Consider the following 114,991-nt stretch of genomic DNA (forward strand, 5'->3'; position numbering starts at 1 on the left):
GCGCCAACGTCGAGGACCTCCGCATCGACCACAGCCCCGGCCGCCCGGTCGGTGAGGTCGAACTGGCCGTCAAGCCGGGTTCGGTGGACCAGTTGGTCGACGTACTCACCGAGCGGGGCTGGGTCGTCCACCGCTGAACGAGGGTGTGCCTGAAGTGTCCCCGGGCGAAGGTACCCTTCGGGGCATGATCATCGCTGTTGACGGGCCGAGCGGCTCCGGTAAGTCGAGCACTGCGCGTGGAGTGGCCTCCCGTCTCGGTCTGCGGTACCTGGACACCGGTGCGACGTACCGTGCGGTGACCTGGTCGGCCGTCGAGCGCGGCCTGGATCTGGACGACACGGCGGCGGTTGCGCAGCGTGCGCGGGAGCTCGAGCTGGAGATCAGCACCGACCCCGCCAACCAGTTCGTGATCGTCGACGGAACCGACGTCACGGCCGCGATCCGGGAGCCGCGGATCAGCGAGGTGGTGTCGAAGATCGCCACCAACCTGGACGTCCGCAAGGAACTGATCAAGCGCCAGCGGGCCGTCATCGACGACGCCCAAGACACAGCAGGGCCGAGCGGCGGGATCGTGGTCGAAGGCCGCGACATCGCCACGGTGGTCGCCACCGACGCCGAGCTCAAGGTGCTGCTGACCGCCGATCAGGAGGCGCGGATGGCGCGCCGCGGGGCGGAGCTGGGCTCCGTCACCGCCGAGCAGCTGCGGGACCAGATCGTCCGCCGCGACGCGGACGACTCGACCGTGTCCGAGTTCCAGGTCGCCTCCGACGGAGCGGTCACCATCGATTCCACCGATCTGTCCCTCGAGGAGGTCATCGACGTGATCAGCAGGCTCGCCAAGGAGACCGTCCCTCAGGGTCGGGAGCTATGACGGCTGAAATCACCGGGCACAAGGATCTGCCCCGCACCGACGATCTGCCGGCACTGCCGTACCGGATGGCGCTCCCGTTGCGGAGGGTCGCGAAGCCGTACTTCCGCCGCAAGTACAACCTGACCGTGCACCACGAGGACCGGTTCCCGCTGACCGGTCCGCTGCTGATGGCCCCGAACCACCTGAGTCTGCTCGACGGGCCGCTGCTCGGGGCGATCGCGCCGCGGATGCTGCACCAGCTCGGCAAGATCGAGGTGTTCGGCGGTCTCCAGGGCGCGTTCCTGCGCCGGGTCGGCCAGATCCCGGTCGACCGGTCGACGTACGACGTACTCGCGGTCCGGCAGTCGATCCAGGTACTGCGGGACGGCCGGGTGCTGAACATCTACCCGGAGGGCACCCGCGGGCCGGGTGACTTCAGCCGGATCCGGACCGGCGTGGCGTACCTGGCGATGGTGACCGGGGCCCCGATCCTGCCGGTCGCGCTGATGGGAACGCGGCTGCCAGGGGGTGACGTGGAGGGTTTCCCACCGGCCGGGAGCCGCATCGACGTGGTGTACGGCGAGCCTTTCGCCGTCGAGCGCGTACCCTTTCCCAGGAGACACTCCGACGTACAGGCGGTCGCCGGTCAGATCGGCGACGTATTGCGCGCCCATGTGAAGGCGGCCGTCGAAGAAACCGGCCACCCGCTTCCGGGCTGGCGAGACCAGAAGGACCCTGATGACTGACCTGCCCACCGAAGCACCGACGCACGACCGCGAAGACACCGGGCCGCTGCCCGTCCTCGCGATCGTCGGGCGGCCGAACGTGGGCAAGTCCACGCTGGTCAACCGCATCATCGGCCGCCGCGAGGCGGTCGTCGAGGACACCCCGGGCGTCACCCGGGACCGCGTGTCGTACGACGCCAACTGGGCCGGGCGCGAGTTCACGGTCGTCGACACCGGCGGCTGGGACCCGGACGCGGTCGGCATGGCCGCACTGGTCGCCGCCCAGGCCGAGGTCGCGATCAACGCCGCCGACGCGGTGCTGTTCGTGGTCGACGCCGTGGTCGGCATCACCGACGCGGATGAAGCGGTCGTCCGGGTACTGCGGAAGTCCGGCAAGCCCGTCGTACTGGCCGCGAACAAGGTCGACGACCAGCGCATCGAGTCCGAGGCGATGAACCTGTGGAGCCTCGGCATCGGCGAGCCGTTCCCGGTGTCCGGGATGCACGGCCGCGGTACGGGCGACCTGCTGGACGCCGTACTCGAGGCCCTTCCGGAGGCACCCGCGGAGCGCGACGGCGAGCTCGGCGGACCGCGCCGGGTCGCGATCGTCGGCAAGCCGAACGTGGGCAAGTCCTCGCTGCTCAACAAGGTCGCCAAGGAGGACCGGGTCGTCGTCAGCGACGTCGCCGGTACGACGGTGGACCCGGTCGACGAACTGATCACGCTCGGCGGCCAGGAGTGGCGGTTCATCGACACCGCGGGCATCCGGCGCAAGGTGAAGAACGTCCAGGGGCACGAGTACTACGCCTCGCTGCGGACCAACGCGGCGATCGAGCGGGCCGAGGTCGTCGTGGTCGTCATCGACGCGTCGGAGTCGCTCACGGAGCAGGACCTGCGGATCATGAACGCGGTCGAGGAAGCCGGCAAGGCGCTGGTGATCGCGTACAACAAGTGGGACCTGATGGACGAGGAGCGGCGCTACTACCTGGAGCGCGAGATCGATCGCGACCTGGTGCAGTTCCGCTGGGCGCCGCGGGTGAACATCAGCGCGCTCACCGGCTGGCACATGGACAAGCTGGTGCCCGCGATCGAGGCAGCGCTGGAGGGCTGGCAGACCCGGGTCCCGACCGGGCAGCTCAACGCCTTCCTCGGCCGCCTCGTCGCCGCGCATCCGCACCCGGTGCGCTCCGGCAAGCAGCCGAAGATCCTGTTCGGCACGCAGGCCACGACGATGCCCCCGACCTTCGCCATCTTCACCTCCGGCCCGATCGAGACGTCGTACCAGCGCTTCATCGAACGCCGGCTCCGCGAGGACTTCGGCTTCGTCGGCAGCCCCGTCCACGTCTCGATCCGAGCCCGCCAAAAGAACAAGAAACGCTGACCGAACCCGGTCCGAACCACCCGATCGGATGAGGTAAGGTTTACCCCGGCTCGCTCTTCGGAGCGTCCATCGGGCTGTGGCGTAGTTTGGTAACGCGTCTGGCTGGGGGCCAGAAGACCGCAGGTTCAAATCCTGTCAGCCCGACTTCTGAGGGGCACCGATTCTGTCGGTGCCCCTGTCTATGTTTGCCCCATGACGACCTGGGGTGACAGACGAACCTGGAACGACGACGACCTCCGCCAGGCTGCGGCCGAGAACCATTCATGGCGTGGCGTCGCCCGCGCACTGGGACTGAAAGGGACATCCGCAGGCACTGTGCGCTCGCTCAAGAAGCACGCCGAGCGGCTAGCGCTCGATACGGCGCACTTCACCGGCCAACGCCAGTGGTCCGACCGGAAGTTGCGTGAGGTGATGAAGGACGCGACTTGTTGGGCGGACGTGATCGTCGGGCTGGGAGTCAGCGACGGCACCGAGTCCCGCGTCCGGATCAAGGGACATGCGATGCGCTTGGGGCTGGACTGCACAGCCCTCAGGTCGTCTGATTCGCCGCGGCCTGCGGCCGAGCCACTGCAGCTACCTGCGCGTCCAGAGATGCTGCGGGCTGCGGCGCCGGCACTCGCGATGGCCTGGTTCACGCTTCACGGTTGTGCTGTTGCGCTGCCGATGGAGCCCGAGGTGTACGACCTGCTGGTAACCACCACGAACGGAATCCAACGCGTCCAGATCAAGAGCTCAGAACGCCCAGGCAGCAACGGTCACTGGCAGGTCGGGATCGGACGCCGGCCGTACGTTCTGGACAAGTCGGCCACGAAGATGCCGTACGATCCGGACGACATCGACCTGTTCTTCATCGTTCTTGGTGACGGCAGCCTGTATGTCATCCCGAGCTCAGTAGTGGCTGGTCGGGTGTCCATATACGCCGACACGTACGCGCGGTACCGGGTCGGGGATGCGTCGAGTTTGTTGGGTGGTGGGGCGCCTGGCGGTGCCGACGCCCCACGTCGCGGGTCAGCGTATGCTCGCGAGTTCCTTGGGCTGCGGGGTCTCGTCGACCCTGAGGCTTTCGCCTTCGATGTCTACTCGGGGAGTGAGGCGGTCTAGCCACTTCGGGAACCACCAGGCTCGGTCGCCGAGGAGGCTGAGGATGGCGGGGACCAGGGTCATCCGGACCACGAAGGCGTCGATCAGGACGCCGATCGTGAGGCCGAAGCCGATCGCCTTGATGATCGGGTCCTCGACGAGGATGAAGCCGGCGAAGACCGACGCCATGATCAGGGCCGCGGCGGTGACGACACGCGCGCCGTGGCCGAGGCCCTGCACGGTCGCGTCGTTCGCGTGCCGCCCGTGCACGAACTCCTCCCGCACCCGGGACACGATGAACACCTCGTAGTCCATCGCCAGCCCGAACAGGATGCCCATCATGATGATCGGCAGGAAGCTCACCAGCGGGCCGGGGGAGTCGATCCCGACCAGGCTCGCCAGATGCCCTTCCTGGAACACCGCGACCGTGATCCCGAACGTCGCCCCGATCGTCAGCACGAACCCGAGGGTCGCCTTCAACGGCACGAGTACGGACCGAAACGCCAGCAGCAACAGCAGGAACGACAGCCCGATCACGACGAACAGGTACGTCGGCAACGCGGCGGACAACTTGTTCGACACATCGACCCCGACCGCCGTGTTCCCGGTCACGGAAATACTTGCGTCGCCCGTGGCGAGCGGCTGCACCGCGGACCGCAGGTTCTTCACCAGATCGGCGGTCTCCGCACTCGCCGGCCCGCTACGCGGGATCACCTGCAGCAACCGCGTCGTACCGTCGGGACTCCCCGCGGCCGGCTGCGCCGCGACCACGTCCGGAAGACCCTGCGCCTTACCCAGCACCTGCTGCACCAGCGCGTTGGACGCCGCCGCGTCGTTGCTCTTCACAACAACCACGAGTGGGCCGTTGGCACCCGGCCCGAACGCCGCGGCGGTCAGGTCGTACGCGACCCGCTGGTTGCTCCCGGCCGCCGCCGAAGCACCGTCCGGCAGCGCGAGCTGCATGTCCTTCGCCGGGATCGCGAGCAAACCCAACCCGATGATGCCGACAGCAACGATCGGCACCCGCAGCCGCGTCACCAGCCGACCCCAGCGGAAACCGAACCCTTCCTTGTGAACAGCCTCGGTCGGCGCCTTGCGTAGCTTCCGCGGCAGCACTCGGTTCCCCACGAACCCGAGCAGCGCGGGGAGCAACGTCAACGCCACCAGTACGGCGGTCAGCACCGTCGCCGCCGCGGCCAGGCCCATCGCGGTCAGGAACGGTACGCCGACCACAGACAACCCGGCGAGCGCGATCACCACGGTCGCACCGGCGAACAGCACTGCCGACCCGGCCGTCGCTGTCGCCCGTGCGACGGACTCCTCCGGATCCATGCCTTCGCCCAGCTGCGACCGGTGCCGCGAGCTGATGAACAGCGAGTAGTCGATCCCCACCGCGAGCCCGAGCATCAGCGCGAGGATCGGTGCTGTCGACGACACATCGGTGAACGCAGTCACGATGAACAACCCGGCCATTCCGGCCAGTACGCCGAGGAGCGCCGTCACCAGCGTCATCCCGGCCGCGACGAGCGACCCGAACGTGACGACCAGTACGACGGCCGCGACCCCGAGCACCTCAGTCGCGCCGATCTCCGGGACGCTGGGCTTGATCTGGCCGCCCGGCACGACCTGGAGATCACCCGAGCTCAGTCCGCTCAATCCGTCGTACCCGTCGCTGCTCTCGTGCGACAGCTCGTCGGCCGGCTTGTCGAACTGGACGCTGATCAACCCCGTCGTACCGTCCGGGCTGATCGCCTTGCTGGTGAACGGGTCGATCGCTGCGATCACCTCGGGCACCTTCGCGACCTTGGCGACGGTGGCGCCGACGGCGGCCTTCACTGTCGGGTCGGCGAGCGTCTTGCCGTCGGGCGCCTTCACCACGACGGTGGCGGACGCGCCGCTGGCGGCCGGCAGTTCCTGCTTGAGTGCGTCGAGCGCGCGCTGCGACTCGGTGCCGGGGATCGAGAACGTGTTCGCGGTCTTGCCGCCCAGGGTCAGCGCACCGACGCCCAGGACGACGAGGAACAGCGCCCACAGTGCGGCGACCAGGCGCCTGCGCTGGTAGGAGAACCGGCCGAGCCGGTACAGGAGGTTGGCCATCGGGGTCCGTTTCGGTGTCAGGTACGGCGTACGGGCAGGGGTGATCGCCCCGTGGCGACGGGGGAGTCGGGGTTGGTGCTCAGGCGCGGCGGAGCAGTCTCCGCAGGGCGATGTCGCAGAGTCTTCGGAGGTCGTCGTCGGTGCGTTCGTGGGCATGCCGGCACTCGCCGAGCAGGCCGTTGATGGCGAACTTCGCCAGGTCGCGCTCGAGCGGGTCGTCGGAACCGGCCATGTACTCCGTCAGCCGCATGCCGTCGGCGACCAGTTGCGCGACCTCGGGCATCTGCTCGATCACCGGGAGGATGTCCTGGAGCACGTCGACGACGCCGCGGTGCACGACGGCGAGATCGATGAAGCTCTGGATCGCGAGCTCCTGCGCGTCGGCCCGGGACAGCTCGGCGGCGGCCTTGACGAGCTCGGCCACGTCGGCGGCGGCCGGCTCGAGGACGGCGGCTAGCACGGCGGGCTTGCCGCTGAAGTGGTACAGCACGGTGGCCTTGGAGCAGCCGGCTGCGGTCGCGATGTCCTGCAGTGACGTCGCGTTGTAGCCACGGGCCTGGAACAGGTCGATCGCCTGACGCACGATCTCGCGCCTGGTTCGCTCCCGCGCCGGGGTGGTGACTGCCATGTCAAGCATCTTGACTGACCGATCGGCCAGTTTTCAACCGATCGGTCAGTTTTGTGGTCCGGTTCACGTGGTTGCCCACGGTGTAATGATGTAATTCAGGCCCCTCGCTTCGCTCGGGGGCGGGAAGAGAAGAGGCGCGAGCGATGGCAGACGAGATGGCCGGCGAGATGGCGGGCGAGATGGCGGGGGACGACGTACTGGATGCCTACTCCCGAGTGGTCTCGGGCGTGGCCGAACACCTGATCCCGCGGGTCGCGAGCCTGCGGATCCACAGCCGGCGCGGCGACTCGTCCGGCTCCGCCGTCGTCCTGACCGGCGACGGGCACCTGCTCACGAACGCACACGTGGTCGGCGACGGCGTCGAGGCGTCGGCCGAGTTCGCGGACGGTACGTCGGCGCAGGCCCGGGTGGTCGGGGTGGACCGGTTGTCCGATCTCGCCGTACTGCGGGCCGACCGGGAGATTCCTGATCCGCCCGAGTACGGTGACGCGGATCTGTTGAAGGTCGGGAACCTGGTGGTTGCCGTCGGCAATCCGCTCGGGCTCGCCGGGAGCGTGACCGCCGGTGTGGTGAGCGCTCTCGGGCGATCCCTGCCGGTCCAGAGTGGCTCAGCTCAGCGCATCATCGAAGACGTGATCCAGACCGACGCCGCGCTGAACCCGGGCAACTCCGGCGGGGCGCTTGCCGACGGCAACGGGCGGGTGATCGGGATCAACACCGCGGTCGCCGGGATCGGGCTGGGGCTGGCGGTCCCGGTCAATCCGACCACGCGCCGGATCATCTACTCGCTGCTGCACGACGGTCGCGTGCGGCGCGGGTACCTCGGGCTGGTGACCAAGCCCGCGCCGCTGCATCCGGCGCTCGCGGAACGGTTCGACCAGCGCACGGCACTGCGGGTCGTCGAGGTCATCCAGGCGAGCCCGGCGGCGGCAGCGGGTCTACGGCAGGGCGATCTCGTCCTGGCGGTCAACGGCGTACAGCTTCGAGATGCTCAGTCTCTGCAGCGGCAGTTGTTCGAGGACGCGATCGCCCGCCGTACCGAGATCACTGCGATCCGGAACAACGCACTCGTGGACGTGATTGCGTATCCGGGGGAGCTCACCGACTGAGCTCGGCGCGCAGCAGGACGCAGGTCCCGGGTTCGAGGGGCGCGTTCGGGAAGGTGAAGTCGCGGGTGACCTCGCTGAACCCGAAGCGCCGGGTGAGGTCGCGGATGACGCCGTTGGCGAGGTTGACGAAGGTGTAGATCTCGTCGGCGCGCTCCTGGGTCCAGCGCATCCGGTCCTTGGTGAGCAGGTCGCCGATGCCGTGACGGCGCCACTCGCTCGAGACGATCAGCCCGATCAGGTAGTACCCATCCGGAGCCGTCGTGGGCGGATCGGTGGGGGAGGCCTGATGCCGGATCACCGCGCCGTACCCGACGACCTCACCACCGATCTCCGCGACCGCCGTGTACCGATCGGGGTTCTGCAGATCCGCCACCAGCCGGCTCCGGCGCTCGTCCACCGGCCCGCCGGTCCGCGTCACAATCAGGTCGGCGCAAGCCGTCAGATCCGCATCCACCGCCGGCCGCACCAGAACGTCGACTGCCTGCCGGGTAGCCCCAGGCCGATACTCCGCGAACCCGCTCATGCCCTCATCCTAGGATCGCCTGCGTCCACCGCCGGCGCCGTCAAATCACAGAACAAAGAACCCCGCACCCGCGGACCAGCAACCGCGGGTGGAGACAGGACGTGGTGAGTGGAGACCTGCTATTTCCTGTTCAACCCCATCAACGCAACGGCGCCGGCCCACCACGAGCTGTCTCCTGCCACCACAGTTCGCCCGTGCAGAGCATCCACCACCGCCGAGATCGTCCTACATGCGGCGAGAGATACGGGTCACCAGCCGCGTTTGCGCCATTCGGGGAGGTGGGGGCGTTCGGTGCCGAGGGTGGTGTCGGAGCCGTGGCCGGGGTAGACCCAGGTTTCGTCGGGGAGATCGGCGAAGAGTTTGGTCTCTACGTCGTTCAGGAGCGACGTGAAGCGCTCGGCGTCGCCTTGCGTGTTGCCGACGCCGCCGGGGAAGAGGGAGTCGCCGGTGAAGAGGTGCGGTGCGCCGTCCGGGTCGTCGTACAGCAGGGCGATCGACCCGGGGGTGTGGCCGACCAGGCGGATCACGCGGAGGCTGCACTGGCCGACGGCGATGTGGTCGCCGTCGTCGGCGAGCTGGTCGGTGGGGACCGGGATGCCCTCGGCGTCGTACCGCCCGGCGACCGTGGTCGCACCGGTGCGGCCGACGACCGCGGCCAGTGCCTCCCAGTGGTCCTGGTGGCGGTGCGTGGTGATCACCCGTGCGAGGCCGCCGTCACCGATCAGCCGGAGCAGGGTGTCCGCCTCGTTCGCGGCGTCGATGAGCACCTGCTCGTCGGTCTGCCGGCAGCGCAACAGGTACGCGTTATTGTCCATCGGCCCCACAGCGACCTTGGTGATCATCAGGTGCGCCAACTCGTGGGTCTGTGCCGCCCCGCCGACCTTCACGTTCCCGTGGTACTCCGGCATCTCGCCTCTCCCTGATCTCGGTGACACGCCGATCCTCGCACCTCCTGCCTACCGGTGCAGCGACCACCCATGGTGATCGAATATACTTTCGAAACGCCGCTCGGATCCGGCGGCGGAAGTTTTTGTCGGTGGGCCTCGTTAGCATGACCGGGCAAGTGAGTGAACCACCCAGAGAACCACCTGGAACCCCTCGAGAACGGCTGAGAGTGAGCTTGTGTCTGACCGTCTGATCGTGCGTGGAGCACGCGAGCACAACTTGAAAGACGTCTCGGTCGACCTGCCGCGGGACGCCATGATCGTCTTCACCGGCCTGTCGGGGTCCGGGAAGTCCAGCCTGGCCTTCGACACGATCTTCGCCGAGGGCCAGCGGCGGTACGTCGAGTCGCTGTCGGCGTATGCGCGCCAGTTCCTCGGCCAGATGGACAAGCCGGACGTCGACTTCATCGAGGGCCTGTCACCGGCCGTCTCGATCGACCAGAAGTCCACCTCGCGGAACCCGCGGTCCACGGTCGGCACGATCACCGAGGTGTACGACTACCTCCGGCTGCTGTTCGCCCGGGCCGGGCGCCCGCACTGCCCGGAGTGCGGCGAGCCGATCGCGCGCCAGACCCCGCAGCAGATCGTCGACCGCGTGCTCGAGCTGGAGGAGGGCACTCGGTTCCAGGTGCTCGCGCCGGTCGTCCGCGGCCGCAAGGGGGAGTATCTGGACCTGTTCCGCCAGTTGACCGGTCAGGGCCTGTCCCGGGCCCGGGTCGACGGCGAGACGATCCAGCTCACCGACCCGCCGAAGCTCGACAAGCAGAAGAAGCACAACATCGAGGTGGTCGTCGACCGGCTCGCGGTGAAGAGCTCCGCGAAGCAGCGGCTGACCGACTCGGTGGAGACCGCTCTCGGGCTGGCCAGCGGGCTGCTCGTGCTGGACTTCGTCGACCTGCCGGAGGACGACCCGCACCGCGAGCGCCGGTTCTCCGAGAAGCTCGCCTGCCCGAACGATCACCCGCTCGCGATCGACGAGCTCGAGCCGCGGTCGTTCTCCTTCAACTCGCCGTACGGCGCCTGCCCGGTGTGCACCGGTCTCGGGACCCGGATGGAGGTCGACCCGGAGCTGCTGGTTCCGGACCCGTCGAAGTCGCTCGACGAGGGCGCGATCCAGCCGTGGGCCGGCCAGAACGTCTCGCAGTACTTCGAGCGGCTGCTGGACGCGCTGGCGAAGGACCTGAAGTTCAAGACCAGCACGCCGTTCGGTGAGCTGCCGGCGAAGGCGAAGAAGGCGCTGCTCACCGGACACGACAAGCAGGTCCACGTCTCGTACCAGAACCGCTACGGCCGCGAGCGGTCGTACTACACGAGCTTCGAAGGCGTCATCCCGTACGTCGAGCGCCGGCACGCGGAGGCGTCGAGCGACACCGGGCGGGAGCGCTTCGAGGAGTACATGCGCGAGGTCCCGTGCCTGGCCTGCAACGGCGCCCGGCTGAAGCCGATCTCGCTCGCGGTCACCCTCGGCGGGAAGAACATCGCGGAGATCAGCGCGATGTCGATCGACGAGGTGCACGGCTTCCTGACGCAGATGGAGCTGAGCCCGCGCGAGAAGCAGATCGCGGAGCGGGTGGTCAAGGAGATCGGCGAGCGGCTGCGGTTCCTGCTCGACGTCGGCCTGGACTACCTGGCGCTGAGCCGCCCGGCGGGTTCGCTGTCCGGCGGTGAGGCGCAGCGGATCCGGCTCGCGACGCAGATCGGTTCGGGTCTGGTCGGCGTACTTTATGTGCTCGACGAGCCGTCGATCGGCCTGCATCAGCGGGACAACCGGCGGCTGATCGACACGCTGGTCCGGCTCAAGGAGCTGGGCAACACGCTGATCGTCGTCGAGCACGACGAGGACACCATCGACCACGCCGACTGGGTCGTCGACATCGGCCCGGGCGCCGGTGAGCACGGCGGCCAGGTCGTCGTGTCCGGCACGGTGGAGGACCTGCGCAACCACCCGGACTCGATCACCGGCCAGTACATCTCCGGTCGCCGGGAGATCCCGATCCCGGCGGTCCGGCGGCCGCTCACCGAGGGCCGCGAGCTGACCGTGTACGGCGCGCGGCAGAACAACCTGAAGGATCTCGACGTGACCATCCCGCTCGGGGTGTTCGTCGCGGTCACCGGGGTGTCCGGCTCGGGCAAGTCGACGCTGGTGAACGACATCCTCTACACGTCGCTGGCGCGGCAGATCTACGGCGCCCGCGCGGTGCCCGGCCGGCACACGAAGATCTCCGGGATGGACCAGGTCGACAAGGTCATCCACGTCGACCAGTCGCCAATCGGCCGGACGCCGCGGTCCAACCCGGCGACTTACACCGGGGTGTGGGACCACGTCCGGAAGCTGTTCGCGGAGACGCCCGAGGCGAAGGTCCGCGGGTACCAGCAGGGTCGCTTCTCGTTCAACGTCAAGGGCGGCCGCTGCGAGGCGTGCTCGGGTGACGGCACGCTGAAGATCGAGATGAACTTCCTGCCGGACGTGTATGTCCCGTGCGAGGTGTGCCACGGCGCCCGGTACAACCGCGAGACGCTCGAGGTGCACTACAAGAGCAAGACCGTCGCGGACGTGCTGGACATGCCGATCGAGGAGGCGTCCGAGTTCTTCGCGGCGATCCCGGCGATCTCGCGGCACTTGAAGACGCTGGTCGAGGTCGGCCTCGGGTACGTCCGGCTCGGGCAGCCGGCGCCGACGCTGTCCGGCGGTGAGGCGCAGCGCGTCAAGCTCGCGTCCGAGCTGCAGCGGCGGTCGACTGGCCGCACGGTGTACGTCCTGGACGAGCCGACGACCGGTCTGCACTTCGAGGACATCCGGAAGCTGCTCGGCGTGCTGAGCGGCCTGGTGGACAAGGGCAACTCGGTGCTGGTCATCGAGCACAACCTGGACGTCATCAAGACGGCCGACTGGCTGATCGACCTCGGTCCGGACGGTGGTCGTCGCGGCGGCACGCTGGTTGCGGAAGGTACGCCGGAGGAGGTCGCGGCCAACCCCGCGTCGTACACCGGGCAGTTCCTCGCGGAGATCCTCGAGGGTCGTGCCGCGAAGCCGAGCGCCAAGAAGGCCGCCGCGCAGCCTGCACCGGCGAAGTCCGCACCGGCGAAGTCGGCACCGGCCAAGAAGGCAGTCGCAAAGAAGACAGCTGCTGTGAAGAAGACGGCTGCCCCGAAGAAGACGGTGGCGCAGAAGTCAGCGCCACAGAAGGCCGTGGCGCAGAAGACCGCGAAGACGGCGGCGCCCGTGAAGAAGACGGCCGCCAGGAAGCGGGTCGCCGGCTGACGGGCGGGTCAGCGGCGGAAGAGTTGCTGCCAGAGCTGTCGGCCCCAGGTCCGGCGCGGTGACGGCAGCAACGCCGCCGGCAGCATGACTGTCGGCGGCTTCGCGAGCGTGACCGGTACCTGAACCATGCGGTCGCCCTGCAACCAGTACAGGTCGGGACTGCACTGGTCCGACGCATCGCGGTAGGTGTCGGCGACGTACTGCGCCAACCGGTCCGCGACCTGCTGTCCCGCATCGGCGGCGCAGAAGGCGACGGTGCTCAACCTCGGTACGCCGACCAGCACGCCCAGCCCGATGGAGGCCTGGGGCAACAACTTCTCGCGGTCGACGATCGCCATCGACACGAGCGGGTCGTCGTCCCGGGAGAGCACCGAGAAGCCCTCGTGCTCGACCGGGCGAAGATCCGAGATGTGCTCCAGCGTCAATTGCACCGGCGACGGTACGTCGGGATCGCCGAGCCCGAGCATCGAGCGCCGTACGACGGTCAACCGGCGGTAATCCGCTCCGGTGCCGACGAACACCACGACCTCGAAGTGGTCGCCGAACGGGATCAACGCGTCCGCCACCGGCCCTGAGGTCCGCGCCGACCAGCCGCGCTGCAGCAGCATCGCGCGCTGCCGTACGGCGACGTCGCCGAACCGATGCTCCTCGGTGGCGAGCTCGCCCTCCGCGACGACCGCCCGTAGCCACGCCTCGATCTGCTCGGCCCACAGCTGCTGGGGGAGCTGACGGCACCGGTCGATGATCTCGCCGAGGCCGACGACCGCCGACATCTGCAGCGCACCGCGGCCCCAGCCGACCTCGACCGTGCGTTCGGCGGTGTCGACGACACACCCCGGCATCCACATCGGCGCCAGGTCCGCGATCGCCTTCAGAACCGTCGAATCGTTCGTCGTACCAGTCATCTCCAGGCCTCTCCCACCACTAGAGTGTGCCGGGCATCCACTCGGTACGTTTCAGGTCCCCCCGCGTTTGCTGAGGGCCGGCCAGCGGAGAAACCTTAGCCGCGAGACCGGGGCGACGCCTGAATCCGACAAGCAGCTGGCGCACGCGGCATACCTGTCGCGACGGCTCGAGGGGTGGACTGCGTGGTCGGGATCGTGGCGCCGACTGCCAGCTGATTCACAGCAAACCTTCAAACTGCGGTTGAATCCGAATCGTGGTGAACCGTTCGGACCATCCGGTCGTTTGACTCGGTGTACAGCGTTCAACTATTTCGATCAGCAGGCTCCTGGAGGTCCAGATCTATGAGCGATGACACGATGGCACCCGCCACCACCCCGCAGCAGACCATCCCGCAGCAGACCAGCCCGCAGCAGGCCAAGGCGACCGACGGCCTGCGCGACCGGAGGACTGTGCTCCGGTGTGCGGCGATGGTCGCCCTCGCGGGTGCCAGCGCGCCGCTCCTCGCGGCCTGCGGTGGCAGCGACGACGCCTCGGGCGGTACGACGCCGTCCGCGAGCGGCTCGAGCTCGGCGCCGAGTGCCGGCAGCAGCGCCTCGTCCAGCGCTCCGTCGTCCACTGCCCCTTCGTCGAGTGCGCCGGCCAGCGGCGGTTCGGTGCTCGGCCCCGTGTCCGACGTACCGGTCGGTGGCGGGAAGGTGTTCGCCGACGCGAAGGTCGTGGTGACGCAGCCGACCGCGGGTCAGTACAAGGGCTTCTCCGCGGTGTGCACGCATCAGGGCAACCCGATCGGCTCGGTGGAGGGCGGCCAGATCGTGTGCCCGTTCCACAACAGCCACTTCAGCATCACCGACGGCAGCCCGGTCAGCGGCCCGGCGCAGACGGCGCTACCGGCCGTGAACGTGAAGGTCGAAGGCAGCAACATCGTCGAGGCCTGATCGCGACGTACGAAGGCCCGGCCACCGTGGTGAGGAATCCGGTGGCCGGGCCTTCAGCTAGGTGTCAGGACTGGTCGGCGGCGCCGACGTACAGCAGCTTGTTCGGGGAGCCTGTGCCCGGGTCGCCGACCTTGTCGGCCGTGGAGTTGTCGACCAGCGCCTTGGCGACGTCGGCCGGCGTGGCGTCCGGGTGGGCGGCCAGGTAGAGCGCGACCCCGCCCGCGACGTGCGGCGTGGCCATCGACGTACCGCTCATCTTCGCGGTGGCGTCCGGGTCGGTGATGCCGACCGAGGTGATGTCGACGCCCGGTGCGAACAGGTCGACGCACTTGCCGAAGTTCGAGAAGTCGGCGCGCTTGTCCTGGTTGTCGGTGGCGCCGACGGTGATCGCCGAGGGCTCCCGGGCCGGCGAGCCCTGGCAGGCGTCCGCGCTTTCGTTGCCGGCAGCAACGGCATAGGTGACACCGGAGCCGACCGAGGCCTTGACCGCGGCGTCGAGGGCGTCGTCGGCGCCGCCGCCGAGGCTCATGTTCGCGACGGCCGGCTTCTTGGCGTTCTTGGTCACCCAGTCGATGCCGGCGACGACGGACTCGGTCGTGCCGGACCCCTGGCAGTCCAGCACCCGGACGCCGAAGACCTTGGCGCCCTTGGCGAGGCCGTACGTCGTGCCCGCGATGGTGCCGGCCACGTGGCTGCCGTGACCCATGCAGTCGACGCCGTTCTGGCCGTCGCCGACGGTGTCGGTGCCGACGGACGCGCGGTCGCCGAAGTCCTTGTGGGCGGCGTAGATCCCGGTGTCGATCACGTAGACGTTCACGTTCTCGGCGGTGGTCGACGCCTCGTACTTCTTGTCCAGCGGCAGGTCGCGCTGGTCTGCGCGGTCCAGGCCCCACGGCGGGTCGTCCTGGCTGACAGTGATCTTCTGGTTCTGTTGGACGAATGCGACCCGCTTGTCACCGGCCAGCTTCTTCGCCTGGTCCTCGGTCATGCCGGCCGAGAAGCCCTTGATCGACGCGTCGAACTGCTTGTTGACCTTGACGTCGTAGCTCGAGGCCAGGCTCTGCGTGGCGGCCCGGGTCTGGGCCCGCGAGTTCTGGCCGGCCAGTACGACGATGTAGCTGCCGGGGATCGCGTTCGAGCTACCGGCGCCGCGGATGGTGACGGGAGCGGTTTGCGACGCGTCACTGCCGGCCGCTGTAACGGCGATTCCGGTAACGGCGAGCGCGGACGCAGCGACGGCACCGAGTAAAGCGCGCGGTCTGCGAAGGGATGGGGACATGGGCGGAACTCCCTCGAGTCAGCGCAAGGCCTTGTTGCCTCACGCAAAGGACCTGCGCATCTACCCTGGTCCACACGCTAGGGAGCGCGCCCATCCCAGCCGGGGGTCAACTCAGCCTTATGACTCAACCCGCAATACGACCGCAATGTTCAGCGGGTTTGTCGTGCCTGGTGATTGGAATACTTGCGCGCCGCGAACTCGTACGCCTCGACGATCAACGGGAGCAGCTGGTCCAGACCGGTCGGGTCGACGATCGCGACCCAGTACTGAGTGGCATAGAACGGATGCGGCATCAAGGTGTCGCGCGCGGCGTAGTCGTGGGCCGAGTCGAGCACCCAGTCGGCGTCGCGTTCGGTCGGCACCGGTCCGAACAGCGAGGTGTACGTCGTCTTGGTGAGGCCGAGGTTGAGACGCCAGGAGCCGGGCTGGTCGAGCCGGGACACCTTCTCGTAGTGGTCGCCGGTGACAATGGTGGCGAACGGCTGCTGCCGCTCCGGTGGCAGGTCGCCCGCCGGGTCGTACAGGTAGAACAGGTCGTCCTGGGCCTCGAGCACCCGGACGCCGTCGTACGCGCGAATCAGTCGATCCAGTTCGTCGATCTTCATGCCTTCAAGTCTGTCATTGAACTAGGAGTGCAAACTTGGCGGCGATTCCGGATTTGTCGGCGGGCCGAACTAGGGTGGTTGAGTGGCTGATCCGTCCTCGTACCGTCCCGCTCCGGGATCGATCCCCGACTCGCCAGGTGTCTATCGCTTCAGCGACTCCGGCGGCCGGGTGATCTACGTCGGCAAGGCGAAGAACCTGCGGGCGCGCCTGTCGTCGTACTTCCAGGATCTGGTGAACCTGCACCCGCGGACGCAGGCGATGGTGACGACGGCCGCGAAGGTCGAGTGGACGGTGGTGGCGACCGAGGTCGAGTCGCTGCAGCTGGAGTATTCCTGGATCAAGGAGTACGACCCGCGCTTCAACGTGAAGTACCGCGACGACAAGTCGTACCCGTGGCTCGCGATCACCCTCAACGAGGACTATCCGCGGGTGATGGTCGGCCGCGGCCAGAAGAAGAAGGGCGTGCGGTACTTCGGTCCGTACAGTCACGCGTGGGCGATCCGGGAGACGGTCGACCTGTTGCTGCGGGTGTTCCCGATGCGCTCGTGCAGCAAGGGCGTGTTCAACCGGCACCGCCAGATCGGCCGGCCCTGCCTGCTCGGGTACATCGGCAAGTGCGCCGCGCCCTGCACGGGTCAGGTGACCCAGGAGGAGCACCGGCAGATCGTCGACGACTTCGCCGCGTTCCTCTCCGGCCAGACCGCGACGTACGTGCGCCGGCTGCAGAAGGAGATGCAGGCCGCGGCCGCCGAGCTCGAGTACGAGCGGGCCGCGAAGATCCGTGACGACCTGGCCGCCCTGGACAAGGCGCTGGCCAAGAACGCAGTGGTGCTCGGCGACGGCACCGACACCGACGTGATCGCGCTCAGCGAGGACCCGCTCGAGGTCGCGGTGCAGATCTTCTACATCCGCGGCGGCCGGATCCGCGGTGAGCGCGGCTTCATCGCCGACAAGGCGGACGGTACGGCGACCACCGGAGACCTGGTGTCCCGGTTCATCCAGCAGACGTACGCCGGTGACTCGGCGGACTCGATCCCGCGGGAGATCCTGGTCCCGACGATGCCCGAGGACGCCCCCGCGCTGACCGAGTGGCTGGAGTCGACGCGCGGCGCGCGAGTGGACCTCCGCGTCCCGCAGCGCGGCGACAAGAAGGCGCTGATGGAGACCGTCGAGCGCAACGCGCTGCAGACGCTGACGATGCACAAGACGAAACGGGCCAGCGACCTGACCACCCGCAACCAGGCGCTGGAGGAGATCCAGGCCGCGCTCGACCTGCCCGAGGCGCCGCTGCGGCTGGAGTGCTACGACGTCTCGAACCTGCAGGGCACCGAGGTGGTCGCCTCGATGGTCGTGTTCGAGGACGGCCTGCCGCGGAAGAGCGAGTACCGGCGGTTCGTGATCAAGGGTGTCGAGGGGCAGAACGACGTCGCCTCGATCGCCGAGGTCCTGACCCGCCGGTTCAAGCGGCTCCTGGACGAGCGCGCCACGATGACCGCCGACGAGGATCCCAGCGGCGCCCTCATCGACCCGGAGACCGGGCGCGCCCGGAAGTTCTCCTACGCACCAGGACTCGTGGTCGTGGACGGTGGTCCGCCGCAGGTCGCGGCGGCCCGGCAGGCGATGGACGAGCTCGGCCTCGGCGACATCCCGGTCTGCGGCCTGGCCAAGCGGCTGGAGGAGGTGTGGCTGCCGGACGAGGAAGACCCGGTGATCTTCTCCCGTACGTCGGAAGGCCTCTACCTCCTGCAGCGGCTCCGGGACGAGGCGCACCGGTTCGCGATCACGCACCACCGCAGCCGGCGGTCGAAGTCGATGGTCGAGAGCGTCCTCGACGAGGTGCCGGGTCTCGGCGAGGTCCGGCGGAAGACGTTGCTGCGGCACTTCGGGTCGCTGAAGAAGTTGCGGCTGGCCACGATCGACGAGGTGGCGGATCTGCCCGGTTTCGGGCGCCGTACGGCGGAGTCCGTCGTACTCGCGGTGAACGCTGCCGCAACGAAGGCGGAAACCGGCCGGGCTCCGTCGGTGAACACGGCCACAGGCGAGATACTGGGGGACGACGTCCCGGCGCCGGCCAGGACGCCTGACGGGGATCCAGGGAGAACTGAGAACTGATGGACGACACGGGCGGCAACCTCATCATCGTGTCCGGGATGTCGGGCGCGGGACGGAGCTCCGTCGCCGACGTACTGGAGGACCTCGGCTGGTTCGTGGTGGACAACCTGCCGCCGATGTTCCTGACCACCCTTGTCGAGCAGGTCATCGGCACCGGCGCGGCGCCGCGGCTCGCCGTCGTCGTCGACGTCCGGACCGGGCTGTTCTTCGGCGAGCTGAGCTCGGCCATCCACGACCTGCGACTGAAGGGGTACCGGCCGCTGACCCTGTTCCTGGAGGCGTCCGACGACGTGATCGTGCGCCGGCAGGAGGGCGTCCGCCGGCCGCACCCGCTGCAGGGCGAGGGCCGGCTGCTGGACGGCATCCAGCGTGAGCGCGAGCTGCTCGGCGACATCCGGGCCGGCGCCGACCTGGTGATCGACACCTCGAGCCTGAACATCCACCAGCTCGCCGCGAAGATCGTGAACGCGTTCGGCGACGAGGAGAACGCGGAGCTCCGGGCGACCGTGGTGTCGTTCGGGTTCAAGTACGGCATTCCGGTCGACGCGGACGTGGTCGCCGACATGCGCTTCATCCCGAACCCGTACTGGCAGCCCGACCTGCGCCCGATGACCGGGCAGGACAAGCCTGTGTCAGACTTCGTCCTCGGCCATCCGCTGGCCCAGCAGTTCCTGCAGAACTACGTGGACGTGCTGGACACCCTGCGGACCGGCTACCTGAACGAGGGCAAGCGCTTCGTCACCGTCGCGATCGGCTGCACCGGGGGTAAGCACCGCAGCGTCGCGATGGCGGAAGAGATCGCCCGCCGGCTGCGCGAGAAAGGCTCACCGACGTTAGTGGTACACCGGGACCTGGGGCGGGAGTGACGCGAGCGCCCAGGGTCGTAGCACTGGGTGGGGGACATGGCCTGGCCGCATCCCTTTCCGCACTTCGCCATGTGACCGATCAGCTGACCGCCGTCGTGACGGTCGCCGACAACGGCGGTTCGTCCGGGCGGCTGCGCCAGGAGCTCGGCGTACTGCCGCCGGGTGATCTGCGGATGGCGCTGGCCGCGCTGTGTCGTGACGACGAGTGGGGCCGGACGTGGGCCGACGTACTGCAGCACCGCTTCCGCAGCAACGGTGAGCTGCACGATCACGCGGTCGGCAACCTGCTGATCGTCGCGTTGTGGGAGCTGCTCGGCGAGGCGGTCGAAGGACTCGACTGGGTCGGCCGGCTGCTCGGCGCGGAAGGCCGGGTGCTGCCGATGTCCGCCGTACCGCTGGATATCACCGCGCGGGTGCTCGGGCTGGATCCGGCGCATCCGGAGGTGATCACGGAGATCCGCGGTCAGGCCGAGGTGGCGACGACCGAAGGACACGTCGTGGACGTCGCGCTCGACCCTGCCGACCCGCCGGCCTGTCCCGAGGCCCTGGTGGCGATCGCGGAAGCCGACTGGGTCGTCGTGGGTCCGGGCTCGTGGTTCACGTCCGTCATCCCGAACCTGCTGGTGCCCGAGCTGAGCCGCGGCCTCGAGCAGACCAGCGCCCGCCGGCTCCTCACGCTGAACCTGGGGGAGCAGAAGGGTGAGACCGACGGCTTCTCGCCCGAGACCCACCTGGAGGTCTTGGCCGCGCATGCGCCGGATCTCCGAATCGACGTCGTGCTCGCCGACGCCGGTCACGTGCCCGACCCCGAGTCGCTACGCCGTACGGCGGAGTCCCTCGGGGCCGAGCTGGTGATCGCCGACATCGCCGACGACGACCGCGACCTGCACCACGCCCCGGACAAGCTGGCCAAGGTGTACCGGGAGATCTTCAGCTAGTCGAAATCGGCGTCGAGGTCCTTCTTGGCGGTGTACACCTGCTTGCCCTGGGCGTCGTACCCGCGGACCCGGACGCTCTTGATGCCGGAGTTCCCGCCGGTCAGGCCCCAGATGTAGTAGCCGTTCGAAATCAGCGCGCGCGTCGGGCCCTGCGTCGGCAGGTCGACGACGAGCTGCGCGACGCCGTCCGGTATCATCCCGAAGCTGAAGTCGTCGGCGAACTTCCCGTTCGCCTGTACGGCGCCCCGCGTGTAGTCGTACGCGCCTTTCGCCGTGGCTCCCAGCATGTGGCACCACGCGTACACCTTCTGGTCCGGTGAGATCAGTACGGCGGTGAGCTTGTTGCCGGTGCCCGTCTTGAGCGCGACCTGCCACTCCTTCGTCACCGGTCCGGCCGCCTTGATCCGCGGATCCTGCGCTCCGCTGTCGCCGCTGAAGTAGATGTCGTCCACGCCACGGCACCGCGTGGTGATCTGCTCGTCGGTCAGTGGACTGACCGGCGGCGGGGGAGCGAGAGCCTTCCCGGTCAACGGGTCCTTGGTGAGTACGACGTTCGGCGTGATCGGCTCGGCGGTCTTGACCGTGACGTTGTCCGGGGCCGACGGCCGTTCGGTCGCTGCGGTCGGGAGCGACGGGCGCTGGTACTCGAAGATCTTGCGGCCTTCGGCGTCGTACCCGCGGACCTGCCGCTGCTGCCCGCCCTTGGCCGCATTGTCGAACCCGATCGAGTAGAAACCGTTCTCGCCGACGAGTGCCTGCCGCGGCTCGGTCTCGCCGTCGAGGTCGACCAGAACCTCGCGGACACTGTCCGGAACCCGGTTCGTGGCAGCGGCGAAGGGGGTCCGACCAGAGGTGGCCTGCGGCTTTGTGCTGATCCGTCCGTAGGACTGCGCCTGCCCGACGCTCATCAACGCACAGGTGCTGACGATGGATTGGTCCGGGGACAGGAACATCACGTGCAGCCGGTTGCCGGTGCCGGCCTTCACGACGACCTTCCAGTTGGCGTCGAGCGGCTGCCCCTTGTCGAGGGGGTTGGCACCGTGCTCGCGCAGGAAGTCGACGTACTCCGTATCGGTCTGCTTGCACTGGTTGCGCAGGTTGGCGTCGCTCAGCTGACTGACCGGCGGAGGCGGCTGGACCTTCGCGCCGGCTTCGTCTTTGATGACGCGACCGGTGCTCGCGTCCATCGTGAGCCGCGGGCCGTTTGCGGGGCCGGTGCTCTCGTCGCGGTTCGCGGACCAGGCGGCGACACCGCCGATGATGACGCCCGTGGTGAGGACGGCGGTGGCGACCGTCGCGATCCGGGTGTTGCGGACGGAGCGCCGGGCACGGACGAGGAGATCGTCGACGTCGGTGGTCAGTGGCTGGTCGCTGTCGTCGGCGGCAGCGGCCAGAAGGCGTTCGATGTCCGTACTCATGATGCGCTCCTTTCGGTCTGGTCGAGAAGTTCGCGAAGGCGGGTGAGGCCACGGGACGTCTGACTCTTCACGCCGCCGACACCGATACCGAGGATGTCGGCGGTCTGTTCGAGGCTGAGGTCGGCGTAGTGCCGCAGTACGACGCACGAACGTTGACTCGGCGGCAACGCGGCGAGCGCCTGGACGACGAGCATCCGGTCCTCGACGGTGCCGACCGGATCCGGCCGCGGCGTGACCTTCTCGTCGGTGTCGAGGAGCCGCTCCCGGCGCCACGGTTTCCTGGACTGGTCGAACACGGCCGTGACCAGGCATTGGTGCGCGTAGCCGTTCAGCCCTTGGGTGCGGTCGATGCGGTGCCAACGGCGATACACCTTCACGAGCGCGTCCTGCGCCGCGTCCTCCGCCCGGTGCCAGTCGCCGCACATCAGGTACGCCGTTCTGCGCAGCCGCCGGATCGTGGTCGCGGCGAACTCGGTGAACTCGGCGTCGTCCGGTGCCTTCATACCCCTCCTCTCGGAACGTCGCCGGGGTAACGCATTCAGTGCGCCGAAAGGTTGCAGCGCCCGTAACCGGGGCAGCTTCTGCCCGTTGGGTCTTTGACATGGGTGGGAGGATGGCCTTCATGGCGATGACAGCACAGGTGAAGTCCGAGTTGACCAGTATTCAGGTGACGAAACCGTGTTGCCGCAAGGCCGAGGTCTCGTCGATCCTGCGGTTCGCCGGCGGGCTGCACCTGGTCTCGGGACGCATCGTCGTCGAGGCGGAACTGGACAGCGGCGCCGCGGCCCGGCGGCTGCGCAAGGACATCGCGGAGATCTTCGGTCACCCGTCGGACGTGGTGGTGATTTCCCCGTCCGGGATCCGCAAGCAGACGAAGTACGTCGTCCGCGTGGTCCGGGACGGTGACGCGCTGGCGCGGCAGACCGGCCTCGTGGACAACCGCGGCCGTCCCGTCCGGGGCCTCCCGCCCGCGGTCGTTTCCGGTGCGTCCTGTGACGCGGTTGCGGCCTGGCGTGGTGCGTTCCTGGCGCACGGATCGTTGACCGAGCCGGGTCGGTCGTCCTCGCTCGAGGTGACGTGCCCCGGGCCGGAGGCGGCGCTCGCGCTGGTCGGTGCGGCGCGGCGGCTCGGGATCGGTTCGAAGGCCCGCGAGGTGCGGAACGTAGACCGCGTGGTGATCCGCGACGGTGACGCGATCGGCGCCCTGCTGACGCGGCTCGGTGCGCACGAGTCGGTGCTGGCGTGGGAGGAGCGCCGGATGCGGCGCGAGGTCCGTGCGACCGCGAACCGGCTGGCGAACTTCGACGACGCGAACCTGCGCCGCTCCGCCCGGGCCGCGGTGGCCGCTGGGGCGCGCGTCGAGCGGGCGTTGGAGATCCTGGGCGACGACGTACCGGACCACCTGCAGGTGGCGGGCAAGCTGCGGCTGGAGCACAAGCAGGCCAGCCTCGAAGAGCTCGGCCAGCTGCACGAGCCGGCGCTGACCAAGGACGCCGTCGCCGGCCGGATCCGCCGCCTGCTCGCGATGGCCGACAAGCGCGCCGGCGACCTCGGCGTCCCGAACACCGAAGCCAACCTCACCCCGGAGATGCTCGACCCGGCCTGACCGGATCGTTATCAACGGCCGCCTGCGCCGCTCTTGCGACGTTGGTTGGATCTGTCCCACGGATGGATCACGACCACGATCGGAGACCGATGGGCGACGCGAACGAAGAGGCCAAGGCAAAAGAAGACCTGATTCGGACCGGGCACAAGAATCAGGAGAGTCACCGCAAAGCGGGCGATGCGGTGAAGAAGCATCGCGAAGGCGAGGCGAAGAAGGGCAAGATGGTCGCCGACGAGCCGGCGGCGGTCACTGCGCCGGCGGCGAACTGGCCCGGCAACGAGGTGCCGGCGACGCCGGGAGTGCGCGATCAGCTGGCCGGTGCGCTACGAGTCGGCCAGGCCGGTGATGTGGCCTTTGCGCGGGACCTGCTGAACAGCGGCCAGGCGCCCCTCGGCGGTGTGGCCAAGCCGGAACAGACCGCCGCCGGCGCGAAGGAAAGCACGGCTGGATCACGGGCCGCGAAACCTGCGCTCGGCCTCGGCTGATCGGTGCGAACGGCGGTTTCCGGAGGGACGTTCCGGAAATCGCCGTTCGTCGTACCAGCCAGTGGTCTGGTCTGAAGCCGTGAAAAACAACCGGTGGTCTCATCTGGACGCTACCAGTTGATCGAGTGGGCGGTTGGGCTAGTGTTCGGGCTGTAGCGGCAGTGCTCGAAAGCTAGTTCTGAGGAGACGCAGTCCCGTGACCGTACGCGTAGGTATCAACGGCTTCGGCCGGATCGGCCGTAACTTCTTCCGCGCCGTGCAGGCGTCCGGTGCCGACATCGAGGTCGTCGCCGTCAACGACCTGACCGACAATCAGACCCTCGCTCACCTGCTGAAGTACGACTCGATCCTGGGACGCTTCCCGGGTGAGGTCTCCGCCACCGACGACGACATCACCGTCGGCGGCAAGAGCTTCAAGGCGTTCGCCGAGCGCGACCCGGCCAACCTGAAGTGGTCGGACGTCGGCGCCGACGTGGTGATCGAGTCCACCGGGTTCTTCACCGACGCCACCAAGGCCAAGACGCACGCCGACAACGGCGCCAAGAAGGTCATCATCTCCGCCCCGGCGAAGAACGAGGACCTCACCGTCGTGATGGGCGTGAACCACCAGCTGTACGACGCCGAGAAGCACACCGTGATCTCGAACGCGTCCTGCACCACGAACTGCATCGCCCCGCTGGCCAAGGTTCTGAACGACGCGTTCACGATCGAAAAGGGTCTGATGACCACGATCCACGCGTACACCCAGGACCAGAACCTGCAGGACGGTCCGCACAAGGACCTGCGCCGCGCCCGCGCCGCCGCGCTGAACATCGTCCCGACCTCCACCGGCGCCGCGAAGGCGATCGGCCTGGTGCTGCCGGAGCTCAAGGGCAAGCTGGACGGCTACGCGCTGCGCGTCCCGGTCCCGACCGGCTCGGCCACCGACCTCACCGTCACTGTCGGCCGCGAGGTCACCGTCGACGAGGTCAAGGACGCTTACAAGGCGGCCGCGGCGGAGGGTTCGCTGAAGGGCTACCTGACCTACACCGAGGACGAGATCGTCTCGAGCGACATCGTCACCGACCCGGCGTCCTGCATCTTCGACGCCGGCCTGACCAAGGTGATCGGCAACCAGGTCAAGGTCGTCGGCTGGTACGACAACGAGTGGGGTTACTCCAACCGCCTCGTCGACCTGGTGAACCACGTCGGCGCCTCGCTCTGACATTCCCCAAGCTTTGCGTCCGAAGAGAGCCCTGGTGCTTCTTCGGGCGCAAGCTCGTTCGCACGAGGAAGCTGAACTGTGAAGACCATCGAAGATCTCGGCGACCTGGCCGGGCAGCGGGTGCTGGTCCGGTCCGACCTGAACGTGCCGATCAAGGACGAGGTGATCGGCGACGACGGCCGGATCCGCGCGTCGCTGCCGACTCTGGTGAAGCTGGCGAAGGCGGGCGCGAAGGTGATCGTGACCGCGCATCTCGGCCGTCCCAAGGGTGAGCCGAACCCGGCGTACACGCTGGCCCCGGTGGCCAAGCGGCTCGGTGAGCTGCTGCAGCCCGAGGGCATCACCGTGCGGTTCGCCACCGACGTCACCGGTGACGCGGCGCAGACCGCCGTACAGGATCTCGACGAGGGTGAGGTCCTGCTGCTCGAGAACGTGCGCTACGACCCGCGCGAGGAGAGCAAGGACGAGGCCGAGCGTGGTGCGCTGGCCGATGAACTGGCGGCGCTCGCGGACGTCTTCGTCAGCGACGGCTTCGGTGTCGTGCACCGCAAGCAGGCCAGTGTGTACGACGTCGCGCGCAAGCTCCCGCACGCGGCGGGTGGGCTGGTGCTCGCCGAGGTCGACGTACTGAAGAAGCTCACCGAGGACCCGGCCCGGCCGTACGTCGTGGTGCTCGGCGGCGCCAAGGTGTCGGACAAGCTCGCGGTGATCGACAACCTGCTCGCCAAGGCCGACAAGCTGCTGATCGGCGGCGGCATGGTCTTCACGTTCCTGAAGGCGCAGGGCCACGAGGTCGGCAAGAGCCTGCTCGAGGAAGACCAGCTGGACATCGTCCGCGGCTACCTGAAGGAGGCCGGCGACAAGATCGTGCTGCCGACCGACATCGTGGTCGCGCCCGAGTTCACGGCGGATTCGCCGGCCACCGTGGTGGCCGCGGACGCGATCCCCGCCGACCAGCTCGGCCTGGACATCGGCCCGGACTCCGCGAAGGCGTTCGCCGCCGAGGTCGGCGCGGCGAGGACGGTGTTCTGGAACGGCCCGATGGGCGTGTTCGAGATGGCGGCGTTCGCCGGCGGAACCAAGGCCGTCGCGCAGGCGTTGACCGAGGTGGACGGGCTGAGTGTGGTCGGCGGCGGTGACTCCGCGGCCGCCGTACGGCAGCTAGGCTTCGCCGACGACGCGTTCGGCCACATCTCCACCGGTGGCGGTGCGTCGCTCGAATACCTGGAGGGCAAGGAGCTCCCGGGTCTCGCGGTACTGGAAGAGGACTGAGATGGCCACCGGCAACTCAGCTGCCCGTACGCCGTTGATGGCGGGCAACTGGAAGATGAACCTGAACCACGTCGAGGCCGTGCACCTGCTGCAGAAGCTGAGCTGGACGCTGCAGGACAAGAAGCACGACTTCGAGCGGGTCGAGGTGGCGGTGCTGCCGCCGTTCACCGACATTCGCAGCGTGCAGACGCTGGTCGACGGTGACCGGATGAAGATCAGGTACGGCGCGCAGGACGTGTCCACGCACGACGCCGGGGCGTACACCGGCGAGATCTCGGCGGCGATGCTGAGCAAGCTCGGCTGCACCTATGTGCTGACCGGACACTCCGAGCGCCGGCAGTACCACGCCGAGGACGACGCCCTGGTCAACGCCAAGACGGCGAAGGCACTCGAGGCCGGGCTGATCCCGATCGTCTGCGTCGGCGAGGGCCTCGAGGTCCGCAAGGCCGGCGAGCAGGTTCCGTACACGCTGGCCCAGGTGGACGGCGCGCTGGCGGGGCTGAAGCCGGACGACGTCCGCAAGCTGGTGCTGGCCTACGAGCCGGTCTGGGCGATCGGCACCGGCGAGGTCGCGACGCCGGAGGACGCGCAGGAGGTGATCGCCGCGATCCGGGGCCGGATCGAGGAGACGATCTCACCCTCGGTCGCCGACTCGGTACGGATTCTTTACGGCGGATCGGTGAAGATGGCCAGTGCAGGTGGCATCATGGCCCAACCGGATGTCGACGGCTGCCTGGTCGGAGGTGCGAGCCTCCAGGTGGACGAGTTCGCCGGCATCTGCCGTTACCTGGACCTTCAGTTAGGCTACTCCTCGTGATTCTCGCTTTCTCGATCGTCGTGATCGTCTGCAGCTTGTTCCTGACGCTGCTGGTGCTGCTGCACAAAGGCCGCGGTGGCGGCCTCTCGGACCTGTTCGGTGGCGGTGTGTCGTCCAGCCTCGGCGGCTCGTCGGTCGCCGAGCGGAACCTGGACCGGATCACGATCGGCGTCGGTCTGATCTGGTTCGCGTCCATCGTCGCGGTCGGCCTGCTCTACAAGCTCGGCTGAGGGGTCGGTTCCCGTGGCTGGTGGTGGCAGTGCGATTCGTGGCAGCCGGGTCGGTGCCGGGCCGATGGGCGAGGCGGAGCGCGGCGACACCGCGCCCCGGCAGCGCATCGTGTTCTTCTGTGCGAACGGGCACGAGACGGCGACCTGGTTCGCGGTCGAGGCGGCCATCCCGGAGGAGTGGGACTGTCCACGGTGCGGTCTGCCGACCAGCACCGATGTGAACAACCCGCCCCCTCCGCCGAAGATCGAGCCCTACAAGACCCACCTGGCCTATGTGAAGGAGCGTCGCTCCGAGCAGGAGGCGCAGGAGATCCTCGACGAGGCCCTCGAGAAGCTCCGCGCTCGCCGCGCCCGCGGCGAGGTCATCTTCTAGCAAGTGCGCGCTAGGGTCTGCGGCATGAAGTCGTCGATCGCGCCTGTTCGCTGGACCCCGCCGCCCGCGCCGCCGGTACGGCAACCGACGGATGTGGACGTCGAGGTCGTCGCGTTGCCGGGCGCGGGCCCCGAGGACACGCTGATCGACGACGACGGCAGCGTCCTCACCGGTCTGTACGACGGCCGCATCCTGCGCGTCAGCGCCGACGGCAAGACCATCAGCACCCTCGCCGACACCGGCGGCCGGCCGCTCGGCCTGGAATGGCTGCCGGACGGCAAGGTGCTGATCTGCGACGCGAACCGCGGCCTGCTGACGCTCAGCAAGGACAACCGGATCACCACGCTGCTGTCCGAGATCGACGGCCGCCCGATGCGGTTCTGCAACAACGCGGACGTCACCGAGGACGGCACGATCTACTTCACCGACTCGTCCACGCGGTTCGGTATCGACGAGTGGATGGCCGATCTCCTCGAACACTCCACGACCGGCAGCGTGTACCGCCGTACGCCCGACGGGGAGCTCACCCGGCTGGCGACCGGCCGCGGCTTTCCGAACGGCGTGGCGCTCAGCAGCGACCGCCGTACGCTCTTCTGGGCCGAGACCGCGACGTACGGGCTCTACCGGCTCGACCTCACGACCGAGGGCGCGGAGCCGGTGCAGATCGCTGCGATCCCGGGGCTGCCGGACAACATCGCCCGCGGCTCGGACGGGCTGATCTGGGTCGCGGTCGGGTCGCCGCGCAACGCCGTACTCGATCTGCTGCTGCCGAAGCATCCCGTGCTGCGCAAGGTCGTCTGGGCGCTGCCGGACGCGCTCAAGCCGAAGGCCGCGGACGTCATCGAGATCCAGGCGTACGACGAGACCGGCGAACTGATCCACGACCTGCGCGCCAAGCACCCGCAGTTCCACATGCCGACCGGCGTCCGCGAACGCGACGGGAAGGTGTGGCTAGGAAGCATCGGTACGAGCTCCCTAGCCACATTCCCCACTCCTACGCGTCCCGGGGCTCGTCCGGGGGTTTGACGACCAGGGCGAAGTCCTCGCCGTGGTTGCTGACCCCCTCGATGACCGCAGCCTCGACCGCCTCCGAGCCGATCTCGCTGCGCAACATCAAGGGATCCGTGCGCAGGTCCTTCGCCAGGGCGACCGCAAGCCCGACCATCACGACCGCGAACGGTAACGCCGCGACGATGGTCAGGTTCTGCAGGCCTTGCAAGGCGTCCGCGCCACCTCCGCCGGCGAGCAGCATGACCGCCGCCACCGCACCGGTCAGCACACCCCAGAAGATGACCAGCGGCTTCTTCGGCTCGATCGCACCACGCTCGGACAGCGTGCCCATGACGATCGACGCGGCATCTGCACCGGACACGAAGAAGATCGCGACCAGCAGGACGACGATGACCGTCGTCACCGCGCTCAGCGGGATGTGGTCGAGCATGCCGAACAGCTGCCCCTCGGTCGTCGACGCGCCGGCGATGTCGGTGCCGTCACGCTGGAGGTCGATCGCCGTACCGCCGAAGATGCAGAACCACAGCACGCTGACCAGTGACGGCACCAGCAGTACGCCGGTGACGAACTGCCGGATCGTGCGGCCGCGGCTGATCCGGGCGATGAACATGCCGACGAACGGCGTCCACGAGATCCACCAGGCCCAGTAGAAGACGGTCCAGCCGGACAGCCAGGTGGCCATCGCGTCGCCGCCACTCGCCTCGGTCCGGGCGGCCATCTCCGCCAGGTCGCGGAAGTAGTCGCCGATCGCGGTCGGCACCAGGTTCAGGATCAGCACGGTCGGGCCGACCACGAACACGAAGACCGCGAGTGCGACGGCCAGCACCATGTTGATGTTCGACAGCCACTGGATGCCCTTCGCGACGCCGGACACCGCCGAGGCCACGAACGCCGCGGTGAGCACGGCGATCACGCCGACCATGACGCCGTTCCCGGTCTTGTCCAGCCAGCCGAGGATCCGGACACCGGAACCGATCTGCAGCGCCCCGAGTCCGAGCGAGGCAGCCGACCCGAACAGCGTCGCGAAGATCGCCAGCCCGTCGATCACCTTGCCGATCGGTCCTTCGGTACGGCGTCCCAGCAGCGGAGCGAATGCGGCGCTGATGAGCTGCGACCGCCCGCGCCGGAACGTGCCGTACGCGATCGCGATGCCCACGACGGCGTAGATCGCCCACGGATGCAGCGTCCAGTGGAACAAGGTGGTCGCCATGGCAGTCTCGAGCGCCTTCGACGACCCGCCGTCGACGGTGCCGGGCGGGGGATCGGTGAAGTGCGAGAGCGGCTCGCTGACGCCGAAGAACATCAGTCCGATGCCCATGCCGGCGCTGAACATCATCGCGACCCAGGACACCGTCCTGAATTCGGGCTTCTCGTCGTCCCGGCCGAGCGGGATCCGCCCGTACCGGCCGGCGGCGAGCCAGATCACGTACACGACGAAGCCGGAGGCCAGCAGGACGAACAGCCAGCCGGTGTTCTGTTCGACCCATCCGAGGGCCGAGGTGGACGTCGTACCGAGACCGGCGGCGTCGACGATGCCCCAGGCGACGAAGGCCAGGGCGATGACCGCGGTGACACCGAAGGTGACGCGGTCGAGTCCGGAGCCATGACTTCGGCTGCCGGGTGGTGGGGGCGTTGCGATTGCGGGATGCGGTGCGGGGTCTTGAGTGTCTGCCTGGCTGTCGATATCAATCGCCACAGGTAAGTCACGCCTCGCTTAGGCGCGCCTCCGTTCTGTTGTGTCGGGGACAATGCCTTACGACCGTGTCGGAGATCGTGGCAAAACGCAACAATCGTGGTTTCGGCCACACTCGGTAAGGTGCGGTCATGCGTTTCGGGATCGCGATTCTGCCGGAGTACCGCTGGCAGGACGCCGCGCCGCGGTGGCGGCGGGCAGAGGAGTACGGGTTCGACCATGCGTGGACGTACGACCACCTGACCTGGAGCGGCCTCCAGGACTCACCGTGGTACGGGACGACGCCGACGCTGACGGCGGCCGCGCTGGTCACGTCGACGATCAAGCTCGGCACGTTCGTCACCTCGCCGAACTTCCGGCATCCGCTGGCGCTGACCCGCGACATCCTCGCGATCGACGACGTGTCCGACGGCCGATTCCTGTGCGGGATCGGGGCCGGCGGCAGCCTCGACGCGACGATCCAGGGCGGGCCCGACCTGACACCGCGGCAGAAGCAGGACCGCTATCAGGAGTTCGTGCAGCTTCTGGACACGTTGCTGACCACGGACGGCGTCGACTTCGAGGGCGAGTACTTCGAGACGCGCAACGGCCGCACGCTGCCTGGTTGCATCCAGCAACCACGTGTCCCGTTCATCCTGGCCGGCAACGGGCCGCGGTCGCTCAAGTTCGCCGCCAGGCACGGCGACGGGTGGATGACGACCGGGGGAGCGGGTGACGACCTGGACAGCTGGTGGGCGTCGGTCGCCGACCTCAGCCACCGCCTGGACGACCTCCTCGAGGGCCGCCACCTGAACCGGTACCTGTCGCTCGACTCCAAGGTCTACGCGCTGTCCAGCCCGGCCGTCTTCGAGGACGCCGTCGGCCGCGCCGCAGCCCTCGGCTTCACCGACGTCATCACCCACTGGCCCCGCGCCGAGGGCGTGTACGCCGGCTCCGAAACCGTCCTCGAGCAGATCGCGCGCGACGTCGTACCGCGGCTGCGCTGAGCAGATCGAGGCACAGACCGTGTATGTGATGCTTGAGCGCCGGCACGGGCGTCACAGACACGGCGGTCACATCCAGTGCTGCACCGACTGCAGCAGCCAGGGGACAACGTCGCTACTCACCCAGCGAACCACCGCCGCGAGGATTGCGCCAAGCGCTGCCTTGAGCAGCAGTTTGCCGATGAGCTGAAGTCGGCGGGCTAGTGACCCTTCGTGACGAGACGCATCATCACATCGAACCACCGGGCGCCGACGTGACGACAGCCTGCCCGGTCTCGAGCGTGTGGAGCGGGCGTTTGACTCGCGCCGCCTATAATAGACCACGGTGTTCTTCCCTCCAGGGGAGTCGCCAAAATGGAGTGCCCAGCCTCCGGTTGCCAAGCCAAGGTGGTTGGGCACTTCCTTATTTGCAACAAGGCATGTTTCATCGGCTCTCCGATAATCACATATTGAGAGCGTGACAGCACCGCAGGTCAGCAGGATCGAGAACGACCTGCATCCGCGGACATTCAATTATTGATCCTGTCCGTCAGATCTCCTTCCTCGCGATTCACCGTCGATCGATTTACGCCACCAGAAGAGTTTTGATCACCCCGACGAGATCCTTTCCCCGGGCCAGCGCGCCGTTCAGGAGGGCGTCGACTTCATCGCGGAGACCGGCTTGGGCTAGGGAGGCGCAGACCTCGGCGAGCTCCTTGCTGGACAGCTCGCCGCCGAGATACCAGAGGGCGGCCACCCGATCCGTCGGCGAAGCGCTGAGGAGGCTGCCGACCAGATGGCGGCGCCTGCCCCCGCTAGCGCCGTGGACAGCGTCCGGCACCGGCCGGTTGTCGTTGCGCCGGTACCCCCGCGCTGCTGGCGTGGTGTCGGCGGGGCCGTTGCGCCGGTCCCCCCTGCGAACCCGCGGAGGGGCATCCGCGACCGGATCACGCGCTGGCTGTCTTCGCGCGGCGGCTTCAAGTAGTCGCAAATCGCCCATGCTGTAAGGAAGTTTGGTCACACCGCGCAGACTCTGACGGTCGAGAGCCAGATCGTACAGCTTCAGGATTACGCCTGTCGGCGGGATCCTGCGAGCGTGGAGATAATGCGAGATTGCGGCAGCCGAGTACTGGAGATGCTTGCCAAGGGCACGCATGTTGATCGGCTCGCTGGCGGCGTACAGGACACGGAGCGCGAGCGCGAGATCACACTGCTCCCGTGTCGCCTCCGCCGCGTACGACGCTGAGATTTCTCCTCGGAGCGCCACTGCCCTCCCTCTGTCGGCTGTGGGCTGAGTCACCCACGAGAGCATCGTAGACCCTCCCGGGGACAAAATGTCTGGACGGCGTGGAAAGTGTGGCTACAGATTTGTAATCAAGAATTTAATTACCTAGCTGAGTGTTTACAGCCAGTCCATGTTTACAGTCTCTTGCGCCGGTCCGGTGAAGTCTTCTACTCTCCTGAAGTGAACTATCAGATGGGCGTGCCGATCGGGGCGCGGCCGGTGATTGGCTAGTGGAGGATCGATGGTCTTGCCGTCGTGGCAGGACGATTCGCTGGGTACCATGAAGCGGGTCGCGTTGTGGCTAATCCAGGTGGTCGGCGAGGGAAACGACTTCACCAAGGAGTCGTTGCGAGACGCCTTTCCTGGTGTGTCGCAGGTCGACCGCCGACTTCGCGACTTGCGCGACTTCGGCTGGCGGATCGACACGAGCAGGGAGGACGTGGCGCTTGGCACGCACCAGCAGCGCTTCGTTACGCTGGGTGTTCCGGTGTGGGAGCCGGGAAGGGCTGGCCAGCGTTCGAAGGGCCCCGCCGCGATCGGTGCGGGGCGGCGTCGGCAGGTGCTCTCGGCTGACAGGCACATGTGCCGATCGTGCGGCATCACCCCGGGTGATACGTACGCCGGCACCTACGAGACCGCTCAGTTGGACATTGCGCGGCGCAAGGTGGTGAAGCCGGACGGTAGCGTGGACATCGAGTTGGTGACGGAGTGCAATCGCTGCCGGGTGGGTGGCCGGGATCTTGAGGCGAGTCTGCCGGCAGTCGTCGCGGGCGTGACCGCCTTGAGCTCGGTCGAGCGCCGGGTACTGGCCGGATGGATGAAGGCCGATGCCCGGGAGTTCAGCAGGCTCGAGCGGGTGTGGAGTGAGTACCGGACGCTGCCGGCGGAATCGCGGGAGGCCGTTCGGGCTGAGTTGGACCTGGATTAGGCGCAGCTGTGAGAAGCTCCGCTGATGCGTGATGAGGAGCAGGGATAACACGTGACTAAGGACTACGGCCGACCGGCCAACGCGGATGAGAACCGAGCACTAGTGAAGAGCCGCCTCGACGAGCTTGTCGACGGCGACGGCCCACGCGAGACGCTTACGATCGAGTGGCGTGGGACACCTAAGCATTTGGATGTCATCCAGCTCCCAGTCGGCAACCTGCACTACAACCCGGCGACGCATCGGGTCCGCGCTCAGCGAAGCTATGACGCTCACCGCGACGAACTGCTCGAGGTCGATCCTTGGAGTTCAGGGAGCCAGGCGTACCTCGACAGTCTGCTGAAGGCACAGCCCTCAGATCCCTCGCGGAGGGATCCAGAGTTCAACGAATTGGCCGAGAGCCTGAGTGAGTATGGTCAGAGCGAGCCGGGGTTGGTGACACACGACGGTATCCTGGTGAACGGCAATACTCGCCGCGCAGCGCTGGTGGAGCTTCATGGCCCAAACCATCCGATGCGCGTTGCAGTGCTCCCAGCCTCGTGCGACTGGCAGGACATCGCGGACGTCGAATTGTCGCTGCAGCTGCGGAAGGAGCATCGCCGAGACTACTCGTACATCAACCGCCTCCTGGCTGTTCAGGAGCTAGTTGATGCCGGCGCGCCGCTCGCGACGATCGCGGCTACGTTCCGGACGACTGCCGCTCGGTGCAGGCAAGATCAGTGGGTCCTGTCATGTATCGAGGCGATGATCGCACGGAGCGATGTGGATGGCGCGCGTCTGTCACTCGTCTCGTTCGAGGAACACCAGGAGAAGCTGCGAGAGCTTCACCGCGCCTATGAAAAGCTCCAAGCCACAAACCCTGAGAAGGCGGAGCTGCTGCTCGAGAGCCGGATGACCGCGATTATCCTCGGCTTCTCGAAGACTGATGTTCGGCTCATCGAGCCGGGATTTGAAAGGCAGTACTTGTCGGTGGTGTTGCCTGCCGAAGGCGCCCCCAAGGCCACCGGCGGCGGAGTGGCGATCCCTGGGCTTGGCCGCTCGGTAAAGCAAGAGTCAGGATCATTGGTGAAGGCGAAGGCGCTTACTGATGCGGCGCTCCGGGCCCGCATGGTGGCAAGCGGGGTACCAGATGCCGTGCAGAGTGACAGTGGTCCAGACTTGGCCAAGTTGAGGTCAGCCATGGACTCAGCGATCGATCGTGCAGGCCGCGATAGCCGAGTCAGGAAGCGGAAACAAGCAGCACCGAAGCGGTTGCTGGATGCCACCGCGGACGTCAATGAGTGTGTTACCGATCTAGCCCAGTCGCGTGCGACGCAGAGCCTCGATGAGGAGGCGTTCGATGATGCGTTGCTGGATCTTCGCAAGAGCCTCGAGGCGTTGGCCCGTGAGACACGAAAGACTGTGAAGGATCCGGGTGACGGTGCGTCGTGGTTGCTCGAGGAGTTCGGAAAGGGATACTGAGTGGAACCAGGTCCTAATGCCGGGCTCGTGATCGGGTTCGACCTCACCCGCACGCAGGCATTGCTCCGGTGTGTGCCGGCGTATCGGCAGCCGCTCGGCCGCCTGATGGCGAGATTCCCGGCTGGCCGGCTGGTAGACCAGTTGGCCGCTTCCATCCCGATCGATGGGTTCGTCGCCGGAATCGCCGCGCTCGCCGAGTGGCCGGATCCCGAGCACGTGGTCTGGGAGCCTGACTTCGAGGTTCTCATCGTAGACCTGCTGGATTCGGCCGATGATGTCGACAAGCTGCTGAGCGGTGCGCCTCCGGACCAAGTGATCAATCCCGCGGACGTACGCGGCATGCTTGGCGTGGACTGGACGGGCGATCTCACCAAGTTCCAGGAACGTGATGTGGCGCGCCTACTGTCGATGAAGCATGGCGCGAACTTCAGCGTTCCGGGTGCGGGCAAGACCAGAGTCTCGCTGGCGGTCTTCGCAGCCCTCCGCGAGCAGCGGCGCGTGTCCCGCATGCTGGTGATCAGCCCGAAATCGGCGTACGAGGCCTGGGCTGAGGAGTCCCAGGTATGCTTCGGCGAACCGCCGGCGGTACAGATCCTCGAGAAGCGACCGGCCGCCAACGCCGACATCGTTCTTGTGAACTACGAGCGTCTGGACCGGTCTCTCGGTGTGCTGTCTGACTGGTTGAAGGCCGAGCCCTCGATCCTTGTGCTTGACGAAGCGCACCGGATGAAGCTCGGGGGAGCGGGTGTCTACGGGGCTGCCTGCATCGCGCTTGGTCCGCTCAGCCGGGTAAGGATGATTCTCAGCGGCACGCCGGCTCCGAACGGCGCGAAAGATCTCGAGAACCTCCTTTCGTTCGTCTGGCCGGGGTTTGGGCGGCGAGTCGTCACGCAGGCCGTCGGCGGCGGCAACCTCGCGTATGCCAGCTCAGTATTGCGGCCGCTGTATACGCGCACGACCAAACACGAGCTTGGACTTCCTCCTGTGCAGACTCGCATCCGCATGCTTCCGATGCCCCCGTTGCATCGAGAGATCTATGACGCGCTCATTGGTACCATGTCGCCTCGGGCGGAGGCAGAGAGCAGGGATTTCGAGGCACTCGGCCGCGCAGTTCTGCGGCTTCTCATGGCCGCTACGAGTCCGGCGCTCCTCGTGGAGGGCTCCAGCGCGTACGAGCCACTGTCGTTCCAGGTACCGCCGCTCGACATCCCGGAAGGCAGTCCCCTCTGGCCACTGTTCCGCCGGCTACCTCAGTATGAAGTCCCGCCGAAGTACCAGGAGACGGTCTCGATCGTGGCTGCGAACGCGAAGGCCGGCCGGAAGACTCTGGTCTGGGCGAGTTTCGTGCGCAGCATCGCTACTTTGCAGACACTCTTGAGTCCGTTCCAGCCGGCTGTGGTCCACGGCGGTACGGCAGATCGTGAAGAGGAGCTCCGACGATTCCGGGAGGACCCAGACTGCGCTGTACTCGTCTCGAACCCGGCAACACTAGGCGAAGGCATCAGCCTGCACCACGTGTGTCACGACGCTGTGTTCGTGGACCGTGACTTTCAAGCCGGCCGCTACCTCCAAAGCCTCGATCGAATCCATCGCCTCGGGCTCGCTGCTGGTACCAAGACCAACATCACTGTGCTCATCTCCGAGGGAACGGTCGACGCGATCGTCGCTGACCGGCTGGCTAAGAAGCTGACCTTCATGGGCGAGATCCTGGACGATCCGTCCGTCAAGAAGCTGGCTGACCCCGAGGAGGAGCCGGCCCTGTTCGCGGCTGGCATGGACCAGGATGACATCCATGCACTGCTTGTTCACCTCTCGGGGGCGGCGAATCGTCAGGAGCTGCTCTAGTCCCTGTTCGTGCAGCGATCAGGATGCACTGATGGTGAGGATTCACGCAGCGTCGCATGCCGACGGTCGTCATACGGCTGGCGATCGGGAGTAGGCGTTGTCGAGCTTGTGCCGATACACGATCCGGTGGACGCGTCGGCGCGAGAAACAGGCCGACTTTGAGGGCCGGGACGACCATCTTCATGGCGAAGGCCAGTCCGGGCTTCTCCGCGACGTCGTGCCGCGGTTGCACTTAGACGGCGAGAGGGCCGCACACCTGGTGGTGTGCGACCCTCTCGTCAGTGTGCTGGAAGGGCGATCAGGAACCGATCGCGCGGATGTTCTCCGCCTGCAGACCCTTCTGGCCCTGGGTGATCTCGAACTCCACGCGCTGGTTCTCGTCCAGCGAGCGGAAGCCCGACATCTGGATGGCCGAGTAGTGCGCGAACACGTCCGCGCCACCGTCATCCGGGGTGATGAAGCCGAAGCCCTTGTCAGCGTTGAACCACTTGACAGTACCGACAGCCATTTGTCTATCTCCTCGATGGCTATTAACAATCCGCGACCCACACCTCATGAGCCGCGCGTCGCCGAAAGGCCCCAGACGACAGACCGGCCATGCAGCACAGCAAAAGTCAGGGAGTCCAAAACTGCAACGCCATAACTGTAGCCGTTCTGCGGCCTGATGGTAGGGGTGACCACAAACACGTGTCGCTGATTGTCGCGACTCGCTACCCTCCGTACACGCTCGATTCTGCGCGGCACAGGGCCGGTCCGGAACCGGAAATCCCGCGCCGACCTGCTGTTTCGCCCCCAGAGGTGCGGACCGGAGGATGGCAACGAAGGACAATGGCCGGTACGCCGGGTGATGGGCGCATGATTCTGATCGGAGTTCCCGGCGTGTCGCGCGGCTGTGGACAGTCGCCGGCACGCCCCACCGAGGAGGCAGCAGTGATCGTCAGCGTGACCCGTACGGGCGGTTTCGCCGGGCTGACCAAGCAGGGCGAGCTGGACACCAGCGGCCAGCCGGACGCCGACCAGCTGGAGGACGCGGTCCGGGCACTGGGCGCCAAGGACCTGGGCTCCGGCCGGCCGCAGCCGGACCGGTACGTGTACCGGCTGGAGGTGCGTGACGCCGCCGACGACGGCGCCACGCAACACACGGTCGCCGAGCAGGACGTGGACGCGACCACGGCCTGGCTCCTGGACCGCGTCCTCCGCTAGCGCCAGTCGATCTCCGGTGCCCGGTAGAAGTTGACTCCGAGCACCTCCCAGCGGGGGCCCTGCTCGGCCAGCCGGTCGCGGTACGTCGTCCAGTCGAGCGCGGACTCCGGCGACCACCCGAGCTCGGCGATGCCCGGCAGCCGCGGGAACGTCATGAACTCGACCTTCTCCAGGTCGTCGAGTGTCTCCGTCCACAGCGGCGCCTCGACGCCGTCGATCGCACTCGCCGGCACGTTCGGGATCAGCGTGGCCGGGTTCCAGCTGTAGGACTGCTCCACGCTGACCAGACCGGCCCACTGGAGGCCGAGTGGCGTCCCCTCGTGGTATTTCATGTCCAGGTACGCCCGGTTCGCGGGGGAGAGGACCAGGGTCGCCCCCTGCTCCACTGCCTTCTCCGCCAGCACCTGAGCCTTGGGGTCCTCGGTGCCCCAGTACTGCACGACAGTGCCGGCAGGCAGCGGCCCGTCGGCTATCTCGTGCCACCCCATCACCCGCTTGCCGTGCTTCACGACCAGCCCGGCGGCCTTGGGTACGAAGTCGAGGTACTCCGAGTGCGGTGTCGAGTGGGCCTCGTCCCCACCCAGGTGCAGGACGTCACCGGGCGTCTGCTCGGCCACCTCCCGGAACACGTCGTCGAGGAACTCGTACGTCACGTCCTTGTCGATGGCGAGCGAGCTGAAACCGACCTCGGTCTCCGTGTAGAGGTCCGGCGCCTGGTCACCCTTGTTCAGCTCGGGGTACGACGCCAGCGCCGCATTGGTGTGTCCTGGGGTGTCGATCTCCGGTACGACGGTGATGTAGTGCTCCGCGGCGTACTGGACGAGGTCGGCGTACTCCGCCTTCGTGTAGTAGCCGCCTGCGCCGCCGCCGACCTGCTGACTGCCGCCGTACTCCGTGAGGCGCGGCCAGGAGTCCACCTGGATCCGCCAGCCCTGGTCGTCGGACAGGTGCAGGTGGAGCCGGTTGATCTTGTAGAGCGACACCAGGTCGATGTAGCGCTTCACCTGGTCGGCGGTGAAGAAGTGCCGCGAGACGTCGAGCATCACGCCGCGGTACCCGTACCGCGGGGAGTCCGAGATCGTCGTACCAGCGACCTCCCATGGACCCTCCTGCTCGCTGTCGGCCTCAGCCTTCGCGGGGAGGAGCTGCCGGAGGGTGGTGACGCCGCGGAACACGCCCTCCGCGGTGGCCGCGGTGACGGTCACGCCGGACGCGTCCGCGCGGAGCTCGTAGCCCTCGGCACCGAGCGACTCCGGGCCGTTGGTGGACAGCGTGATCGTGCCGGTGCCTTCCTGTACCGGCAGCGCGAAACCGGTCGACCGGCGGAGCTGCGCGGCGAACCTCTCGGCGATCGTCTGGGTGGTGGAGTCGTCGTGGCCGATGGTGGCGTCGGGCTGCAGTGTGAAGGTCTCGTCGGGGAGGGCCTGCTGCGCCGTGGGCTGCGGAATCATGATCGGAAGTGTTCGGGGCTCCCGGCATTACGTCAAGAGACTTCAATATTTACAGCCCGGCCGGCTCGATCGCCTGTCGCCTCGGGCGGTCATGTTCGCACTCTGCCGGCCGCACCGAGCGCCGAGCCAGCACAGGCTCGCTCAACGTCAGAAGGGTCGCGACAGCCAGCACCAGACCGCCGACCAGGGCCACACTGCGCACGGTCGTGTTGTCGATCAGCAGTCCGCCGATGAACGCGCCTGCGGCGATGCCGGCGTTGTACGCCGAGTTCATCCCGGCTGAGGCGAGCTCTGTGCGCATCGGCGCGATCTGGAGTGTCCTGGTCTGCAGGGCGACGGCCATGGCGCTGTAGGCCAGCCCTGTCACCGCGATGAGCGCGACTGTGGGCACCTGCCACCGCCCGAACGCGGCGAGCCCGAAGAGGAACGTGGTGAGGAGCGCAAGCGCCAGGAGCAGCGTGCGCCAGGGGTTCTGGTCGAGGGCTCGTCCGACGAGCACAGCGCCCACCACACCGCCGATCCCGCTGGCCAGGAGGATCGGCCCGAGCGCATTGCTGCCGAAACCGCTGACGTCCAGCAGGAACGGCGTGATGTAGGTGTTGAACGTCATGAAGCCCGTCACCCCGATGGCCGCGGTGGCGACGACTGCGACGTACCGACGTACATCAGGGGTGGTACCCCGGCGGGAGACGCCGCCCTGAGGCTCTGTCCGCGGCAAGAGCGTCATAGCGCCTGCGAACATTGCGGCACCCAGCCCACCCATCACCAGGAAAGGGATTCGCCAGCTGGTGTGCTCGCCCAGCAGGGTGCCGAGCGGTACGCCGAGGACCGACGCCAGCGCGGCGCCGATCGAGATGCGGCTCACCGCCCGGCCGTGGAACTCCGGTGCGACCAGACTGGTAGCGATCGACGGAGCAATCGACCAGAACAGTGCCTGGGACAGTGCTGTGATCAGTCTGGCCCCGAAGAGCACCTCGTACGTCGGTGCGGCGGCAGCCAGCAGATTCGCGACGGTGACGACCGCGAGGGTCCCACTGAGGACAGCTCGCCGCGGCCACCGCCGCGTGAGCCGGGTCAGCGGAATGGACATCAGGACGACGATGACGGCGTACCCACTGACCAGGAGGCCGATCTGCGAGCGGGACCGGTGCAGATCGTCGGCCATCACGGTCAGCAGGCCGATCGGCAGTACTTCGATGGTCACGTAGGAGAACGTGCCGACCGAGAGCATCAGAAGGGCCAGCGAGGTTCGGCGCGGCGACATGTCTTCACCTGTGATTCCAGTAAAAGAGCTTATGGTGGTAGCTTCTCACTTATGACCGACAGTCGCAATGCCGAGCTCCGCATCGTGGGCGGACATCCTGCCCTCGATCTGGTGAACACGGTCACGCCGCGGATTCGAGGCGGCGCGGTGGAGCATGACTACCTGACCTCGCCCGCCGAGTTGGTCGCGTGGGCTCGCCGGATCGGGTTGATCGATCTGCGCGACTACAGTGCGGTCGAAGGTACGTGGCGCTCGTCGCCGGAGCTGGCCACGAAGGCCTTCAACGCGACGCTGGAGATTCGCGAGGCGGCGTACGACGTGTTCGCGCCGCGGGCGGCTGGTGCCGTGGTCGCGGCCGATGGCGTCAAACACAGCGAGGATTCGGCGTTCGAGCGGCTGATGCTGCGGTGGTCGGCTGCGGCCGCTCGGTCGATGCTGATTCCAGCCGCGGGCCGGGAGCATGGCATCGCGGAGCTAATGGTTGGTACGTCGCCGGCGCAGTTGATCCCCGACCGGCTGGTGGTGGCCGCGGTCGAGTTGGTGCGGAGCGTCGAGTTGCGTCAATTGCGGGCCTGCCCGGTCGACGACGGAGGCTGCGGCTGGTTGTTCCTGGATCGCAGCCGGAACGGTTCGCGGCGCTGGTGCGCGATGGAGGACTGCGGGACGCGGGCGAAGATCCGCAAACTCGGTGAACGCAGGCGTGCTACCGGCATACCGCAGTCTTAGGGGTAGCGCACTCGAACCTTCACTGTCAGCGACCGGCTCACCTGGCGAGAACGCGTGTCGAAAGGTGCCAACTGTCCCCGCGACCTGTCATCGTAGGCGGCCGGGCCTCCCGACAAGTGGGCCCTGGCCGGACCTGCCCCGTATCAGGAGCAGGCTGACGAACCAGATTGTGGAGGACAGATGACGCAGGTGGCAGAGCAGCCGGGCAGTACTGCCGGGCGGCTCGGCTCGGTGGTTCTGGATTGCCCGGACCCACTCGAGCTCGCCGAGTTCTACTCGGCGCTGCTGGGGCTGGAGATCGACGAGAACGGCGACGAGGACTGGCGGAGCCTGACCGGCCCCGGCTCCTCGTTGGGGTTCTCGACGCTGGCCTTCCGGCGCTCGGAGGAGTACGTGCCCGGCACCTGGCCCGGCACCGACGCGCAGGATCTCCACCTCGACCTGATCGTCGAGGATCTGTCCAGCGGGCACGCGACCGTGGTCGCCCTCGGCGCCGAGCCGCTCGATCCGCTGGACCCGCCGCCCGCCGACAACGCACGCGGCTGGCGGATCTACGCCGACCCCGCGGGGCACCCGTTCCGGATCTGCCTCGAGTGAGTCACCGAAGAGCCCGCCCTGAACTCGGGGCGGGCTCTTCGCATGTCAATTCGCGCCTGGCTCAGGCGCCGGCGAACGGGAAGTGCCGGCCCTCGACGCACTGCGGCCGCGGCTGGTAACTGTTCACCCCCGGCTCGCCGCGCAGATGGAACGCGCTCGGGTACGGCGACTCCGGATCGGTGATCCTCGTCGACGTCGGGATGTACCGGATGGTCAGCCCGCACCGCCTCCGAGGGGATGTGTTCGCATTGCTGCCGTGCACGATGTTCGGGTGGTGCACCTCGACGTCGCCCGGCGCGAGCACCATGTCGACGGCTTGCGACTCGTCGACCTCGACCGCGATCTCCTTGCCGAGCACGCTCTCCACGTCGGTGTTGTCGCGCATCCCGGCGACCTCGGCGCGGTGACTTCCCGGGATCACCCGGACGCACCCGTTCTCCGGCGTCGAGTGGTCGACCGCCAGCCAGAGCGTCACCACCTCCATCGGGTCGAGCGGCCAGAACGCGGCGTCCTGATGCCAGAGCACCGGCTGGCCCGAGTACGGCGGCTTGGAGATGTAGTGCGACGCGAACAGCGCGATGTCCGGCCCGACGAACTTCTCGGCGATGTCGACGAGCCGGTCGTCGCTCACCAGCCGGACCCAGAACGGGTCGTCACGCAGATAGATGTGCCCGAGCTGCTCGGGCCGGACCTCGGGATGCCGGGCCTGCAGCCATTCGACATGATCGTTCACTTCCTTGATCAGGTCTTGGTCGATGACGTCACGGACGATCACATAACCATCGGTTTCGAACATGCCTCAAGCGTGCGTGTTCGGGATATTTGGGACTAGCAGCGGTACGACGAGAATTAGTACTGTCTTGATGTGGATCAGGTCCTGCGCTTCGAGGCGCACGCGTTCGGCCGGCCGTACCACGCGGCGCGGGTGCGGATCCCGGCCCGGGCCCGCGACACCGAACTGCACACGCACGCGGACTTCCACGAGTTCATGGGCGTCGTGTCCGGCAGCGGCGAGCACCTGCTGACGACTGGTGTCGCGCCGCTGCGAGCCGGCGACGTCGTCCTGGTCCGCCCAAGCGACCGCCACGCGGTCCGCGGTGCGGCTCCAGACGGCCTCGAGTTCGTGAACGTCGCGTTCCCGAGCTCGATCTGGCAAGGATTTCTGGACCTCACCCGGGCCTCTCGCGGACCGATCAGCATCAACCAACCGGCCGCGATCCCGGTCTTCGAGAACGCGCTCACCCGTTTCCAGGACAACCCGACGACGTACGACCTGCTGCGGTTCTGGATCGATCTCCTTGACCTCTTCACGCCGGGCGACCCAGGCGGCTCGCGCATCCCCGACTGGCTGGCCAGAGCCTGTACGTCGATGCGCGCCGAGGACAACCTCCGCAGCGGCGTACCGCGTCTGCTCGCACTCGCCGGCGTCAGCGCCGCACACCTGTCCCGCTCGATGCGCGCGTCGTACGGCGTCACGCCGACAGCCTTCGTCACAGACCTCCGCCTGGAACACGCCGCATCCTTGCTAGCAGCAACCAACGACACGATCGCCACCATCGCGACCCGCTGCGGCTTCACCAGCCAGTCCTACTTCACCCGCTGCTTCACCACCGCACACGACCTGACCCCCAGCGACTTCCGCCACCGCTCCCAACGCGCGTTCGTACCCTGATTTGGTGCGATCGAACAGATGTTCTAATGTAGGTCACATGCGAACGAGAGCTGGCACCAGGGCAGGCGGCGACCATCCGGTCACCACCGACACCGTCTCGCGCGCTGATCCGGCCCTTCGCAGTGGCGTCGCGTGTGTCCATTGCAGATGCGACGCCGATCCGGTGGACGATGGCTACGTCCCGGACGACCTGTACCACCTGACAGGTTCCGAGTTCCCGGAAGATACGCGCTTCGTCACTGAGGAAGACGCGTTGGATGCCGAGTTGGACGAGTTGCTGGGCCGGAGCCGCTACTCGCGGGTGGACGAGTTGGAGTGGCAGGAGTGGGACGGTGTCGAGCAGGACGAGGCGGAGCGGGAGATGTTGCGCCGTGTCGCGCCGGCGTGGGTGCTGTTGCCGCCTGGTGGTGCGCTGGCGGCTGCGCTGGAGGAGACCCGGCCGGAGGCGATGTCGCCGATGGCGCTGGTGGAGTTGATGAAGGCCGCGAACCGGCTGATCGGCTGGGGGGAGTCGATCAAGGCGGGCGCGATGGCGTCGTTCGTCCGGCAGCGTCGTGCCGAGCACCGCGAGGCGCCGCGCCCGACGCAGATCGATTCCAGGGGCCGCCCGATCGATCCCGAGCGGTCCTGGTACGGCGAGATCGCGCTCGCGCTCGGGTTGTCGCCGAATACCGTCGGGCGGCGGGTCGACACGGCGTTACGTCTGACCTCTACCCTGTCGGCCACGCATACGGGGTTGCGGTGTGGGGCTTTGACCTGGGGCAAGGCGCTGGCGATCTCCGAGGCGACGAGCGCGCTGCCGGATGAGGCCGCACGAGCCGTGGAGGCGCATGTCTTGAAACGCGCCGCCAAGCAGACCCACCGCAACCTCCTGGAGTCGTTGCGCCGCCAGGTCGCGAAACATACGACCGCTCGCGCAGCCGACGACCACCGCGCCGCGGTTGCCGAGCGGACCTGCAAGATCGTCCCGCTGGCCAACGGCATGGCCGGCCTATGGATCGTCAACACCGCCGACAAGATCCAGCAGATCTGGATCACCATCCAAGCCATAGCCACCCTCGCCAAACGTGGCACCCCAACCACCAGCTCCACCACCGACTCAGCTGGCCGCACCACCACCGACGCCCCTGGGCCGCGCAGCGCGCCCGAGGATCCCGAGCCGACGCCTCCCGCGGACGCCGGCCAAGGATCCCCGGATGCCAGACCCGATCCCGATCCAGGCGCCACCCACCACCACCGCCACCACCACGACATCACCACCACCGCCACCGCCGCCACTGCGGGTGCTGATGCTGATGCCGATGCCGATGCCGGTGCGAGTGCCAGTGCCGGTGCGGGTGCCAGTGCCGGTGCGGGTGCCAGTGCCGGTGCGGGCGCTGGTGCCGGTGCTGATGCCGATGCAGGTGCCAGTGCCAGTGCGGGCGCTGGTGCGGGTGCCGGTGCGGGTGCGGGTGCGGAGAGGGACGCCCGCACCGCCGAACAGCGCCGTGCCGACGTGACCGCCGACCTGTTCGAACACATCCTCCACAACGGCCTGGACTGGCTCGGCCGCCGCCTCCCCGACCAGCACCGCCGCCGCCCCCACATCGAGGTCGTCGTCCCCGCCTCCACCCTGCTCGGCCTCGACAACAACCCCGCCGAACTCACCGGCTACGGACCCATCCCCGCCGACATGGCCCGCCGCATCGCCACCGACGGCACCTGGCGACGGCTCCTCACCGACCCCACCAACGGCACCGTCCTCGAAGCATCCACCACCCGCCACGACCCCGGCGCACTCGTCACCGAAACGCTCCTCGCCCGCCACCCCGTCTGCGCCTGGCCCGGCTGCAACCGCACCTCCCGCGACTGCGACCGCGACCACCTCACCCCCTTCACCCGAACCGGCCGCACGAACCTGACCGGAATGGCCCCGTACTGCGAATACCACCACGTCATCAAAGACACCGCCGCCTGGGGCTGGACCACCTCCGGCAACCCCGACGGCTCCATCACCCTCACCACCCCCACCGGCCACCGCTACCAAACAATCCCACCCGCCCGAGGCCCGGTCACCCGACAAGCCGACGCCAGCCCCAACACCCAACGAGCCAACCCCATCGCCCAGCGATCGGACCCCACCGCCCAGCGATCGGACCCCACCACCGAGCGATCCAACCCCGCCACCCAACGGTCCCAACCCGCCGCCGAATCAGACGCCGCTACCGGAACCAACACCTGCACCTCTGCCGCGGGCGCTGCAGTCCGCACTACTGCCCGCGCGCCAGCACCCTTCTGACCATCCACTGCCGGCGCGTCGAACCGAAACACCGCCAGACGTACAGCCCCGCTCATCGATCGTCACAACGCCCACGAACGCACCGAGCCGCCAACTGCTGCGGGGCCGCACGCGGCAGTTGAAGGCCACGACCCACACCGTGCCACCACGCAGGACCCCGCCACCACGCAGGACCCCGTCACCGCGCAGGACCCCGTCACCGCGCAGGACCCCGCCACCACGTCAATTGGCCTCACGCCAAGTCAGACCGTTGCGAGGTACTCCGCGACCTCATCCTGCTTGAACCACTGCGCCCATCCACGGACGTCGGCGTTGAACCGGGAGTCTGTCAGCGACAGGTCCGCGCCGTTCTCCACCAGGTACCGGAGAGTGCTGAGGGAACCTGTTCCGGCCGCGAGGTGGGCCGCGGTGACGTTGTCCGCCGTAGGCTCGTTGACGGCGAAGCCAAGGTCCGCGAGTTGCGGGACGACCTCCCAGCGCTGTGCAGCGGCGGCCTCGGCGAGCAGTGCGGGGCGGTCGGCCGGTGTGAGTTCACCAGCAAGGGCGGCCGCGAACGGGTCTTCGGCGTGCGCACCGCGGTAGAAGTCACGCACCGCGCCGACCTCGGCGCCGTGGTGGATCAGCTCGTCGAGGATGTGCAGCGCGAACGAGGCCCCGTCGTTGTCGGCGTACGGGCCTGCGATCGCGCCCATCGGCCGGTCGAGGTCCTTTTGGCTGAGCGCGGCGAGGCGTCGGCGCCAGATCTCGTACGCGTGGTCCAGCGCTTCAAGGGCGGCCGCGGCTGATCCCGGGACTGCGGCCTCAGCATCTGTGGCGGCAGGTTCGTGCCCGAACCAGGTCGCCGTGCGTTCGGCCTGCAGCAGGTCGGCGATGTGCGTGATCCGCCAGGCGAGAGTGGTGAACGGCGGGGGAGCGGGAGGGATCCAGGCCCAGTCGGCCACGAACCCGTCATCCGTCGCCCGGACGGTCCAGCAGCCGTCGAACGGTTCCCAGAAGTACTCCTCGTCGGTCAGTCCCTCGACGCGGCCCTGTAGTCGTTGCCACGCGAAGTCCGAGAGGTCCAGGAGGTTCTGCGAGAGCGTCGTCATGTGATCACCGTAGGACGACCTGCGGACAGAATCGGTCCGCAGGTCGAGGCAGAATAGACGCACGATGGATACCGCGGCCCGGCTGCTCCGTTTGCTGTCCTTGCTCCACTCGCGCCCTCAGTGGGACGGCGCAGAGTTGGCGGCGAGGCTCGAGATCACGCCTCGCACCGTACGGCGTGACGTGACGCGACTGCGGTCGCTCGGCTACCCGATCGACGCCGAGGCCGGGATCGGTGGCGGCTATCGCCTCGGTCCTGGTGGACGCCTGCCGCCGCTGCTGCTCGAGGACGCCGAAGCTGTGGCGATCGCGGTCGGCCTGCGCGTCGCGACGACCACGACAGTGACCGGAGTCGAGGAGGCGGCGATCTCCGCACTCGCGAAACTCGATCAGGTACTGCCCGTGCGGTTGCGCGAGCAGATCGCCGCGATCGGGGCACACACCACTCAGCTGCCACAAGGCGAGCTGCCGCCGGTGGACGGCGACGTGCTGGTCACGCTGGCGGCCGGCTGCCGGCATGTCGAAGGGGTCCGGTTCCGCTATCGCACGCATGACGGCAGTGAGTCCGAGCGCAGCGTCGAGCCGTTGCAGATCGTGCACACCGGCCGGCGCTGGTACCTCGTCGCCCGAGACCGCGACCGGCAGGCGTGGCGAACCTTCCGGGTCGACCGCATCGAGCAGCCTGTACTCACCGGCTCCCGGTACCGCTTCGTCGACCCGCCGGACCCGGTCGCATTGGTTGCCGAAGGCACCGGAGTCGCACCGTGGGACATCGTCGCCCGGATCCGCGTCGAGGCTCCGGCCGCAACCGTGACGAAGGTGATCCCGCCCAGCCAGGGCGTGGTCGAGGAGCTAGACGCCACGACCTGCGAGGTCCGCTTCGCTGCGAACGACCTGGGCCCGCTCGTCGGACAGGTCACCCGGATCCGATGGCCGTTCGAGATTCTCGATCCACCCGAGCTACGCGCCGCCGTACACGACGTGGCCCGCCGCCTCCTCGACTCCTAGCTGTCGGCCAGGGCCTTGCGGATGCGTTTTTCGGAGACTGGGTACGGCGTGCCGAGGGTCTGGGCGAACAGGCTGATGCGGAGTTCCTCGAGCATCCAACGGACCTCGAGCAGCTCAGGGCTCGGGTACTTGCCCGTCGGCACCGCGCGGAGCCTCTTGCGGTACTCCTCGGTGAGCATGTCGACGACAGCCATCCCGGAGCGGTCGCGCGCGGCGTTGGCGCCGAGCTTGTCCAGGCGCTGCTCCATGCCGCGCAGGTACCGCACCAGATCAGGCAGTCGCCGAGCGCCGGTCTCGGTGATGAACCCGGGATGCACAAGACCTTCGAGCTGGCCGCGGACATCCGACAGGGCAGCGAGCAGCGCAGGACTGGCCGCGCGGGAGATCTGCTTGTCCACGGTCCGCGCATGACCGAGCACCTGCTCGACCTGCTGCAGGATCGTCAGCACAGTGTCCGCGAGCTCCGACCGTACGGCGTCCCGCAGGATCGAGAATGCGGTCAGATTCCACGCCGGCCCGCCCGCCGCTGCCATCAGCTGATCGACGGCAGCCGCGATCGCGTCGTCGAGCAGCTCGCCGACGTTCCGATGCGGACCCGCCAGCAACGTCAGCTTCTGCGCACTACTCAACCCACGCTGTACGACGTCGATCACCGACGGCATCGTCAGCAGCAGAAGCCGTCGCGTTCCCGCCCACATCGCGGCGGCCTGGTCGCGCTCGGTCTCCTGGAGGCGGATCGCGACGCTCTTGCCCTCGTCGACGAGCGCCGGGTAGCCCGCGACTGTCAGCCCGTTGCGGTGCTCGGAGAAGCTGCGGGGGAGATCGCCGAACGTCCAGTCGGTCAGACCGGACTTCTCCAGCCCGCTGACTGCCTTCGACGCGACCTGCGAGATCGCGGCCTTCGTCTTCGGCTTCAGTCTCTCCTTCAGCTTCGCGAGATCCTTGCCTTCGGCCACGGTCTTGCCCTTGTCGTCCTCGACCCGGAACGTCATCCGAAGATGCTCGGGCACCCGCGCCCAGTCCCAGTCCTCCGGCTCGATCACCACGCCGCGCAGGTCTCGCAGGGCGCGTGCCATCGCGTCGGTGAGCGGCCCGGACGCCGGGTCGAGTTCGGGGAGGATCTGCCGCGCGTGGTCCGGCGCCGGCACGATGTTCCGCCGTACCGCCTTCGGAAGCGACTTGATCAGCGTCGTGACCAGTTCCTCGCGGAACCCGGGAACGCTCCACTCGAAGCCGTCCGCGGTCACCTGGTTGAGCACGAGCAGCGGGAGATGCACGGTTACGCCGTCGGCGTCCGTACCGGGCTCGAAGGCGTAGGTCAGGTCGAACGTCATCCCGTTCTGCGTCCAGCGCAGCGGGAACTCGTCCTCCTTCACGTCCGCGCCCTCGCGGACGACCAGCGAACGCTCGAAGTCGAGCAGGTCGGCGTCGCGCTGCCGTGCCGTCTTCCACCAGGTGTCGAAGTGCCGGCCGGTGACGACCTCGGGACCGAGACGCTCGTCGTAGAACGCGAACAGCGTCTCGTCGTCGACCAGCAGGTCGCGCCGCCGGGTCCGCTCCTCGAGCTCCTCGACCTCTTCGATCAGCTTGCGGTTCTCGTGGAAGAACTTGTGGTGGGTATCCCAGTCGCCCTCGACCAGCGCGTGCCGGATGAACAGCTCGCGGGACACCTCCGGGTCGACCTTCCCGTAGTTCACCTTGCGCCGCGCAACGATCGGTACGCCGTACAACGTGACCTTCTCGTACGCCATCACGGCACCGGCCTTGCGTTCCCAGTGCGGTTCGGAGTACGAGCGCTTGATCAGGTGCGGGGCGAGGTCCTCGGCCCACTCCGGCTCGATCTTCGCGTTCACCCGCGCCCACAGCTTCGACGTCTCGACGAGCTCGGCGGCCATCACGAACTGCGGCGGCTTCTTGAACAGTCCGGAGCCGGGGAAGATCGCGAACTTCGTGCCGCGCGCGCCGAGGTACTGGTGCTGGTTCGCGGGGTCCTTCATCCCGAGGTGGCTGAGCAGCCCCGACATCAGCGCGATGTGCACGCTCTGCGGATCCGCCGGTTCACCGGAGTTCAACGAAACGCCGATCTGGGACGCGACCTGACGGAGCTGCGCGAAGATGTCCTGCCATTCGCGGACGCGGAGATAGTTCAGGTACTCGCTGCGGCACATCCGGCGGAACTGGTTGCCGGACAGCTCCTTCTGCTGCTTCTTCAGGTAACCCCAGAGGTTCAGGTACCCGAGGAAGTCGCTGTTCGGGTCGCGGAACCGGGCGTGCGCCTGCTGGGCCTGCGCCTCGGCATCGGTCGGACGCTCGCGCGGGTCCTGGATCGAGAGCGCGGCGGCGATCACCATGACCTCGCGAACACAGGCGTGCTTGTCGGCCTCGACGATCATCCGGGCGAGCCGCGGGTCGAGCGGGATCTGCGCGAGCTGCCGGCCGATCGGGGTCAGCCGTCCGCCCTTCGGCGTGTCGATCGCCCCGAGTTCGGTGAGCAGTTGCAATCCGTCGGTGATGCTGCGCTTGTCGGGTTCGTCGATGAACGGGAACGCGGCGATGTCACCGAGCCCGATCGCGGTCATCTGCAGGATGACGGAGGCGAGGTTGGTGCGCAGGATCTCCGGGTCCGTGAACTCGGGCCGTTTGGTGAAGTCCTCCTCGGAGTACAGCCGGATGCAGATGCCGTCGCTGGTCCGGCCGCTGCGGCCCTTGCGCTGGTTCGCGCTGGCCTGCGACACGGGCTCGATCGGCAGGTGCTGGACCTTGGTGCGGTGGCTGTAGCGCGAGATGCGAGCCGTACCGGGGTCGATCACGTACTTGATGCCGGGGACGGTCAGCGAGGTCTCGGCGACGTTCGTGGCGAGCACGATCCGGCGGTTCGAGTGCGCCTGGAAGACCCGGTGCTGCTCCGCGTTGGACAGGCGCGCGTAGAGGGGGAGGATCTCGGTCGTACGGCGTTCGCCGCGGAACTTGTCGCTCAGCGCGTCGGCGGTGTCGCGGATCTCGCGCTCGCCGCTGAGGAACACGAGTACGTCGCCGTCCGCCTCGTACTCGAGCTCGTCGACGGCGTCCAGGATCGCCTGGGTCTGGTCGCGGTCGATCGTCCGCGGGTCCTCGGGATCGTTGACCGGCCGGTACCGCACCTCGACCGGGTACGTCCGGCCGGACACCTCGACGATCGGCGCGGGGGTGCCGTCGGCGGCCGCGAAATGCGCTGCGAACCGCTCCGGGTCGATGGTCGCCGAGGTGATGATCACCTTGAGATCGGGGCGGCGGGGGAGGAGGCGCTTGAGGTAGCCGAGGATGAAGTCGATGTTCAGGCTGCGCTCGTGCGCCTCGTCGATGATGAGTGTGTCGTACCGCGTCAGGTCGCGGTCGCGCTGCAGCTCGTTCAGCAGGATGCCGTCGGTCATCAGCTTGACCAGCGAACGTTCGCTGACCTTGTCGGTGAACCGTACGGCGAAACCGATCGTCTCACCGAGCTCGGTGCCGAGCTCCTCCGCGATCCGCTCCGCGACCGTCCGCGCGGCGAGCCGACGGGGCTGGGTGTGCCCGATCATGCCGTGGATGCCGCGGCCGAGCTCGAGGCAGATCTTCGGGATCTGGGTGGTCTTCCCGGACCCGGTCTCACCCGCGACGACCACGACCTGGTGGTCCCGGATCGCGGCGGCGATCCCGTCCTTCAGCTGACTGACCGGCAACTCTTCCGGATACGTGATCTCCGGTACGGCGTTTCGCCGCACCTCGACCCGCCGCTCGGCCTGCTCGACCGCCCCGACCACACTCTGCAGCTCGGCGGCCCGCTTGTGTGCGTCCGACGTACGCCGAACCCGCTCGAGCCGGCGACCGAGGTGCTCGCGGTCGTACGCCGTCAGGTCGTCGAGCCGAGCCGCGACCTCGCCGAGGTTCACGTCGGTGACAGGAGTCTGATCGGACGACGGCTTCCGCCCACCCCGCCGCCGCGACGGACGACGCCGCTTCGCTGGGTCCTGGGAGGGGGCTGGGGAGGGACTCGTGGACTCGGTCCGGGCATCAGGCATAACCACACCAGTTTAGGCGCTCTACCCCAGCACCTCACCCGGATTACGGCACCGCCAGGCGCCTGGGCGTCCGGGTCAGTCGTGGAGTGACGGCACCTTCACCGCGAGCACCGGCACGGGGGACTCGAGCAGGACGCGTTGGGCGGTGCTGCCGAGGATGAGTTTGCCGACCGGGCTGCGGCGGCGCAGGCCGAGGACGATCAGGCCGACGTCCTCGGCCGCGGCCGCCTTCAGCAGCGCGCCGGCCACGTCGCCCTCGGAGACGGCCTGCTGGATCGTCACCTCGACGCCGTGCTCGCGCAGCTTGGCCTCGGCGGCGGCCAACTCGTCGGCGTTGGCGTAGCGGGCGTCGATGTAGGCGTCGCCGCGGCTCGTGTTCAGCAGCAGGATCGAGGCCCCGCGCAGCTCGGCCTCGGTCGCCGCGGCGGTCAGCGCCGCCTCACCCTCGGGCGTTGGTACGTATCCGACGAGAATCTTCACGCCCCCACTCTCCCATCAATCGTCCTCGCCGAAGGTCAGGCGGTCGCGGCTGGGTAGGGTCAGGCGCATGGTCGAACTCCAGGTGGTGCTCCCGGACGAGTCGGCGGGGATGCCGCCTGAGCGACTGGTCGAGCTTGCGGTTGCCGCGGAGGAGCTGGGCTATGGGACGGCCTGGTTGCCCGATCACCTCCTCCCGCCGGGTGAGTTCGGCCCGACGTACGGCGGTGTGTACGAGCCTCTCGTCACGATCGGGTACCTCGCAGCGCGCACGAGCCGGATCCGGTTCGGTACGTCGGTGCTCGTGCTGCCGATGCGGAGCCCGTACGTGGTCGCGAAGCAGGCGGCGACGCTGCACCGGCTGTCCGGCGAGCGCGTCGTACTGGGAATCGGCGCGGGGTGGGCGGCGGCCGAGTTTGCGGCGGTCGGTGCCGTGTTCGAGGAGCGCGGCCGCCGTACGGACGAGTCGCTCGGCATCATCCGGGATCTGTTCGAGGGCCGGGACCGCGGCGGGGTGTTCGAGCCCAAGCTGCGGGCGCCGCTACCGATCATGATCGGCGGTACGACGGTGCCCGCATTGCGCCGTGCCGCGCGGTACGGCGACGAATGGCAAGGGCTCAACCTGGACGGCGCCGGGTTCGCGGCGGCGGTGGCGCGACTCAGATCGTTCGGCCACCGGCCGATCAAGGTCGGGACGCGGCTCGATTGGTCCGCCGGCGACCCGGATCCGATCGTCGCAAGCGCACACGAACTCGTCGACGCCGGGGCGGAAACCCTGGCGGTGTCCTTCGGCGATCACACCAGCGCGTTGGACCGCATCACGAGGTTCCGGGACCTCTTCACGGCGGGCTGAGCTTGCTGCGCAGCACCTTGCCGGTCGCGTTCCGCGGGAACTCGTCGAGGACCACGATCTGGCGCGGCGTCTTGTATCGCGCGAGGTTCGCCTTCACGTGCGTCAGCAACTCGTCCTCGGTCGCCGGCGAATGGAGTACGACGTACGCGATCAGCCGCTGACCGAACTCCTCGTCGGGGACTCCGGCGACAACCGCTTCGGCGACCGCGGGATGTGCGGCGAGGCACTGCTCGACCTCGACCGGGTACACGTTCTCGCCGCCGGAAACGATCATGTCGTCCTCGCGGCCGTCGACGAACAAGCGCCCGGCGGCGTCGAGGTGACCGAGGTCGCCGGTGCTCATCCGCCCGTCGACGACAGTCTTGCTCGAACCGTCGGAGTACCCGCCGAACACCAGCCCGCCGCCCGCGAAGATCCGCCCGGTCGTGCCGGTCGGCACCACGCGGTCCTGGTTGTCGAGGATCCGGATCGTGCTGCCGAGACAGGGCCGCCCGACGGTCCCGGGCGCGGCGAGCAGGTCGGCGGACGTCGCGATCGTGGCGATGCCGACCTCGCTCGACCCGTACGCGTCGCACAGCACCGGACCGAACCGTTCGATGAACCGCTCGGCCAGCGGCGCGCCGAGCTGGGACGCGCCCGAGATGACAGCCCGTAGCGAGCGCAGGTCGTACTCCGCGATCACTGAAGGACCGAGATCGAGCAGGCGACGCAGCATCACCGGTACGGCGACGATCGCGCCCGCGCGGGACGCTTCAACGTCGGCGAGCAGGGTGGGGGCATCGAACCGCGGGCGCAGTACGAGCGGCGACCCGAGGAACAAAGCCAGCATCGAGGTGAGCAGACCGAGCCCGTGGAACAGCGGCGGGCACACGACCATCGGCTCACCCGCCCGCAGCCCGAACCGGCTCAGCGCACTCCCGGTCAGCCCCGCCAACCCCACGGCGGTCGGCACCCGAGGCGCCGCCTTGGGAGTGCCGGTGGTACCCGAGGTGAGAATCGTGATGTGCCCAGCCGTCGAAGGTGCAGGTGCCGAAGGCGCCGAACACGCGGCAAGCTCGGCCAGATCAGACAAGACCGAACGAATGCCTGCCGGTGGGTTGAACTCGGAGTCATGGACCAGCAGGTCCGGGCGGTGCCGCTCGAGTACCGCTTGCAGTTGTGGCGGCGCGAACTCGGTGTTCACGAACAGGACGTCCGCACCCAGCCGCGACGCCGCCAACGTCGCCTCGAGGAATCCGCGGTGATTCCGGCACAGGACCGCCACCTTGCTCCCGGCAACGATCCCGTACTGCGCCTGCATCCCGGCCGCGATCCGCTCGCATCGCCGATCCAGCTCGGCGTACGTGATCTGGTCGTCGCCGGTGATCACCGCCGCCCGCTCCGGGTACCGGATCGCCGCGACCACCCCGAGCGCCGCCATCGACTGACCCCAGGTCCGCAGCGCCCGCTCGATCCGCACGAGCTGCGCCGGCCCGGCCGATCGCCACACCCCGGACCTGATCAGCGCGACCGACAACCCGCCGACCTCGGCCGCACTCTGCACCAGCCACTCCGGCGGCCGCAGCGGTCCGATCGGACGGATCGTCCTCATCGCTCCTTCCCGCCTCCGGTACGCCGGTAGTACTGCTCGAGCAACCGGTCCGTCGGCACCCGCAACAGGTTCCCGAGGGCATCGGCCGGCCGGACGAACGGCGGCGTGATGTTGTGCGGCCGCTCCGCCACCGCCGTACACACCTGATCGGCCGCCTGCTCCGGCGTGAGCCCCGGCATCTTGTTGAGCAGCGGCGTCGGCTCACTCATCCGCGTGTGCACGAGACCCATGTAGACCGTCGACGTCGTCACCCCGTCGCCGCGCACCTCCTGCGCCACGCACCGCAGCCACACGTCGAACGCACTCTTCGACGCCAGGTACGCCGACCAGCGCGCCATCGGCGGCGTACGGACGCCGGCCGTCGACACGTTCACGATATGGCCGGACCCGCGCTCGCGCATCGACGGCAGCAGCTCGAGCACGAGCTTCGCCGGCCCGAGGTAGTTCACCGCATTGGTCCGCTCGATGTCGTGGAACCGCTGGTACGTGTCCGCGATCGATCGCCGAATCGACTTGCCCGCGTTGTTCACGAGTACGTCGACCCGCCCGTGCTCGGCCAGCACGGTCCGCACGAGCTCCTCGACCGCGGCCGGGTCGGCGAGGTTCGCCGGGTACACGTACGCCGTACCGCCGCGCGACCGGATGTCGTCCGCCACGAGCTGCAACTGGTCCGCCGTACGTGCCACCAGCAGCACCGTCGCTCCGGCGGCGGCCAGCCGTCGCGCAGTCGCCTCACCGATCCCGTACGACGAACCGGTCACCAGAACCACCTTGCCGCGAACAGCCGCACCCAGCCGCTCGTCGGAGATCCCGGTCCGCCCGTTCGTCAGCGCAACGAGCAACGACCACCCCAGAGGACGCTTCCCGGTCACCATGCGCTCGACATTACCCGTTGGTAGCCGTCTGCGGCAGGGGGTGATTCAGTCGGCTGCCGGTTGCGGAGCGCTCCAGCTCGCCAACAGCCGGAGACGATCGGCAGTGGGCGACCCGGGCTCGACCTGGTAGACGCAGAGTGTCTGCTCGGCGTCACCGGGCACCTGGAACGACTCGTACGCGAACTCCAGGTCGCCGGCCACCGGGTGGTGATAGGCCTTCGCGCCGTGCGTCCGGCGCAGGACCCGATGATCGTTCCACCAGCCCGTGAACTCGGGGCACTGCAGCGTGAGCTCGCCGACGAGCTCGGCGAGTTGGCGGTCGTTCGGGTAGCGGCCGGCTTCGAGACGCAGGATCGCGACGGTCTCGGCCGCGATCCGCTCCCAGTTACCGACCTGCTCGCGGGCCGCAGGGTCGAGCAGGTAGTAGCGGGCGAGGTTCCGGCGCGTCGCGGGCATCGCCTCGAAGTCCGTCAGCACCGCCCGGGCGAGCTCGTTGGTAGCCAGTACGTCGGTGCGTCGGCCGAGGATGAACGCCGGAATGTGGTCGAGCGTCTGCAGCATCAAGTACAGACCCGGTCGGACCCGCTGAGGGCTCGCGGGTGTCCGGCGGACCGGCGCCCGCCGCGTCAGGAGGTCACTGAGGTGTTCGCGCTCGACCGCGTCGAGCTGGAGCGCACGCGCGAGAGCGTCAAGCACCTCGGTCGACGGATTGCCCGCCCGACCCTGCTCGAGCCGGGTGTAGTACTCCGTACTCACGCCGGCCAACCGCGCGACCTCGTCACGACGCAGACCGGGGACTCGCCGCTTGCGCCCGTCCGCGGGCAGGCCGACCTGGTCGGGTGCGATCGCGGCCCGCCGTGAGCGGAGGAAGTCGGCGATCTCGGTACTGCGCTCCATGGCTCCAGTGTGTCGAACGCCGCGGCCGATCCGTGCTCGCAAGGTGGCCCTGCGGGTACCAGTCTCGCCGGTGCCTGCCCGGACAGGGGCTGCTCAGGCACTCAAAACGCGTTCTGCGACTGGTGTTCTGGAGCCACGGCCGGGAATCGCCGACCGATCACACTGGAAGGCAGTCACAAATGTCTGTGCACGATGAAGTCAAGCCGCTCGCAGGTCGGGTCGCGGTGATCACCGGCGCATCGAGCGGCATCGGCGAGTCCGCGGCCGAGCATCTCGCCGGACTGGGCGCGACCGTCGTGGTGCTCGCCCGGCGAGCGGTTCGCCTGGACGAGCTCGTCGCCCGGATCGAGAAGGACGGCGAGAGCGCCCTGGCGGTGGCCGTCGACGTCACGGACGCCGCGGCGGTGCAGGCCGTGGCCGATCGGGTCGAGGCCGAGCTGGGCGGCGCCGACCTGCTCTTCAACAACGCGGGCGTCATGCTCCCCGCGCCCGTCGAGGAGCGGGCGACCGAGCAGTGGCAGCATCAGATCGACCTGAACATCACCGGTCTGATGAACGCCATCGGCGCCTTCACGCCGCAGTTGGTCGCGGCCGGGGCCGCACGCGGTGTCGCGGACCTGATCAACACGTCGTCGATCGCGGCGCAGAACATCTTCCCGAACTTCGCCGTCTACTCCGGCACCAAGGCGTACGTCAGCCATCTGTCCCGGCATCTGCGCGCCGAACTCGGCCCGAAGAACGTCCGGGTCTCGGCGATCGAACCGGGCATCGTAGGCACGGAGCTGCAGAGCCACGTCACCGACGCGGGCGCGCTGCAGTGGCTGGCCGGGTCCAAGCAGACGATGGAGTGGCTGACCCCGAACGACGTCGCGCAGGCGGTCGGCTTCATCGCGATGCAGCCACCCCGGGTCAACTTTCAGCAGGTCACGATCATGCCCACCGCTCAGACCAGCTGAGGCGTTGCAGCCATTCGCGGATCAGGGCGCTGAAGAGGGCGGGTTGTTCGATCTGGAGATTGTGGCCGGCGACGTCGAGTACGGCGTACGTTGCGCGCGGGTAGTGGGGGAGCAGACCGAACAGATCCTCGTACCCGGTCACGGCGTCCTGCCGGCCGCAGACGATGAGGGACGGTCCGTCGTATGGCGGACCGCTCTCCGGTGCCGTCGACAACGCCCAGTTCTTCTGGATGCGGTCCATCGCCGCCGTATCGGCGATCGCGAGACCCGGCGCCACATCCGAGCGGTACGCCGCCAGCGCCGCCGCGGTCTGCACTACCGCCAGGTCGGTGAAGTCCTCGCCCTCTTCGAGCGATTCGAGCACGCCCGGCTCGGTCCGCAGTACTGCATGCTCGGGCAGCTTGCGGTCCTTGTGCCACAGCTCGCCGGTCGGGCAGATCATCGCTAGACCGCGAATCTGCGCCGGTCGCTCCGCCACCAGTCCGCGCGCCAGATATCCGCCGTACGACTCGCCGATCAGCAGGAACGGTTCGTCGCCGATGTGCTCGGCGATGAATTCGCGCAGCGCCGCCATAATGCCGTCGGAGCTGTCGATGTCGCCGGCTGGGCTCTGACCCATCCCGGGCAGGTCGGGGTAGAGGCGGCGGTAGCCGGGCAGCTCGGTGAAGATCGGCTCCAGGCAGCCGGTCATCAGCCGGTGGTCCGGCGTCCAGCCGTGCAACGCGAGAACCGGTACGCCGTCGCCGTACGACACATGGTGCAGGGTCATGGGCAAGTTGTAGCAACCCGTCCCGACAGTTTTAGATTCAGGCATGGCCCGTCGCTCAGCACTCCCTCCCGTTCTTGATCCCGCAGTCCTTCGCGCCCGCCTGGATCGCGCCCGCGAGGCCGCGGCCGGCACCGGTCTGGTGATCGCGCCAGGCTCGGACCTGCGCTACCTGCTCGGTCAGCCCGGCGGCTCGTTCGAGCGACTCACGGCGCTGCTGATCCCGGCTGACGGCGCCCCGGCTCTCGTCGTACCGAAGCTCGAAGCACCTGGGTTCAACGGGTTGGAGGAGCTCGGCGTCGACGTCGTGACCTGGGTGGATGGTGTCGATCCGTACAACCTGGCGGCTGAGCGGCTGCGTGGTGCCGAGCGGGTCGCGGTCAGCGACTTCACGCCCGCGCTGCATGTATTGGGTATCCGGGACGCGTTGCCGAAGGCCGAGCAGGTGCTGGCCGGGCCGATCGTCCGCGAGCTGCGGATGCGGAAGGACGCGGCGGAGATCGACGCGCTGCGGAAGGCGGGCGCGGCGATCGACCGTGTCCACGCCCGCGTCGGCGAATGGCTGCGTCCCGGCCGGACCGAGGCCGAGGTCGGTGCCGACATCGCGGCCGCGATCGTCGAGGAGGGCCACACGGAAGCGGACTTCGTGATCGTCGGCAGCGGCCCGAACGGCGCGAGCCCGCACCACGCCCTGTCCGACCGGGTGATCGAGGTTGGCGACGTGGTGGTCGTCGACATCGGCGGCCCGGTTGCCGAGGGCTACAACTCCGACTCGACGCGGACGTACGCCGTGGGTACGCCGCGGGACGCCGATGTCTCCGCGACGTACGCCGTACTGCAGGAGGCTCAGCAGGCCGCCGTGGATGCCGTTCGGCCCGGTGCGACGGCCGAGTCGATCGACGCTGCCGCTCGGGATGTCATCGCGGCGGCGGGCTTCGGTGACTACTTCATCCACCGGACCGGGCACGGGATCGGGCTGGACGTCCATGAGGAGCCGTACATCGTCGCGGGCAACGCCCTGCCGCTGGCAGAAGGTATGGCGTTCAGCGTCGAGCCGGGCATCTACCAGGCGGGTCGCTGGGGTGCGCGGATCGAGGACATCGTCGTGGTGACGGCGGACGGCGTCGAGTCGATGAACAACCAGCCGCATGACCTGGTCGTGCTGACCTAACCAGCCCGGAACGTCTTGCGGTAGGCGAGTGGGGACACGCCCAGCTCGGACCGCAGGTGGTGTCGCAGGGAAGCCGCCGTACCCAGGCCGGCCTCCTCGGCGACGCGGTCGACGGACAGGTCAGTCGTCTCCAGCAGCTGGCACGCGTGCCGTACGCGCTGCTGCAGCAGCCAGGTGCCGGGCGACTGTCCAGTCTCAGCCTTGAAGCGTCGGCTGAACGTACGCACGCTCATCCGCGCATGCTCCGCCATCGCCGCGAGACTGACCTCCTTACCGAGCCGTTCGAGCGCCCAGGCCCGCGTCGGCGACGTACCCTCACTGCCTTCCTCAGGTACGACGCGTTCGATGTACTGCGACTGTCCGCCGTCACGCCACGGCGGTACGACGCAGTGCCGGGCGGCCCGGTTGGCGACCTCGCTGCCGAAGTCGCGGCGGATCAGGTGCAGGCAGAGGTCGACGCCCGCGGCGAGGCCGGCCGAGGTGAGTACGTCGCCGTCGTCGATGAACAGCTTGTCCTCGTCGAGCTTCACCTGCGGGTACACGCTGCGGAACAGCTCCGCCCGCTCCCAGTGCGTCGTTGCGGGCCGCCCGTCGAGATAGCCGGCCGCGCCGAGGACGAACGCACCCGTGCAGATCGAGGCGATGCGTGTGCCCGGGCGGATGGTGGCGAGCGCGGCGGCGAGGTCGTCGGGCAGCGTGCCGTCGTACCGCGGCTGGGGGATGTAGGTGCCTGGGACGATCACCGTGTCCGCTTCGGCGAGTGCCTCGGGGCCGTAGTCCGGGACGAGATTGAACCCGGCGCCGGCCCGTACCGGTCCGCCGAGTCCGCAGATGCGGATGTCGTACAACTTGGTTCCGTCGGCCTTGGTCGCGGCGCCCAGGACGGTCGGCGGGATGGTGAGGTCGAACCCGACGACCGGCTCGAGGGCGAGGACGGCGACGACATGCGGACCGACGGCGGCCAGATGACGACTCATGGCCATATCTTGACACATGTTGGCTATCTGGCCACTAGTTCGATGACGATCGAACCCTCATCCTTGATCGGGTGACACAGATTCTGGAGACGAAGAGGACCCCGAGGGTGCACCTGGCCTGGGCGGTCGCTGTGGTCGGGTTCGTGACGCTGATCGGCGCGGCCGGGTTCCGGTCGGTGCCGAGTGTGCTGCTCGATCCGCTGCACGAGGAGTTCGGCTGGTCGCACGCCACGATCTCGGCGGCGGTGTCGATCAACCTGCTGCTGTTCGGCGGGATCTCGCCGTTCGCCGCCGCGCTGATGGACCGGCTCGGGCTGCGGAAGGTCGTCAGCGGCGCACTGGTCCTGATCGCGCTGGGCAGCGGCCTGACCGTCTTCATGACCGCGTCCTGGCAGCTGCTGTTCTGCTGGGGGCTTCTGGTCGGCGTCGGCACCGGGTCGATGTCGATGACGTTCGTGGCGACGATCACCGGGCGCTGGTTCGTACGCCGTCGCGGTCTGGTGACCGGGATCCTCACAGCGGCCGGTGCGACCGGTCAGCTGATCTTCCTGCCGCTGATCGCGTCTCTCGCGTCGCGCTACGGCTGGCGGGTGCCCGCACTGGTAGCAGCCGGCGCAGCGCTGGCCGTCGTACCGCTGGTGCTGTTCTTCCTGCGGGACTACCCGAGTGACGTCGGGCTGCGTGCGTACGGCGCTCCAGAGGGAAGTACTGCGGGGCAGCGGGTGGAAACGACCGGGAGTAGTGCCATGCGGGCGCTCAACGCCCTGCGGATGGCGGCGCGGCGGCCCGCGTTCTGGATGCTGGCGGGCGGGTTCGCGATCTGTGGCGCGTCCACGAACGGTCTGGTCGGGACGCACTTCGTGACGGCGGCACACGACCACGGCATGCCGGCTACGACCGCTGCGTCGCTGCTGGCGCTAGTAGGTGTGTTCGACGTGGGCGGGACGATCTTCTCCGGGTACCTGACCGACCGGTGGGACCCGCGGTACCTGCTGATCGCTTACTACTCGCTACGCGGCCTGTCGCTGCTGGTGCTGCCGTCACTGCTCGGACCGAGCGCCGCACCGAGCACCTGGGTGTTCATCATCTTCTACGGGCTGGACTGGGTGGCGACCGTGCCGCCGACCGTGGCGCTGTGCCGCGAGTGGTTCGGCGAGGACGCGCCGATCGTGTTCGGCTGGGTGTTCGCGTCGCACCAGGTCGGTGCCGCGCTGGCCGCGACCGGCGCCGGAGCGATCCGGGACGTGCAGGGCAGCTACAACCTCGCGTGGTACCTGGCCGGCGGGCTCTGTGCGGCGGCCGCATTGATGTCCGCAAGCATCGGACGACGCCGCCTCGTCACTGCCTGACCCTTTCCGCTAGCCTCGATATAGGTTGAGGTTGGAGGGACGAGGAATGGACATCGAGCCGAGTGAGCTGACGGTCGGGCAGCTGTCGCAACGCAGCGGCGTCGCGATCTCGGCCCTGCACTTCTACGAGCGGCAGGGGCTGATTCTCAGTCGGCGTACGTCGGGGAACCAGCGGCGCTACAAGCGGGACACGTTGCGACGGGTGGCGTTGGTGAGGATCGCCCAGCGGGTCGGCGTACCGCTCGCGGAGGTCGCCGCGATCCTCAAGCTGCTGCCGGAGAACCGGACGCCGACGCGGGCCGACTGGGAGCGCATCTCCGAGTGCTGGCAGGCGGAGCTCGACCGCCGCATCGTGCACCTCGAACAACTCCGCGACGACTTCAAGGACTGCGTCGGCTGCGGCTGCCTCTCCATCGACCGCTGCGCCCTCGCCAACCCGTACGACACCCTCGCCGCCAAGGGTCCCGGACCGCGCCGGCTGGTCGACTCGACGGACCAGCCCTGCCACCCCGGAAAGTGCGCGTGACCAGGCAATTCGAGTAGCTCGCCGCACGCCTCCTTGCTACCGTTGAAAGGGGGGTGGGGCGATGGAAACAGGTGCGTCGGCCGGGCCGATGAAGACCCAGATTCGCGACACCCACGCCTTCGACGGGCTGTCGGTAGGGGTCGCCGTTCTGACCTCGGTGATCGGGGTCGCGCTGACCGGGTTCTTCGGTGCCGGGCGGCTCGGGGCGTACGCCGGCGCGATCGTCCCGCCGCTGGTCAGCGCCATGGCCACCACCCGCGGGCGCGGTGCCGCGCGACTCCTCGGCATCGGCGGGCTGACCGTCGGCGCCTTGGTGCTCGCCTTCTCCGGCTACACCATCACCGACATGCTGAACGGCGGCGTGTCGCCGGTCGCGGACCGGGACGGCACCTTCATCAAGCCACCGGGGTCCACGGACAACTCTGGCGGCTCCGGCACTTCGAACAACCAGTCGAACCCGTCCGGTGAGTCGAGCGGTGACACCAGCGCGGTCTCAGTGCCGGACGAGTTGCGCTGCCCCGACACCGCGGTGAAGGACACGTCGACCTGCCGGTTCGCGGTGCAGCCGGCCGGCTCGGCCACGATCAAGGTGACAGGCGCGGAGCTGGGCGGCCGCGATCAGGGCGACTTCGAGATCACGAAAAAGTGCATGGGGACCATCAAGAAGGGGCAGGCCTGCTCGATCCGGTTCCGGTTCACGCCGTCCGCGGAGGGCGACCGGGAGGCCGATGTCGCGGTCCAGTTCCCCGGCGGGACGCGGGTCGTCAAGCTCCTCGGCAGGGGTCTGGGCGGCGACGGCGGTGGGGGCAACGGATGCGTGGACGGCTTCGTCCCGCGTCGGGCGGTCACCGGCGACGCGGTGTGCGTGACTCCGGAGCAGCAGGCGCAGGCCGCTGCACAGAACAGGGCCAGCGCGGACGAGAACCGGGTTCAGGCCGACGGGTTCTGTGTGCCGGGTTTCGTGTGGCGGGAAGCGACTTCGGATGACCACGTTTGCGTGACTGTGGACGATCGCTCGGAAGCCGCGGCGGAGAACGCCGCAGGCGCCGAGCATGCTGCGAAGTGACTTATCCACAGGCCAGGGGCCGCGGCCAGCGAACTGGGGGTGCGGGCGTCTAAGGTCGTCGGCATGGGCGAGACCGAGGCTGTGCTGACTCTGACCGACGACCGGGCCAAGGTTGCGGGTGACCTGATCCGGGCGATCGCGGGAGACGAGGCGCGCCTGCGGACGGATCAGGAGACCGCGGTTGCTGCGTTGTGCGAGGCGGCGGCGCGGGTGCTCGTGGTCCAGGCGACCGGCTGGGGGAAATCCGCGGTCTACTGGGCCGCGACGGCGATCCGTCGGGCCGAGGGGTTCGGCCCGACGCTCGTGGTCTCGCCGCTGCTGTCGCTGATGCGTGACCAGGTCGCCGCGGCGAGCCGTGCCGGGCTCCGCGCCGCGACGCTGAACTCGAACAACATCGACGAATGGTCGAACATCGAGCACGACTTGCGCTCTGGCGCTGTCGACGTCCTGTTGGTGTCCCCGGAGCGCCTGGCGAACCCGGGCTTCGGGCGGCGCGTGCTGGATGGTCTGGCCGGGCAGATCGGCCTCTTGGTGATCGACGAAGCACATGCGGTGTCGGATTGGGGTCATGACTTCCGGCCGGATTATCGCCGCGTGTCCGAGGTGCTGCAGCGGTTGAACCCGAAGACGCCGGTTCTCGCGACGACAGCGACCGCCAACTCGCGCGTGACGGAGGACGTCGCGAAGCAGCTCGGTGAGTCGACGTTGGTGCTGCGTGGTCCGCTGGCGCGATCGAGTCTGCAGCTCGCTGTTGTGGATGCGCTGTCGCCGTTGGATCGGTTCGCGTGGGTTGTCGACGCACTGCCGACGCTGCCTGGGTCAGGGATCGTGTATGCGTTGACGGTGGCCGACGCGCAGCGGCTGGCGACGGTGATCCAGGAGGTTCACGGGCCAGATGTGCCCGTCGCGGCGTACACGGGTCAGCTGGAGGCGGGGGAGCGGGAGCGTCTCGAGGATGCGCTGCGTGCCAATCAGCTGAAGGCGTTGATCGCGACGTCGGCGCTGGGGATGGGGTACGACAAGCCGGACCTCGGGTTCGTGGTGCATGTCGGGTCGCCGCCCTCACCGGTCTCCTACTACCAGCAGGTCGGCCGTGCCGGTCGCGGCATCGATCACGCGGTGGTGGCGTTACTGCCGTCCGATGCGGACGCGGGTGTCTGGGACTACTTCGCGACCGCGACGATCCCGGTGCCGGAGAACGTGCAGCGCTTGCTCCGGGCACTGGAGGGCTACGGGCCGGATCAGCCCGCGACCGTGCCTGCGTTGGAGGCCGAGACCGGACTGCGCCGGACCCGGGTCGAGCTGATGCTGAAGCAACTCGCCGTGGACGGAGCCGTCGACCGGGTCGAGCGCGGCTGGGTCCGCACCGGCGCCGAGTGGACGTTCGACGCGGCGCACTACGACGGCATCGTGTCGGTACGTCGGCGCGAGGCCGACATCATGCGCGCGTACACCCGCGGCGATCGTTGTCTGATGCAACTTCTCCAGGAATCGCTGGACGACCCGTCGGCGGAACCCTGCGGCCGGTGCTCGGTGTGCCTCGGGGCGCTGCCCGAGCCGTTGGTGGAGCGACCCGATCCGGAGACCGTCGCGACCATCACGCGGTCGTTGCGCGGCGAGGTCCACGTCCTGGAGACGCGGAAGATGTGGCCGGGCGGCGCGTTCGGCGCCCGCGGGAAGATCCCGCCGGCCCTGTCCGCCGAGCCGGGCCGCATCATCGTGTACGCCGACGCGCCCGAGTGGCGCGAGGTGTTGCAAGGTGCGTTCAACGGCTCGCCCGCGCCGGACGCTGTCGAGGCGTTACAGGCCGGTGCCGTCGCGGCACTGTCCCGATGGCGCGGTTCGTGGTCGGCCCGGCCCGATGTCGTCGTACCGCTTGCTGCAGGCGGTTACCGGGAGCTCACGTCGGCGGTTGCCGATCACGTTGCCGGGGTCGGACGGTTGGAGTGCGCGGAGCTGACTATCGACCGCACCGGCTACACCGACGACCTGTCGTCGGCCGAGGAGGCGAGGGTCTGGCGGGACGGCCTTCAGGTGGACGGGACGACGGCGCAGGCCGTCACCGCGCGCACGGTGCTGCTGCTCGTCGACTCCACCTCATCGCAGTGGCCGGTCACCGTCGCCGCAGCCAAGCTCCGCGAAGCAGGCGCCGCCGCGGTTCTCCCGTTGGTCATCCATAAACGCCCGTAAGCGAGGTCTCCACACAGGTCTTCAGGTCCGCCAGCAGTCGTGGCCAGCCGTCCTGGATCATGGTCCGGATCGTGCTGCCCGGCTCGAAGCCGCTGTGGATCACGGTGAGCTTGACCTGGTCGTCGACCGGCTCGAGCTCGAACGTTGCCGTCGACAACGGCTCGCGGCTGATCCGCTCGTACGTCGCCTCGTCGATCGCGTACTTCTTCGCGAACTCGGGGGTGATGTGGTGCCAGGTGTAGGACAGCCGCGTGTACGGCGTGTGCTCGACCACGACCTGCCCCGGTCCGGAGATCACGACGTCGCCCTGGTGCCACACCATGGGGGAGCCGGGCTTCCAGTCGGTCTCGTGGTGGAGCTGCCAGTACTGCTCGGTGAACGCCGGGTCGGTCAGCGCCTGCCACAACCGTTCAGGCGTGGTCCGGATGTAGGTGGTGTAGACGAAATCGTTGCCTGTCACTTCAGCCTCCAAGGCCGTCTTGAGGTCGGCGAACAGCTGAACCCGCCGACGGTCGTACTGATGGATCCAGCGATCGGCGATCGCGTTGATCGGCTCCGCGTTCAGGTGGTGCAGCTTCTCCCGGCCGCGCCATACCGTCGTGACGAGGTTCGCGCCTTCCAGTACGGCGAGATGCTTGCTGACGGACTGCCGCGCCATGTCGAGCTCGGCGCACAGCTCGCGCAGGGTCTGCCCGTTGCGCACGTTCAGCAGGTCGAGCAGCCGTCGCCGGCTGGGATCCGCGAGCGCCCGGAACACCTCGTCGTCCATCGCACTCCGATCGCATCATGCAGCCATCTGGCTGCCTTTCGACAATAGGCAGCCAGTTAGCTGCATGTCAACCCGGGCCGTCCGGGAGAGGATGTCGGCGTGGAGATCACGAGCCTGGGTTATCGCACCGACCTGTTGCTGCTGGAGGTGAGTGGGAGCACCTTCCACGACACCGGCGAGTACGCCGTGATCCGGACTCCGGCCAACCCCGGCTTCTGGTGGGGCAACTTCCTGCTGTACCGGACGCCGTTCGCGCCGGGCGACACCAAGCTCCGGGTCGACGACTTCCGGCGCGAGTTCCCGGATGCGGAGCACGTTGCCATCGGCATCGATACTGTGGACGGCGAGATCGGGGCCGGGGACGAGCTGATCGCGGGCGGGTTCACGGCCGACAAGAGCGTCGTGATGACGGCCGATCGGGTCCTGCCACCACAGCGGCCGAACGTGGACTCGACGTACCGCTTCCTGGACAGTGACGACGACTGGGAGCAGCTGTACCACCAGAGCCTCGCCACCGCGTCAATGACGGTCGACGCCGCGTACGAGGACTTCACCCGGCGTCGGCTGGCGGCCAAACGCGAGCTGGTCGATGCCGGTCACGGGAAGTGGTTCGGCGCGTTCGACGGAGATCGGCTGCAGAGTGCCCTCGGGTTGATGTTCGACGGCAAGGGGCTGGCCCGGTTCCAGGATGTGCAGACGTCTCCCGAGGATCGCGGTCGCGGCCTGGCCACCACGCTCGTCCACCACGCGTCGACGTACGGGCTGACCGAACGCGGTGCGCGGACGCTGGTGATGGTCGCGGATCCGGAGTACCTCGCGATCCGGATCTATCGGTCGCTCGGATTCACCGACTCGGAGACCCAGCTCGGGTTCGCGAAGCCGCCTGCTTGACCCCAACATGAAGTGACCCTCACATGAAACAGTAGGCCCATGACTGAGGGACGTGGGGTTGTGCTGGTCACCGGTGGGAGTCGCGGGATCGGCGCGGCCGCGTCGCTCGCGCTCGCGGCGGACGGTTGGGACGTCGGGGTCAACTACCGGACGCAGGCCGACGAAGCCGCGCAGGTCGTGAAGGCGTGCGAGGAACGCGGCGGACGCGCGATCGCCGTACAGGCCGACGTTACCGAGGCCGATCAGCTCGAGCGCCTCTTCGACACCGTGACCGCCGAGCTCGGCCCGATCGGTGCCGTGATCAACAACGCCGGCGTCGTGTCGCCGGCCGGCCGGGTCGCGGAGTACGACGCCGACCGGCTCGAGCGGGTGTTCCGGATCAACGCGATCAGCGCGTTCCTCGTCGCCGGCGCCGCGGTCCGCCGGATGTCGACGGCGTACGGCGGGAAGGGCGGCGTGATCGTCAACATCTCCTCGCGCGCCGCGGTGCTCGGATCGGCAGGCGAGTACGTCGACTACGCAGCCAGCAAAGCCGCCGTCGACGCGCTCACGACCGGACTGGCCAACGAGGTTGCGAAGGAGGGCGTCCGCGTCCTCGGAGTCCGCCCCGGCCTGATCCAGACCGACATCCACGAGCCAGGCCGCCTGGATCGCCTAGGCGCGACCCCGCCCCTGGCGCGACCGGGCAAGCCGGAGGAGGTAGCCGAGGTCATCGCGTTCCTGGCCTCGAACCGCTCCTCGTACATGACCGGCACCACCGTCGACGTCTCCGGCGGCCGCTAGCACCACTTTGTGCACCGGATCCGCGTTGTCGAGCGTCCGCCGTACGGATCTGGTGCACAAAGTCGAGAGGTAGGAGGTTGGGCGTGGGACTGCGGCCGGTGGATCTGGCGCGGCGGGCGGGTGTGTCGACGCAGTTGGTGCGGAACTACGAGGCGGCCGGGATTCTGCCGCCTGCGCCGCGGTCGGACACCGGGTACCGGCAGTACGGGCCGGAGCATCTCCAGGCGTTGCTGACGTACCGCGCCCTCTACCCCGGCTTCGGCGCGGAGACTGCCACCGAGATCATGCGTGCTGTCCACAACGGCGATGCGGCGCTCGCGTACAGGCTCGTGGACGCGGCCCACGCAGCCCTGCACGAGCAGCGACTCGCCACCGACGCCGCCAGTGACGCGCTCGGCGCGCTGGCCGCGGAGTACGTCGACGAGCAGCCGGTCAACGGCCCGTCCCTGCTCGTCGGCGAACTCGCACACCGCTTGGGCGTCCGTACGTCGGCCCTCCGCGTCTGGGAGGCCGCGGGCCTGCTCGCGCCGACGCGGGAACCGGGCACGAAGTACCGGCGCTACGGCCCCGAGGAGGTGCGGGACGCGCGGATCATCCACGTGCTCCGCCAGGGCCGGTACTACTTCGAGCAGATCAAGCCCGTCCTCGACGGATTGCGCCGTACCGGCAGCACCGACGCCCTCCGCACCGCGATCGCCGAACGCCGAGCCGCCCACGACCACCAAACCAAGGCCATGCTCCACGGCGCCTCCCTCCTCTACCAGCTCATAGAGCCTCTTTGAGCCCCCACCAACCATTTGACCGGCGCCGAAACGGTTGGTGGGGGCTCAAAGTCGGTGGGGAACGGCGAGGCGGGTCGGGACCGATCGGCCTCGGACTGTGATCAGGTCGCTTTGGCGCCACTGATCGGACTCGGCCGGTGTCGCCTTCTCGACGGCGGTCATCGAGGCGATGAGGCGCCCGGGGGCCGTTTTGGCGAGCTCGCTCAGCCGAGCCGCCTCGTTCACCGGGTCGCCGATCACGGTGTATTCGTGCCGCCGTACGTCGCCTACCGTGCCGGCCACCACGATCCCCGCCGTGACGCCGATCCCGGCGGTTGCCTCGGGCAACTCGTCGGCGAGCCGCCGGGACAGCTCCCGTCCCGCGGCCAGGGCGCTGCCCGCCGGATCCGCCAGCTCGGCCGGCGCCCCGAACACCGCCAGCACCGCGTCACCGGCGAACTTGTTCACAAACCCGCCCTGCCGGTCCACCTCCGCGACCACGATCGCGAAGAACCGGTTGAGCAACTGCACCACCTCGGCCGGCGGCCGCTGCGCCGCGAGCTCGGTCGATCCGACGAGGTCGACGTACAGCACCGCGACGTACCGATCCTCGCCGCCGAGGCTGTCACTCGTCAGCGCCTCCTGGACGACGCCCGGCCCGACGTACCGCCCGAACACGTCCCGGATCCGCTCCCGCTCGCGCAGCCCGTCCGCCATCCGGTTGAACCCGGCCTGCAGCGACCCGAGCTCGGTGCCGTCGAAGACCGGGATGCTCACGTCGAGCTGCCCCTCACCGATCAGGCTCAACGCGTCCCGCACCGACCGCACGGGCGCGACCACGGACTTCGCCGACAGCCAGGTGAGCAGGTAACCGTTGCCGAGCGCCACGATGCCCAGGGCAAGAATCACGACCGAGAGCCGGGTCGAGGTGACGTCGCCCTCGATCAGCGCGAGTACGGCGGCCAGCATCAGGCCCGCTACGGGTACGCCGGAGCCGACCGCCCAGAAGAACAGTGTGCGGGCTTTCAACCCGGCCGCGAGCAGCCGCCGCGGCGGAGGTGAGTCGACCAGCGCCCGCGCCGCGATGGGCCTGAGGGTGAACTCGGTCAGCAGGTACGAGACCGAGCAGGTGATGATCGCGCCGTCGATCACAGTGAGCGCGACCCGGAGTGCGTTCTCCGGCTGCATGTACAGCGTCATCGCCGTGAACACCACGGCGGCGCCGAGCCAGAGCAGTACCTCGATGAGCGTGAGCCATAGCGGCAGTCGCAGCGTGGCGATCTGCTCCCGCCGGCTGGCCGGCCGCTCAAGGTCGACCCAGCGGGTGACCCGCTTCGTCAGGCGGTTGCTCCAGACGTAGCAAACTCCCATCGCGAAGAGAAAATAGGCCGGTATGACGATCCCGTCGAGCAGCTTGAGCTCGTCGACCAGCGATGGGCCCGGAAGCACGAAGACGGCGAGGACGAAGGTGACGAAGGCGCCGATCAGGTTGGTGCCCACCGAGAAGGCGGTGAGCAGCAGGTGGAGGCGGATCCGCAGCCGTCGCGGGTTCTGGTCGGCCGGTCCGAGCAGCCAGGATCCGAACGGTCGTCGTTTGAGCACCAGCTCGGGGCTCCGCTGGGACATCATGGGTCTTAGTCTGCCGTGTCAGGACCGAACCAGGGTTTTGGCACGGTGGTGCGGCTGGCCCAGATTGGTCGTCCGAACTGCCCGGGACGTGGGTAGTGTTCCCCGGACGCCTCACTCGGGGAGCTTTCCTTGACGCACGATCGCCACTCCTACGCCGAGCCGCATGTGGTTCGGACCACCCATCTCGAGCTCGATCTCGCGCTCGATTTCGACGAGAACGTGCTGGCCGGCAGTGCCACGCACACCCTCGCCTGGATCGGTGCGACCAGCCGGCTCGTCCTGGACACCCGCGACCTCACCGTCCTGGGGGTCGAGGGACAGGCGGCCGACGGCTGGGAGCCGCTGGAGTACAGCCTCGCGGTTCCGGACCCGGAGCTGGGCTCCGCGCTGACCATCCGTACGGCGGGCCATCCGCGGGTCAGGGTGAGTTACCGGACCGCGCCGACCGCGACCGGTCTGCAGTGGCTGGAGCCGGCGATGACGGCGGGCGGCGTGATGCCGTTCATGTTCAGCCAGTCGCAGGCGATCCACGCGCGCAGCTGGGTTCCGGTACAGGACACGCCGAGCGTGCGGTTCAGCTACGCCGCGCACGTGACGGCGCCGCCGGAGTTGATGGTGCTGATGAGTGCCGACAACGGTACGACGTCCCGCCGTACCGGCTCGTACGACGTGGTGATGCCGGAGCCGATCCCGTCGTACCTGCTGGCAATCGCCGCGGGCGACCTGGTGTTCGAACCGCTCGGCGAGCGGTCGGGGGTGTGGGCCGAGCCCGCGACCGTGCGGAAGGCGGCGACCGAGTTCTCCGACACCGAGGAGATGATGCAGGTCACCGAGGAGCTTTTCGGCCCGTACCGCTGGGGCCGCTACGACCTGCTCGTGCTGCCGCCGTCGTTCCCGTACGGAGGGATGGAAAACCCGCGGATGACGTTCGCGACCCCGACCGTGGTGATCGGCGACAAGTCGCTGGTCAGCGTGATCGCGCACGAGCTGGCGCACAGCTGGTCCGGGAACCTCGTCACGCAGGACAGCTGGGACGACATCTGGCTCAACGAGGGCTTCACGTCGTACGTCGAGAACCGGATCGTCGAGGCTGTTTACGGGACCGAGTTCGCGGTGATGGAGACCGCGATCAAGCAGCACGCGACCGTGGTGAAGCTGGACCCGTTGACGCCGGCCGAGCTCGCGGTGGAGTTGCCGGGCCTGCATCACCGGTCCGAGTACCACGGGACGACGTCGACCGGCCCGTTGAAGGGGTCGTGGTTCCTGTCCTGGCTGGAGGAGCGGTTCACGCGGGAGGTGTTCGATCCGTTCCTGCGCGGGTACTTCGACGGGTTCGCGTTCCGCAGCATCAACACCGACAACTTCGTGGAGCACCTGCGGGAGCACCTGATCGCGCCGCATCCGGACGTGGTGACGGACGACGAGCTGGCCGCGTGGCTGTACGAGCCGGGGATCCCGGCGTTCGCGCGGCGCGCGGTGTCGGCGCGGTTCCAGGTCGTGGACGAGGCGCGTGGTCTGTGGCTGACGACGGGCGAGCTGCCGCACGGCGCGGAGCGGTGGACGACGCAGGAGTGGCTGCGGTTCCTCGACGCGGCTCCCGACGTACTGAGCCCGCTGTTGCTGCAGCAGCTCGACCGTGCGTTCGGCCTGACCGGTACGGCGAACGGTGAGATCGCGCGCCGCTGGTACCAGATCGTTGCCGCGAGCAGCTATGAGGCGGCGTACGCCGAGATGGCCGAGTTCCTCACCAAGGTCGGCCGGATGAAGCTCGTCCTCCCGGTCTACCAGGCCCTGGCCGGCACCGACCGCGCCTTCGCCGCCGAAGTCTTCGCCAAAGCCCGCCCGGGCTACCACCCGATCACGACTGCCGCGGTGCAGAAGATCCTGGGGCAGTAGCCGGCTACACGTCGAGGATCCGGCGGTGCGTCTGGTGCTGGAAGCGGTAGCCGAGGCGGTCGTTGGTTCGGCGCATGGCTGTGTTGGTGTCGACTGTGTCGGTGAGTAGGCCGTCCAGGTCGGGGAAGCGGCGGCGGGTCTCGTGGATCTGCGCGGCCTTCATCCACAGCGCGAGTCCGCGGCCGCGGTGCTCGGGGAGGACGGCGGTGCCGTAGTTCTGGCCGTCGCCCTTCCCATCACCTGAGACGACGACCTCGGTGAACCCGGCGATGCGGCCCGTGCTGTCGACGGCCGCGACGACCCCGAGCCGCTCGCCGCGCTGCTCGATCACCCGTGCGGCGTACCTCGTCCGCTCGACGTCCCACACGTCCACACCGGCGTCGATCGTGCCCGACGGCGCATCGTTCATCCCTGTCCGCGCGTCCGTGAAGGTCTGCGCCAGCTCGTCCGGCACCACACCTTCCCAGGACACCAGCCGGTAGCCCGGCACTTCCGGTACGTCGGGAGTCCGCATCGACAGATCCAGCCGCGCGTAGATCAGTGTCATACCGATCGTGAACCCGTGCCGCTGCAGGAAATGATCGCCGACCGAGTTGGCGTCGACCTCCGTGACCAGCGTCCGTACGTCGTGCTCGCGCGCGCCGACGACGACGGCGCCGAGCAGCAGGGTACCGATCCCGTGGCCGCGCTCGGCCGGGTGCACGTTGATCTCCATGTCGCCCAGGTGCGCCTGCGCCTCGCGGCTGTTGAGTCGCAGGAACGCGGAGCCGACCGGCGTACCGTCGGCTTGCGCTGCCAGCCAGGCGATCCGGCGGCTGAACGGCTTGTAGTCGGGATCTGTCAGCGGAATCAGTCGGATGCTCAAGCCGTCAACATAACGCTGCCCCAGGATCACGTGCTGCGTGGCGGTCGATCCGCTACCGTGGCGCGCAGGCCGAACGGGGAGCGGGGAGAGGAGCCAGGGGTGGAGCAGCTGGACGAGGATGCCATCCGGGCCCGGATGGTTCGCACGATCGGTGCGGATCACATCGCGCTCCGCGAGCAGGTGCTTGCGGAACTGCGCCGGCGGATCGTCGACGGTGAGTACCGTGAGGGCGAGCGGCTGACCGAGACCCGGCTCGCGGACGACTTCGGGGTGTCACGGAATCCGGTCCGGGAAGCACTGCGTGTGGTCGAGGCCGAAGGCTTCGTGCAGATCCTTCCGCGGCGCGGCGCGGTCGTCAGTACCCTCGACGAGACCGCGGTCCGCGACCTGTTCGCCGTTCGGGAGCAGCTCGAGACGCTCGCTGCCGGGCTCGCGGCGGAGCGGGCGACGTCCGCGGGGATCGCGACGCTGCGCGGGCTGGTCGAGGACGCGAACGCCGCCGCGAAGGCCGAGGACTTCGACCGGGTCGCCGAGCTGAACAGTGCGTTCCATCGGGCCGTGATCGACGTCAGCGGGAACCGCTGGCTGCACTCGATCTCGACCGCGATGTACCACCACGTGCACTGGGTGTTCCGGGTCGGCGCGGCCCAGCGGGCGCCGCACTCGTCCGAGGAGCATGTGCGGCTGGTCGAGGCGATCGAGGCAGGCGATGCGGCGGCCGCGAGTACGGCCGCCCGCCTGCACGTCGAGGCCGCCGCCAAGGCGGCACTCGGCCCGAAGGCCTGATTCAGCGCCCGACCGCGTACCCCTGCATACCCCGCGGGTTGGCCGCCGCGGCGAGCACGCCGTCGGCTTCCTTCCGTACGGCGCACAGTCGGCCGAGGCTCCACGGATCGGACTCGGTCACGACGTGCCCCCGCCGTACGAGCTCGTCGCGGATGCCCTTGCCGACCCGACTCTCGATCACCAGCCCACCCGGTTCGCTGGAGCGCGGGTAGAACGACGACGGGAAGCCGGTCGTGTGCCAGGCGGGCGCGTCGATCGCCTCCTGCAGGTCCAGACCGGCGCCGAGGTGCCGGAGCAGGAAGAGCAGCTGCCACTGATCCTGCTGGTCGCCGCCCGGTGATCCGCAGGCCATGATCGGCTCGCCGTCGCGGAGCACGAGCGTCGGCGTGAGCGTGGTGCGCGGCCGCTTTCCGGGCGCGAGCGAGGCCGGGAGGCCTTCCTCGAGCCAGAACATCTGCGCGCGGCTGCCGAGGCAGAACCCGAGCTCGGGAATCGTCGGCGACGACTGCAACCAGCCGCCGCTGGGGGTCGCCGAGATCATGTTGCCCCAGCGGTCGACCACGTCGACGTGGCAGGTGTCGCCGCGCGTCTCACCGACCGCGGAGACGGTCGGCTCACCGGTCGTCGCGTCGCCCGTCTCATTGCCGGTGGCAATCGACGGCAGCTTCGGGGTGCGCCCGTCGGGGCTGCCCGGGCGGAGGTCCAGCGCGGCCTCCGAGCCGATCAGCTTCGCGCGCTCAGCGGCGTACCCGGGGGAGAGGAGCGTGTCGAGCGATACGTCGGCGCCGTCGCCGTACCAGGCCTCGCGGTCGGCGTACGACAGCTTCATCACCTCGACCGTCGTGTGCACGCCCTCGGCGGTATCGAGGTCGACGTCGCCGAGTTCCGCGAGTACGGCGAGGGACTGCAGCAGGGCGGGGCCCTGACCCCACGGACCGGTCTTGGCGACCGTGTATCCGTTCCAGTCGTACGTCGCCGCGTCCTCCCAGCTCGCCTGGAACGCGGCCAGGTCGTCGCCCGTGATCAGACCGGCATGATCCTCGCCGCTGGAGTCGCGATGCGGCAGCCGCGAGAACTTGTCGATCGCCTCCGCGACGAACCCTTCCCGCCACGTCTTCCGCGCCTGCTCGATCTGCGTCTGCCGATCCGCTCCGACGGCCTCGCGCACCAGTTTCTCGAGCGTTGCGGCGTACGCCTCGTTGCTGAACCGGCCGGTCACCGGGCGGCCGTCCTTGAGCCAGAGCGCGGCGGACGTCGGCCAGTGCTCCTCGAAGAGCTGCTGCACGGTGCCGATGGTGTCGGCGATCCGCGGCACGAGCGGGTGCCCGTTGCGCGCGTACTCGATCGCCGGCTCGAGTACGACGCTCAACGGCAGCGTGCCGTGATCGCGCAGCAGAAGCAGCCAGGCGTCGACGGCGCCGGGGACCGTGGCCGCGAGCGGACCCGAGCCGGGCACCAAGGTCAGACCGAGTGAGCGGTAATGCTCGATGGTCGCACCGGCCGGCGCTACGCCTTGACCAGACAGCACGCGCGGCGCCGGGTCGTCGGCGGTCGCGATGATCGCCGGCACCTCACCGCCCGGTCCGTTCAGGTGCGGCTCGACCACGTGCAGCACGAACCCGGCCGCGGCACCCGCGTCGAACGCGTTCCCGCCGAGTTCGAGGATCCGCATGGCCGACTGCGACGCCAGCCAGTGCGTGGACGAAACCATCCCGAACGTGCCACGCAGCGTAGGCCGGGTGGTGAACGTCATCGTGCAGCTCCTTCTGTTGGTCGTACATCGGGGCCGGTGCCGTCGTCGTTGACGAGGTGACAGGCGACCTGATGTCCACCTTCGCCGATCGTCCGCGGTTCCGGGACGACTGTCCGGCATGTGTCCACCGCGACCGGGCACCGGGTGTGGAAGCGGCAGCCGGGCGGTGGGTCGATCGCTGACGGGAGGTCGTCACCGAGCAGGACGGGCCGGCGGGCGCGCTGCTCGGCAGGATCGGGTACGGGCGCCGCGGACAGCAGGGCCTGCGTGTACGGGTGCGCCGGCTTCCCAAAGATCTTCGAGCGCGGGCCCTGCTCCACCAATTGCCCGAGGTACATCACCGCGACCTCGTCGGCGAGGTACTCGACCGCGGACAGATCGTGCGTGATGAACAAGCATGCGAAGCCGAGATCACGCTGCAGATCGGCGAGCAGATTGAGTACGGCGGCCTGCACCGACACGTCCAGCGCACTGGTCGGCTCGTCCGCGACGAGCAGCCGTGGTTCGGAGATCAGCGCGCGGGCGATGCTGACGCGTTGACGTTGACCGCCGGACAGCTCGTGGGGTGCGCGCTGCGCGACCTCCGGGCGGAGGCCGACCCGGCGTAGCGATTCGGCAACCTTGGTGGAGATGTCCTTGCGACGCATCAGGCGGAGCGGTTCGCCGACGATGTCGCCGACGGACAGTCGCGGATCGAGCGAGCCGGCCGGGTCCTGGAACACGATGGACACGTCGCGGCGGTGCGGCCGCAGTTGCCGGCGGCTGAGGTGGGTGATGTCGGCGCCCGCGAGACGGACCGTTCCGCCGGTCGGCTCGAGCAGCCTGACGATGCACCGGCCGACGGTCGACTTGCCGGAGCCGCTCTCCCCGACGAGCGCGACGACGGAACCTTGCGGGATCCGGAGCGTGACGCCGTCAACGGCCCGGACCGGACCGAAATGCATGACGAGATCTTCGACTTCGAGGGCAGCGTCCATCAGACCTCCACTCGTTCGCGCACGGGGTTCCAGCAGGCGACTCGATGCGGACCGTCGGTGAGCTGCGGTTGGGACGACGTACACGTGTCGACGGCCCGCGTGCAGCGATCGGCGAACGTACAGGCGTCGGGTTGCTTGTCGAGCACCGGGACGAGGCCCGGAATCTCGTTCAGGCGCTGGGATTCCGCGTGCCGTCCGGCCGCGGGGGAGGCGCCGAGCAGTCCGACCGTGTACGGGTGCTCCGGGCGCGCGAACAGGTCGTGGACCTCGGCGGTTTCCACGACGCGTCCGGCGTACATCACCGCGACCCGATCGGCGAGATCGGCGACGACCCCGAGGTCGTGCGTGATCAGCACGATGCTCGTACCGAGGCGTTCGCGCAGACCACGCAGTACGTCGAGAATGCCGGCCTGGATCGTGACGTCGAGGGCCGTGGTCGGCTCGTCGGCGATCAGCACCTTCGGGTCGCAGGCGACCGCCATCGCGATCATCACGCGTTGCCGCATGCCGCCGGACAGTTGGTGCGGATAGTCGCCGACGCGGCGCTCGGCGGACGGGATGCCGACGAGCTTGAGCAGTTCGATCGCGCGGGCGCGAGCAGCCTGGCGGTTGAGGCCGATGTGCGTCCGCAGTACCTCGCTGATCTGGTGACCGACGGTGAAGACCGGGTTCAGCGAGGTCATCGGCTCCTGGAAGATGTACGCGACCTCGCGACCGCGGATCGAGCGGAGCGTGCGTTTGTCGGCGCCGATCAGTTCGGTGCCGTCGAGCTCGACCGAGCCGCTGACGGTCGCCGTGCGGGGGAGCAGGCCGGCGACGCTCATCGCCGTGACGCTCTTGCCGCAGCCGGACTCACCGACCACCGCGAGCACCTCGCCGTCACCGACCTCGAAGCTGACCCGGTCGACCGCCGACAACGGCCCGTCCTCGGTGCGGAAGGTGACAGACAGATCCTTGACTGCCAATACAGGTGTCATCGGCGGCTCGCCTTCGGGTCGAGGGCGTCGCGGAGGCTGTCGCCGACGATGTTGAACGCCAGTGTGAGCAGCATGATCGCGACACCGGGCATCACCGCGGCCCACGGCGCCCGGGACGCGAACTGCTGCGCGTCGGCGAGCATCGTGCCGAGGCTCGGCGCGGGTGGCTGGATGCCGAGGCCGAGGAACGACAGCACGGCCTCGCCGAGGATCGCCGCCGGGATACCGACGGTGGCCTGGACGATGATCGCCGAACCGGCGTTCGGGAAGATGTGCCGGCCCAGCACCCACGCGTCACTCGCACCCTCGACGATCGCCGCGGCGACGAAGTCGAGCGACTTGATCCGCAGCGTCTCGGACCGGACGATCCGGATCATGCCGGGGATCTGCGCGATGCCGATCGCGATCGCCGCGTTGCCGAGGCTCGCGCCGCGGATCGCGGCCAGCCCGACCGCGAGGATCAGGAACGGGAACGCGAGTACCAGGTCGGTGAGCCGGGAGATGAGCGCGTCGACGGTCCGGAAGTAGCCGGCGATCAGCCCGAGCGGTACGCCGACCACCAGCGAGAACGCGACCGCGAGAACCCCGACGTGCAGGGACGCTCGCAGCCCGAACATGATCCGCGAGAGCACGTCGCGGCCGAGGTCGTCCGTGCCGAGCAGGTACCCGGCGGTGCCGGGCGGGGCGAACGCGCGGTCGAGGTGGTTCTGGGTGGGTTCGTGCGGTGCCAGCCAGTTGGCGAACACGGCGAGGATCACCGCGATCGCTAGCACTGCTAGCCCGGTGAGCGCGAGCGGGTTGTGCAGGATCCGGCGTACCACTCGGCGGCGGTTGCTGCGGAGCGGCGCTGTCGGCACGGCTTCGGCAACTTCGGCGACAGCCATCAGGCCTCCCCTCGGACGCGGATGCGCGGATCGATGACGGAGTACAGGAGGTCGACCAGCAGGTTGATGACGATGTACGCCGTCGCGGTGACCAGGACCACCGCCTGGATGACGGGGTAGTCGCGCTGGAACACGGCGTCGACGGTGAGCTTGCCGAAACCGGGGAGCGCGAAGATCCGTTCGGTCACGACGGCGCCGGAGATCAGCGCGCCCAGTTGCAGGCCGACGATCGTGACGACCACGATCAGGCTGTTGCGCAGGGCATGCTTTCCGACGACTGCCTTGGGCGGGAGGCCTTTGGCTTCCGCCGTACGGATGTAGTCGGCGGACAGGGCGTCGAGCATCGATGACCTCGTCTGGCGCATGATCACGGCGGAGAGGCCGGTGCCGAGGATCAGCGCCGGGAGGATCAGGTGGTGCAGGTTCGCCACCGGGTTGGTGAAGAACGGGACGAAGCCGGAGGCGGGGAAGAGGCCGAGGGCAACGGACAGATACAGGATCGCCATCAGGCCGAGCCAGAAGTGCGGCACCGAAAGACCTAGCAGTGCTAGCGCATTCGCGGCCCATTCGGCCGGGCGCCCACGACGTACGGCGGCCACCACGCCGGCACCGACCCCGATCACGCTCGCGATCAGAATCGCTAGCACTGACAGCTCGATCGTCACCGGCAGCGCGCTCACGATCATCGAGCGCACCGGCGTACCGGTCCGGATCGACTGCCCGAGATCCCCGCGCGCCGCATGACTCACGAACTGCCAGAACTGCACGAGCCACGACTGGTCCAGTCCGTACTGCTCCCGGATCGCCCGCAACGACTCCGGATCCCGGTCCTCACCCGCAAGCGCCAGCGCCGGATCGCCCGGCAACGCCCGCACCCCGGCGAACACCACGATCGTCGCGAGCACGAGCGTCACCGCGGACTGCCACAACCGATTGAGCAGATACCGTCTCACTTCGCGAAACCTGCGAAGGCGGTGCGGATCACGCCGTCCGGGTAGACCTGGATGCCGAGGAGCTTCTTGGACACGCCGGTCAGGTTGCGCTGGCGGTACATGTAGATGATCGGGTCGTCCTGCTGCAGCAGCGAGGTGACCTGGCCGTACAGCTTCGCGCGTTCGGCCTGGTCGGTGGACTGGCGTGCGTCGGTGAGCAGCTTGTCGAGCGCCGGGTTGCTGTAGCCGGAGACGTTCTGGCTTCCGGTGGAGCCGACGAAGTTGAAGGTGTTCGCGTCCGGGTCGACCCGTCCCGACCAGCCGAGCTGCAGCAGCTGGAAGTCACCACGGTCCTGCTGATCCAGCAGAGCGGCGTACTCGACCGGCTTGATGACCAGCTCGAAACCGCCGTCCTTCACCATGCCCTGCAGCGCCTGCGCGAGCCGCAGACTGTCCGGGTTGTTCGACGTGATCATCTCGACCTTGTACGGCGTACTCACGCCGGCGTCGGCCAGCAACTGCTTGGCCTTCGCGGGATCGTGCGCCGGGCAGACTTGCGCCGCGTCGGACGTGAACTCGCTCTTCGGCGACACCGGTGAACAGGCGACCGTGCTGAGCCCGTTGAAGATCGACTTCACCAGCGCTTCCCGGTCGATCGACAACGCCAGCGCCTGCCGTACCTTCGGGTCCTTCGCGATCGGGGTATCGAGCTGCTTCATCGGGGTGCCGATCCCGGTGGCGTTCCCGATGTTGATCGTCAGGCCCTGGTACCCGAGCGACTGCGACTGCAGCACGCTGACGCTGTCGTCCTTCTGCAGCGTCGGCGCGTCCTGCGACGACAGCGAGTCCGCGACCTGCGCGTCCCCGGACTTCAGGTTCGCCGAGCGGATGCTCGAGTCGGTGATGATCCGGTACTCGATCGCGTCCAGGTGCACCTTCGCGGCGTCGTAGTACTGCGGGTCCTTGACGACCTTGATCGAGTTCTGCGCGACCCGGCTGGCGAACTTGAACGGGCCGACGCAGACCGGCGCGCTGGAGAAGTTCGCGCCGAGCTTCGCGACCGCAGCCGGGCTGAGCACCATCCCGGCCCGGTCGGCGAGCGCGGCGGTCAGCGGGGCGAAGGGCTTGGAGAGCTTGATGACCACGGTCTTCGGGTCAGGTGTATCGATCGAGGTGATCGGGCCGAGCTCGCTCTTCCGCGCCGAGCCGGCCAGCGTCAGGTCCCGGTTCAGCGAGATCTTGACGGCGTTCGAGTCGAACGTGCCGCCGTCGGCGAACTTCACGCCCTGCTTCAGCGGGATCGTCAGGCTCAACCCGTCGGACGAGACCGTCGGCAGCGCGGTCGCGAGCTGCGGCACCAGCTTGGCGTCCGGGCCGAGGTCGTACAGCTTCTCGCACATCGTGTGGAAGACGTACCGCGAGTACAGGCTGCGCGACAGCGTCGGGTCGAGCTTGTCCGGGTCGGCGGAGAGCGCGACCGTCAGCGTGCCGCCCTGCTTCACCTGCGCCGCGTCGGCCGCCTCGCCGAACACGTCCTGCCCGGCTGACGACTGACCGCTCGACGGATTGTCACCACCGGCCTGCTCGACCGGCGAGCAGGCCGACCCGACGAGGGCCACCGCTACGACGGCCGCGCCGATCCCAGCCGCGGTACGACGGCGGGTGCCGGAGATAAAACGGTTCAGTGCGAGTCGACGAGTCATCGCTGTTGCTCCTGGGTAGGCGGGTTATCGTCGACTGTTTCATGTATACAACCAGGGTGCGCAAGTGATTCGGCGAGTTTGGCTGAACCTTTTACGACCGCCCCGCGGCGATCAGCCCGTGACCGGGTAGGTCAGGGTGCCGGTCGGGACGGTGTAGTTGCCGAGAGCAACCGCCATCAGGTTCGGGCCGTCGTACTGCGGATGATGGATACCGAACTCGGTGGCCTGCCGGAAGCCGAACCGTGGGTAGTACTCCGCGTGGCCGAGGACGACCGCCGCAGGCTCGGGCCGGTCACGCGCCGTCGCCAAAGCGGCTCGTACGGCGGCCGCGCCGGCGCCTTGCCGTTGGTACGCCGGAAGCACGGCGACCGGTCCGAGCGACAGGACCGGTACGTCGTCGACGTGACAACGCGTGAGAAGCGCGTACGCGACCGGCTCGTCGTCGGACGTCGTGGCGACGAACGACAGCCCAGGGATCCAGGCGACCGGGTCTGCGCGGAGCTCGTCGAGGAAGTCGACCTCGTATTGGCGACCGAAGGCGTCACGCGTGAGTGCGCGGAGAGGCTCGACGTCGGACGGTGTTTCGATACGTGTGTTCCAGGACAACGGAGGTCCCTTTCGGAGGGTTCAGTGGATGAGTTGACTGACCGATGGCGCTGCCGGACGTGCCGCAGCGCGGGCTTGCGCGGTCATCAACTCACCTCCTTCTCCGAGATCGTGACCAACTTTAGCGGAGCGTGACGCGTCCATCATCCTGAATTCGCCAGCACGGCTGAACGAGGGGAAACTTCAGTGAACGTTGTCGCTTGGGGGAACCGTAAGGGACCCGGCAGTTGGAGAAGATATGCCCTGGGAGCCGGCGCGGTCGCCGCACTCCTGACGACCGCTGCGTGCGGGGCAGCCGATGCGTCCGACGGGGGGAAACCCTCGGACCAGAAGAGCGTCACGACCTCGTCCAGCCCGACCCCGTCCAACCCGACCCCGTCGAGCCCACAGACCTCGAACCCAGAGACGTCGTCGAAAACGCCCGACGACTCCAGCGTTGACCTTTGCACCATGGCGGACCTGACCTTCACCGTCACGAACTACGACGCGCCAGGTGAAGACGTTCGCCACCTCATGCTTGTGGCCACCAACAAGGGGTCCAAGAAGTGCGACGTCCAGGGCCATCCGGAGGTCACACTCGGCGACGCCAAGAGCTACGCCCCGGTCAAGGAGGCAACCAACTCCGACGAGGCAATCACCCTCGCTCCCGGCGAGAAGGCGTACGCGGGCGTACTTGCCACCGGCGGACAGATGGACACCTATCCGGTGAAGTTCATCACCGTCGGCCTCGGCAGCCCCGGCGGCGAGACCGAGCCGGAGAAGCCGGTCAGGGTGAAGATGCCCGTCACCTCGTTCGAGGCCGACGACGGCCAGCGCGTCACGTACTGGGCGGGCACCGAGGGCCTCGCGATGCGCCCGGTCACCCAGTCCTGATCGGCCGCACCGATCTCACCACTCGACGACCAGCGGATCCTTGGACGGCGTACCGGCCGGGATCCAGGTCTCGTCGACGAGCCGGTACGGATGCCAGCGGCCGTTGCGGTCGAGGCGGAGCTGCGTGTCGGCGCCGAGCGTCAACTGGTTCGCCGACGTACTGATCGTCAGCTCGTCGCCCGCGGCGAGCAGCTCCGTCCGCGCTCGGTTGAGCTCGGCCGGGTCGGGTGTCCAGGTGTGCTCGAGTACGTCGAGACCGGGCGCGCCGCCGTACCGCCAGGCTTGGATGCCTGGGGCAAGGTTCCGGCCGGTGGACTCGGTCAGGGGCGTCACGAGTTCCGGGAAGTCCGTCGCCAGGCGGACGGTGTCCTGCCACTCGTCGAGTGGTTGCGGCTCGGCGGTGTTGCGGAGGAGCGCGTTCAGGATCGAGCGTGCTCGGCGGGCCGCGTCGAGCACGAGTAACTGGAGCGTCTGCGGCCCGAAGTCGCCCGGTGGTTCGATGCCCGCAACCGGCAGCTCGTCGAGCGCAACCCTCGCCGGGAGCTCCGGAGGCTCGGGCAGGTCGCCGGGCGTGCCGGCCAGTACGTCAGTGACGGCGACTCCGGCCTCGACGGGCTCGGCGGAGGATGCTTGTAGCTCGCCGAGGAGGGTTTCGCGGGTGCGGCCGCGGAGGAGCAGTAGTACGAACGGGTCGGCATCGAGGAGCCAGGCGACCTGATAGCAGAGGGCGGCCGCGTGCTGGCAGGGGAGTTCCCAGGCGTCGCACGTACAGCTCGGATCGAGATCGCCGATGCCCGGCAGCAGCGTGACGCCGGCGTCGGCGGCTGCCTCGACCAGGCTGTGTGGCATCTCGCCGTCGAGCAACGCCGCGATGTGACCGACGCGCGCGGCGAGCTGCTCGCGGAGGCGGCGCCAGTCGTCATCGCTCAGTTGGTCGACGTGGACGACGGACTCGTACGTGTCCTCGGGTGAATAGGCGGTGGCCGCGATCCGCCCGGGGCTGACGGTGATCGTGCCGACCTGCCCGGAGTTCGCGTACCGGCGGCCCTTGCGGAGCTGACCGTTGTCGAGTGACGTGTCCTCCATCGCCTGCACCCAGGCTCTGGCCCACCACGACCGGCCTCGGGTGCTGCGGTGCTGGGCCGCGAAGGCCGGGAAACCTTGCGCCTCGGTCATCGTGCACCTCCGCGCAGCTGGACCAGATCGGCCAGTTCGGCGTCGGAGAGTTCGGTCAGCGCCGCCTCGCCGCCGGACAGCACCGCCTCGGCCAGTTCGCGCTTGGCGGCGAGCATTCCGGCGATCCGGTCCTCGATGGTGCCTTCGGCAATCAACCGGTGGACCTGCACCGGCCGGGTCTGCCCGATCCGGTACGCCCGGTCGGTCGCCTGGTCCTCGACCGCCGGATTCCACCAGCGGTCGAAATGTACAACGTGATCGGCGCGGGTCAGGTTCAGCCCGGTCCCGGCCGCCTTCAACGACAGCAGGAACACGCGCACTTCTCCGGCCTGGAATCGGTCGACCATGTCCTCGCGCCGGGCGACCGGCGTGCCGCCGTGCAGGAGCTGGGTCGGGATGCCGCGCTCGGCGAGATGACGTTCGATCAGTCGCGCCATCGCGACGTATTGCGTGAAGACGAGCACGGCACCGTCCTCGGCGATGATCGTCTCGAGCAGTTCGTCGAGCAGTTCGAGCTTGCCCGAGCGACCGGTCAGCCGCGCGTCGTCGGGCTCCTTCAGGTACTGCGCGGGGTGGTTGCAGATCTGCTTCAGGCCGGTCAGGAGCTTCACGATCAGGCCGCGCCGCGCCATCCGGTCACTCGTCTGGACCTCCGCCATCAGCTCGCGAACCGTTGCCTCGTACAACACAACCTGCTCGCGCGTGAGCGAGACCGTCTGGTCGGTCTCGGTCTTCGGCGGCAGCTCGGGCGCGATCCCCGGATCGGACTTCTTGCGGCGGAGCAGGAACGGTTTGACGAGTTTCGCGAGCCGCGCCGCGACCTCCTCGTCCTTGTCCGCCTCGATCGGCTGCGCCCACAGGTTCCGGAACGATCCGAGCCGGCCGAGCAGCCCGGGTGTCGTCCAGTCGAGGATCGCCCACAGCTCGGACAGGTTGTTCTCCACCGGCGTACCGGTGAGCGCCACCCGCGCCTTGGCGGGCACGGTCCGCAGCGCCTTCGCCGTACCGGACGACGGGTTCTTCACATGCTGCGCCTCATCGGCAACCACCAGCGCCCACGGATGCTCGGCCAGCCGTACGGCGTCGCGCCGCAGCGTCCCGTACGTCGTCAGCACGAAGCCTTCCCGCGCCTCGTCGAGCGAACGTGACGTGCCGTGAAAGCGCCGTACCGGGGTGCCCGGAGCGAACCGCTGCACCTCCCGCTCCCAGTTGCCGAGCAGCGAGGCCGGGCAGACGACCAACGTCGGACCGGCTGTGTCGGCGGACTGTTGGCGGTGCAGGTGGAGCGAGATGAGCGTGATGGTTTTGCCGAGGCCCATGTCGTCGGCGAGGCAGCCGCCGAGCCCGAGCGACGTCATCCGGGTCAGCCAGCGCAGGCCGCGCAACTGGTAGTCGCGGAGGGTCGCCTGGAGGCCGGTCGGCGCTTCGATCGGCTCGTCGGCGCGGTCCGGGTCGGCGATCCGGGCGCGGAGATCGTCGAGCCACTTGGTGGGGGTGACGGTGACCTGGCGTCCGTCGATCTCGGTGGTCCCGGTGAGCGCCACGCCGAGGGCGTCGATCGCGGTGACCGGTTTGAGGATGCGATCGCGGGCCTTGCGGGCGAGCTCGGGATCGATCAGCATCCACTGGTCCCGGAGCCGGACGACCGGACGGGTGGCTTCTGCGAGTTGGTCGAGCTCGGCCTCGGTCAGTGGGTCGTCGCCGAGTGCCACTTGCCAGCTGAAGTCGAGGGTGCGATCGCCGCCGAAGAAGCTTGGGAGGTCGCTCGGCGGGCCGTCCGTCGACGTGATCGCGGCGCGTGCGGTGAGTTCTCGTCCGAGGCTGCGCGGCCAGTGCAGGTCCACGCCTGCGGCGGCGAGGCGCTGCGCGGAGCCGGCCAGTAGTTCGGCGATCTCTTCGTCGGCGAGGTCCATCTGGTCTGGTACGGCGGAGTCGAGGAGGCGGCCGAGCGGCTGCCAGACGCGTGCTGCGCGGCGGATCGCCAGGGTTGTGTCGATGCGTGCGCGTGGGCCGAAGCCGGGGACGTCCGTGGACCAGATGTCGTCGGCGTCTCGGACGAGGGTCGGATCCTTGAGGCTGTGCAGTTGGACCACGGCGCTGAACGCGAGCGAGTCGGCCAGCTCGATGCGGAGCGAGATCCGTACGCCGGTGTCGAGCCCGACCGACACTTCGTCGGCCCAGGTCCGCAGCCGGTCGGCGCGCTGGGGTGCGGTCGCGGTGAACAGGTTCGTGTGATGTGCCTTCGCGGCGGCGGGGGAGCGCGGCATACTGTCGGCCACAGCATCCAGAAATTCCCGCAACAACTCCTCAGCAACAGGAACCCGCAAGTCGCCGCGGTCGGAGCCGGACGCTTGACGGGCGAGGGGGAGCGCTCGGGCTGAGGCGGGCATTGCTTCGGCGAGTTCGAGTACGCGGGTGATGTCGTCTGGGTCGAGGGGACCGACGCGCCAGGCGTCGTGACCTTCGGGGGTGACGCCGGGGAGGAGCTTGCCGCGGGCAACCAATTGGAGCGCGACGAGCGACGCACCACCCCAGAAGGCCGCCGACGGGTGCGCTCCAGGCGCGCGCCTCATCCTCCCGAGGATCGGAACCGCCTCTGCCACCGGCAGCTCGACAGCGCGCACGCCGCCTCTCGCCGCCGCTCCACTGGGGGAGGCTGCGACGACCAGGTCCAACTCGACCTGATCGCCGACGCCAAGAGGGAGTGGGCCACCTTCTGGATCCCAGAACGCTACCCGGCTTGTCCGTGGTGGATCCGCCGGCCGGAAAACCACCGCACACCCAGCCAGCTCCTGCCCCGTGCCCACCAACCCGACAACCTCCCACTCGCCAACAAGCACCTGCAACAACAAGAGACTCAGACCGGAACTACTTCGGCGCCTTGCGCTCCGGGCTGCTCGAACTGGGTCCGGTGCAGTTCCTCGTACCGTCCGCCGGCCGCGAGCAGGTCCGCATGTGTGCCGCGTTCGACGATCTGCCCGGACTCGATCACGAGGATCTGGTCGGCGGCCCGGATCGTCGACAACCGGTGCGCGATCACCACCGCCGTACGTCCGGAGAGCGCCTCGGTCAACGCTGCCTGCACCGCTGCCTCGTTCGTCGAGTCCAGCGCGGCGGTCGCCTCGTCGAGGATCACCACCCGCGGCTGCGCGAGGAGCAACCGCGCAATCGTCAACCGCTGCCGCTCACCACCCGACAACCGGTACCCGCGCTCGCCGACGACCGTGTCGAGCTGATCAGGCAGCGACCGGATCAGCTCACCCAGCCGGGCCCGCTCCAACGCATCCCACAGGTCGTCCTCAGCCGCCTCGGGACGCGCGAGCAGCAGGTTCTCCCGGATCGAGTCGTGGAACAGATGCCCGTCCTGCGTAACCATCCCGAGTGTCTCGCGCAACGACTCCGCGGACACATCGCGTACGTCGACCCCGGCGAGCTTCACCGTGCCCGAGTCCACGTCGTACAAGCGGGGAATGAGTTGTGCGATCGTCGACTTGCCGGCACCGGACGAGCCGACCAGCGCAACCATCTGCCCGGGCTCGGCACGGAACGAGACGTCGTGCAGCACCTCGACGCCACCGCGCGTGTCCAGCTTCGCGACCTCTTCGAGCGACGCGAGCGATACCTTGTCGGCCGATGGGTACGCGAAACTGACACTGGAGAACTCCACCGCCACCGGACCCTCGGGCACCCGCCCTGCGTCCGGTTTGTCCTTGATCAGCGGCTCCAGATCCAGCACCTCGAAGACTCGCTCGAAGCTCACGAGCGCGGTCATCACCTCGAGCCGCGCACTCGCGAGCGCGGTCAACGGCGAGTACAACCGGGTGAGCAGCAAGGCCATCGAGACGACCGCGCCCGCGTCGAGTTGGTCGCGCAATGCGTAGAACCCGCCCAGCCCATAAACAACCGCCAGCGCGAGCGCGGACACCAGCGTGAGCGCGGTGACGAAGATCCACTGCACCATCGCCGTCCGCACGCCGATGTCGCGGACCCGCCGTGCCCGGGACGCGAACTCGGCCGACTCGCGCACCGGCCGCCCGAACAGCTTGACGAGCGTCGCACCAGGCGCCGAGAACCGCTCGGTCATCTGGGTGCTCATGGTCGCGTTGTAGTCCGCCGCTTCGCGCTGCAGTCCGGCCAGCCTGGTCCCGATCCGGCGCGCAGGAATGACGAACACCGGGAGGATGACCAGCGCGAGCAGAGTGATCTGCCACGACACCCCGAGCATCACGACCAGCGTCAGCACGAGCATCACCAGGTTGCTCACGACACCGGACAGGGTGTCGCTGAACGCGCGCTGCGCACCGATCACGTCATTGTTCAGCCGGGAGACCAGCGCGCCGGTCCGCGTGCGGGTGAAGAACGCGATCGGCATCCGCTGGATGTGGTCGAACACGGCCGTCCGCAGGTCGAGGATCAATCCCTCGCCGATACTCGCGGACAGCCAGCGCGTGACGAGGCTCAGCCCGGCCTCCGCGACCGCGATGGCCGCGATCAGCAAGGACAGTTGCAGTACGACGCTGAACGCCTTGCCGCCGACGATCGCGTCGACCACGCGCCCCGCCAGCACCGGTGTGGCGACCGCGAGCACCGCACCGCCGATGCTGAGCACCAGGAACGAGACCAGATACCGCCGGTGTGGTCGTGCGAAGGCGAGGATCCGTTGCAGGGTCGCCCGGGAGAAGGGTCTTTTCTCGTCCTGCGCGTGCATCGCGTGGTACAGCGAGTTCCACGCGGTCATTTCCATGCTCACGGCTGTGCTCCGCTGAGTCGATCGGCTGGGACGGTCGATGATTCCGGACACCACCGACAAAACCTGACGCTAGAACCTCGACGGAACTTGAGGTCAACTGCGTACACTGTACGAAGAATAGCCGCTGAGAAGGAATCACGCACATGCATCAGGAGTACAGCGGTAGCGGAGACCCCGCGAAGAGTCTCGAACTGCTGTGGCGCCGCCGCCCCGCGCAGACCCGCGGGCCGAAGCCGGCGCTGACCGTCGACGGGATCGTCGCGGTCGCCCTGAGGGTCGCGGATGCCGACGGCCTGGTCGCGATGTCGATGCGCCGGGTCGCCGACGAGCTCGGTGTGGGTGCGATGACGCTGTACCGCTACTTCCCGGGCAAGGGCGAGCTGCTCGACGTCATGCTCGACACCGTGTACGGCGAGCTGCCGCGCCGCGTCGTACCGGGGGACTGGCGGGCAGCCCTCGACGAGGTCGCTCGGGAGAATCGGGAGCTGTACCTGCGGCATCCGTGGATGCTCCAGGTCGCGGTCAACCGCCCGCCGCTCGGCCCGAACGTGATGGCGAAGTACGAATGGGAGCTGACCGCGGTCGAGGGGATCGGGCTCACCGACCTGGAGATGGACGCGACCGTCGCCCTCGTCAACGGTTACGTGCACGGAGCCGTCCGTACGGCGGTCGAGGCGCGCCAGGTGATCCAGCGGTCCGGGATGACGGACAAGGAATGGTGGCTGGCGCACGTACCGCACCTGGATCAGATCGGTGACCTGGAGAAGTTCCCGCTGTCGTCCCGGGTCGGGACGGCCGTCGGGAATGAGTTCGACGCACCGTATGATGCCGAACATGCGTTCGAGTACGGTCTGAAAAGGCTGCTGGACGGCGTGTCCGCGCTGGTCGTGAACCGGACTGCGCCAGAAGCGTAAATAGAGTTGTGAGTGAGTACTCACTCAGTTACCTTTGAACTCGTGAGCCCACGAGCAACCCCACTGCCCCCCGAGGAACGGCGCGCTGCCATCCTCGCGGCCGCGATGCCGTTGCTGGAGGAGTTCGGCGCCGAGGTCAGCACCAAGCAGATCGCCGAGGCCGCCGGGATCGCCGAGGGGACGATCTTCCGTGCCTTCGGCAGCAAGGACGCGCTGATCGAGGCCGCGATGGCGACCGTGTTCGACCCTTCGGACCTGATCCGCGCCCTCGAGCGGATCGACCGGAACCTGCCGCTGCGGGAGCGGACGATCGCCGCGGTCGACATCAGCCAGAAGCGGTTGCGCGGTGTGTTCAAACTGCTGTTCGCGCTGCGGATCCGCCGCCCACCGGAGTTCAAGCACTCGACACCGATGGACGAGGCCCGGCGCAAACGTCAGAACGACCTCGCCAACGCCGCGTTCGCCGACCTGCTGCGGCCGGACGCCGACCAACTCCGGGTGCCGCCGGAGGAGGTGGTCCGGATGATCGGGCTGCTCACCTTCTCGGCCACCCACCCAATGATTTCCGGCGGCCACGTGCTGACCGCCGAGGAGATCGTCGACTTCGCGTTCGACGGAATCCGTAAGCACCACACCGGTCAGCCACCGGCCTCCGAGGACATCGTCGGGTTCGCGCTCGACGGTGCCCGCCGTCACGACTCTGGGGATGATTGATGTTACTTCGCGTCTTGCGTACGCACCTGCGTCCGTACGCGGGAAACCTGCTCCTGGTGGTCGTCCTGCAACTGGTCGGGACGATCGCCTCCCTCTACCTACCCAGCCTGAACGCCGACATCATCGACAACGGTGTGGCCAAGGGTGACACCGGCTACATCATGGGCACCGGCGGCTGGATGCTCGGCGTCAGCCTGGTGCAGATCGCCTGCACGATCACGGCGGTGTACTTCGGTGCGAAGACGGCTGCCCTGTTCGGACGCGACGTACGCGCCGCCGTGTTCCACCGGGTCGGCGAGTTCTCCGCGCGGGAGGTGAACCAGTTCGGTGCGCCGACACTGATCTCCCGCAGCACGAACGACGTCACGCAGATCCAGATGCTGGTCGTCACCACCTGCACGATGCTGGTCGCCGCGCCGATCACGATGGTCGGCGGCGTGATCATGGCGGTCCGTGAGGACGTCGGCCTGTCCTGGCTGGTGGCGGTCGCCGTACCGCTGCTGGCGATCTGCATCGGATTCATCGCGAGCCGGATGGTGCCGCAGTTCCGGAAGATGCAGAAGAACATCGACGGGGTGAACCGGGTGCTGCGCGAGCAGATCTCCGGCATCCGGGTGGTCCGGGCGTTCGTCCGCGAACCGCACGAGGTCGAACGCTTCGGCGAGGCGAACCAGAACCTGACCGACACCGCGATCCGGGCCGGCCGGCTGATGGCGCTGGTGTTCCCGACCGTGATGCTGATCCTGAACGTGTCGAGTATCGCGGTGCTGTGGTTCGGCGCCTCCCGGGTGGAGAACGGGACCATGGAGGTCGGCGCGCTGACCGCGTTCCTGAGCTACCTGATCCAGATCTTGTTCTCGGTGATGATGGGCGTGTTCGTGATGATCATGGTGCCGCGGGCCGCGGTCTGCGCGGACCGCATCTCCGAGGTACTGGACACCGAGTCGTCGGTCCGGCCGCCGGTCACGCCGATCAGGACCTTCACCGGTCGCGGCCAGCTGGTGTTCGAGCACGCCGCGTTCAAGTACCCGGGCGCGGCCGAGCCGGTGCTGCACGACATCAACCTCATCGCGTCGCCGGGGCAGACGACCGCGATCATCGGCAGTACGGGCGCCGGCAAGACGACGTTGCTGTCGCTGGTGCCGCGGTTGTTCGACGCGACCGAAGGGCGGGTCCTCGTCGACGGCATCGACGTACGGGAGATCGAGCCCGAGGCGCTGTGGGAGCGGATCGGTCTGGTACCGCAGCGCCCGTACCTGTTCTCCGGGACGATCGCCAGCAACCTGCGGTACGGCAACCCGAACGCGACCGACGAGGAGCTCTGGGACGCGCTGGAGATTGCCCAGGGCAAGGACTTCGTCGAGGCCATGGCGGAAGGACTGAACGCGCCGATCGCGCAAGGCGGCACGAACGTGTCCGGCGGTCAGCGGCAGCGACTCGCGATCGCGCGGGCGCTGGTCCGGAAACCGGAGATCTTCCTGTTCGACGACTCGTTCTCGGCGCTCGACCTGGCGACCGACGCCCGGTTGCGGGCGGCGTTGCGGCCGGTCACCCGGGACGCGTGCGTGGTCGTCGTCGCCCAGCGGGTCTCGACGATCATCGACGCCGACCAGATCGTGGTGATCGAGGACGGCGCGATCGTTGGCAAGGGCACCCATCAGGAGTTGCTCGACACGTGTCCGACGTACGTCGAGATCGTCGAGTCCCAGCGTTCCGCGGAGGAAGCGGCATGAGCGAGTCACAGCAGCCTGCTCCCAACGGCAAGGCAAACGGCAAGGCAAACGGCAAGGTCGGCGGCGTGGCGGACGGCCAGACGGGCAGCAAGACGGTGAAGGCGACCGAGCGGCCGACCACCGGGCGCGCGTTCGGGCCTCCGGGAGGTATCCCGGGGGACAAGTCGATGAACTTCCTGCCCTCGGCGAAGCGGTTGCTCAAGCGGCTGCGTCCGCATCGGGTGCAGGTGTCGGGTGTCATCCTGCTCGCGATCTTCAGCGTCGGCCTGTCGGTCCTCGGCCCGAAGATCCTCGGCCGCGCGACCGACATCATCTTCGCCGGTGCGATCGGCAAGAGGTTCCCGAGCGGTCTGACCAAGGATCAGATCATCGAGCAGACCCGCGCGTCCGGCAACGGCCGGCTGGCGGACCTCCTGCAGGGGATCGACCTGATCCCCGGCGTCGGTATCGACTTCGATGCCCTGCGCAACGTTCTGCTCCTGGTCCTGGCCCTGTACGTCGGCGCGTTCTTCCTGTCCTGGGCACAGGGCTACATCCTCAACGGCGTCGTACAGCGGACCATTCTCGACCTCCGGTCCGAGGTCGAGGAGAAGCTGAACAGGTTGCCGTTGAGCTACTTCGACGGCGCGCCGCGCGGTGAGTTGCTCAGCCGGGTGACCAACGACATCGACAACATCTCGACCAGCCTGCAGCAGACCCTGAGCCAGCTGCTCACCTCGCTGCTGACGGTGATCGGGGTGATCACGATGATGTTCGTGATCTCGCCGGTGCTGGCGCTGATCGCGCTCGTCACGATCCCGATCTCGATGGTGCTGACCGCGGTGATCGCCAAGCGTTCGCAGGTCCGGTTCGTCGCGCAATGGCGGCATACCGGCGCCTTGAACGGGCAGATCGAGGAGGCGTTCACCGGCCACGAGCTGGTGAAGGTCTTCGGCCGCCAGAAGGAGATCGAGGCGAGCTTCGCGGACAAGAACGAGGAGCTGTACAAGGCCGCGTTCGGTGCGCAGTTCATCTCCGGGCTGATCATGCCGCTGATGATGTTCATCGGGAACGTGAACTACGTGGTGATCGCGGTCGTCGGCGGTCTGCGGGTCGCCTCCGGCACGATGTCGCTGGGTGACGTCCAGGCGTTCATCCAGTACTCGCGGCAGTTCACCCAGCCGCTGACCCAGGTGGCCTCGATGGCGAACCTGCTGCAGTCCGGCGTCGCGTCGGCGGAGCGCGTGTTCGAGGTGCTGGACGCCAAGGAGCAGGTGCCGGACGACGCGACACCGGAGAAGGTCACCGATTCTCGCGGGCGGGTCGAGTTCGAGCACGTGTCGTTCTCGTACGACCCCGACAAGCCGCTGATCACCGACCTGAGCCTGGTCGCCGAACCCGGCCAGACGGTCGCGATCGTCGGCCCGACCGGTGCCGGGAAGACCACGCTGGTCAACCTGATCATGCGGTTCTACGAGCTGAACGGCGGCCGGATCACGCTCGACGGCGTCGACATCACCGAGCTGACCCGGCGCGACCTGCGCTCGCGGATCGGCATGGTGCTGCAGGACACCTGGCTGTTCGGCGGAACCATCCGCGACAACCTCCTCTACGGCAACCTGGACGCCACCGAGGACGACATGCTGGCGGCAGCGAAGGCGACGTACGTCGACCGCTTCGTGCACAGCCTGCCCGACGGGTACGACACGGTCATCGACGAGGAAGGCAGCAACGTCAGCGCCGGTGAGAAGCAGCTGCTCACCATCGCCCGCGCGTTCCTCGCCGACCCGCAGTTGCTGATCCTCGACGAGGCGACCAGCTCGGTCGACACCCGCACGGAGGTCCTGGTGCAGCGCGCCATGGCCGCCCTGCGCTCCGACCGCACCAGCTTCGTCATCGCCCACCGCCTGTCCACCATCCGCGACGCGGACCTTATCCTCGTCATGGAGGACGGCGCCATCGTCGAACAGGGCAACCACCGCGAACTCCTCACCGAGAACGGCGCCTACGCCCGCCTCTACAACGCCCAGTTCAGCGGCGCAGTAGTAGACATCGACGAAGAAGCCGCCGCCCTCCCCACCCCAACCCCAGCCGGCCGCCCCATGGCCCGCTGACCAAGAGCCGGGGACACAACCCGCGTCCCCGGCTCCCAGCCCTGTGCATAACTCCCAGTGGGTGGTCGACGGGTCCCAGGGCGGTACCGGGCTCGGCGTGATGTGCAAGCCGCCACGCCACGACCAACCCGATCACGCAGCCGGCACCACCACACCCACCCCTCGGGCAGAAGAACGGATATCCCTCGAATGGTGGGTTCTCTGCTCGTACACCAGGGGAGAACCCCCAACGCGAGCGGATATCCGGTCTTGTGACGCAGGTGTGGGTCGGCTGGGCTGAGTTGGGCGGCGCCAGGTGGCCCGGCAGCCGGGCACGGGGCCGGATAACCCCTCGTGTTAGGGGTTCTCCCCTCTAGCGCCAACGGAGAAGGCACAACACCGGGGGATAACCCCTCGTGTGCGGGGGGCCGTCGAGCGCCACTCGGGGCGCCGGTTGCCGTTGGCGCGATGGTCGGGTGGTTCGTGGGGTGGTGTTAGCGGGCCAGGCGGCGTACGGCGAGCTCTGCGAGGAGGGCGGCGCCGTCGGGGAGGACTGAGTCGTCGAAGTTGGCCAAGGGGGAGTGGTTGTCGGCGGCTGCGTCGGGGTCGGTGGAGGCGCAGGCGCTGAGGTTGAGGTAGACGCCGGGGACTTCGTTCAGGACGAACGACATGTCCTCGGCGCCGCACCTCGGGTTGGGCCGTTCGCGGAACCGGTCCGGCCCGAAGACGTCGACGATGGTGTCGCGGGCGAAGTTGTACTCCGCCTCGTCGTTGACCGTCACGGGATACCCGACCCGGTAGTCCGCCTCCACCTGCAGCCCGTGCGCCGCCGCGAGCCCTTCGACCAGCTGGATCGACGCCTCCTGCATCTTCGCCCGGGCCACCTCGGAGAACGTCCGCACGGTCGCGTCGAAGAACGCGTCGTCCGGGATGATGTTCTCCTTCGTACCGCCCGCGATCCGGCCGACCGTGAGAACCACCGGGTCGAACACGTCGAACTGCCGCGTGATCATCGTCTGCAACGCGGTCACCATCTCGCACAGCACCGGGATCGGGTCCTTACCGCGGTACGGCGTGGAGCCGTGCGTACCCGCCCCGACGACGCGAACGCTCAGCTGATCCGCCGCGGCCATGAACGATCCGGGTCGGCTGCTCCACATCCCCAACGGCTGCGAGGACGAGCCGACATGCAGCCCGTACGCCGCATCCGCCCGCCGGCCGGCCGCGTCGAGAACCCCTTCGCGGATCATGATCGGCGCGCCGCCGGTCGTCTCCTCGCCCGGCTGGAACATGAACACCACGTCACCCGGCAGCTCGTCCCGCAGCGCAGACAGCACCTTCGCGGCGCCGACGAGCCCCGCGACGTGCAGGTCGTGACCGCAGGCGTGCATCATCCCGGGATGCTGGGACGCGAACGGTACGTCGGTCCGCTCGGTGACCGGCAGTGCGTCCATGTCGCCGCGCAGGAGTACGACGGGACCTGGTCCGCCACCGCCCCGCAGTACGGCGGTCACCGACGACAGCTCCTTGCCGAGTGTGATCTCCAGCCGCAACCCTTCGAGCGCGTCGAGGATCAGCTGCTGCGTCTTCGGCAGGTCGAGGTCGAACTCGGGCACCTGGTGCAGCGCCCGGCGCAACGCGACGATCTCCTCGCGGAACTGCTCCGCCAGTTCGCGCGTCCTCACGCTTTCGGTCCGAGGTCGAGGGCTGTCATGACACGTTGGGCGCTGCTGCCGAGTTCGAGCAGTTCGACGAGATCCAGCCAGCGTTCCGGGTCCTTGATCTCGCGCGGCAGCGTCGCGTCGTACGTCCCGACCGGCGCGTCCTTCGCCACCGCGACCACCTTCGGCGCGACGTCGAGGTACTCGGCCGCGGCGACGATCTTCTTCTTCACCCCGGGCGCCATCGGCGTACTCGGGTCGGCGGCCGCGGCGCGGATCGCGTCCAGATCGCCGTACGCCGTGACGAGCGAGGCGGCCGTCTTCTCGCCGACACCCTTCACGCCAGGCAGTCCGTCGGACGCGTCACCACGCAGCGTCGCGAAGTCGGCGTACCGCTGAGCGGGGACCTCGTACTTCGCGAGCAGCGCCTTCTCGTCGTACACCTCGGCCCGGCCGACGCCGCGCGCGGCCGTGTAGACGACCCGGATGCCGCGGCTGTCGTCGATCAGCTGGAACAAGTCGCGGTCCCCGGTGACGACGTCGACCGGCATCGTCGCCTGGTGCGACAGGGTCCCGATCACGTCGTCGGCCTCGTGGTCCGGCGCGCCGACGACGGTGATCCCGATCGCCTCCAGGCAGGCCCGGATGTACGGGATCTGCACCTCCAGGCGGTCCGGCACGTCCTCGACCTGCTCGCCCTTCGCCGACACGAACTCGACCCGCTGCGCCTTGTACGACGGGATCAGCGCGACCCGCCACGACGGCCGCCAGTTGTCGTCCCAGCAGGCGACCAGATGGGTCGGCCTGTGGTTCTCCGCCAGCCGAGCGATGAAGTCGAGCAGCCCGCGGATCGCGTTCGTCGGCGTACCGTCGGCGGCCTTCATCGTGTCCGGCACACCGAAGAACGCCCGGAAGTAGAGGGACGCGGTATCGAGCAGCATCAAGCGCTGGGGTCTGTCGGCCATGCCCAGATGCTTTCACAGCCCACGGACAGCCCGCGAGATCGCATGCGGCGAGGGCGCTTGCTCCAGTAATGTCTTCAGGATGGAGGACCTGGACCGCAAGATTGTCGGGCTGCTCGCGTCCGACGGCAGGATGAGCTTCACCGACCTGGGCAAGGCGACCGGCCTGTCCACGTCGGCCGTACACCAGCGGGTGAAGCGGCTCGAGCAGCGCGGGATCATCCAGGGGTACGCCGCCACCGTCGACCACACCGCACTGGACCTGCCGCTGACCGCGCTGATCTCGATCCGGCCGATCGACCCGTCGCAGCCGGACGACTCGCCGGAGCGGCTGCGGGAGGTCCCGGAGATCGAGTCCTGCTACTCGGTCGCCGGCGACTCCAGCTACATCCTCGTCGTCCGCGTCGCCTCCCCAGGCGCCCTGGAGAACCTGCTGGCCATCATCCGCGCCCGCGCAAACGTCTCGACAACCACGACGATCGTGCTCAGCACGCCGTACGAACGCCGCCCACCGGCCCTGTGAAGGTCCTGCTCAGCGATCTGTTCAGCACGCTGATCTCGGGCGGGGACCACGAGCGGGACGTCGTCAACGCGCGGATGGGCGCCGTGCTCGGGGTCGACTCCGCCGCGTTCCAGCGAGCGTTCGACGCGTCGTCGTACGAGCGATTCATCGGCGCGTACGGCGACCTGCCGAGCACACTGCGCGTGATCGCCGAGCGTTGCGGCGGCACGCCGACCGACGAACAGGTGCAGGAGGCAACCGCCCTGAGGCGCGCGCTAGCCCAACGGTTGCTCAGTCGGGCACCTGCGGCGACCTCGGAGACGTTGGCCGCGTTCAAGGCGGCGGGCTGGCGGGTCGGGCTGGTCAGCAACATCACCGCCGAAACCCAGGTCCAGTGGGCGGGCAGCCCGCTCGCTCAGTACTTCGACGCGACCGCCTTCTCCGCCGAGGTCGGCGCCGCCAAACCCGAGCCAGCGATCTACCGCAGCGCCTGCGCCGCACTGGATGTCGAACCCAGCGACTGCATCTACGTTGGTGACGGCAACGACAACGAACTTCCTGGCGCCGCCACCCTCGGCATGCACGCTATCCGCACCACCGAACACGCGGACAGCGACCCGAGCTGGTCCGGTCCGACGATCACGACGTACGCCGAGCTCACGACGTATCTGGCCTGACCTGGCTCAGGAGCCGCCGGCGGCGACGACCTGGGACTCGAAGGATGCGACCTGGATCTTGCCCTTGCCCTTCGGCGGGATCAGCAGGACCGCGTCGTGGATCGTCTCCGAGGTGAGGCGGTTGTAGTACACGACCGACTTCGGGCTGAACGCGGTCTGCGGCATCCCGTCCCACCAGTAGTGCCAGTTGACGCCCGGCACCAGCGTGTACTCGTGGGTGAGCGAGACGAACACCACTGCCGTACCGGACTTGGTGACGAACGCGGGCGACTCCGGCGGGGCCGTGAACACGTCGGTCATGCTTTGGGTCGACCCGCGCTTCTTCGCCTTCTCGGCCCGGTTGCTCACGATGTCCGCAAGCATCGTCGTGATGTCCGCGTTCGGCTCGAAGGCGGCGGCGCGCGGTGACTTGGCGCCGCCGGTCAGGTACGTCGCGAGGCTCGTCGCGGCGACCTGTGGTGCGGCCGCGAGCCTGGTGTCGTCCGCCTTGGTCGCTGCACGGATGCCGGTGAAGTCCGGGAGTTTGACCGTTGTCTTCACGCCTGCAGCGAAGGTGATGAGCCAGGGGCTGCCGGCGGTCTCTCGCTCCCACACGCCGAGGTGGCGGTAGGCCTTGTCGGTGGAGATTCCTGAGTTGCTGACGAAGCGCATCGGGTAGCCGGCGGACTGCGGCGCACCGATCACCGGGCTGGTGTAGACGAACGGGCCGGTCGGCTTGTCCTTGGCGACGCGGTCGATCTCGTACCCGGCCTGACTCTCGCGCACAAGGTTGCCGCCTTCAACAGTCGCGATGAGCTTGTCGTCGCGGGTGCTGTTGGCCTTGTTGTTCACTGCGTTGTACTGCTTGATGACCGCCGCTGCTGCGGCGTCGGTGATCGCCGGCCGGGTCAGGACGGTGACGCTGTCCGCCTGCGGAACCGCCGCACAACCGGCAACCACCCCAAACGCCAACCCTCCAACAACCACCCGCCAAGCACCCCCAGCAGGCCGCTGAGGCTGCCCCGGGCCGGGCTGCTGTTGCGGAGGGCGGGGTTGGGTGGGTGGTTGGCCTTGGGGGTGTTGTTGTGGGCCGGTCGGCATCGGTGGGCGTGCGGGCGGTGCGCCCTGCGCGGGCGGGCCTTGAACGGGCGGGTGCTGGACCGGCGCGGGCTGGGTTGGTGGGTACTGCGGGTGCGGGGACGGCCGGTTGTCCTGGAGGAGATGGCCCGGTGTGGTGGGGCGGCGGCGGAGGAGGATCAGGAGGATGCCGAGGGCAAGGAGAACGATGCCGGCGACGAACACGCCCAGTGCGGTCGCGAACGCTTTCGGGATCTCGATGCCCAGGTCGACCTGTACGTCGGGAGCCGTCTTCCCGTCGGCGTTCAGGATCACGACGTCGTACGGACCGTCCTCGATCGGCCACGCGATCGACTGCGTACCGGTGCCGTTCGCCTTCGCGACCCACCAGTCGAGCGTGTCCGGCGCCGCGAGCGGACCCGCCGTACCCTTCTCGTCCTGCGTTGACAGCGCGATCGGGAACTGCACCTGCACGAGCTTCGTGTGCGCGACGCCCTTCAGATAACTGCTGACGTCGAAGTCCCGGGCCACCCCGACGAACACCGGCTGGTTCTTCGCCGAACGTACGTCGACGTGCAGCACCGGACCGTGCCGGTTCAGCAGCTCCGGCGTACTCGCGATTGCGAGCCCCTTGCTGCTCAGCTGCTGATCGCCCGAATGAACCGTGTTGTCAGGCCCGATCAGCCAGAACGCCGCGGCCCCGCCGACGACCGCGACGATCAACCCGATCAAAGCCAGCAGTACGCCGAATATCCTGCGGATCACCCGCACAAGAACTCCCGAGATCGCGGCCTGCCCCAGACAAACCGCCCAACCAACAGACGCGTGAGCCTAACCCCACCCCAGCCCACCAACCCCCCCCCGGGCCCAGCCGCCGACGGCCAGCCCTTCCCCGAGACCCGCGCGGCGGGGTCGCTGAACAGGAAATACCCGGTGCACCGACACCGCTTCATGTTCAACGCCCCGCGTCTTGGGGAAGCCTTCGGTGCCATCCCCTGCGTGGTGGCACCGAAGGCGGATTGGGGGTTGTTAGTTGATGTCCAGGAGTTTTTGGGATTCGGAGGCGGTGCGGGAGGCGGCGGCGCGGGCTTCGGCTTCGGCTAGGTGGTTGCCGGCGTGCTGGGTCCACCAGTTCTGGCCCTCGACGGGGAGGGTGTCGATCGGGTCGTAGTACTCGTAGGTGCGGTTCAGCGCCTCGGGGTCCTGCTGCTCGATGCCGGTGCGGTAGTTCTTCTTCCAGTACGAGATGCCGCGGACCTCGTCGTACTCGGACAGCTGGTGCACCCAGCGCTTCCCGACGTACGGGACGTCGCACACGATGCGCGGGGTCGCGAAGCCGGGGAGGTACCCGAGGATCCCGTGCTGCAGGTGTTGCGCGTCGCGGACCGACACCCGCCAGTGCTCCGAGAACGGGATCATGTCGCACATGTAGAAGTAGTACGGCGTGATGTTCGCGCCGTCGAGCAACGCGAAGCACAGGTCGAGCAGTTGCGGGATCGAGTCGTTGACGCCGCGCATCAGCACGCCCTGGTTCCGCACGTCCCGCAGACCGGCCTCGAGCATCGCCTTCGACGCCTCGGCGACCAGCGGTGTCACGGACTGCGCCGCGTTCACGTGCGTGTGCATCGCCAGCATGACGCCGCGATCGCGCGCGACCCGCGCCACCCGCTCGACCCCACTCAGGACGTCGGAGGACAGCCAGTGCTGCGGCATCCCCATCAGCGCCTTGGTGGCGAGCCGGATGTCGCGGATGTTCTCGATCTCGAGCAGGCTGGTGAGGAACGACTCCAGCCGCGGCCAGGGCATGTTCGCCACGTCGCCGCCGGAGACGACGACGTCCCGGACTCCCGGCGTACGGCGCAGGTAGTCGAGCATGTCGTCGAGCCGGGTCTGTGGCTTGGCGACGAACTTCAGCTTCTCGATCACCGGCGTCGAGTTCCCGACCAGGTCCATCCGGGTGCAGTGACCGCAGTACTGCGGGCACGTCGGCAGGATCTCCGCGAGGACCTTGGTCGGGTAGCGGTGGGTCAACCCCTCTGTGGCCCACATCTCGTGCTCGTGCAGCGAGTCCCGGGCCGCATGCGGGTGCGACGGCCAGTCGGTACGGCGGTCAGTGAACACCGGGAGCATGTAGCGGCGGACCGGGTCCGCGTAGAACGCCTCCGTGTAGTCCGCGGCGCCCTGCGGAACGATCGTGTTCAGCATCTGCGGCGGCAGCAGCATCGACATCGTCGCGCGCTCTGCCTGGTCCCGGGTGAGGTCGTCGTACAGCCGGTCCTCGAGCAGGTCGCCCATCACCTCACGCAACTGCTTCACGTTCTTCACGCAGTGCGACCGCTGCCACTGCACCGAGCGCCATTCCTCGGCCGTGACGTCCTTCCAGCCGGGCAGCCGGGTCCAGTCCGGTTCGATCAGCTCGGCACGGCGGTACAGGTACGGCTGGCCATCACTGGGCCGATCTCCGGGCTGCTCGGAACGAGCCAGCTCCGGGGTGATCAGGTCGGTCACGGGTCCTCCGCGGGGCTTCGGTGGTATTGCGGTCTCATGTGAGGATAGCGATAGAACTTCCCCTAGATCCAACAGTACGCCGCAAGAATTCCCGTCACGACGCGCTGTGAGTAGTATTTTGCCCGACCCGCACAGCCGCCCCACACAGCATCGGCCGCACAGGAGGACCCGTGTCATCGAGCCCGGTAGGACTGCACCGTGTACTCGCGCCGTCCGGCGTGTTGCCGCAGGCGGCGGAGCGACTCGACGCGCGTCCGGACATCTGGCCCGACGAGGTCCGCATCGCGGTCGAGCGGCTGAACCTGGACGCCGCGTCGTACCGTCAGCTCGCGGAGGAACACGGCGGTGACGGTACGGCGATCCGCCGCGCGGTCCTGGACATCGTCGAGGCCCGCGGCAAGATGCAGAACCCGGTCACCGGCTCCGGCGGCATGCTCGTTGGCGTGGTCGACGAGGCCGGCCCGGACTCGCCGCTCGGCGTACAGAAGGGCGATCGCGTCGCGACCCTCGTCTCGCTGACGCTGACCCCGTTGCAGATCACCGACGAACTGCGCGACTGGGACGGCAAGAGCGAGCAGGTTCCGGCGCAGGGGCACGCGATCCTGTTCGCGCGGTCGATCGTCGCGAAGCTGCCCGACGACCTGAAGCCGGAGCTGTCGCTGGCCGTGATGGATGTCTGCGGCGCCCCGGCGCTGACCGCTCGCGTGGTGCGATCGTATGTCGACAAAGGCATAAAGCCTGTCGTGTCAGTAATTGGCGGCGCAGGTAAATCGGGCTCGTTGTCGTTGGCCGCCGCCCGCAACGCCGGTGCGGCCCGGACGATCGGCGTCGTGCCTGTGCAGCAAGAGAAGGAGCGCCTCGAGACCGCCGCGCTCGCCGACGTCGTGACGCTTGCCGACGCCCGCGATCCGGTCGCTCTGGCGAAGGCCGTCGAGGAGGCCGGGGGACCCGCGGACATCACCGTGGTGTGCGTCGACATACCGGGGTGTGAGCACGGAGCCGTCCTGTCCACGGCGGCCGGCGGCACTGTGATCTTCTTCTCGATGGCGACCTCGTTCTCCGCGGCCGCACTCGGCGCGGAAGGGCTCGCCGCGGACGTGACGATGCTTGTCGGCAACGGGTACGTGCCAGGGCACGCGGACTACGCGATGGAGCTGCTGCGGACCGAGCCGGGTGTCCGTGGTCTGTTCGAGAGCAGGCTGGCGGAGGATTAGGCCGTGCGCACACTTCTGACGAACGGTTCCGTCTACTCGCCCGCCGACCCCCACGCGACCGCGATCGCGTTCGACGACGGGGTGGTGACCTGGCTCGGTGACGACACCGGCGCGAGTTCGTACGCCGACGGGGCGGACGAGGTGATCGACCTCGACGGCAAGCTGGTCACGCCGGCCTTCGTCGACGCCCACGTCCACGCGGCCGGCACCGGCGCGGTCCTGACCGGTGTCGACCTCGCTGGGACTACATCGTTGACGGACGCTCTCGATCAGCTCGCGGCGTACGCGGCGAACCTCCCGGAGGACGCGGTCATCGACAGCGCCGGCTGGGACGAGACCGCCTGGCCGGAGGGGCGTCCGCCGACCGCCGAGGAGCTGGATCGCGCAGGCGGCGGCCGCCGCGTGTACCTGTCGCGCATCGACGGCCACTCCGGCGTCATCTCCTCGGCCCTCGTCCCGGTCGCAAAGGATCAAGAGGGGTACGACGAGACCGGCCGCGTGGAGCGCTCCGCGAATCACGCCGTACGGGATGCTCTCGGAGACCTGATCGGCGCGGATCAGCGACGGCAGGACATCGAGGCCGCGCTGAAGGCCATGGCCGCCAAGGGAATCGGTGCGTTCCACGAGATGGCCGCGCCGCACATCGGGCCGCTGTGGGAGCTGCCGATCGTGCGCGAGACGGCCGAGCAGCTCGGCCTGGCCGCGACGCTGTACTGGGGCGAGCCGGGCGCCTTCGAGCACCTCGGCACCTACGGCCTTGCCGGTCTTGCCGGTGACCTGAACGCGGACGGTGCGCTCGGTTCGCGTACGGCGGCCTTGCGGGAGCCGTACGCCGATCGCGCCGACCACCGCGGCCACGCGTACCTGACGTCGGAGCAGATCGCCGACCACGTGATCGCCTGCACCGAGCGGAACGTGCAGGCCGGATTCCACTGCATCGGCGACCAGGCGCTCGACAACATCGCGCGCGGGTTCGAGCTTGCCGCGGAGAAGGTCGGCGTGCAGGCGCTCGTCGCGGCGCGGCACCGGCTCGAGCACGTCGAAATGGTGGACGAGGCAACAATCGCGGTCCTCGCGCGCTGCGGCGTGGTGGCGAGTGTGCAACCGAGGTTCGATGCCCTCTGGGGCGGTCCGGACGGCATGTACGCCGAGCGCGTCGGCGACCGCTGGCCGGGGATGAACCCGTTCGGTTCGCTGGCCCGCGCGGGCATCGTACTCGCGTTCGGCTCGGATGCACCGGTGACCGAGATGGGTGGCTGGGATGCGGTGCGTGCAGCCGCGTTCCACCACGAGCCGTCCGAGCGGATCACCGTGCGGGCCGCGTTCCAGGCGCACACGCGGGGCGGTTGGCGGGCGGTAGGGATCGATGACGCCGGAGTGCTTGCGCCCAGCACGGCCGCGACGTACGCGATCTGGCAGAGCGATGCCGACCTCGTCGTACAGACGCCGGACACGCGCGTCGCCGCGTGGTCGACGGACCCGCGGGCCGGCGTCCCGGTGCTGCCGGACCTGAGCCAGGGAACACCTACCTGCCTGCGAACTGTCGTCGGTGGTCGTGTGGTTTATGAAGCCGAGGGATGGTCGCAATGAACAAGAAGCTGGACCTCGATCCGGTCACCGTCCGGAAGGCGCGCAGTCTCGCGCGCAAGGCCGGGAAGCCGATCGTCAATCTGGCCCGGCAGCACACCACGGTGTCGGTCGAGCGAGCGGTACTGCGGCTCGCCGGGCTGACCGGTGCCGACACCGAGGGCATCCCGTGGGTGAACCGGCTCGCGGACACCGTGCGTGCGGACGTCGGTCTCGATCATGGACTCGCACTGCCCGTGTGGGACGCATTGCTCCGTGGCGAAGCCGAGGACCTAGCAGTGCTAGCGCAGAAGGCCGCGTCGGGTTCTGTCACGTTCCGGATGCCCGAGGGGCGCGACGCCGTACGGGCACGAGCCGCTGCACGCAAGGCCGCGGCCGCTGGGATGAGGCGGATCGACGGGCGGCGAAAGGAACGGGACCGGCTGATCAAGCGGCACGGTGACCCGGAACAGCGGCCGTGGATCTACCTGATCGTTGCCACCGGCGACATCTACGAGGACATCCCGCAGGCGCAGGCGGCCGCGCGCGAAGGCGCCGACATCATCGCGGTGATCCGGTCGACCGGGCAGTCGCTGCTCGACTACGTGCCGGAGGGCGCGACCCGCGAAGGGTTTGCCGGTACGTACGCGACGCAGGAGAACTTCCGGCTGATGCGGGCCGCGCTGGACGAGTCGTCTCGTGAATTGGGCCGCTACGTCCGGCTGACGAACTACGCCTCCGGTCTGTGCATGCCGGAGATCGCGACGCTGGCCGGGCTCGAGCGGCTCGACATGATGCTGAACGACTCGATGTACGGGATCCTCTTCCGCGACATCAACCCGATCCGCACCTTCGTCGACCAGCGGTTCAGCCGTCAGATCCACGCCCGTGCCGGGATCATCATCAACACCGGCGAGGACAACTACCTGACCACCGCCGACGCGGTCGAGGCCGCGCATACGGTGACGGTGTCGCAGCTGCTGAACGAGTACTTCGCCAAGGAGGCCGGGCTCGAGGACTGGCAGCTCGGGCTCGGGCACGCTTTCGAGATCAACCCGGACCTCCCGGACTCGTTCCGGCTCGAGCTCGCCCACGCGATGCTGGCGCGGCAGCTGTTCCCGAACGCGCCGCTGAAGTGGATGCCGCCGACCCGGCACATGACCGGTGACGTGTTCCGCGGGTACCTGCTGGACGGGTTCTTCAACCTGGTCGGCGCGATGACCGGGCAGGGCATCCTGCTGGTCGGCATGATGACCGAGGCGGTCGTGACGCCGTGGATCTCGGACCGCGACCTGGCGTTGCAGAACGTCCGCTACGTCTTGGGTGCCGCGGGCAACCTTCACGAGGACTTCCGGCCGGAACCGAACGGGTTCATCGCGTCCCGGGCCCGCCAGGTCCTCGGCGAGTCGGTCGAGCTGCTGGACCGGATCGTCGACGACGGCCTGCTGAACGCGATCGGCGACGGCACCTTCGGCCTGATGAAACGGCCGCAGGACGCCGGTCGCGGTCTGGACGGGGTCGCCCGCAGGTCCGCGGGGTACTACAACCCGGCGACCGAGCTGTTGGAGGAGGGCCAGTGAGCATCATCCGGCCGTACGGCGACACCACGGGCGACGGGATGGTGCAGCTGTCGTTCACGCTGCCGGTCCCGCACGACAAGCGCGCCGAGGGCGCCGCGGTCCAGCTGGCCAACAAGATGGGCATGGATCCGGCCCTGGTCGTGCACTCCAAGCCGATCGGCCCGGACTTCACGTTCTTCGTGGTCTACGGGCCGGTGAACCACCTGGTCGACACGTCCAAGGTCGAGGTCGTCGAGCGCGACTACCCGCTGCTGTCGCCAAAGGAGGTCAACCTCGCGATCCGCAAGGGGTTGCGCCGCCGGCTGACCGTGGTCGGCGCCTGTATCGGCACCGATGCGCACACGGTCGGTATCGACGCGATCCTGAACATCAAGGGGTTCGCGGGGGAGAAGGGCCTGGAGTACTACCGCGAGGTCAAGGTCGTGAACCTCGGCGCGCAGGTCGCCGTACCCGAGCTGGTTCGGCGGGCCAAGGCCGACAAGGCCGACGCGATCCTGGTGTCGCAGGTGGTGACGCAGCGCGAGGCGCACGTACTGAACACGAAGGAGATGTCCGCGGCGTTCCGGGAGGCGTACGCCGAGGACGCGCGGCCCGTACTTGTTGCCGGCGGCCCCCGTTTCACCGAGCAGATGGCCGGCGAGCTCGGCGTCGACAGGGTGTTCGGCCGCGGCACGACCCCGGGCGAGGTGGCCAGCTATCTCGTTGACGCGCTAGTGACTCGACGTCATAACTACAGGAAGACTGCATAAAGGTGTCTAAGGCAACCATCGGACTGGCCGTCACGCATCGGCGCTACGTCCCGTACAGCCACGCGCACTACGCGGGCAACCTGGTCGACGGCGCATACGTGCTCGCCCTGTTCGGCGACGTCGCGACCGAGGTCTGCATCCAGGCGGACGGTGACGAAGGACTGTTCGCGTCGTACTCCGACGTGCAGTTCCTGCAGCCGCTGCGGGCCGGCGACATCGTCGAGGTGACGGCAACGATCACCCGCGTCGGCAACCGCAGCCGCGACCTCGAGTTCAGCGCGTACGTCGTGTGCCGCGGACGCCCGGACCGATCCGGGTCGGCGGCCGAGGTACTCGCCGATCCGCTCGAGATCACCAGGGCCAAGGGAACCGTCGTCGTACCGGTTGGGTGACGATTGGTTGCCCTGGGTAACGATCACATGGAGTGCCGATATCGCTCTGTAACGTGACTCGGCTGAGGGATCTTCGTTTTCCCTTGTAGCGCAGGCGATAGTGTTACAACGGGCTCAAAGAGCCGGGGGAGAGGTTGACACCGTCGTCGCCAGCGAGCATCGTTTTGGGAGTCGTCATATCCCGTTTGTTCAACGGTCACACGAAGTTCGGCCGCCGGATGATCCCGCGACGCTGACCAGGCCAAAGCCAGGCTTGAGTCGACGGGGGCTGAGATCACCGGAGGTTAGCCCCCCGCGGGGCAGAGGTGGAAGAGGCTCGGCGGCCAGTAGACAACAGCCCGACAGTGCGCAGCCAGCGTACCGACGGTTGGTCCGAAGGCACGCCGAGCCTCTTTCCTCTGGCCGGACCACGGACTGTTGATACTCCTTCACTTTGCGCGATCGGCGCCGAATGGCTACCGGCCGGATACATTTGCGTATCCGGGACGTTGTACGGTCATTCGACCGGCGTCCGTCGGTGCGTGAGGCAGAGGGGTTACCGCGTGGACCGGTTGAAGGCTCTGGGTCGGCTCATGCCCCGGGTGGTGGTGGCCGTTGTCGCCGGCGTACTGCTCGGCTTCGCGTTCGAGCCGCACGATCATCCCTGGCTGACAATCGTCGCCGTACCGCTCTTCCTGGCCGCGCTGAACGGGATCTCGATGAAGGCCGGCTTCCTGGTCGGCGCCGGGTTCGGGATCGCGTACTACGCGGTCCTCGTGCCGTGGCTGAGCATCATCGGCGGCGACGCCGCGATCGCGCTGGCGATCCTCGAGGGACTGTTCTATGCAGTCTTCGGATTGTTCGCGACGCAGGTCTTGAAGCTGCGGCTGTGGGCGTTGTGGATCCCGTGCCTGTGGGTGGCGACCGAGTTCGCGACCGCGTCGGTGCCGTTCGGCGGGTTCCCGTGGGGCCGGCTCGCGTGGGCGTTCTCCGCCGAGTCCCTGGGCAAGCTGGCCGCGTACGTCGGCATCCCCGGCCTGAGCTTCGTCGTCGCGTTCGTCGGCGTCCTCTTGTACGCCGTACTGCGCCGGGGGACCACGCTGCGCCTGCGGGCCGTGGCGCTCGTCGCGGGGCTGGCGATCGTGTTCGGGAGTGCGCTGATCCACCTGTCGATCGCGGGCGACGGCAAGACCGTGCGGGCCGCGATGGTGCAGGGCAACGTGCCGGGCAAGGGGCTGGAGTTCCTGGGCCGCGCGCGGACCGTCACCCGCAACCATCTGCAGGCGACCCTCGACCTGCAGAAGCGGGTCGAGGCCGGCACCGAGCCGAAGCCGGACCTGGTGATCTGGCCGGAGAACTCGACCGACATCGACCCGTACAAGGACGCGGAGACCCGCGCCGACATCGAGACCGCGGTGCGCGCGGTCGGCGTACCGATCCTGGTCGGCGCCGTCACCGAGGGACCGGGCGACAACGAACGACAGACCACCGGCATCGTCTGGGATCCCGTCACCGGACCCGGGCAGCGGTACGCGAAGCGGCACCCGGTGCCGTTCGGCGAGTACATCCCGTTCCGCGACCAGCTGCTGCCCTACATCAAGCGGCTCGAGATGATCGGCGCGCAGACCGTGCCCGGCGTGGGTCCGGGCGTGATGCCGATCCGCGGGGTCACGTACGGCGACGTGATCTGCTTCGAGCTCGCGTACGACAACGTCATCCACGACGTGGTCAAGGGCGGCGCGCAGGTGCTGATCGTGCAGACCAACAACGCGACGTACGGCGGAACGGGTCAGCCCGAGCAGCAGTTCGCGATCACGCGGATGCGGGCGATCGAGACCGGGCGCACCGTGCTGATCGCGTCGACGAGCGGGATCTCCGGGGTGATCCGTCCGGACGGCTCGGTCGAGCACAAGTCGGCGCAGTTCGTGCCGGATGTGTACGTCGCGAACGTCCCGGTGCGGGACGGTCAGACTCTCGCCACGGTTCTTGGTGGATGGCCGCAGTGGGTCCTCACCGGGCTCGGTCTGCTCGGTCTGGTGCTTGCGCTGGTCGCGCGCCGTCGGCAGCGGGCGGACGAAGACCCGCAGAACCCGCCGGCCGCGACGCCGAGCCGCGAGAAGGTCCCGGTCTGAGTCAGGGTTCATTCAGGGTTTGCCGTGCCCACTCGTTCCGTACGCTGGAGTCTCAGGCCGGAAGGGGTAGGACATGCCGTGGTTCGTGGCGCTCGCGTTGCTGGTAGTTCCGATTGCGGAGATCTTCGTGATCATCCAGGTCGGTCAGGTGATCGGCGGGTGGCCGACGGTCGCACTGCTGCTGGTCGAGAGCGCGCTCGGCGCCTGGCTGATCAAGCGCGAGGGCCGACGGGCATGGCGGGCGCTGCAGAGCTCGTTCGAAACCGGCAAGATGCCCGGCCGCGAGCTCGCTGACGCCGCCCTGGTCCTGGTCGGCGGCACCCTGCTGCTCACCCCAGGTTTCATCACCGACATCTTCGGCTTCTTCTTCGTCCTCCCCTTCACCCGCCCCCTCGCCCGCCGCGCCATGACCACCTTCTTCAACCGCCGCGTAACCACCCAACTAGGCGGCCCCGGCCTAGGAGCCTTCATCCCCGGCCCCACCACCCCCGGACCCCAACGCCCCACAGGCGACGTAGTCCAAGGCGAAGTCATCGACCCGGACAAATAGCCCACCCGCTCGCCCGCCGAGTGAAGGGGACGTGACCGGAGGCGTCGGTTGGAGGAGACTGGCGCAGTCGGCTGCGAACGGCGAGAGGCGGGATGTGGGGTGACACAACTCGGTCGGCGTCTCGTCGCCTGGTTGCGGGGGCGGGATCCCGGGCTCGGTGCGACGCGCCGGGCTGCGCGGACCGCCGTTGTGATGCCGGTCCTGTTCGCGTTCTGCGCCGTGGTTCTGCGGGCTCCGGCGGTGGCGACGTTCGCGGCGTTCGGGGCGTTCGCGATGTTGCTGCTGGTCGACTTCTCCGGGTCGATGGTTCAGCGGATCCGGGCGCAGGTTCAGCTGGCGCTGGCCTGGCTCGTGCTGGTCTCGCTGGGCACGGTCGCCGGCGTGTCCGTCTGGTCGGCGATCATCGCCACGGCTGTGGTGGGGTTCGTCGTCCTGTTCTCCGGGGTCGTCAGCTCGGTCCTGGCCGGGGCGGGTACGTCGTTGCTGCTCGCCTTCATCCTCTCGGTCGCCACACCGGCCCCGCTGTCGACGCTGCCGGATCGGCTGGCCGGCGTCTCGATCGCTGCTGTGGCAGCGGTCTTCGCCGTCTGGTTGTTCTGGCCGAAGCCGTGGGTCGACCCGCTCGCGGCGCCGGCGGCACGCGTGTGTCGTGCGGCGGCGGCGCAGGTGCGTTCGGAGGCGCGCGACTCGCTCGAGATCTGCGCCGTACGCACGGAACAGACCGCGACCCTGATCGACGAGCTGCGACGTACGTTCACCGCCACGCCCTATCGGCCGACCGGCCTGTCGACCGGGTCCAGGGCACTGGTGCGGCTGGTCGACGAACTGACCTGGTTGAGCGCGATTCTCGACGATCCCGGGCCGGCAGTCCCTCCCGGAAGCGACGCGGAGTCCGCCGCCGTCCACCTCGCGGCCGCTGAGGTCCTGGAACGCTGCGCGGAGTTGCTCGAGGACCCGAAGCGCGACGGGCTCTCCGCAGCCACCGACGTACTTCAGGATGCCGTGGCGTCCCTCGAAGAGCGGGCAGTAGATCGGCTGCCGTCGACGTACGGATCGCCTGCCGACCTTCTCGGAAGACTCAACGTGTCGTTCAGAGCTCAGGAGATCGCCTTCGGTGTGCTGCTGATCGCCCAGAACGTGGAGACAGCCCGGATGGCGGACCAGCGCAGTTGGACGGATCGCCTGCTCGGCCGGGAACCACAGTCACTCGCCGGGCCGGTCGTCAGCGCCGCCGAACGGGCTACCGCCCATCTCGAGCCGCATTCGGTCTGGCTGCACAACAGCATCCGCGGCGCGGCCGGTCTTGCCGCCGCGGTCGCGCTCGCTCACTTCACCGGGGTCCAGCACGGGTTCTGGGTGATCCTCGGCACGCTGTCGGTACTGCGATCAAACGCGCTCAACACCGGCCAGAACGCGTACCGCGCCATCGGCGGGACCGTGGTCGGCTCGCTCGTCGGCGCAGGTCTCCTGCTCCTCATCGGCGACAACCAGGTTGTCCTGTGGGTGCTGCTCCCGCTGGCGGTCCTGGTCGCCGGCATCGTGCCCGCGGCGATCTCGTTCGCGACCGGGCAGGCCGCGTTCACGGTCACGCTCGTCATCCTCTTCAACATCGCGCAGCCGGAAGGCTGGTCGTTGATCCTGTTCCGCGTCGAGGACATCGCGCTCGGCTGCGCGGTGAGTCTGCTCGTCGGCCTGCTGTTCTGGCCGCGCGGCGCGTCCACCGCGGTCGGGAAGGCGTTGGCGGAGGCGTACGTCGACAGCGCGCAGTATCTCGTCAGCGTCGTCGGGTACGCGGTTTCCTGCTGCGCGCCCGGGCCGCCGGTCCCACAGGACGGGCGACGCGCAGCGGCCGCCGCGCGGCGACTGGACGACACGTTCCGGACGTACCTCGCCGAGCGTGGCGCGAAGCCGGTGCCGCTGAGCGAGATGACCGCGCTCGTCACTGGTGTCGTCGGCATCCGGTTGGCCGCTGACGCCGTACTCGAGCTTTGGGAACGGTACGCCGATGGCCGGCCGCCGTCCGACGACCGAGCCGCCGCGCAGGCCATGCTCGTCGCGTCGGCGGACCGGCTGCTGCAGTGGTACTCCGCGCTCGCCGCCGCCCTGGACGGCCACGGCCGCGTACCCGAGCCGCTCGCGCACGATCTTGTCGCCAAGCGCCGTCTGGTGGAGGCCGTACGGCAGGACCTGTACGACGCCGACGGGCAGGCAACTCCGACGGCGATCCGGATCCTGTGGACCAATGCGCATCTCGAAGTGGTACGTCGCCTGCAACCGAGCCTCGCGCTCGCAGCCGGCCGAACCGGCACAGAGTCTGTCGAGCAGCCCGATGCCCGCGGGACCGGATTGGTCAGGCGGTGAACGGGCCTTTCGGGGCGAAGGCGTGGTGGGTGAAGCGGTCCGCGATGAGTTCGTGCGTCGGGCTGTCCGGGTGGAGGTCGTCGGGGAGCGGGTGGGCGAGGTTGTCTGCTTCGCCGTACAGTTCGCGGCCGTCCAGGTGGTGGAGATTCGGGTCGGTGAGGGCGCGTTGGGTGAGGATGCGGGCGAGCTCGGCGCGGATGACCGACAGGGTGAGTTTGCCCGCGGGGATCTCGTCGGGGTTGCCCGTGGCGGTGAAGCGGAGTTCGCCGGCGGCCAGGGCGGTCAGGTCCCAGCTGGTCGGTCCGGGGGTGTCCTCGTGGATCGGGCAGAGGATGGGGGAGACGACGAGCAGCGGCGTGTCGGGGTGGCCGTCGCGGATCGTGTCGAGGAAGCCGTGGACGGCGGGAGTGAAGCTGCGGAGGCGGAGCCCGTCGCTGTTGACGATGTTGATGCCGAGTTTGAGGCTGATCAGGTCGGCGGGCGTGTCGCGGATCGTGCGGGCGATGAACGGCTGCAGGTACGCGCTCCCACCGAACCCCAGGTTCACGAGCTCGACCCCGGCCTGAGCGGCCGCCAGAGCCGGCCAGGTGCCGGTCGGATGCGTCGCGTTGGAGCCGTGGCTGATGGAGCTCCCGTGGTGCAGCCAGACCCGGCGCGCGGTCGGCACCGGCTCGATCGGAGCATCGGTGCGCAGGGCAACGAGTTCGGTCGTTTCGTCGTGCGGCAGCCAGATCTCGACAGTCTTCGGTACGGCGGCCAGCCCGGTGACCCGCAGCGTCTCGGGCTGACCCGGGCGAGTCGCTGTCGCACCCGTCACGAGGTCGATCGTGATGACGTCACCGCCGGTCGCGGTGAGCTGCGTGAACAGTTCGCCATCGACGAGTACGTCGTACACGCCGTCCGGACGCGGGGGAGCGCCGACGTAGTCCCGCTTCGTCGGCAGCGTCTCCAGTTCGACGACGGTGGCCGACGTACGGAAGACGAGGCGTACGCCGGAGGGCTGTGACTCGACCATCGACATCTGGCCGTCGTCGTACTGCGTCCGCGCCCAAGCCGGCAGGCGGTGTGGCAGCAGGCCGCGACCGGTGTGCTCCAGGTCGAGCGCACCGCGGACGAGGTCGGCGGTGATGTGGTTGGTGATCATGTCAGCTCCAGCTGCGGAGGAGGGTGTCGAGGGCGTTGATGATGCGTGGCCAGCTGTCGGCCGCACTGGGCTCGCTGTGGTCGAACGACCCAGCGAGCTCGAGGGTGATGTAGCCGTGGATCGTGCTGCCGAGGAGGCGTACGGCATCGGTCTGAGCGGGCTCGTCGAGCTCGTACCCGCGGAGGACTGCGCGGACGAGCTCCGAGTGCCTACGCCCGGCGGCCACGTACTCCTCGCCCAGGACAGAAGCAGCCGTGGTGTGGCGGGTGGCGGTGTAGCGGCCCGGGTGGGCTCGGGCGTAGTCGCGGTAGACGTTGGCGAGGGCGAGCAGGGCGTCTCGGCCGGCGCGACCTGCCAGCGCGGCAGCGGCTTGGTCGGCCAGCTCGGTGAGGGCGACCGTGGCGATTCGGGCCTTGAGGTCGTCTGAGCTGCGGACGTGCGAATACAGACTCGCCACCTGGACGCCGAAGCGCCGGGCGAGCGCCGACACGGTGACCTGCTCGAAGCCGACCTCATCGGCCAGCTCGGCACCGGCCTGCGCCAGTCGCGCGCCGCTCAACCCCGCTCTTGCCATACCTCATTATGTATTTGCCTAAAGCCTTTAGGCAAATCGGGACAACAAGAAACCCCACCGCGCCATTGCGGTGGGGTTTCCCAGAAAATCAGCGCGTGGTTCAGGCGGTGCGCTTGGTCCGGTGCAGGTGCGCCGGGCCGATCTCACCCTTGCGGAGCAGCTCGACCCGCTCGGCCAGCAGCTCCTCCAGCTCGGAGATGCTCCGGCGCTCGCGCAGCATGTCCCAGTGCGTACGGGCCGGCTTCTCCTGCTTGGGCTCCGGCTTCTCGCCGGTGGACCGGGCGGCCTCGCTGCCGCAGTGCGGGCACTCCCAGATCGCGGGCACCTCGGCGTCGTGCGCCATGGTGACCTCGACCACGTGGCCGCGGGGGCAGTCGTACGTGATCATCTGGCGCGGCGCGAACTCCACACCGCGGTCATCCTCGAAGCTGACCCCACCCAGCCCCGAACCACGCAGTACGCGATTAGACATGTCAAACCTCCGAGATCGTCATCCGGGCCAACGGTCGGCCGGCCCGGATCATTCCCATTTTGGCATGTCCGAGCCATATGTACGCACCTGACCGCACCGTCGTGACCTGCTGTCATCGAGTGTTCACAGATCACGGTGTGTCGCGGGCCGCCCGACGTACGACGCACCAAATCGATACCTGGTTCACAGCCTGTTGCCAGGACGCGAGGATCTCCTCTTCAGTAATCGTCCCTAGCCTCAGCGTCCATGGTGCTACCCCGCCACAAGCTCCGTGGCCTCAGTTTCGTGAATGTGGCCCTGGTGGCCATTGTCCTCGCCATCGCCGTCACCGCCTACTTCCTGTTCTTCAAGAAGGACCCACCGGCGGCCAGCGCGACCCGGCCCTCGGTGGCCGTGCAGCGCGGCGACGTGACCGCGAGCGTCAGCTCGAGCGGCACGCTGCAGAGCTCCCAGACCGCGTCCCCGCAGTTCGAGACGTCCGGCACGGTGACGCAGGTGCTCGTGAAGGTCGGCCAGGTGGTGGCGAAGGGCGCCGCGATCGCGAAGGTCGACCCGGCCGCCGCCGAGCGGCAGTTGCGGATCGCCCAGCAGAACCAGATCGCGTCCGCGAACTCGGTCACTGCG

The 114,991-nt window shown here is 68.4% G+C and carries 100 protein-coding genes and 1 tRNA gene (2 of these 101 running past the window's edge); 58 read left to right on the top strand and 43 right to left on the bottom strand.

The features are described 5' to 3' along the window. The 6 genes from ACWF0M_RS01980 to ACWF0M_RS02005 all read left to right on the top strand — a co-directional run. Positions 1-137, top strand: partial view of a prephenate dehydrogenase gene (locus tag ACWF0M_RS01980; protein WP_452233712.1) — the end only. 928 nt of this gene lie to the left of the window's left edge; 137 of the gene's 1,065 nt are visible here — the last part of the coding sequence; its start codon lies beyond the left edge, outside the window; its stop codon occupies positions 135-137. Between the two features lie 47 nt (positions 138-184). Continuing rightward, a complete protein-coding gene (cmk, locus tag ACWF0M_RS01985; protein ID WP_452233713.1) occupies positions 185-871 on the top strand; it encodes a (d)CMP kinase in 687 nt (228 codons plus the stop codon). Beyond that, positions 868-1,596, top strand: a complete 729-nt coding sequence (locus ACWF0M_RS01990; protein WP_452233714.1) for a lysophospholipid acyltransferase family protein — start codon at positions 868-870, stop codon at positions 1,594-1,596. The genes cmk and ACWF0M_RS01990 overlap by 4 nt, the downstream gene beginning before the upstream one ends. Beyond that, entirely contained in the window at positions 1,589-2,956 is a 1,368-nt protein-coding gene (gene der / locus ACWF0M_RS01995; protein WP_452233715.1) for a ribosome biogenesis GTPase Der, read from the top strand. The genes ACWF0M_RS01990 and der overlap by 8 nt, the downstream gene beginning before the upstream one ends. A gap of 70 nt (positions 2,957-3,026) precedes the next feature. Continuing rightward, positions 3,027-3,100: transfer RNA gene (locus ACWF0M_RS02000), tRNA-Pro, on the top strand. A gap of 48 nt (positions 3,101-3,148) precedes the next feature. Then, a complete protein-coding gene (locus ACWF0M_RS02005) occupies positions 3,149-4,057 on the top strand; it encodes a group I intron-associated PD-(D/E)XK endonuclease (protein ID WP_452233716.1) in 909 nt (302 codons plus the stop codon). On the opposite strand, the gene ACWF0M_RS02010 is transcribed toward ACWF0M_RS02005, so the two are convergent. Continuing rightward, positions 3,965-6,133, bottom strand: coding sequence for an MMPL family transporter (locus tag ACWF0M_RS02010; protein WP_452233717.1), 2,169 nt, complete (start codon positions 6,131-6,133; stop codon positions 3,965-3,967). The two genes, ACWF0M_RS02005 and ACWF0M_RS02010, sit on opposite strands and share 93 nt — an antisense overlap. 79 nt (positions 6,134-6,212) lie before the next feature. Beyond that, a complete protein-coding gene (locus ACWF0M_RS02015) occupies positions 6,213-6,761 on the bottom strand; it encodes a TetR/AcrR family transcriptional regulator (protein ID WP_452233718.1) in 549 nt (182 codons plus the stop codon). Positions 6,762-6,904: 143 nt separating this feature from the next. Here ACWF0M_RS02015 and ACWF0M_RS02020 point away from each other — a divergent pair, with 143 nt between their 5' ends. Continuing rightward, positions 6,905-7,870, top strand: a complete 966-nt coding sequence (locus ACWF0M_RS02020) for a S1C family serine protease (RefSeq protein ID WP_452233719.1) — start codon at positions 6,905-6,907, stop codon at positions 7,868-7,870. Here ACWF0M_RS02020 and ACWF0M_RS02025 read toward each other — a convergent pair. Together ACWF0M_RS02025 and ACWF0M_RS02030 are read right to left on the bottom strand one after the other, a co-directional pair. After that, on the bottom strand, positions 7,860-8,393 hold the full coding sequence (locus ACWF0M_RS02025) for an N-acetyltransferase family protein (RefSeq protein WP_452233720.1): 534 nt from the start codon (positions 8,391-8,393) through the stop codon (positions 7,860-7,862). The genes ACWF0M_RS02020 and ACWF0M_RS02025 overlap by 11 nt on opposite strands. 248 nt (positions 8,394-8,641) lie before the next feature. Next, positions 8,642-9,301: an MBL fold metallo-hydrolase gene (locus ACWF0M_RS02030; RefSeq protein WP_452233721.1), complete on the bottom strand. Its 660-nt coding sequence runs from the start codon at positions 9,299-9,301 to the stop codon at positions 8,642-8,644. A gap of 214 nt (positions 9,302-9,515) precedes the next feature. Here ACWF0M_RS02030 and uvrA point away from each other — a divergent pair, with 214 nt between their 5' ends. Continuing rightward, positions 9,516-12,599: an excinuclease ABC subunit UvrA gene (gene uvrA, locus ACWF0M_RS02035; protein ID WP_452233722.1), complete on the top strand. Its 3,084-nt coding sequence runs from the start codon at positions 9,516-9,518 to the stop codon at positions 12,597-12,599. 8 nt (positions 12,600-12,607) lie between these two features. Here the strand turns inward: uvrA and ACWF0M_RS02040 are convergent, their stop codons facing one another. Beyond that, positions 12,608-13,504, bottom strand: a complete 897-nt coding sequence (locus ACWF0M_RS02040) for a hypothetical protein (RefSeq protein ID WP_452233723.1) — start codon at positions 13,502-13,504, stop codon at positions 12,608-12,610. Between the two features lie 342 nt (positions 13,505-13,846). Here ACWF0M_RS02040 and ACWF0M_RS02045 point away from each other — a divergent pair, with 342 nt between their 5' ends. Then, positions 13,847-14,440, top strand: coding sequence for a Rieske (2Fe-2S) protein (locus tag ACWF0M_RS02045; RefSeq protein ID WP_452233724.1), 594 nt, complete (start codon positions 13,847-13,849; stop codon positions 14,438-14,440). 64 nt (positions 14,441-14,504) lie between these two features. Here ACWF0M_RS02045 and ACWF0M_RS02050 read toward each other — a convergent pair whose 3' ends face one another. Then, positions 14,505-15,719: a S8 family peptidase gene (locus ACWF0M_RS02050; protein WP_452233725.1), complete on the bottom strand. Its 1,215-nt coding sequence runs from the start codon at positions 15,717-15,719 to the stop codon at positions 14,505-14,507. Between the two features lie 149 nt (positions 15,720-15,868). Beyond that, on the bottom strand, positions 15,869-16,324 hold the full coding sequence (locus ACWF0M_RS02055) for a DUF6194 family protein (RefSeq protein ID WP_452233726.1): 456 nt from the start codon (positions 16,322-16,324) through the stop codon (positions 15,869-15,871). 82 nt (positions 16,325-16,406) lie between these two features. On the opposite strand from ACWF0M_RS02055, the gene uvrC reads away from it, so the two are divergent. From uvrC to ACWF0M_RS02070, 3 genes are read left to right on the top strand one after another with little or no spacing between them, the layout of a single operon-like run. Further along, positions 16,407-18,437, top strand: a complete 2,031-nt coding sequence (gene uvrC / locus ACWF0M_RS02060) for an excinuclease ABC subunit UvrC (RefSeq protein WP_452233727.1) — start codon at positions 16,407-16,409, stop codon at positions 18,435-18,437. Beyond that, complete coding sequence (gene rapZ / locus ACWF0M_RS02065; RefSeq protein WP_452233728.1) at positions 18,437-19,303, top strand: RNase adapter RapZ; 867 nt, start codon at positions 18,437-18,439, stop codon at positions 19,301-19,303. Before uvrC ends, rapZ begins: the two co-directional genes overlap by 1 nt. Then, on the top strand, positions 19,300-20,241 hold the full coding sequence (locus tag ACWF0M_RS02070) for a gluconeogenesis factor YvcK family protein (protein WP_452233729.1): 942 nt from the start codon (positions 19,300-19,302) through the stop codon (positions 20,239-20,241). The genes rapZ and ACWF0M_RS02070 overlap by 4 nt, the downstream gene beginning before the upstream one ends. Here ACWF0M_RS02070 and ACWF0M_RS02075 read toward each other — a convergent pair. Together ACWF0M_RS02075 and ACWF0M_RS02080 are read right to left on the bottom strand one after the other, a co-directional pair. After that, a complete protein-coding gene (locus ACWF0M_RS02075) occupies positions 20,238-21,659 on the bottom strand; it encodes a hypothetical protein (RefSeq protein ID WP_452233730.1) in 1,422 nt (473 codons plus the stop codon). The genes ACWF0M_RS02070 and ACWF0M_RS02075 overlap by 4 nt on opposite strands. Beyond that, positions 21,656-22,162, bottom strand: coding sequence for a SigE family RNA polymerase sigma factor (locus tag ACWF0M_RS02080; RefSeq protein WP_452233731.1), 507 nt, complete (start codon positions 22,160-22,162; stop codon positions 21,656-21,658). The genes ACWF0M_RS02075 and ACWF0M_RS02080 overlap by 4 nt, the downstream gene beginning before the upstream one ends. A 119-nt stretch (positions 22,163-22,281) precedes the next feature. On the opposite strand from ACWF0M_RS02080, the gene whiA reads away from it, so the two are divergent. From whiA to ACWF0M_RS02120, 8 genes are all read left to right on the top strand, one after another. Continuing rightward, positions 22,282-23,265, top strand: a complete 984-nt coding sequence (gene whiA, locus ACWF0M_RS02085) for a DNA-binding protein WhiA (RefSeq protein ID WP_452233732.1) — start codon at positions 22,282-22,284, stop codon at positions 23,263-23,265. A gap of 89 nt (positions 23,266-23,354) precedes the next feature. Further along, the gene (locus ACWF0M_RS02090; RefSeq protein ID WP_452233733.1) at positions 23,355-23,750 is read left to right on the top strand and encodes a hypothetical protein; all 396 of its coding nucleotides are present in this window, start codon (positions 23,355-23,357) and stop codon (positions 23,748-23,750) included. 196 nt (positions 23,751-23,946) lie between these two features. Then, positions 23,947-24,954 carry a type I glyceraldehyde-3-phosphate dehydrogenase gene (gene gap, locus ACWF0M_RS02095; protein WP_452233734.1) on the top strand — a complete coding sequence of 336 codons (1,008 nt, stop codon included), beginning with the start codon at positions 23,947-23,949 and terminating at the stop codon, positions 24,952-24,954. Between the two features lie 78 nt (positions 24,955-25,032). Next, a complete protein-coding gene (locus ACWF0M_RS02100; protein WP_452233735.1) occupies positions 25,033-26,226 on the top strand; it encodes a phosphoglycerate kinase in 1,194 nt (397 codons plus the stop codon). Between the two features lies 1 nt (position 26,227). Next, on the top strand, positions 26,228-27,043 hold the full coding sequence (tpiA, locus tag ACWF0M_RS02105) for a triose-phosphate isomerase (protein ID WP_452233736.1): 816 nt from the start codon (positions 26,228-26,230) through the stop codon (positions 27,041-27,043). Beyond that, entirely contained in the window at positions 27,040-27,273 is a 234-nt protein-coding gene (secG, locus tag ACWF0M_RS02110; protein ID WP_130448352.1) for a preprotein translocase subunit SecG, read from the top strand. Before tpiA ends, secG begins: the two co-directional genes overlap by 4 nt. A gap of 13 nt (positions 27,274-27,286) precedes the next feature. Next, a complete protein-coding gene (locus ACWF0M_RS02115; protein ID WP_131296896.1) occupies positions 27,287-27,646 on the top strand; it encodes an RNA polymerase-binding protein RbpA in 360 nt (119 codons plus the stop codon). A gap of 24 nt (positions 27,647-27,670) precedes the next feature. Next, entirely contained in the window at positions 27,671-28,672 is a 1,002-nt protein-coding gene (locus ACWF0M_RS02120) for an SMP-30/gluconolactonase/LRE family protein (protein ID WP_452233737.1), read from the top strand. Here the strand turns inward: ACWF0M_RS02120 and ACWF0M_RS02125 are convergent. Continuing rightward, entirely contained in the window at positions 28,641-30,353 is a 1,713-nt protein-coding gene (locus ACWF0M_RS02125) for a BCCT family transporter (RefSeq protein ID WP_452233738.1), read from the bottom strand. The genes ACWF0M_RS02120 and ACWF0M_RS02125 overlap by 32 nt on opposite strands. Before the next feature lie 128 nt (positions 30,354-30,481). Between ACWF0M_RS02125 and ACWF0M_RS02130 the strand changes: the two genes are divergently transcribed. Then, positions 30,482-31,336 carry an LLM class flavin-dependent oxidoreductase gene (locus ACWF0M_RS02130; protein WP_452233739.1) on the top strand — a complete coding sequence of 285 codons (855 nt, stop codon included), beginning with the start codon at positions 30,482-30,484 and terminating at the stop codon, positions 31,334-31,336. Between the two features lie 562 nt (positions 31,337-31,898). Here the strand turns inward: ACWF0M_RS02130 and ACWF0M_RS02135 are convergent. Further along, entirely contained in the window at positions 31,899-32,624 is a 726-nt protein-coding gene (locus ACWF0M_RS02135; protein ID WP_452233740.1) for a hypothetical protein, read from the bottom strand. Between the two features lie 214 nt (positions 32,625-32,838). On the opposite strand from ACWF0M_RS02135, the gene ACWF0M_RS02140 reads away from it, so the two are divergent. The 3 genes from ACWF0M_RS02140 to ACWF0M_RS02150 are packed head-to-tail and all read left to right on the top strand — an operon-like array spanning position 32,839 to position 36,828. Next, the gene (locus ACWF0M_RS02140) at positions 32,839-33,525 is read left to right on the top strand and encodes a hypothetical protein (protein ID WP_452233741.1); all 687 of its coding nucleotides are present in this window, start codon (positions 32,839-32,841) and stop codon (positions 33,523-33,525) included. A gap of 51 nt (positions 33,526-33,576) precedes the next feature. Then, positions 33,577-34,983, top strand: coding sequence for a hypothetical protein (locus tag ACWF0M_RS02145; protein ID WP_452233742.1), 1,407 nt, complete (start codon positions 33,577-33,579; stop codon positions 34,981-34,983). Between the two features lie 27 nt (positions 34,984-35,010). Next, positions 35,011-36,828, top strand: coding sequence for an SNF2-related protein (locus ACWF0M_RS02150; protein ID WP_452233743.1), 1,818 nt, complete (start codon positions 35,011-35,013; stop codon positions 36,826-36,828). Positions 36,829-37,126: 298 nt separating this feature from the next. Here ACWF0M_RS02150 and ACWF0M_RS02155 read toward each other — a convergent pair whose 3' ends face one another. Further along, on the bottom strand, positions 37,127-37,336 hold the full coding sequence (locus ACWF0M_RS02155) for a cold-shock protein (RefSeq protein ID WP_130385526.1): 210 nt from the start codon (positions 37,334-37,336) through the stop codon (positions 37,127-37,129). A 347-nt stretch (positions 37,337-37,683) separates the two neighbouring features. Here ACWF0M_RS02155 and ACWF0M_RS02160 point away from each other — a divergent pair, with 347 nt between their 5' ends. Next, positions 37,684-38,031 (top strand): protealysin inhibitor emfourin, encoded by a 348-nt coding sequence (locus ACWF0M_RS02160; protein ID WP_452233744.1) that lies wholly within the window; start codon positions 37,684-37,686, stop codon positions 38,029-38,031. Here the strand turns inward: ACWF0M_RS02160 and ACWF0M_RS02165 are convergent. Both ACWF0M_RS02165 and ACWF0M_RS02170 read right to left on the bottom strand, forming a co-directional pair. Further along, a complete protein-coding gene (locus ACWF0M_RS02165) occupies positions 38,028-39,482 on the bottom strand; it encodes a beta-N-acetylhexosaminidase (RefSeq protein WP_452233745.1) in 1,455 nt (484 codons plus the stop codon). The genes ACWF0M_RS02160 and ACWF0M_RS02165 overlap by 4 nt on opposite strands. A 49-nt stretch (positions 39,483-39,531) precedes the next feature. Further along, on the bottom strand, positions 39,532-40,746 hold the full coding sequence (locus tag ACWF0M_RS02170) for an MFS transporter (RefSeq protein WP_452233746.1): 1,215 nt from the start codon (positions 40,744-40,746) through the stop codon (positions 39,532-39,534). Positions 40,747-40,797: 51 nt separating this feature from the next. On the opposite strand from ACWF0M_RS02170, the gene ACWF0M_RS02175 reads away from it, so the two are divergent. Together ACWF0M_RS02175 and ACWF0M_RS02180 are read left to right on the top strand one after the other, a co-directional pair. Continuing rightward, complete coding sequence (locus ACWF0M_RS02175; protein ID WP_452233747.1) at positions 40,798-41,472, top strand: CGNR zinc finger domain-containing protein; 675 nt, start codon at positions 40,798-40,800, stop codon at positions 41,470-41,472. Positions 41,473-41,652: 180 nt separating this feature from the next. Then, a complete protein-coding gene (locus tag ACWF0M_RS02180; RefSeq protein ID WP_452233748.1) occupies positions 41,653-42,069 on the top strand; it encodes a VOC family protein in 417 nt (138 codons plus the stop codon). Between the two features lie 61 nt (positions 42,070-42,130). Here ACWF0M_RS02180 and ACWF0M_RS02185 read toward each other — a convergent pair whose 3' ends face one another. After that, positions 42,131-42,865, bottom strand: coding sequence for a phytanoyl-CoA dioxygenase family protein (locus tag ACWF0M_RS02185; protein ID WP_452233749.1), 735 nt, complete (start codon positions 42,863-42,865; stop codon positions 42,131-42,133). Positions 42,866-42,934: 69 nt separating this feature from the next. Here ACWF0M_RS02185 and ACWF0M_RS02190 point away from each other — a divergent pair, with 69 nt between their 5' ends. Further along, positions 42,935-43,741 carry a helix-turn-helix domain-containing protein gene (locus ACWF0M_RS02190; protein WP_452233750.1) on the top strand — a complete coding sequence of 269 codons (807 nt, stop codon included), beginning with the start codon at positions 42,935-42,937 and terminating at the stop codon, positions 43,739-43,741. 4 nt (positions 43,742-43,745) lie between these two features. Beyond that, positions 43,746-46,019 (top strand): hypothetical protein, encoded by a 2,274-nt coding sequence (locus ACWF0M_RS02195; RefSeq protein ID WP_452233751.1) that lies wholly within the window; start codon positions 43,746-43,748, stop codon positions 46,017-46,019. 242 nt (positions 46,020-46,261) lie between these two features. Here the strand turns inward: ACWF0M_RS02195 and ACWF0M_RS02200 are convergent, their stop codons facing one another. Further along, positions 46,262-47,107: a DinB family protein gene (locus ACWF0M_RS02200; protein WP_452233752.1), complete on the bottom strand. Its 846-nt coding sequence runs from the start codon at positions 47,105-47,107 to the stop codon at positions 46,262-46,264. A 64-nt stretch (positions 47,108-47,171) separates the two neighbouring features. On the opposite strand from ACWF0M_RS02200, the gene ACWF0M_RS02205 reads away from it, so the two are divergent. Then, entirely contained in the window at positions 47,172-48,113 is a 942-nt protein-coding gene (locus ACWF0M_RS02205) for a helix-turn-helix transcriptional regulator (RefSeq protein WP_452233753.1), read from the top strand. Here ACWF0M_RS02205 and hrpA read toward each other — a convergent pair. Together hrpA and ACWF0M_RS02215 are read right to left on the bottom strand one after the other, a co-directional pair. Next, positions 48,110-52,021, bottom strand: a complete 3,912-nt coding sequence (hrpA, locus tag ACWF0M_RS02210; RefSeq protein ID WP_452233754.1) for an ATP-dependent RNA helicase HrpA — start codon at positions 52,019-52,021, stop codon at positions 48,110-48,112. The two genes, ACWF0M_RS02205 and hrpA, sit on opposite strands and share 4 nt — an antisense overlap. 204 nt (positions 52,022-52,225) lie before the next feature. Next, a complete protein-coding gene (locus tag ACWF0M_RS02215; protein WP_452233755.1) occupies positions 52,226-52,630 on the bottom strand; it encodes a universal stress protein in 405 nt (134 codons plus the stop codon). Between the two features lie 67 nt (positions 52,631-52,697). Between ACWF0M_RS02215 and ACWF0M_RS02220 the strand changes: the two genes are divergently transcribed. Beyond that, complete coding sequence (locus tag ACWF0M_RS02220; RefSeq protein WP_452233756.1) at positions 52,698-53,480, top strand: LLM class flavin-dependent oxidoreductase; 783 nt, start codon at positions 52,698-52,700, stop codon at positions 53,478-53,480. Here the strand turns inward: ACWF0M_RS02220 and ACWF0M_RS02225 are convergent. The 3 genes from ACWF0M_RS02225 to ACWF0M_RS02235 are packed head-to-tail and all read right to left on the bottom strand — an operon-like array spanning position 53,467 to position 56,843. After that, positions 53,467-55,071, bottom strand: a complete 1,605-nt coding sequence (locus ACWF0M_RS02225) for an AMP-binding protein (protein WP_452233757.1) — start codon at positions 55,069-55,071, stop codon at positions 53,467-53,469. The genes ACWF0M_RS02220 and ACWF0M_RS02225 overlap by 14 nt on opposite strands. Further along, complete coding sequence (locus tag ACWF0M_RS02230; RefSeq protein WP_452233758.1) at positions 55,068-55,946, bottom strand: SDR family NAD(P)-dependent oxidoreductase; 879 nt, start codon at positions 55,944-55,946, stop codon at positions 55,068-55,070. The genes ACWF0M_RS02225 and ACWF0M_RS02230 overlap by 4 nt, the downstream gene beginning before the upstream one ends. 45 nt (positions 55,947-55,991) lie before the next feature. Continuing rightward, positions 55,992-56,843, bottom strand: coding sequence for a helix-turn-helix transcriptional regulator (locus ACWF0M_RS02235; protein WP_452233759.1), 852 nt, complete (start codon positions 56,841-56,843; stop codon positions 55,992-55,994). 179 nt (positions 56,844-57,022) lie between these two features. Between ACWF0M_RS02235 and ACWF0M_RS02240 the strand changes: the two genes are divergently transcribed. Beyond that, positions 57,023-57,799 carry an SDR family oxidoreductase gene (locus tag ACWF0M_RS02240; protein ID WP_452233760.1) on the top strand — a complete coding sequence of 259 codons (777 nt, stop codon included), beginning with the start codon at positions 57,023-57,025 and terminating at the stop codon, positions 57,797-57,799. Here ACWF0M_RS02240 and ACWF0M_RS02245 read toward each other — a convergent pair. Next, positions 57,774-58,568 (bottom strand): alpha/beta fold hydrolase, encoded by a 795-nt coding sequence (locus tag ACWF0M_RS02245; protein WP_452233761.1) that lies wholly within the window; start codon positions 58,566-58,568, stop codon positions 57,774-57,776. The genes ACWF0M_RS02240 and ACWF0M_RS02245 overlap by 26 nt on opposite strands. 43 nt (positions 58,569-58,611) lie before the next feature. On the opposite strand from ACWF0M_RS02245, the gene ACWF0M_RS02250 reads away from it, so the two are divergent. Further along, positions 58,612-59,736: a M24 family metallopeptidase gene (locus ACWF0M_RS02250; RefSeq protein WP_452233762.1), complete on the top strand. Its 1,125-nt coding sequence runs from the start codon at positions 58,612-58,614 to the stop codon at positions 59,734-59,736. Here the strand turns inward: ACWF0M_RS02250 and ACWF0M_RS02255 are convergent. Then, positions 59,733-60,713, bottom strand: a complete 981-nt coding sequence (locus ACWF0M_RS02255; RefSeq protein WP_452233763.1) for a GlxA family transcriptional regulator — start codon at positions 60,711-60,713, stop codon at positions 59,733-59,735. The two genes, ACWF0M_RS02250 and ACWF0M_RS02255, sit on opposite strands and share 4 nt — an antisense overlap. A gap of 71 nt (positions 60,714-60,784) precedes the next feature. On the opposite strand from ACWF0M_RS02255, the gene ACWF0M_RS02260 reads away from it, so the two are divergent. From ACWF0M_RS02260 to ACWF0M_RS02275, 4 genes are all read left to right on the top strand, one after another. Further along, positions 60,785-62,062: an MFS transporter gene (locus tag ACWF0M_RS02260; protein ID WP_452233764.1), complete on the top strand. Its 1,278-nt coding sequence runs from the start codon at positions 60,785-60,787 to the stop codon at positions 62,060-62,062. A gap of 46 nt (positions 62,063-62,108) precedes the next feature. Next, the gene (gene soxR, locus ACWF0M_RS02265) at positions 62,109-62,588 is read left to right on the top strand and encodes a redox-sensitive transcriptional activator SoxR (protein ID WP_452233765.1); all 480 of its coding nucleotides are present in this window, start codon (positions 62,109-62,111) and stop codon (positions 62,586-62,588) included. Positions 62,589-62,649: 61 nt separating this feature from the next. After that, the gene (locus ACWF0M_RS02270) at positions 62,650-63,654 is read left to right on the top strand and encodes a hypothetical protein (RefSeq protein WP_452233766.1); all 1,005 of its coding nucleotides are present in this window, start codon (positions 62,650-62,652) and stop codon (positions 63,652-63,654) included. A gap of 63 nt (positions 63,655-63,717) precedes the next feature. Beyond that, a complete protein-coding gene (locus tag ACWF0M_RS02275; protein WP_452233767.1) occupies positions 63,718-65,844 on the top strand; it encodes a RecQ family ATP-dependent DNA helicase in 2,127 nt (708 codons plus the stop codon). Here ACWF0M_RS02275 and ACWF0M_RS02280 read toward each other — a convergent pair. Then, positions 65,825-66,613, bottom strand: coding sequence for an ArsR/SmtB family transcription factor (locus ACWF0M_RS02280; RefSeq protein ID WP_452233768.1), 789 nt, complete (start codon positions 66,611-66,613; stop codon positions 65,825-65,827). The genes ACWF0M_RS02275 and ACWF0M_RS02280 overlap by 20 nt on opposite strands. A 99-nt stretch (positions 66,614-66,712) precedes the next feature. Here ACWF0M_RS02280 and ACWF0M_RS02285 point away from each other — a divergent pair, with 99 nt between their 5' ends. The 3 genes from ACWF0M_RS02285 (at position 66,713) to ACWF0M_RS02295 (ending at position 69,069) form a co-directional block, all read left to right on the top strand. Further along, positions 66,713-67,504 carry a GNAT family N-acetyltransferase gene (locus ACWF0M_RS02285; protein WP_452233769.1) on the top strand — a complete coding sequence of 264 codons (792 nt, stop codon included), beginning with the start codon at positions 66,713-66,715 and terminating at the stop codon, positions 67,502-67,504. 39 nt (positions 67,505-67,543) lie between these two features. Further along, on the top strand, positions 67,544-68,287 hold the full coding sequence (locus ACWF0M_RS02290; protein ID WP_452233770.1) for an SDR family oxidoreductase: 744 nt from the start codon (positions 67,544-67,546) through the stop codon (positions 68,285-68,287). 83 nt (positions 68,288-68,370) lie between these two features. Continuing rightward, the gene (locus tag ACWF0M_RS02295; RefSeq protein ID WP_452233771.1) at positions 68,371-69,069 is read left to right on the top strand and encodes a MerR family transcriptional regulator; all 699 of its coding nucleotides are present in this window, start codon (positions 68,371-68,373) and stop codon (positions 69,067-69,069) included. Positions 69,070-69,114: 45 nt separating this feature from the next. Here ACWF0M_RS02295 and ACWF0M_RS02300 read toward each other — a convergent pair whose 3' ends face one another. Then, the gene (locus ACWF0M_RS02300; RefSeq protein WP_452233772.1) at positions 69,115-70,677 is read right to left on the bottom strand and encodes an adenylate/guanylate cyclase domain-containing protein; all 1,563 of its coding nucleotides are present in this window, start codon (positions 70,675-70,677) and stop codon (positions 69,115-69,117) included. Between the two features lie 129 nt (positions 70,678-70,806). Between ACWF0M_RS02300 and ACWF0M_RS02305 the strand changes: the two genes are divergently transcribed. After that, positions 70,807-72,573: a M1 family metallopeptidase gene (locus ACWF0M_RS02305; protein ID WP_452233773.1), complete on the top strand. Its 1,767-nt coding sequence runs from the start codon at positions 70,807-70,809 to the stop codon at positions 72,571-72,573. A gap of 4 nt (positions 72,574-72,577) precedes the next feature. Here the strand turns inward: ACWF0M_RS02305 and ACWF0M_RS02310 are convergent, their stop codons facing one another. Continuing rightward, positions 72,578-73,438, bottom strand: coding sequence for a GNAT family N-acetyltransferase (locus tag ACWF0M_RS02310; protein ID WP_452233774.1), 861 nt, complete (start codon positions 73,436-73,438; stop codon positions 72,578-72,580). A 99-nt stretch (positions 73,439-73,537) separates the two neighbouring features. Here ACWF0M_RS02310 and ACWF0M_RS02315 point away from each other — a divergent pair, with 99 nt between their 5' ends. Further along, complete coding sequence (locus ACWF0M_RS02315; protein ID WP_452233775.1) at positions 73,538-74,224, top strand: GntR family transcriptional regulator; 687 nt, start codon at positions 73,538-73,540, stop codon at positions 74,222-74,224. A 1-nt stretch (position 74,225) separates the two neighbouring features. Here ACWF0M_RS02315 and ACWF0M_RS02320 read toward each other — a convergent pair whose 3' ends face one another. The 7 genes from ACWF0M_RS02320 to ACWF0M_RS02350 all read right to left on the bottom strand — a co-directional run bounded on the left by ACWF0M_RS02320 (position 74,226) and on the right by ACWF0M_RS02350 (position 82,056). After that, the gene (locus ACWF0M_RS02320; RefSeq protein WP_452233776.1) at positions 74,226-75,977 is read right to left on the bottom strand and encodes a gamma-glutamyltransferase family protein; all 1,752 of its coding nucleotides are present in this window, start codon (positions 75,975-75,977) and stop codon (positions 74,226-74,228) included. After that, entirely contained in the window at positions 75,974-76,954 is a 981-nt protein-coding gene (locus ACWF0M_RS02325; protein WP_452233777.1) for an ABC transporter ATP-binding protein, read from the bottom strand. Before ACWF0M_RS02325 ends, ACWF0M_RS02320 begins: the two co-directional genes overlap by 4 nt. Further along, positions 76,954-77,931: an ABC transporter ATP-binding protein gene (locus ACWF0M_RS02330; RefSeq protein ID WP_452233778.1), complete on the bottom strand. Its 978-nt coding sequence runs from the start codon at positions 77,929-77,931 to the stop codon at positions 76,954-76,956. Before ACWF0M_RS02330 ends, ACWF0M_RS02325 begins: the two co-directional genes overlap by 1 nt. Beyond that, positions 77,928-78,815 (bottom strand): ABC transporter permease, encoded by an 888-nt coding sequence (locus ACWF0M_RS02335; protein ID WP_452233779.1) that lies wholly within the window; start codon positions 78,813-78,815, stop codon positions 77,928-77,930. The genes ACWF0M_RS02330 and ACWF0M_RS02335 overlap by 4 nt, the downstream gene beginning before the upstream one ends. Further along, on the bottom strand, positions 78,815-79,768 hold the full coding sequence (locus ACWF0M_RS02340) for an ABC transporter permease (RefSeq protein ID WP_452233780.1): 954 nt from the start codon (positions 79,766-79,768) through the stop codon (positions 78,815-78,817). Before ACWF0M_RS02340 ends, ACWF0M_RS02335 begins: the two co-directional genes overlap by 1 nt. Continuing rightward, positions 79,765-81,450, bottom strand: coding sequence for an ABC transporter substrate-binding protein (locus ACWF0M_RS02345; protein WP_452233781.1), 1,686 nt, complete (start codon positions 81,448-81,450; stop codon positions 79,765-79,767). The genes ACWF0M_RS02340 and ACWF0M_RS02345 overlap by 4 nt, the downstream gene beginning before the upstream one ends. Positions 81,451-81,561: 111 nt before the next feature. After that, positions 81,562-82,056, bottom strand: coding sequence for a GNAT family N-acetyltransferase (locus tag ACWF0M_RS02350; protein ID WP_452233782.1), 495 nt, complete (start codon positions 82,054-82,056; stop codon positions 81,562-81,564). Between the two features lie 450 nt (positions 82,057-82,506). Here ACWF0M_RS02350 and ACWF0M_RS02355 point away from each other — a divergent pair, with 450 nt between their 5' ends. Continuing rightward, complete coding sequence (locus ACWF0M_RS02355; RefSeq protein WP_452233783.1) at positions 82,507-82,929, top strand: DUF4232 domain-containing protein; 423 nt, start codon at positions 82,507-82,509, stop codon at positions 82,927-82,929. 15 nt (positions 82,930-82,944) lie between these two features. Here the strand turns inward: ACWF0M_RS02355 and ACWF0M_RS02360 are convergent, their stop codons facing one another. The 3 genes from ACWF0M_RS02360 to ACWF0M_RS02370 form a co-directional block, all read right to left on the bottom strand. Further along, a complete protein-coding gene (locus ACWF0M_RS02360) occupies positions 82,945-84,105 on the bottom strand; it encodes an SWIM zinc finger family protein (RefSeq protein WP_452233784.1) in 1,161 nt (386 codons plus the stop codon). Further along, positions 84,102-86,678, bottom strand: a complete 2,577-nt coding sequence (locus ACWF0M_RS02365; RefSeq protein WP_452233785.1) for a DEAD/DEAH box helicase — start codon at positions 86,676-86,678, stop codon at positions 84,102-84,104. The genes ACWF0M_RS02360 and ACWF0M_RS02365 overlap by 4 nt, the downstream gene beginning before the upstream one ends. A gap of 284 nt (positions 86,679-86,962) precedes the next feature. Next, positions 86,963-88,843 (bottom strand): ABC transporter ATP-binding protein, encoded by a 1,881-nt coding sequence (locus ACWF0M_RS02370; RefSeq protein ID WP_452233915.1) that lies wholly within the window; start codon positions 88,841-88,843, stop codon positions 86,963-86,965. Positions 88,844-88,998: 155 nt separating this feature from the next. On the opposite strand from ACWF0M_RS02370, the gene ACWF0M_RS02375 reads away from it, so the two are divergent. Genes ACWF0M_RS02375 through ACWF0M_RS02390 form a run of 4 tightly spaced genes read left to right on the top strand, consistent with a single transcriptional unit; the run spans position 88,999 to position 94,309 of the window. Further along, positions 88,999-89,769 carry a TetR/AcrR family transcriptional regulator gene (locus ACWF0M_RS02375; RefSeq protein WP_452233786.1) on the top strand — a complete coding sequence of 257 codons (771 nt, stop codon included), beginning with the start codon at positions 88,999-89,001 and terminating at the stop codon, positions 89,767-89,769. 42 nt (positions 89,770-89,811) lie between these two features. After that, positions 89,812-90,483: a TetR/AcrR family transcriptional regulator gene (locus ACWF0M_RS02380; protein WP_452233787.1), complete on the top strand. Its 672-nt coding sequence runs from the start codon at positions 89,812-89,814 to the stop codon at positions 90,481-90,483. Then, positions 90,483-92,216, top strand: a complete 1,734-nt coding sequence (locus ACWF0M_RS02385) for an ABC transporter ATP-binding protein (RefSeq protein ID WP_452233788.1) — start codon at positions 90,483-90,485, stop codon at positions 92,214-92,216. Before ACWF0M_RS02380 ends, ACWF0M_RS02385 begins: the two co-directional genes overlap by 1 nt. Then, positions 92,213-94,309, top strand: a complete 2,097-nt coding sequence (locus ACWF0M_RS02390; RefSeq protein ID WP_452233789.1) for an ABC transporter ATP-binding protein — start codon at positions 92,213-92,215, stop codon at positions 94,307-94,309. Before ACWF0M_RS02385 ends, ACWF0M_RS02390 begins: the two co-directional genes overlap by 4 nt. Before the next feature lie 473 nt (positions 94,310-94,782). Here ACWF0M_RS02390 and ACWF0M_RS02395 read toward each other — a convergent pair whose 3' ends face one another. Both ACWF0M_RS02395 and ACWF0M_RS02400 read right to left on the bottom strand, forming a co-directional pair. Continuing rightward, positions 94,783-95,973, bottom strand: coding sequence for a M20 metallopeptidase family protein (locus tag ACWF0M_RS02395; RefSeq protein ID WP_452233790.1), 1,191 nt, complete (start codon positions 95,971-95,973; stop codon positions 94,783-94,785). Then, a complete protein-coding gene (locus tag ACWF0M_RS02400; RefSeq protein WP_452233916.1) occupies positions 95,970-96,890 on the bottom strand; it encodes a 5'-3' exonuclease in 921 nt (306 codons plus the stop codon). The genes ACWF0M_RS02395 and ACWF0M_RS02400 overlap by 4 nt, the downstream gene beginning before the upstream one ends. A 103-nt stretch (positions 96,891-96,993) precedes the next feature. Between ACWF0M_RS02400 and ACWF0M_RS02405 the strand changes: the two genes are divergently transcribed. Together ACWF0M_RS02405 and ACWF0M_RS02410 are read left to right on the top strand one after the other, a co-directional pair. After that, positions 96,994-97,434, top strand: coding sequence for an Lrp/AsnC family transcriptional regulator (locus ACWF0M_RS02405; protein WP_452233791.1), 441 nt, complete (start codon positions 96,994-96,996; stop codon positions 97,432-97,434). Beyond that, complete coding sequence (locus ACWF0M_RS02410; protein ID WP_452233792.1) at positions 97,431-98,090, top strand: HAD family hydrolase; 660 nt, start codon at positions 97,431-97,433, stop codon at positions 98,088-98,090. Before ACWF0M_RS02405 ends, ACWF0M_RS02410 begins: the two co-directional genes overlap by 4 nt. A 6-nt stretch (positions 98,091-98,096) precedes the next feature. Here ACWF0M_RS02410 and ACWF0M_RS02415 read toward each other — a convergent pair whose 3' ends face one another. Together ACWF0M_RS02415 and ACWF0M_RS02420 are read right to left on the bottom strand one after the other, a co-directional pair. Then, entirely contained in the window at positions 98,097-99,911 is a 1,815-nt protein-coding gene (locus ACWF0M_RS02415; protein WP_452233793.1) for a hypothetical protein, read from the bottom strand. 264 nt (positions 99,912-100,175) lie between these two features. Next, entirely contained in the window at positions 100,176-101,654 is a 1,479-nt protein-coding gene (locus tag ACWF0M_RS02420; RefSeq protein WP_452233794.1) for a KamA family radical SAM protein, read from the bottom strand. Between the two features lie 170 nt (positions 101,655-101,824). Between ACWF0M_RS02420 and kdd the strand changes: the two genes are divergently transcribed. From kdd to ACWF0M_RS02460, 8 genes are all read left to right on the top strand, one after another. Continuing rightward, the gene (gene kdd / locus ACWF0M_RS02425) at positions 101,825-102,868 is read left to right on the top strand and encodes an L-erythro-3,5-diaminohexanoate dehydrogenase (protein ID WP_452233795.1); all 1,044 of its coding nucleotides are present in this window, start codon (positions 101,825-101,827) and stop codon (positions 102,866-102,868) included. A 3-nt stretch (positions 102,869-102,871) separates the two neighbouring features. Further along, complete coding sequence (locus ACWF0M_RS02430) at positions 102,872-104,458, top strand: amidohydrolase (RefSeq protein ID WP_452233796.1); 1,587 nt, start codon at positions 102,872-102,874, stop codon at positions 104,456-104,458. Next, entirely contained in the window at positions 104,455-106,014 is a 1,560-nt protein-coding gene (gene kamD, locus ACWF0M_RS02435) for a lysine 5,6-aminomutase subunit alpha (protein WP_452233797.1), read from the top strand. Before ACWF0M_RS02430 ends, kamD begins: the two co-directional genes overlap by 4 nt. After that, a complete protein-coding gene (gene kamE, locus ACWF0M_RS02440; RefSeq protein WP_452233798.1) occupies positions 106,011-106,763 on the top strand; it encodes a lysine 5,6-aminomutase subunit beta in 753 nt (250 codons plus the stop codon). The genes kamD and kamE overlap by 4 nt, the downstream gene beginning before the upstream one ends. A 2-nt stretch (positions 106,764-106,765) precedes the next feature. After that, positions 106,766-107,155 carry a 3-aminobutyryl-CoA ammonia lyase gene (kal, locus tag ACWF0M_RS02445; protein ID WP_452233799.1) on the top strand — a complete coding sequence of 130 codons (390 nt, stop codon included), beginning with the start codon at positions 106,766-106,768 and terminating at the stop codon, positions 107,153-107,155. A gap of 572 nt (positions 107,156-107,727) precedes the next feature. Further along, positions 107,728-109,266 (top strand): apolipoprotein N-acyltransferase, encoded by a 1,539-nt coding sequence (gene lnt, locus ACWF0M_RS02450; protein WP_452233800.1) that lies wholly within the window; start codon positions 107,728-107,730, stop codon positions 109,264-109,266. Between the two features lie 73 nt (positions 109,267-109,339). After that, positions 109,340-109,816, top strand: coding sequence for an FxsA family protein (locus ACWF0M_RS02455; protein ID WP_452233801.1), 477 nt, complete (start codon positions 109,340-109,342; stop codon positions 109,814-109,816). A gap of 99 nt (positions 109,817-109,915) precedes the next feature. Beyond that, positions 109,916-112,177: an FUSC family protein gene (locus tag ACWF0M_RS02460; RefSeq protein WP_452233802.1), complete on the top strand. Its 2,262-nt coding sequence runs from the start codon at positions 109,916-109,918 to the stop codon at positions 112,175-112,177. Here ACWF0M_RS02460 and ACWF0M_RS02465 read toward each other — a convergent pair. The 3 genes from ACWF0M_RS02465 to ACWF0M_RS02475 form a co-directional block, all read right to left on the bottom strand. After that, positions 112,167-113,321: a GDSL-type esterase/lipase family protein gene (locus ACWF0M_RS02465; protein ID WP_452233803.1), complete on the bottom strand. Its 1,155-nt coding sequence runs from the start codon at positions 113,319-113,321 to the stop codon at positions 112,167-112,169. The genes ACWF0M_RS02460 and ACWF0M_RS02465 overlap by 11 nt on opposite strands. Before the next feature lies 1 nt (position 113,322). Beyond that, positions 113,323-113,895 carry a TetR/AcrR family transcriptional regulator gene (locus ACWF0M_RS02470; protein ID WP_452233804.1) on the bottom strand — a complete coding sequence of 191 codons (573 nt, stop codon included), beginning with the start codon at positions 113,893-113,895 and terminating at the stop codon, positions 113,323-113,325. Positions 113,896-113,995: 100 nt separating this feature from the next. Further along, positions 113,996-114,367 (bottom strand): RNA polymerase-binding protein RbpA, encoded by a 372-nt coding sequence (locus ACWF0M_RS02475; protein ID WP_131296220.1) that lies wholly within the window; start codon positions 114,365-114,367, stop codon positions 113,996-113,998. Between the two features lie 300 nt (positions 114,368-114,667). Here ACWF0M_RS02475 and ACWF0M_RS02480 point away from each other — a divergent pair, with 300 nt between their 5' ends. Further along, positions 114,668-114,991, top strand: the start of a protein-coding gene (locus ACWF0M_RS02480; RefSeq protein ID WP_452233805.1) for an efflux RND transporter periplasmic adaptor subunit. The gene runs 993 nt beyond the window's last position; the window shows 324 of its 1,317 coding nt (coding positions 1-324); the start codon lies at positions 114,668-114,670; its stop codon lies off the right edge, out of view.

This window comes from Kribbella sp. NPDC055110, assembly GCF_053607525.1.

Bases quoted from the DNA above. Each gene is read 5' to 3' on its own strand.
- cmk (WP_452233713.1), top strand. From the start codon at position 185: ATGATCATCGCTGTTGACGGGCCGAGCGGCTCCGGTAAGTCGAGCACT.
- ACWF0M_RS01990 (WP_452233714.1), top strand. From the start codon at position 868: ATGACGGCTGAAATCACCGGGCACAAGGATCTGCCCCGCACCGACGAT.
- der (WP_452233715.1), top strand. From the start codon at position 1,589: ATGACTGACCTGCCCACCGAAGCACCGACGCACGACCGCGAAGACACC.
- ACWF0M_RS02005 (WP_452233716.1), top strand. From the start codon at position 3,149: ATGACGACCTGGGGTGACAGACGAACCTGGAACGACGACGACCTCCGC.
- ACWF0M_RS02010 (WP_452233717.1), bottom strand. From the start codon at position 6,133: ATGGCCAACCTCCTGTACCGGCTCGGCCGGTTCTCCTACCAGCGCAGG.
- ACWF0M_RS02015 (WP_452233718.1), bottom strand. From the start codon at position 6,761: ATGGCAGTCACCACCCCGGCGCGGGAGCGAACCAGGCGCGAGATCGTG.
- ACWF0M_RS02020 (WP_452233719.1), top strand. From the start codon at position 6,905: ATGGCAGACGAGATGGCCGGCGAGATGGCGGGCGAGATGGCGGGGGAC.
- ACWF0M_RS02025 (WP_452233720.1), bottom strand. From the start codon at position 8,393: ATGAGCGGGTTCGCGGAGTATCGGCCTGGGGCTACCCGGCAGGCAGTC.
- ACWF0M_RS02030 (WP_452233721.1), bottom strand. From the start codon at position 9,301: ATGCCGGAGTACCACGGGAACGTGAAGGTCGGCGGGGCGGCACAGACC.
- ACWF0M_RS02040 (WP_452233723.1), bottom strand. From the start codon at position 13,504: ATGACTGGTACGACGAACGATTCGACGGTTCTGAAGGCGATCGCGGAC.
- ACWF0M_RS02045 (WP_452233724.1), top strand. From the start codon at position 13,847: ATGAGCGATGACACGATGGCACCCGCCACCACCCCGCAGCAGACCATC.
- ACWF0M_RS02050 (WP_452233725.1), bottom strand. From the start codon at position 15,719: ATGTCCCCATCCCTTCGCAGACCGCGCGCTTTACTCGGTGCCGTCGCT.
- ACWF0M_RS02055 (WP_452233726.1), bottom strand. From the start codon at position 16,324: ATGAAGATCGACGAACTGGATCGACTGATTCGCGCGTACGACGGCGTC.
- rapZ (WP_452233728.1), top strand. From the start codon at position 18,437: ATGGACGACACGGGCGGCAACCTCATCATCGTGTCCGGGATGTCGGGC.
- ACWF0M_RS02075 (WP_452233730.1), bottom strand. From the start codon at position 21,659: ATGAGTACGGACATCGAACGCCTTCTGGCCGCTGCCGCCGACGACAGC.
- ACWF0M_RS02080 (WP_452233731.1), bottom strand. From the start codon at position 22,162: ATGAAGGCACCGGACGACGCCGAGTTCACCGAGTTCGCCGCGACCACG.
- whiA (WP_452233732.1), top strand. From the start codon at position 22,282: ATGGCGATGACAGCACAGGTGAAGTCCGAGTTGACCAGTATTCAGGTG.
- ACWF0M_RS02090 (WP_452233733.1), top strand. From the start codon at position 23,355: ATGGGCGACGCGAACGAAGAGGCCAAGGCAAAAGAAGACCTGATTCGG.
- tpiA (WP_452233736.1), top strand. From the start codon at position 26,228: ATGGCCACCGGCAACTCAGCTGCCCGTACGCCGTTGATGGCGGGCAAC.
- ACWF0M_RS02120 (WP_452233737.1), top strand. From the start codon at position 27,671: ATGAAGTCGTCGATCGCGCCTGTTCGCTGGACCCCGCCGCCCGCGCCG.
- ACWF0M_RS02130 (WP_452233739.1), top strand. From the start codon at position 30,482: ATGCGTTTCGGGATCGCGATTCTGCCGGAGTACCGCTGGCAGGACGCC.
- ACWF0M_RS02135 (WP_452233740.1), bottom strand. From the start codon at position 32,624: ATGCTCTCGTGGGTGACTCAGCCCACAGCCGACAGAGGGAGGGCAGTG.
- ACWF0M_RS02140 (WP_452233741.1), top strand. From the start codon at position 32,839: ATGGTCTTGCCGTCGTGGCAGGACGATTCGCTGGGTACCATGAAGCGG.
- ACWF0M_RS02155 (WP_130385526.1), bottom strand. From the start codon at position 37,336: ATGGCTGTCGGTACTGTCAAGTGGTTCAACGCTGACAAGGGCTTCGGC.
- ACWF0M_RS02160 (WP_452233744.1), top strand. From the start codon at position 37,684: ATGATTCTGATCGGAGTTCCCGGCGTGTCGCGCGGCTGTGGACAGTCG.
- ACWF0M_RS02165 (WP_452233745.1), bottom strand. From the start codon at position 39,482: ATGATTCCGCAGCCCACGGCGCAGCAGGCCCTCCCCGACGAGACCTTC.
- ACWF0M_RS02170 (WP_452233746.1), bottom strand. From the start codon at position 40,746: ATGTCGCCGCGCCGAACCTCGCTGGCCCTTCTGATGCTCTCGGTCGGC.
- ACWF0M_RS02175 (WP_452233747.1), top strand. From the start codon at position 40,798: ATGACCGACAGTCGCAATGCCGAGCTCCGCATCGTGGGCGGACATCCT.
- ACWF0M_RS02180 (WP_452233748.1), top strand. From the start codon at position 41,653: ATGACGCAGGTGGCAGAGCAGCCGGGCAGTACTGCCGGGCGGCTCGGC.
- ACWF0M_RS02185 (WP_452233749.1), bottom strand. From the start codon at position 42,865: ATGTTCGAAACCGATGGTTATGTGATCGTCCGTGACGTCATCGACCAA.
- ACWF0M_RS02200 (WP_452233752.1), bottom strand. From the start codon at position 47,107: ATGACGACGCTCTCGCAGAACCTCCTGGACCTCTCGGACTTCGCGTGG.
- ACWF0M_RS02205 (WP_452233753.1), top strand. From the start codon at position 47,172: ATGGATACCGCGGCCCGGCTGCTCCGTTTGCTGTCCTTGCTCCACTCG.
- ACWF0M_RS02220 (WP_452233756.1), top strand. From the start codon at position 52,698: ATGGTCGAACTCCAGGTGGTGCTCCCGGACGAGTCGGCGGGGATGCCG.
- ACWF0M_RS02225 (WP_452233757.1), bottom strand. From the start codon at position 55,071: ATGAGGACGATCCGTCCGATCGGACCGCTGCGGCCGCCGGAGTGGCTG.
- ACWF0M_RS02230 (WP_452233758.1), bottom strand. From the start codon at position 55,946: ATGGTGACCGGGAAGCGTCCTCTGGGGTGGTCGTTGCTCGTTGCGCTG.
- ACWF0M_RS02235 (WP_452233759.1), bottom strand. From the start codon at position 56,843: ATGGAGCGCAGTACCGAGATCGCCGACTTCCTCCGCTCACGGCGGGCC.
- ACWF0M_RS02240 (WP_452233760.1), top strand. From the start codon at position 57,023: ATGTCTGTGCACGATGAAGTCAAGCCGCTCGCAGGTCGGGTCGCGGTG.
- ACWF0M_RS02245 (WP_452233761.1), bottom strand. From the start codon at position 58,568: ATGACCCTGCACCATGTGTCGTACGGCGACGGCGTACCGGTTCTCGCG.
- ACWF0M_RS02250 (WP_452233762.1), top strand. From the start codon at position 58,612: ATGGCCCGTCGCTCAGCACTCCCTCCCGTTCTTGATCCCGCAGTCCTT.
- ACWF0M_RS02255 (WP_452233763.1), bottom strand. From the start codon at position 60,713: ATGAGTCGTCATCTGGCCGCCGTCGGTCCGCATGTCGTCGCCGTCCTC.
- soxR (WP_452233765.1), top strand. From the start codon at position 62,109: ATGGACATCGAGCCGAGTGAGCTGACGGTCGGGCAGCTGTCGCAACGC.
- ACWF0M_RS02270 (WP_452233766.1), top strand. From the start codon at position 62,650: ATGGAAACAGGTGCGTCGGCCGGGCCGATGAAGACCCAGATTCGCGAC.
- ACWF0M_RS02275 (WP_452233767.1), top strand. From the start codon at position 63,718: ATGGGCGAGACCGAGGCTGTGCTGACTCTGACCGACGACCGGGCCAAG.
- ACWF0M_RS02280 (WP_452233768.1), bottom strand. From the start codon at position 66,613: ATGGACGACGAGGTGTTCCGGGCGCTCGCGGATCCCAGCCGGCGACGG.
- ACWF0M_RS02290 (WP_452233770.1), top strand. From the start codon at position 67,544: ATGACTGAGGGACGTGGGGTTGTGCTGGTCACCGGTGGGAGTCGCGGG.
- ACWF0M_RS02300 (WP_452233772.1), bottom strand. From the start codon at position 70,677: ATGATGTCCCAGCGGAGCCCCGAGCTGGTGCTCAAACGACGACCGTTC.
- ACWF0M_RS02320 (WP_452233776.1), bottom strand. From the start codon at position 75,977: ATGACGTTCACCACCCGGCCTACGCTGCGTGGCACGTTCGGGATGGTT.
- ACWF0M_RS02325 (WP_452233777.1), bottom strand. From the start codon at position 76,954: ATGGACGCTGCCCTCGAAGTCGAAGATCTCGTCATGCATTTCGGTCCG.
- ACWF0M_RS02330 (WP_452233778.1), bottom strand. From the start codon at position 77,931: ATGACACCTGTATTGGCAGTCAAGGATCTGTCTGTCACCTTCCGCACC.
- ACWF0M_RS02335 (WP_452233779.1), bottom strand. From the start codon at position 78,815: ATGGCTGTCGCCGAAGTTGCCGAAGCCGTGCCGACAGCGCCGCTCCGC.
- ACWF0M_RS02345 (WP_452233781.1), bottom strand. From the start codon at position 81,450: ATGACTCGTCGACTCGCACTGAACCGTTTTATCTCCGGCACCCGCCGT.
- ACWF0M_RS02355 (WP_452233783.1), top strand. From the start codon at position 82,507: ATGGCGGACCTGACCTTCACCGTCACGAACTACGACGCGCCAGGTGAA.
- ACWF0M_RS02360 (WP_452233784.1), bottom strand. From the start codon at position 84,105: ATGACCGAGGCGCAAGGTTTCCCGGCCTTCGCGGCCCAGCACCGCAGC.
- ACWF0M_RS02365 (WP_452233785.1), bottom strand. From the start codon at position 86,678: ATGAGGCGCGCGCCTGGAGCGCACCCGTCGGCGGCCTTCTGGGGTGGT.
- ACWF0M_RS02370 (WP_452233915.1), bottom strand. From the start codon at position 88,843: ATGACCGCGTGGAACTCGCTGTACCACGCGATGCACGCGCAGGACGAG.
- ACWF0M_RS02375 (WP_452233786.1), top strand. From the start codon at position 88,999: ATGCATCAGGAGTACAGCGGTAGCGGAGACCCCGCGAAGAGTCTCGAA.
- ACWF0M_RS02385 (WP_452233788.1), top strand. From the start codon at position 90,483: ATGTTACTTCGCGTCTTGCGTACGCACCTGCGTCCGTACGCGGGAAAC.
- ACWF0M_RS02390 (WP_452233789.1), top strand. From the start codon at position 92,213: ATGAGCGAGTCACAGCAGCCTGCTCCCAACGGCAAGGCAAACGGCAAG.
- ACWF0M_RS02400 (WP_452233916.1), bottom strand. From the start codon at position 96,890: ATGCTGCTCGATACCGCGTCCCTCTACTTCCGGGCGTTCTTCGGTGTG.
- ACWF0M_RS02405 (WP_452233791.1), top strand. From the start codon at position 96,994: ATGGAGGACCTGGACCGCAAGATTGTCGGGCTGCTCGCGTCCGACGGC.
- kamD (WP_452233797.1), top strand. From the start codon at position 104,455: ATGAACAAGAAGCTGGACCTCGATCCGGTCACCGTCCGGAAGGCGCGC.
- lnt (WP_452233800.1), top strand. From the start codon at position 107,728: ATGCCCCGGGTGGTGGTGGCCGTTGTCGCCGGCGTACTGCTCGGCTTC.
- ACWF0M_RS02455 (WP_452233801.1), top strand. From the start codon at position 109,340: ATGCCGTGGTTCGTGGCGCTCGCGTTGCTGGTAGTTCCGATTGCGGAG.
- ACWF0M_RS02465 (WP_452233803.1), bottom strand. From the start codon at position 113,321: ATGATCACCAACCACATCACCGCCGACCTCGTCCGCGGTGCGCTCGAC.
- ACWF0M_RS02470 (WP_452233804.1), bottom strand. From the start codon at position 113,895: ATGGCAAGAGCGGGGTTGAGCGGCGCGCGACTGGCGCAGGCCGGTGCC.
- ACWF0M_RS02475 (WP_131296220.1), bottom strand. From the start codon at position 114,367: ATGTCTAATCGCGTACTGCGTGGTTCGGGGCTGGGTGGGGTCAGCTTC.